The organism is Niallia sp. M35 (assembly GCF_050971705.1).
GTDB lineage: Bacteria > Bacillota > Bacilli > Bacillales > Cytobacillaceae > Niallia > Niallia circulans_A.
In genome coordinates, this window is sequence record NZ_JBPCEP010000010.1 from 57,672 (window position 1) to 173,014 (window position 115,343).

At 36.4% G+C, this 115,343-nt stretch carries 108 protein-coding genes, 1 pseudogene, 1 riboswitch and 2 other annotated features (2 of these 112 cut by a window edge); of the genes and pseudogenes, 79 read left to right on the forward strand and 30 right to left on the reverse strand.

Annotation, left to right across the window (positions count from 1 at the left end):
- From NiCM35_RS15050 to NiCM35_RS15065, 4 genes are all read left to right on the forward strand, one after another.
- A protein-coding gene (locus NiCM35_RS15050; protein ID WP_433779957.1) for a sigma-70 family RNA polymerase sigma factor crosses the window boundary here: on the forward strand, window positions 1-218 show its final stretch. 355 nt of this gene lie to the left of the window's left edge; the window shows 218 of its 573 coding nt (coding positions 356-573); its start codon lies beyond the left edge, outside the window; the stop codon is at window positions 216-218.
- Window positions 211-1,035, forward strand: coding sequence for a hypothetical protein (locus tag NiCM35_RS15055; protein ID WP_123258731.1), 825 nt, complete (start codon window positions 211-213; stop codon window positions 1,033-1,035). Before NiCM35_RS15050 ends, NiCM35_RS15055 begins: the two co-directional genes overlap by 8 nt.
- Before the next feature lie 32 nt (window positions 1,036-1,067).
- A complete protein-coding gene (locus NiCM35_RS15060; protein ID WP_095331284.1) occupies window positions 1,068-1,988 on the forward strand; it encodes an LCP family glycopolymer transferase in 921 nt (306 codons plus the stop codon).
- Window positions 1,989-2,271: 283 nt separating this feature from the next.
- Window positions 2,272-2,637 carry a YybH family protein gene (locus NiCM35_RS15065; protein WP_123258732.1) on the forward strand — a complete coding sequence of 122 codons (366 nt, stop codon included), beginning with the start codon at window positions 2,272-2,274 and terminating at the stop codon, window positions 2,635-2,637.
- A gap of 105 nt (window positions 2,638-2,742) precedes the next feature.
- Here NiCM35_RS15065 and NiCM35_RS15070 read toward each other — a convergent pair whose 3' ends face one another.
- Window positions 2,743-3,204 (reverse strand): GNAT family N-acetyltransferase, encoded by a 462-nt coding sequence (locus NiCM35_RS15070; protein ID WP_433779960.1) that lies wholly within the window; start codon window positions 3,202-3,204, stop codon window positions 2,743-2,745.
- Between the two features lie 193 nt (window positions 3,205-3,397).
- Between NiCM35_RS15070 and NiCM35_RS15075 the strand changes: the two genes are divergently transcribed.
- From NiCM35_RS15075 to NiCM35_RS15095, 5 genes are all read left to right on the forward strand, one after another.
- On the forward strand, window positions 3,398-4,039 hold the full coding sequence (locus NiCM35_RS15075) for an FMN-dependent NADH-azoreductase (RefSeq protein WP_061800665.1): 642 nt from the start codon (window positions 3,398-3,400) through the stop codon (window positions 4,037-4,039).
- A gap of 176 nt (window positions 4,040-4,215) precedes the next feature.
- Window positions 4,216-4,641, forward strand: coding sequence for a DMT family transporter (locus NiCM35_RS15080; RefSeq protein WP_047943997.1), 426 nt, complete (start codon window positions 4,216-4,218; stop codon window positions 4,639-4,641).
- A 12-nt stretch (window positions 4,642-4,653) separates the two neighbouring features.
- Window positions 4,654-5,367: a Crp/Fnr family transcriptional regulator gene (locus NiCM35_RS15085; protein ID WP_095331280.1), complete on the forward strand. Its 714-nt coding sequence runs from the start codon at window positions 4,654-4,656 to the stop codon at window positions 5,365-5,367.
- Window positions 5,368-5,372: 5 nt separating this feature from the next.
- Entirely contained in the window at window positions 5,373-5,846 is a 474-nt protein-coding gene (locus NiCM35_RS15090; RefSeq protein ID WP_433779962.1) for a DMT family transporter, read from the forward strand.
- Between the two features lie 15 nt (window positions 5,847-5,861).
- A complete protein-coding gene (locus NiCM35_RS15095; protein ID WP_095331276.1) occupies window positions 5,862-6,623 on the forward strand; it encodes a YjjG family noncanonical pyrimidine nucleotidase in 762 nt (253 codons plus the stop codon).
- Here the strand turns inward: NiCM35_RS15095 and NiCM35_RS15100 are convergent.
- Both NiCM35_RS15100 and NiCM35_RS15105 read right to left on the reverse strand, forming a co-directional pair.
- The gene (locus NiCM35_RS15100) at window positions 6,620-7,105 is read right to left on the reverse strand and encodes a CBO0543 family protein (RefSeq protein WP_433779964.1); all 486 of its coding nucleotides are present in this window, start codon (window positions 7,103-7,105) and stop codon (window positions 6,620-6,622) included. The genes NiCM35_RS15095 and NiCM35_RS15100 overlap by 4 nt on opposite strands.
- A 147-nt stretch (window positions 7,106-7,252) precedes the next feature.
- Window positions 7,253-8,242, reverse strand: coding sequence for a LacI family DNA-binding transcriptional regulator (locus NiCM35_RS15105; RefSeq protein ID WP_095331272.1), 990 nt, complete (start codon window positions 8,240-8,242; stop codon window positions 7,253-7,255).
- A 273-nt stretch (window positions 8,243-8,515) separates the two neighbouring features.
- Here NiCM35_RS15105 and ganS point away from each other — a divergent pair, with 273 nt between their 5' ends.
- The 4 genes from ganS (at window position 8,516) to NiCM35_RS15125 (ending at window position 14,071) form a co-directional block, all read left to right on the forward strand.
- Entirely contained in the window at window positions 8,516-9,784 is a 1,269-nt protein-coding gene (ganS, locus tag NiCM35_RS15110; protein WP_123258735.1) for a galactooligosaccharide ABC transporter substrate-binding protein GanS, read from the forward strand.
- A gap of 71 nt (window positions 9,785-9,855) precedes the next feature.
- On the forward strand, window positions 9,856-11,145 hold the full coding sequence (locus NiCM35_RS15115) for a sugar ABC transporter permease (RefSeq protein ID WP_095331268.1): 1,290 nt from the start codon (window positions 9,856-9,858) through the stop codon (window positions 11,143-11,145).
- A 1-nt stretch (window position 11,146) separates the two neighbouring features.
- Window positions 11,147-12,007, forward strand: a complete 861-nt coding sequence (gene ganQ / locus NiCM35_RS15120) for a galactooligosaccharide ABC transporter permease GanQ (RefSeq protein ID WP_047944009.1) — start codon at window positions 11,147-11,149, stop codon at window positions 12,005-12,007.
- A gap of 18 nt (window positions 12,008-12,025) precedes the next feature.
- Window positions 12,026-14,071, forward strand: coding sequence for a beta-galactosidase (locus tag NiCM35_RS15125; protein WP_433779967.1), 2,046 nt, complete (start codon window positions 12,026-12,028; stop codon window positions 14,069-14,071).
- A gap of 48 nt (window positions 14,072-14,119) precedes the next feature.
- Here NiCM35_RS15125 and NiCM35_RS15130 read toward each other — a convergent pair whose 3' ends face one another.
- Together NiCM35_RS15130 and NiCM35_RS15135 are read right to left on the reverse strand one after the other, a co-directional pair.
- Window positions 14,120-15,016, reverse strand: a complete 897-nt coding sequence (locus tag NiCM35_RS15130) for an SDR family oxidoreductase (RefSeq protein ID WP_249928244.1) — start codon at window positions 15,014-15,016, stop codon at window positions 14,120-14,122.
- Window positions 15,017-15,050: 34 nt separating this feature from the next.
- Window positions 15,051-15,671: a cupin domain-containing protein gene (locus NiCM35_RS15135; protein WP_095331262.1), complete on the reverse strand. Its 621-nt coding sequence runs from the start codon at window positions 15,669-15,671 to the stop codon at window positions 15,051-15,053.
- Between the two features lie 421 nt (window positions 15,672-16,092).
- On the opposite strand from NiCM35_RS15135, the gene NiCM35_RS15140 reads away from it, so the two are divergent.
- Together NiCM35_RS15140 and NiCM35_RS15145 are read left to right on the forward strand one after the other, a co-directional pair.
- Window positions 16,093-16,266 (forward strand): hypothetical protein, encoded by a 174-nt coding sequence (locus tag NiCM35_RS15140; protein ID WP_433779970.1) that lies wholly within the window; start codon window positions 16,093-16,095, stop codon window positions 16,264-16,266.
- Window positions 16,267-16,317: 51 nt separating this feature from the next.
- A complete protein-coding gene (locus NiCM35_RS15145) occupies window positions 16,318-16,467 on the forward strand; it encodes a hypothetical protein (RefSeq protein WP_433779971.1) in 150 nt (49 codons plus the stop codon).
- A gap of 101 nt (window positions 16,468-16,568) precedes the next feature.
- On the opposite strand, the gene cysI is transcribed toward NiCM35_RS15145, so the two are convergent.
- Window positions 16,569-18,293, reverse strand: a complete 1,725-nt coding sequence (gene cysI, locus NiCM35_RS15150) for an assimilatory sulfite reductase (NADPH) hemoprotein subunit (protein WP_371473441.1) — start codon at window positions 18,291-18,293, stop codon at window positions 16,569-16,571.
- A gap of 29 nt (window positions 18,294-18,322) precedes the next feature.
- Window positions 18,323-20,140: an assimilatory sulfite reductase (NADPH) flavoprotein subunit gene (locus NiCM35_RS15155; protein WP_123258739.1), complete on the reverse strand. Its 1,818-nt coding sequence runs from the start codon at window positions 20,138-20,140 to the stop codon at window positions 18,323-18,325.
- Window positions 20,141-20,554: 414 nt separating this feature from the next.
- On the opposite strand from NiCM35_RS15155, the gene NiCM35_RS15160 reads away from it, so the two are divergent.
- The 14 genes from NiCM35_RS15160 (at window position 20,555) to NiCM35_RS15225 (ending at window position 35,794) form a co-directional block, all read left to right on the forward strand.
- Window positions 20,555-21,448 carry a LysR family transcriptional regulator gene (locus NiCM35_RS15160; RefSeq protein ID WP_095331255.1) on the forward strand — a complete coding sequence of 298 codons (894 nt, stop codon included), beginning with the start codon at window positions 20,555-20,557 and terminating at the stop codon, window positions 21,446-21,448.
- A gap of 173 nt (window positions 21,449-21,621) precedes the next feature.
- Window positions 21,622-22,209, forward strand: a complete 588-nt coding sequence (locus NiCM35_RS15165) for an ECF transporter S component (protein ID WP_095331253.1) — start codon at window positions 21,622-21,624, stop codon at window positions 22,207-22,209.
- Window positions 22,210-22,417: 208 nt separating this feature from the next.
- Window positions 22,418-22,524, forward strand: a riboswitch (SAM riboswitch).
- 194 nt (window positions 22,525-22,718) lie between these two features.
- Entirely contained in the window at window positions 22,719-22,847 is a 129-nt protein-coding gene (locus tag NiCM35_RS15170) for a YezD family protein (protein WP_235973290.1), read from the forward strand.
- 152 nt (window positions 22,848-22,999) lie between these two features.
- Entirely contained in the window at window positions 23,000-23,716 is a 717-nt protein-coding gene (locus tag NiCM35_RS15175; RefSeq protein ID WP_371473444.1) for a phosphoadenylyl-sulfate reductase, read from the forward strand.
- 19 nt (window positions 23,717-23,735) lie between these two features.
- A complete protein-coding gene (gene cysP, locus NiCM35_RS15180; protein ID WP_095331249.1) occupies window positions 23,736-24,812 on the forward strand; it encodes a sulfate permease in 1,077 nt (358 codons plus the stop codon).
- A gap of 50 nt (window positions 24,813-24,862) precedes the next feature.
- Window positions 24,863-26,011: a sulfate adenylyltransferase gene (gene sat / locus NiCM35_RS15185; protein WP_433779975.1), complete on the forward strand. Its 1,149-nt coding sequence runs from the start codon at window positions 24,863-24,865 to the stop codon at window positions 26,009-26,011.
- A gap of 14 nt (window positions 26,012-26,025) precedes the next feature.
- Window positions 26,026-26,631, forward strand: coding sequence for an adenylyl-sulfate kinase (gene cysC, locus NiCM35_RS15190; protein WP_095331245.1), 606 nt, complete (start codon window positions 26,026-26,028; stop codon window positions 26,629-26,631).
- Between the two features lie 116 nt (window positions 26,632-26,747).
- Window positions 26,748-27,518 (forward strand): uroporphyrinogen-III C-methyltransferase, encoded by a 771-nt coding sequence (gene cobA, locus NiCM35_RS15195; protein WP_123260092.1) that lies wholly within the window; start codon window positions 26,748-26,750, stop codon window positions 27,516-27,518.
- 2 nt (window positions 27,519-27,520) lie between these two features.
- Window positions 27,521-28,288 (forward strand): sirohydrochlorin chelatase, encoded by a 768-nt coding sequence (locus tag NiCM35_RS15200; RefSeq protein WP_095331241.1) that lies wholly within the window; start codon window positions 27,521-27,523, stop codon window positions 28,286-28,288.
- Window positions 28,269-28,874 (forward strand): NAD(P)-dependent oxidoreductase, encoded by a 606-nt coding sequence (locus NiCM35_RS15205; protein WP_176474222.1) that lies wholly within the window; start codon window positions 28,269-28,271, stop codon window positions 28,872-28,874. Before NiCM35_RS15200 ends, NiCM35_RS15205 begins: the two co-directional genes overlap by 20 nt.
- A gap of 308 nt (window positions 28,875-29,182) precedes the next feature.
- Entirely contained in the window at window positions 29,183-31,885 is a 2,703-nt protein-coding gene (locus NiCM35_RS15210; RefSeq protein WP_095331237.1) for a response regulator, read from the forward strand.
- 69 nt (window positions 31,886-31,954) lie between these two features.
- Window positions 31,955-34,012 carry a PAS domain S-box protein gene (locus NiCM35_RS15215; RefSeq protein ID WP_123258743.1) on the forward strand — a complete coding sequence of 686 codons (2,058 nt, stop codon included), beginning with the start codon at window positions 31,955-31,957 and terminating at the stop codon, window positions 34,010-34,012.
- A 122-nt stretch (window positions 34,013-34,134) separates the two neighbouring features.
- Complete coding sequence (locus NiCM35_RS15220; protein ID WP_095331288.1) at window positions 34,135-34,566, forward strand: VOC family protein; 432 nt, start codon at window positions 34,135-34,137, stop codon at window positions 34,564-34,566.
- A 235-nt stretch (window positions 34,567-34,801) separates the two neighbouring features.
- On the forward strand, window positions 34,802-35,794 hold the full coding sequence (locus NiCM35_RS15225) for a zinc-dependent alcohol dehydrogenase family protein (protein WP_371473453.1): 993 nt from the start codon (window positions 34,802-34,804) through the stop codon (window positions 35,792-35,794).
- A gap of 449 nt (window positions 35,795-36,243) precedes the next feature.
- Here the strand turns inward: NiCM35_RS15225 and NiCM35_RS15230 are convergent, their stop codons facing one another.
- From NiCM35_RS15230 to NiCM35_RS15240, 3 genes are read right to left on the reverse strand one after another with little or no spacing between them, the layout of a single operon-like run.
- On the reverse strand, window positions 36,244-36,765 hold the full coding sequence (locus NiCM35_RS15230; protein ID WP_172867241.1) for a hypothetical protein: 522 nt from the start codon (window positions 36,763-36,765) through the stop codon (window positions 36,244-36,246).
- A gap of 12 nt (window positions 36,766-36,777) precedes the next feature.
- The gene (locus NiCM35_RS15235; protein WP_371473458.1) at window positions 36,778-37,710 is read right to left on the reverse strand and encodes an SAR2788 family putative toxin; all 933 of its coding nucleotides are present in this window, start codon (window positions 37,708-37,710) and stop codon (window positions 36,778-36,780) included.
- Window positions 37,711-37,713: 3 nt separating this feature from the next.
- Complete coding sequence (locus tag NiCM35_RS15240; protein WP_433779980.1) at window positions 37,714-38,655, reverse strand: S8 family serine peptidase; 942 nt, start codon at window positions 38,653-38,655, stop codon at window positions 37,714-37,716.
- A 302-nt stretch (window positions 38,656-38,957) separates the two neighbouring features.
- Between NiCM35_RS15240 and NiCM35_RS15245 the strand changes: the two genes are divergently transcribed.
- The 6 genes from NiCM35_RS15245 to NiCM35_RS15270 all read left to right on the forward strand — a co-directional run bounded on the left by NiCM35_RS15245 (window position 38,958) and on the right by NiCM35_RS15270 (window position 44,614).
- Window positions 38,958-39,392 (forward strand): GNAT family N-acetyltransferase, encoded by a 435-nt coding sequence (locus NiCM35_RS15245; RefSeq protein WP_371473464.1) that lies wholly within the window; start codon window positions 38,958-38,960, stop codon window positions 39,390-39,392.
- Between the two features lie 507 nt (window positions 39,393-39,899).
- Window positions 39,900-40,475 (forward strand): TetR/AcrR family transcriptional regulator, encoded by a 576-nt coding sequence (locus NiCM35_RS15250; RefSeq protein ID WP_123259829.1) that lies wholly within the window; start codon window positions 39,900-39,902, stop codon window positions 40,473-40,475.
- A 147-nt stretch (window positions 40,476-40,622) separates the two neighbouring features.
- Window positions 40,623-41,372 (forward strand): SDR family NAD(P)-dependent oxidoreductase, encoded by a 750-nt coding sequence (locus tag NiCM35_RS15255; protein WP_123259828.1) that lies wholly within the window; start codon window positions 40,623-40,625, stop codon window positions 41,370-41,372.
- A 160-nt stretch (window positions 41,373-41,532) separates the two neighbouring features.
- The gene (locus NiCM35_RS15260; RefSeq protein ID WP_433779984.1) at window positions 41,533-42,594 is read left to right on the forward strand and encodes an alkene reductase; all 1,062 of its coding nucleotides are present in this window, start codon (window positions 41,533-41,535) and stop codon (window positions 42,592-42,594) included.
- Between the two features lie 149 nt (window positions 42,595-42,743).
- Complete coding sequence (locus tag NiCM35_RS15265) at window positions 42,744-43,745, forward strand: NADP-dependent oxidoreductase (RefSeq protein ID WP_123259826.1); 1,002 nt, start codon at window positions 42,744-42,746, stop codon at window positions 43,743-43,745.
- Window positions 43,746-43,771: 26 nt separating this feature from the next.
- The gene (locus NiCM35_RS15270) at window positions 43,772-44,614 is read left to right on the forward strand and encodes an alpha/beta fold hydrolase (RefSeq protein WP_433779986.1); all 843 of its coding nucleotides are present in this window, start codon (window positions 43,772-43,774) and stop codon (window positions 44,612-44,614) included.
- Window positions 44,615-44,922: 308 nt separating this feature from the next.
- Here NiCM35_RS15270 and NiCM35_RS15275 read toward each other — a convergent pair whose 3' ends face one another.
- The 3 genes from NiCM35_RS15275 to ileS form a co-directional block, all read right to left on the reverse strand.
- On the reverse strand, window positions 44,923-45,441 hold the full coding sequence (locus tag NiCM35_RS15275; RefSeq protein WP_371474305.1) for a PfkB family carbohydrate kinase: 519 nt from the start codon (window positions 45,439-45,441) through the stop codon (window positions 44,923-44,925).
- 252 nt (window positions 45,442-45,693) lie between these two features.
- Entirely contained in the window at window positions 45,694-46,872 is a 1,179-nt protein-coding gene (locus tag NiCM35_RS15280) for a DHH family phosphoesterase (protein WP_123260088.1), read from the reverse strand.
- Between the two features lie 148 nt (window positions 46,873-47,020).
- Window positions 47,021-50,113: an isoleucine--tRNA ligase gene (gene ileS, locus NiCM35_RS15285; RefSeq protein ID WP_433779988.1), complete on the reverse strand. Its 3,093-nt coding sequence runs from the start codon at window positions 50,111-50,113 to the stop codon at window positions 47,021-47,023.
- 77 nt (window positions 50,114-50,190) lie between these two features.
- Window positions 50,191-50,444, reverse strand: a binding site (T-box leader).
- 185 nt (window positions 50,445-50,629) lie between these two features.
- Between ileS and NiCM35_RS15290 the strand changes: the two genes are divergently transcribed.
- Window positions 50,630-51,058 carry a DUF2871 domain-containing protein gene (locus NiCM35_RS15290; RefSeq protein WP_047944678.1) on the forward strand — a complete coding sequence of 143 codons (429 nt, stop codon included), beginning with the start codon at window positions 50,630-50,632 and terminating at the stop codon, window positions 51,056-51,058.
- Window positions 51,059-51,118: 60 nt separating this feature from the next.
- Here the strand turns inward: NiCM35_RS15290 and shc are convergent, their stop codons facing one another.
- Window positions 51,119-53,017 carry a squalene--hopene cyclase gene (gene shc / locus NiCM35_RS15295; RefSeq protein WP_433779990.1) on the reverse strand — a complete coding sequence of 633 codons (1,899 nt, stop codon included), beginning with the start codon at window positions 53,015-53,017 and terminating at the stop codon, window positions 51,119-51,121.
- A gap of 141 nt (window positions 53,018-53,158) precedes the next feature.
- Window positions 53,159-53,378 (forward strand) — a binding site (T-box leader).
- A 195-nt stretch (window positions 53,379-53,573) separates the two neighbouring features.
- Between shc and aspS the strand changes: the two genes are divergently transcribed.
- Both aspS and NiCM35_RS15305 read left to right on the forward strand, forming a co-directional pair.
- A complete protein-coding gene (gene aspS / locus NiCM35_RS15300; RefSeq protein WP_095331214.1) occupies window positions 53,574-54,869 on the forward strand; it encodes an aspartate--tRNA(Asn) ligase in 1,296 nt (431 codons plus the stop codon).
- Between the two features lie 261 nt (window positions 54,870-55,130).
- Window positions 55,131-56,012: an SMP-30/gluconolactonase/LRE family protein gene (locus NiCM35_RS15305; protein ID WP_433779992.1), complete on the forward strand. Its 882-nt coding sequence runs from the start codon at window positions 55,131-55,133 to the stop codon at window positions 56,010-56,012.
- 214 nt (window positions 56,013-56,226) lie between these two features.
- On the opposite strand, the gene NiCM35_RS15310 is transcribed toward NiCM35_RS15305, so the two are convergent.
- Window positions 56,227-57,690, reverse strand: coding sequence for a SulP family inorganic anion transporter (locus NiCM35_RS15310; RefSeq protein WP_303985494.1), 1,464 nt, complete (start codon window positions 57,688-57,690; stop codon window positions 56,227-56,229).
- 146 nt (window positions 57,691-57,836) lie between these two features.
- Between NiCM35_RS15310 and NiCM35_RS15315 the strand changes: the two genes are divergently transcribed.
- Window positions 57,837-58,376: a recombinase family protein gene (locus NiCM35_RS15315; RefSeq protein ID WP_095331208.1), complete on the forward strand. Its 540-nt coding sequence runs from the start codon at window positions 57,837-57,839 to the stop codon at window positions 58,374-58,376.
- Window positions 58,377-58,767: 391 nt separating this feature from the next.
- Here NiCM35_RS15315 and NiCM35_RS15320 read toward each other — a convergent pair whose 3' ends face one another.
- The 4 genes from NiCM35_RS15320 to NiCM35_RS15335 all read right to left on the reverse strand — a co-directional run bounded on the left by NiCM35_RS15320 (window position 58,768) and on the right by NiCM35_RS15335 (window position 64,049).
- Window positions 58,768-59,856 carry a helix-turn-helix domain-containing protein gene (locus NiCM35_RS15320; protein WP_433779994.1) on the reverse strand — a complete coding sequence of 363 codons (1,089 nt, stop codon included), beginning with the start codon at window positions 59,854-59,856 and terminating at the stop codon, window positions 58,768-58,770.
- A 246-nt stretch (window positions 59,857-60,102) separates the two neighbouring features.
- Entirely contained in the window at window positions 60,103-61,458 is a 1,356-nt protein-coding gene (locus tag NiCM35_RS15325; RefSeq protein WP_095331191.1) for a 6-phospho-alpha-glucosidase, read from the reverse strand.
- 1 nt (window position 61,459) lies between these two features.
- Window positions 61,460-63,037, reverse strand: coding sequence for a PTS transporter subunit EIIC (locus NiCM35_RS15330; RefSeq protein WP_123258753.1), 1,578 nt, complete (start codon window positions 63,035-63,037; stop codon window positions 61,460-61,462).
- 211 nt (window positions 63,038-63,248) lie between these two features.
- A complete protein-coding gene (locus tag NiCM35_RS15335) occupies window positions 63,249-64,049 on the reverse strand; it encodes a MurR/RpiR family transcriptional regulator (protein ID WP_095331187.1) in 801 nt (266 codons plus the stop codon).
- 152 nt (window positions 64,050-64,201) lie between these two features.
- Here NiCM35_RS15335 and NiCM35_RS15340 point away from each other — a divergent pair, with 152 nt between their 5' ends.
- Window positions 64,202-65,212: a DUF3231 family protein gene (locus NiCM35_RS15340; RefSeq protein ID WP_433779997.1), complete on the forward strand. Its 1,011-nt coding sequence runs from the start codon at window positions 64,202-64,204 to the stop codon at window positions 65,210-65,212.
- Between the two features lie 29 nt (window positions 65,213-65,241).
- Here NiCM35_RS15340 and NiCM35_RS15345 read toward each other — a convergent pair whose 3' ends face one another.
- On the reverse strand, window positions 65,242-65,988 hold the full coding sequence (locus NiCM35_RS15345; protein ID WP_095331183.1) for a MurR/RpiR family transcriptional regulator: 747 nt from the start codon (window positions 65,986-65,988) through the stop codon (window positions 65,242-65,244).
- A 419-nt stretch (window positions 65,989-66,407) separates the two neighbouring features.
- Between NiCM35_RS15345 and NiCM35_RS15350 the strand changes: the two genes are divergently transcribed.
- The 4 genes from NiCM35_RS15350 to trhO all read left to right on the forward strand — a co-directional run bounded on the left by NiCM35_RS15350 (window position 66,408) and on the right by trhO (window position 69,689).
- Window positions 66,408-66,710: a PTS sugar transporter subunit IIB gene (locus NiCM35_RS15350; RefSeq protein WP_047944695.1), complete on the forward strand. Its 303-nt coding sequence runs from the start codon at window positions 66,408-66,410 to the stop codon at window positions 66,708-66,710.
- Between the two features lie 84 nt (window positions 66,711-66,794).
- Window positions 66,795-68,123 (forward strand): PTS sugar transporter subunit IIC, encoded by a 1,329-nt coding sequence (locus tag NiCM35_RS15355; protein WP_047944690.1) that lies wholly within the window; start codon window positions 66,795-66,797, stop codon window positions 68,121-68,123.
- Between the two features lie 31 nt (window positions 68,124-68,154).
- A complete protein-coding gene (locus tag NiCM35_RS15360; protein WP_047944691.1) occupies window positions 68,155-68,394 on the forward strand; it encodes a hypothetical protein in 240 nt (79 codons plus the stop codon).
- A gap of 326 nt (window positions 68,395-68,720) precedes the next feature.
- Window positions 68,721-69,689, forward strand: coding sequence for an oxygen-dependent tRNA uridine(34) hydroxylase TrhO (gene trhO / locus NiCM35_RS15365; protein ID WP_433780000.1), 969 nt, complete (start codon window positions 68,721-68,723; stop codon window positions 69,687-69,689).
- Between the two features lie 451 nt (window positions 69,690-70,140).
- Here the strand turns inward: trhO and NiCM35_RS15370 are convergent, their stop codons facing one another.
- From NiCM35_RS15370 to NiCM35_RS15385, 4 genes are all read right to left on the reverse strand, one after another.
- Complete coding sequence (locus NiCM35_RS15370; RefSeq protein WP_095331177.1) at window positions 70,141-70,830, reverse strand: metal-dependent hydrolase; 690 nt, start codon at window positions 70,828-70,830, stop codon at window positions 70,141-70,143.
- A 153-nt stretch (window positions 70,831-70,983) separates the two neighbouring features.
- Entirely contained in the window at window positions 70,984-71,664 is a 681-nt protein-coding gene (modB, locus tag NiCM35_RS15375) for a molybdate ABC transporter permease subunit (protein ID WP_433780002.1), read from the reverse strand.
- On the reverse strand, window positions 71,645-72,457 hold the full coding sequence (gene modA, locus NiCM35_RS15380) for a molybdate ABC transporter substrate-binding protein (RefSeq protein WP_433780004.1): 813 nt from the start codon (window positions 72,455-72,457) through the stop codon (window positions 71,645-71,647). The genes modB and modA overlap by 20 nt, the downstream gene beginning before the upstream one ends.
- Window positions 72,436-73,323, reverse strand: coding sequence for a dihydrodipicolinate synthase family protein (locus NiCM35_RS15385; RefSeq protein WP_095331171.1), 888 nt, complete (start codon window positions 73,321-73,323; stop codon window positions 72,436-72,438). The genes modA and NiCM35_RS15385 overlap by 22 nt, the downstream gene beginning before the upstream one ends.
- A gap of 140 nt (window positions 73,324-73,463) precedes the next feature.
- Between NiCM35_RS15385 and NiCM35_RS15390 the strand changes: the two genes are divergently transcribed.
- The 4 genes from NiCM35_RS15390 (at window position 73,464) to NiCM35_RS15405 (ending at window position 75,060) form a co-directional block, all read left to right on the forward strand.
- The gene (locus NiCM35_RS15390; RefSeq protein WP_095331169.1) at window positions 73,464-73,901 is read left to right on the forward strand and encodes a hypothetical protein; all 438 of its coding nucleotides are present in this window, start codon (window positions 73,464-73,466) and stop codon (window positions 73,899-73,901) included.
- Window positions 73,902-74,060: 159 nt separating this feature from the next.
- Window positions 74,061-74,675, forward strand: coding sequence for a hypothetical protein (locus NiCM35_RS15395; RefSeq protein ID WP_371471070.1), 615 nt, complete (start codon window positions 74,061-74,063; stop codon window positions 74,673-74,675).
- The gene (locus tag NiCM35_RS15400) at window positions 74,666-74,830 is read left to right on the forward strand and encodes a YvrJ family protein (RefSeq protein ID WP_095331165.1); all 165 of its coding nucleotides are present in this window, start codon (window positions 74,666-74,668) and stop codon (window positions 74,828-74,830) included. Before NiCM35_RS15395 ends, NiCM35_RS15400 begins: the two co-directional genes overlap by 10 nt.
- Window positions 74,827-75,060 carry a hypothetical protein gene (locus NiCM35_RS15405; RefSeq protein ID WP_303983879.1) on the forward strand — a complete coding sequence of 78 codons (234 nt, stop codon included), beginning with the start codon at window positions 74,827-74,829 and terminating at the stop codon, window positions 75,058-75,060. Before NiCM35_RS15400 ends, NiCM35_RS15405 begins: the two co-directional genes overlap by 4 nt.
- Window positions 75,061-75,133: 73 nt before the next feature.
- On the opposite strand, the gene NiCM35_RS15410 is transcribed toward NiCM35_RS15405, so the two are convergent.
- The 3 genes from NiCM35_RS15410 to NiCM35_RS15420 all read right to left on the reverse strand — a co-directional run bounded on the left by NiCM35_RS15410 (window position 75,134) and on the right by NiCM35_RS15420 (window position 78,864).
- Window positions 75,134-76,114, reverse strand: a complete 981-nt coding sequence (locus NiCM35_RS15410; RefSeq protein WP_371471067.1) for a polyprenyl synthetase family protein — start codon at window positions 76,112-76,114, stop codon at window positions 75,134-75,136.
- Window positions 76,115-76,129: 15 nt separating this feature from the next.
- Window positions 76,130-76,669, reverse strand: coding sequence for a Gx transporter family protein (locus tag NiCM35_RS15415; RefSeq protein ID WP_095331159.1), 540 nt, complete (start codon window positions 76,667-76,669; stop codon window positions 76,130-76,132).
- A 323-nt stretch (window positions 76,670-76,992) separates the two neighbouring features.
- On the reverse strand, window positions 76,993-78,864 hold the full coding sequence (locus tag NiCM35_RS15420) for an FAD-dependent oxidoreductase (RefSeq protein ID WP_163185719.1): 1,872 nt from the start codon (window positions 78,862-78,864) through the stop codon (window positions 76,993-76,995).
- A 410-nt stretch (window positions 78,865-79,274) separates the two neighbouring features.
- On the opposite strand from NiCM35_RS15420, the gene NiCM35_RS15425 reads away from it, so the two are divergent.
- The 13 genes from NiCM35_RS15425 (at window position 79,275) to tuaH (ending at window position 92,923) form a co-directional block, all read left to right on the forward strand.
- Window positions 79,275-80,324, forward strand: a complete 1,050-nt coding sequence (locus NiCM35_RS15425) for an FAD:protein FMN transferase (RefSeq protein WP_371471064.1) — start codon at window positions 79,275-79,277, stop codon at window positions 80,322-80,324.
- A 23-nt stretch (window positions 80,325-80,347) separates the two neighbouring features.
- Window positions 80,348-81,289 (forward strand): 1,4-dihydroxy-2-naphthoate polyprenyltransferase, encoded by a 942-nt coding sequence (gene menA / locus NiCM35_RS15430; protein WP_433780009.1) that lies wholly within the window; start codon window positions 80,348-80,350, stop codon window positions 81,287-81,289.
- Window positions 81,290-81,339: 50 nt separating this feature from the next.
- Window positions 81,340-82,143, forward strand: coding sequence for an energy-coupling factor transporter ATPase (locus NiCM35_RS15435; RefSeq protein WP_433780011.1), 804 nt, complete (start codon window positions 81,340-81,342; stop codon window positions 82,141-82,143).
- The gene (locus NiCM35_RS15440) at window positions 82,128-82,985 is read left to right on the forward strand and encodes an energy-coupling factor transporter ATPase (protein WP_433780013.1); all 858 of its coding nucleotides are present in this window, start codon (window positions 82,128-82,130) and stop codon (window positions 82,983-82,985) included. The genes NiCM35_RS15435 and NiCM35_RS15440 overlap by 16 nt, the downstream gene beginning before the upstream one ends.
- The gene (locus tag NiCM35_RS15445) at window positions 82,982-83,776 is read left to right on the forward strand and encodes an energy-coupling factor transporter transmembrane component T family protein (RefSeq protein ID WP_371000866.1); all 795 of its coding nucleotides are present in this window, start codon (window positions 82,982-82,984) and stop codon (window positions 83,774-83,776) included. The genes NiCM35_RS15440 and NiCM35_RS15445 overlap by 4 nt, the downstream gene beginning before the upstream one ends.
- 731 nt (window positions 83,777-84,507) lie before the next feature.
- Entirely contained in the window at window positions 84,508-85,167 is a 660-nt protein-coding gene (locus NiCM35_RS15450) for a sugar transferase (protein WP_095331147.1), read from the forward strand.
- Complete coding sequence (gene tuaB, locus NiCM35_RS15455; RefSeq protein ID WP_433780015.1) at window positions 85,168-86,610, forward strand: teichuronic acid biosynthesis protein TuaB; 1,443 nt, start codon at window positions 85,168-85,170, stop codon at window positions 86,608-86,610.
- A gap of 39 nt (window positions 86,611-86,649) precedes the next feature.
- Window positions 86,650-87,876, forward strand: coding sequence for a teichuronic acid biosynthesis protein TuaC (gene tuaC / locus NiCM35_RS15460; RefSeq protein ID WP_303983859.1), 1,227 nt, complete (start codon window positions 86,650-86,652; stop codon window positions 87,874-87,876).
- Window positions 87,876-88,805, forward strand: coding sequence for an NAD-dependent epimerase/dehydratase family protein (locus tag NiCM35_RS15465; protein ID WP_433780017.1), 930 nt, complete (start codon window positions 87,876-87,878; stop codon window positions 88,803-88,805). The genes tuaC and NiCM35_RS15465 overlap by 1 nt, the downstream gene beginning before the upstream one ends.
- A 30-nt stretch (window positions 88,806-88,835) precedes the next feature.
- On the forward strand, window positions 88,836-90,275 hold the full coding sequence (locus NiCM35_RS15470) for an O-antigen ligase family protein (protein WP_433780019.1): 1,440 nt from the start codon (window positions 88,836-88,838) through the stop codon (window positions 90,273-90,275).
- Window positions 90,276-90,304: 29 nt separating this feature from the next.
- Entirely contained in the window at window positions 90,305-90,970 is a 666-nt protein-coding gene (locus NiCM35_RS15475) for a hypothetical protein (RefSeq protein WP_433780021.1), read from the forward strand.
- Window positions 90,971-90,986: 16 nt separating this feature from the next.
- Window positions 90,987-91,736, forward strand: coding sequence for a teichuronic acid biosynthesis protein TuaG (gene tuaG / locus NiCM35_RS15480; RefSeq protein ID WP_123258764.1), 750 nt, complete (start codon window positions 90,987-90,989; stop codon window positions 91,734-91,736).
- A 20-nt stretch (window positions 91,737-91,756) separates the two neighbouring features.
- Window positions 91,757-92,923 carry a teichuronic acid biosynthesis protein TuaH gene (gene tuaH / locus NiCM35_RS15485; RefSeq protein WP_433780023.1) on the forward strand — a complete coding sequence of 389 codons (1,167 nt, stop codon included), beginning with the start codon at window positions 91,757-91,759 and terminating at the stop codon, window positions 92,921-92,923.
- Between the two features lie 41 nt (window positions 92,924-92,964).
- On the opposite strand, the gene NiCM35_RS15490 is transcribed toward tuaH, so the two are convergent.
- The gene (locus NiCM35_RS15490; RefSeq protein WP_095331131.1) at window positions 92,965-93,387 is read right to left on the reverse strand and encodes an Rrf2 family transcriptional regulator; all 423 of its coding nucleotides are present in this window, start codon (window positions 93,385-93,387) and stop codon (window positions 92,965-92,967) included.
- Window positions 93,388-93,683: 296 nt separating this feature from the next.
- Between NiCM35_RS15490 and NiCM35_RS15495 the strand changes: the two genes are divergently transcribed.
- From NiCM35_RS15495 to murB, 15 genes are all read left to right on the forward strand, one after another.
- On the forward strand, window positions 93,684-95,072 hold the full coding sequence (locus NiCM35_RS15495; RefSeq protein WP_123258766.1) for a protoporphyrinogen oxidase: 1,389 nt from the start codon (window positions 93,684-93,686) through the stop codon (window positions 95,070-95,072).
- Window positions 95,073-95,291: 219 nt separating this feature from the next.
- The gene (locus tag NiCM35_RS15500) at window positions 95,292-96,872 is read left to right on the forward strand and encodes a histidine kinase N-terminal 7TM domain-containing diguanylate cyclase (RefSeq protein WP_095331127.1); all 1,581 of its coding nucleotides are present in this window, start codon (window positions 95,292-95,294) and stop codon (window positions 96,870-96,872) included.
- Window positions 96,873-97,173: 301 nt separating this feature from the next.
- Window positions 97,174-97,497, forward strand: a complete 324-nt coding sequence (locus NiCM35_RS15505; RefSeq protein WP_433780024.1) for a DUF3870 domain-containing protein — start codon at window positions 97,174-97,176, stop codon at window positions 97,495-97,497.
- Between the two features lie 120 nt (window positions 97,498-97,617).
- Window positions 97,618-98,445 (forward strand): D-aminopeptidase DppA, encoded by an 828-nt coding sequence (dppA, locus tag NiCM35_RS15510; RefSeq protein WP_433780025.1) that lies wholly within the window; start codon window positions 97,618-97,620, stop codon window positions 98,443-98,445.
- Between the two features lie 12 nt (window positions 98,446-98,457).
- The gene (locus NiCM35_RS15515; RefSeq protein ID WP_095331121.1) at window positions 98,458-99,387 is read left to right on the forward strand and encodes an ABC transporter permease; all 930 of its coding nucleotides are present in this window, start codon (window positions 98,458-98,460) and stop codon (window positions 99,385-99,387) included.
- Window positions 99,388-99,389: 2 nt separating this feature from the next.
- Complete coding sequence (locus tag NiCM35_RS15520; protein ID WP_163185700.1) at window positions 99,390-100,352, forward strand: ABC transporter permease; 963 nt, start codon at window positions 99,390-99,392, stop codon at window positions 100,350-100,352.
- Window positions 100,352-101,344, forward strand: coding sequence for an ABC transporter ATP-binding protein (locus tag NiCM35_RS15525; RefSeq protein WP_095331119.1), 993 nt, complete (start codon window positions 100,352-100,354; stop codon window positions 101,342-101,344). The genes NiCM35_RS15520 and NiCM35_RS15525 overlap by 1 nt, the downstream gene beginning before the upstream one ends.
- Before the next feature lie 100 nt (window positions 101,345-101,444).
- Window positions 101,445-103,058, forward strand: coding sequence for a peptide ABC transporter substrate-binding protein (locus NiCM35_RS15530; RefSeq protein WP_433780063.1), 1,614 nt, complete (start codon window positions 101,445-101,447; stop codon window positions 103,056-103,058).
- Between the two features lie 84 nt (window positions 103,059-103,142).
- Window positions 103,143-104,063 carry a S66 peptidase family protein gene (locus NiCM35_RS15535; protein WP_095331115.1) on the forward strand — a complete coding sequence of 307 codons (921 nt, stop codon included), beginning with the start codon at window positions 103,143-103,145 and terminating at the stop codon, window positions 104,061-104,063.
- Window positions 104,064-104,147: 84 nt separating this feature from the next.
- Window positions 104,148-105,248, forward strand: coding sequence for a dipeptide epimerase (locus tag NiCM35_RS15540; protein WP_095331113.1), 1,101 nt, complete (start codon window positions 104,148-104,150; stop codon window positions 105,246-105,248).
- A complete protein-coding gene (locus tag NiCM35_RS15545; protein ID WP_095331111.1) occupies window positions 105,245-106,162 on the forward strand; it encodes a C40 family peptidase in 918 nt (305 codons plus the stop codon). Before NiCM35_RS15540 ends, NiCM35_RS15545 begins: the two co-directional genes overlap by 4 nt.
- A gap of 12 nt (window positions 106,163-106,174) precedes the next feature.
- Window positions 106,175-107,134: an ABC transporter ATP-binding protein gene (locus NiCM35_RS15550; protein ID WP_095331110.1), complete on the forward strand. Its 960-nt coding sequence runs from the start codon at window positions 106,175-106,177 to the stop codon at window positions 107,132-107,134.
- Between the two features lie 11 nt (window positions 107,135-107,145).
- Complete coding sequence (locus NiCM35_RS15555) at window positions 107,146-107,928, forward strand: serine hydrolase (protein ID WP_095331108.1); 783 nt, start codon at window positions 107,146-107,148, stop codon at window positions 107,926-107,928.
- Between the two features lie 279 nt (window positions 107,929-108,207).
- The gene (locus tag NiCM35_RS15560) at window positions 108,208-109,026 is read left to right on the forward strand and encodes an ABC transporter ATP-binding protein (RefSeq protein WP_095331107.1); all 819 of its coding nucleotides are present in this window, start codon (window positions 108,208-108,210) and stop codon (window positions 109,024-109,026) included.
- A 196-nt stretch (window positions 109,027-109,222) separates the two neighbouring features.
- Window positions 109,223-110,134, forward strand: coding sequence for a UDP-N-acetylmuramate dehydrogenase (murB, locus tag NiCM35_RS15565; RefSeq protein ID WP_095331105.1), 912 nt, complete (start codon window positions 109,223-109,225; stop codon window positions 110,132-110,134).
- Window positions 110,135-110,214: 80 nt separating this feature from the next.
- Here murB and NiCM35_RS15570 read toward each other — a convergent pair whose 3' ends face one another.
- The gene (locus tag NiCM35_RS15570; protein ID WP_123258769.1) at window positions 110,215-110,844 is read right to left on the reverse strand and encodes a VanZ family protein; all 630 of its coding nucleotides are present in this window, start codon (window positions 110,842-110,844) and stop codon (window positions 110,215-110,217) included.
- 174 nt (window positions 110,845-111,018) lie between these two features.
- Between NiCM35_RS15570 and NiCM35_RS15575 the strand changes: the two genes are divergently transcribed.
- Both NiCM35_RS15575 and ilvD read left to right on the forward strand, forming a co-directional pair.
- Window positions 111,019-111,918 carry an aldo/keto reductase gene (locus NiCM35_RS15575; RefSeq protein ID WP_235973216.1) on the forward strand — a complete coding sequence of 300 codons (900 nt, stop codon included), beginning with the start codon at window positions 111,019-111,021 and terminating at the stop codon, window positions 111,916-111,918.
- Between the two features lie 411 nt (window positions 111,919-112,329).
- A complete protein-coding gene (ilvD, locus tag NiCM35_RS15580) occupies window positions 112,330-114,006 on the forward strand; it encodes a dihydroxy-acid dehydratase (protein WP_095331102.1) in 1,677 nt (558 codons plus the stop codon).
- A 77-nt stretch (window positions 114,007-114,083) separates the two neighbouring features.
- On the opposite strand, the gene NiCM35_RS15585 is transcribed toward ilvD, so the two are convergent.
- Window positions 114,084-115,115, reverse strand: coding sequence for an AI-2E family transporter (locus NiCM35_RS15585; protein WP_095331100.1), 1,032 nt, complete (start codon window positions 115,113-115,115; stop codon window positions 114,084-114,086).
- Between the two features lie 202 nt (window positions 115,116-115,317).
- On the opposite strand from NiCM35_RS15585, the pseudogene NiCM35_RS15590 reads away from it, so the two are divergent.
- A pseudogene (locus NiCM35_RS15590) lies at window positions 115,318-115,343 on the forward strand (MerR family DNA-binding transcriptional regulator); its annotated part runs 127 nt beyond the window's last position; the annotation flags it as partial.

Sequence of the window (115,343 nt, forward strand, 5' to 3'; positions counted from 1 at the left end):
AAATTCTTTTAAATGAAGAGAATCGCTTTATTTCCGAACAAGTCATTTCTTTGTCTGTTCCCCTTCGAGAAGTGATTATTCTCTACTACTATGAAGGTCTTTCTCAACATGAAATAGCAGAATTACTAGAATTGAATGAGAATACGGTAAAGTCCAGAATGCATCGTGCACGTCAGAAGCTAAAAAAACTGCTTGATGGAGGAGATGGCAATGGATGAAAAACTAAAAAATTTAGATGAGAAAATGAACGGAACGATATTAAAGGAAATAAATTTTTCGGAGGAACAGAAGCAAAAGGTATTGAAGCAGATTAATTATTCTGGAAAGAAAAGAAAAAGCCCATGGTTTGTTCATAAATATATTCCGGCAATCATTAGTGTAGTCATGATTATCCTTTTTTTTATTGGTATAAAAAGTCTTATGATAAATCAGAGTGTTTCAGCACAATACCGAGATAAAAAGGAAATTGTTGAAAGATTATCCCAAACATTTAAACCTGTGCATACTGTTGTTGGCCAATTCGAGAATAGAATGAGTGATGGAGATAAAGCTAATACTATAACTTTTACATTAAATCTAGACAAAGAACTATATAAATCCAGCGAGAAAGTATGGACCGAAGATGGTTATCAAACAATAAATATATTATGGAAAGATGGAAAGCTAATCTATAAAAATTCCACAATAGGCATTTCTGATGAAAAAAATTTAACAAAACAGGAATTTATAGAATCAGGATATTTAGGTTCCATTTTCGAAGGCAGAAAGTATATTTCACTTCTTGAAAATTATAATAATTGGAAATACAAGGAAGTAGAGCGGTTTGGGAGAGTGCTCTATCAGATTGAAGGTAAGCAGCCGGATAATACTCATTTTCCCAAGAAAGATGCTTTTGCTCTGACAGTAGATAAGGAAACAGGTATTATTTTGTATTTAGCTTTATATGATCAAAATGGCGCGAGCAAAGTAATAATAGATACAATTGATATATGGATAAATAAGGAAGTTCCGGACGATGTATTCCAACTTTTTTAAATAAGGAGTAATAAAAAGAAAGAGAGATAACCATGAAAAAACATAAGAAAATTACTATAAGTATATTATCTATTATTTTTATTAGTATATGTAGTTTTGTATTTTACTTGTATAAAACGATAGATAATACAGTAGATAAGGTTTATGAACCTATTGATGGAGAAACAAAAACGGAAAGTAAGCTAAGAAGTGAAAATGTCAAAGATAAAAAGCCTATCTCCATTTTATTAATGGGAGTGGATGAGCGGAAGAACGATGTGGGGAGAACTGATGCCTTGATTGTTATGACGTTAAATCCGGTGAAGGAAAAATTACAAATGATAAGTATACCGAGAGATACAAGAGCAGAAATAGTCGGAAACGGGGCGATTACTAGAATTAACTCTGCTTATGCGTTAGGGGGAGTGAAGATGGTATTAGATACAGTAGAGGGATTTACTGGCCAAAAATTGGACTATTATATAAAAATTAATATGGAAGCACTAAGTGGGATGGTCGATGCTTTAGGTGGCATAACCGTAGATAATGAAATTGAATGGCTTGATGAAGGGTACTACAAGAAAGGATATCATTATCAATTAGGAAATATAGATTTAGATGGGGAGCAGGCATTAGGTTATGCGAGAATGAGAAAACTGGACCCTAGAGGAGATTTTGGCAGGAATGAAAGACAAAGAAAGGTGATAGCAGCGATTATTGATAAAGGAACTAGTATCTCCTCAGTTACTAAATTTAAGGATATATTAGAGACTTTAGGTGAAAATGTTAAAACTAATATTCCCTTGAATGAGATGATATCTATTGAAAAAGGCTATAAGAATACTAGAAATAGAATGGAACAATATGAGGTAAAAGGTGAGGATGCTTATATAGATGGTAAGTATTTCTTCGTGGTAAATGAAGAGGAAAGAAATCATATTAAGGAAATGCTTGCGAATAATCTTTTAGATTGAGATGGTAAGAATTAAATATGCGTTGGACTGTGAAAATAAAGCAAGTATCCATCTATATTATGATTTTGGTGGCAAAGTAGGAAGATTGATTCCGCTCTTAACGGACGGTAGGACTGCAACTACTAGCTAATCCAGAATGATAGAATGATAGTAGGCATCTCAAGATCCAGTAAAAGCCAAAAGAAAACGACTAGCCATTATTTTTATCAAATCTATTCTCGTTCTATGCAAACATATTATAATAAGGTAAATCTAAATAAAATAGGGAAGAAGGTTACTTTATATGAGCCCAATTAATCTATTAGAGCAATATATTGATGCGACAAATACGCATGACTTCGAAAATGTAGAACGGCTGCTGCACCCACAAGCGATATATTGGTTCTCAGACCAAACATGCAGAAGTAAAGAGGAGATAAAAAATTATTTTGAGAATGCGTGGAACACTATCAAGGAAGAAAAGTATTCAGCTGCAGATATACAGTGGCTAGGTATGGGAAATGACACAGCAACATGCGTCTATCATTATCATTATGAGGGATATTATAAAGGCGAATTTATAAAAGGCAGTGGACGAGCAACGAATGTGTTCGTAAAAGATACAGATGGAAATTGGAAAATCATTCATGAGCATTTGAGTAGCTTTTAATGCCGATTACAAGGAAGATAAGGGGAAAGTCCGTTTCCAATTATTCATTGTGAATCAGTGGAAACGGACTGGCCTGCAGTTATAATCGAATGAATATTTAAAATCTTATTTTTCTAATGCTAACGTCATAAAAACACTATTTGGATCTTCGGTATAATCCGAAAATGGGCCGCAATACTCAAATCCTAAGCTTTCGTATAGTTTTTTGGCTGGTAGAAAAGCATCCATGGAACCTGTCTCTAAACTTAATCGGCTATAGCCACGATTTTTGGCTTCTGCGATAATATGGAGGAGTAGTTTTCTTGCTACTCCTTTTCGTAGATGAAGAGGGGAGGTTTTCATAGACTTTATTTCTCCATGCTTGTTATCTAGCTCTTTTAATGCGCCGCAGCCAGTTAGCTCTCCATCCTCCCATGCACTCCAAAAGGTTACATCTGGTTTTCTTAATCCTTCCACATCTAATGCATGAATGCTCTCAGGAGGGGAGTGAAGGGTCATGCTATGTAAATGATCCTCTAATAAAGCAATGATTTCTTTTGATGTAACAGGGTCGATTATAATGTGCATCCTCATCATCCTTTTCATTATTTTACCTACTATTCTACTAATTTCCTCATTCAAGTGGAATAGCTTATTTGCATTTTGATTGGAAATATTTAATTAAATATCTTTAATTAAAAATATTTGCCTTTGAACCATTTTTTTTGTTATGATATTCACATAGGTTTAAATTTGTATGAGGGAAAGGAAAATGAAATAAATGAATGTATTAGTAGTAAAAGCAAACAATCGTCCAGCAGCTGAAGCTGTATCAAGCAAAATGTATGAAACGTTTATGGAATCTGTTAAGGGTGCTGAAAACCTTAATGTGAATGTATATGATGTCTATGCAGAAGATACTCCTTATTTTGGTCAAGAATTATTTGATGCTTTCGGTAAAGTGCAAAGCGGAGAAGAATTAACAGATATAGAGCAACGCTTATTAGCTGCAAAGCAAAAAGCGATGGATGCTTTAACAGCTGCTGATGTAGTAGTGTTCGCATTCCCGCTTTGGAACTTAACTATTCCAGCTAAATTACAAACATTTATTGATTATGTATATGCTGCAGGCTTTGCCTTTAAATTTGATGCAGAAGGTAACATGATTCAATTAATGACAGATAAGAAAGCAATCCTTTTAAATGCACGTGGCGGCGTTTATTCTACTCCAGAAGCTGCTTCTTCTGAAATGGCTGTTAACTATATGCGTGCTGTATTTGGTGGCGTATTTGGTATGGAAATCATTGATGAAGTTATTATCGAAGGCCATAACGCAATGCCTGATAAAGCTGCTTCTATCATTGAAGAAGGATTACAAAAAGTTGCTGCTGCTGGAAAGAAATTAGCAGCACAAACTGTTTAATAGATATTTAACTAGTTAAATAGATAAACTCCGTTTGAAATTAAGTTTTCAGACGGAGTTTTTTTATGGAAAAAAGATTATACTAGGAGAAGGAGTATTTAGGACATATGTCCTTTTCCTATTTTTAGAAATCGATTATCTTTAAAAAGGAAATCAAACAACAAGGGGTCGAACAAATGAGAGGTATTTTATTTGCACTAATGGGTGGGGCATTCATTACCCTTCAAGGAGTGGCAAATGCAAAAATTAGTCAGGATATTGGTTCTTGGCAGGCAGCTACCATTACACAATTTACTGGTTTTGTACTTGCATTTCTAATCTTGTTAATCGTAAAGGAAGAAGCATTTTCAAAATATAAACAAGTAAAGCCATTATATTTGGCGGGAGGATCTTTTGCTTCGGTTGTTATTTTCAGTACGATTACTGCCATGCATTTAGTGGGAGCAACGTTAACAATCTCAACAGCTTTGATTGCCCAGTTATTTATAACTTTTCTAATAGATAGCAATGGCTGGTTTGGACTGGAAAAGCAGCAAATGAGAGCTCCGCAGTTTATTGGAATTGGTATGATGATAATAGGTGTTCTTTTATTAAAAATGTAAGGAGAACCATCCGTGAAAGAAATGGGAAATCTAGAGCAGATAGAAAAATATATTCGCAAGTTTCAATTAGAAGCAATCTTTCCGAAAAAGTTGAAAGACCATTTACATCTTTATGCTTTTAATCAAGGGGAATTTATTTGTACGCAAGGACAGGCAGCGGAATATCTTTACATTTTGGTAGATGGCAAGGTGAAAATATATACGACAACAGCAGAAGGAAAAACGTTAATTCTATCCTTTAAAACACCAATCGAAATGGTTGGGGACGTTGAATATGTAAGGAATACAGATATTTTGAACACGGTGGAAGCTATCACAGATGGGGTGGTCATTGGTGTACACAAACGATATTTAAAGCAATATGCGAATGATTATGCCCCTTTCTTGCAGTTTTTATTGGATATTATTACGAAAAAATTCTATATAAAATCTAGTTCGATGCGTTTCAATTTATTTTACCCAGTGGAAGTGAGACTGGCTAGTTATTTAGTATCTGTTTCTTTTGATAAGGAGGATCCTTTATACAATACGGATGGTAAGGAAATTAATCTTAAGGATACAGCCAATCTAATTGGCACTAGCTATCGTCATTTAAATAGGGTAATACAGCAATTCTGTCAGGATGGATTGATTGAACGGAAAAAGGGGTTTATTATCGTGAAAAACCGCGATGGTTTATTGAATTTAGCTGGTAAAAGTATTTACGAAGAAGGGGCAGGTGAATAAAAAACATGATATATGGATTACTGATTGCCTTTATTAGCGGGAGTCTCGTTGGGGTGCAGAATATATTCAATAATCGAGTAAATCAGAAGGCTGGTCTTTGGGCAACGACGACTCTAGTGTTAGCGTTAGGCTTTATTGCCTCCTTTACTTTGGGTATTATTTCAGAAGGTACAGGCCTTTTTCGCTTAGAAAATATGCACACATGGTATTGGTTCAGCGGAATTATTGGTGTCGGTGTTGTTGTATGCATGACAAAGGGGATTAAGCATTTGGGAGCAACATATGCTGTGTCGATTTCTTTGTCTTCTCAGCTTGTTTTTGCCTTGCTATTTGATTCCTTTGGTTTATTGGGATTAGATCAGGTTCCGTTTACTTTCAAGCAATTAATAGGAGTATTAGTTATTATCGGTGGAATTCTCGTGTTCAAAATGGGTGGTGCATCAGAGAAGAAACAGCCAGTGAAAGAACTGCTGAAATAATAGGAGTGAGTTTACATGCAAGGATTACTGAATAATAAGGAAGAGACCACTAGCAAAAACGCTGGGAGCGTAAAGTGTTATCAAACATTGCTTTTTGATGTGGACGATACTTTACTAGACTTTACAGCTGCAGAAGATCACGCCTTTCGATTATTGCTGCAAGAGCAAGGAGTTTCCTACAGAGATGAATGGAAACAGCAATACCAAGAGCTCAATAAGGGCCTTTGGAAAGCCTTTGAAGAAGGAAAAATAACGCGCGATGAGGTCGTCAATACAAGATTTACCCTCTTCTTTGACACATTGGGCATAAAAGTAGACGGTGTTTTATTACAACAAAGCTATCGCGATTATTTAGGAGAAGGAAATCAGCTGTTAGATGGAGCATTTGATTTAATTCAAAGGATTTCCAATCGATTTGATTTATATATTGTGACCAATGGAATATCAAAAATCCAAGAGAAGCGGTTAAAATCCTCAGGTCTTTACCCATTCTTTAAAGCTGTATTTGTCTCAGAAGAGACTGGCTATCAAAAGCCAATGAAGGAGTTCTTTGATTATTGCTTTGAACGAATCCCGCAAATCAACAAAGAGACAACTTTAATTATTGGCGATTCGCTAAGCGCCGATATACAAGGCGGATGCAATGCAGGAATTGATACATGCTGGTTTAATCCATTAAAAAAGAAAAAAGAATTAGAAGTCCAGCCAACATATGAAATAGCAAAACTAGAAGAATTGCTTGTGCTTCTTGACCAAGAAAAACAATCGAACCCTTAATGGATCGATTGTTTTTTATCTTCTTTGTCCAATTTACGGATAATCCCAATACCCATTCTGGAAATTAAGAAGGTACAAGTTTCGGTTAACAATGTATCATACCAATTCCAGCCTTTCTTATAGGAGATTAACTTTGTGTATTTTTCGAACAGAAATTCTACAATCGTCATCGGGATACTAAAACAAAGTGCTTTGAGAATAATTCCAGGTAGTTTGGAATGATAGCTTATTTGATTATAAACAACACAGGTGATCGGGAATAGTAAATAATCAAATAACACATTAATTTTAAAATGCTTTGGTAAAAATCGAACAGGGAAACTAAGGCGTTTTTTCGAAGTAACAATACCGTCAATAAAACTAGACATATACCCTTTTAAAAAGAAAACAAGAAACCAATCCTTTGCTTGTTTTTTTCTAAAGATAATTGGTAAAAGTCCAATTCCTAAAAATAGGAGCAATCTTAATATTTTCCGTTCCACTAAATAATCACCCGTCTAGTTACGATTATCCTTTCTCTAAGTTATCATAGGATTTTTTTATATTCCCCCAATAAGAAAAAAGTATGAAAAAAAAAGCATCTGTTTGGATGCTTTTTTTGTGACAATGAAACCCTGTTGCCTTTTTGATCATGTGCTTTTTCGTTTAATTAATTCTGACTGCAGTAAAACAGTCTTTGGAATTTTTCTTTGATCTAGAATTTGTTCGAGAAGTAAAGAAACACCTGTCTTGCATAGTTCGGGTATATCAATATGAAAGGTTGTTAAGGGAGGTGATACATATTTCGCCACACTTATATTATTGACGCTTATAATACTGACTCTATTTGGAATCGAAATATTATATTCATTAAAAGCTTGAAGACTTCCGACTGCAATTGGATCAGAGGCAATAAAGAAGGCAGTCGGCAATTCTTCTTTTAAGCAGTCAATTGCTTTCTTTGTAACAGTATAGCCATCATTTACGGAAAAATGCCTTTCGCCAAATATATATCTTTCATCGAGCAATCCTATATTCTGCATATGTGCACGAAACGTGATTTCGCGAATATCCATTTCATCTTCATTTGTATCTGGATTATGATAAGTTCCACCAATAAACCCAATTTTTTGATGCCCATTTTCAATGAAGTAATCAATTGCCTTTTTGGTGATTCTTACAGTATCCGGTAATACAGCATCATATAGGTCAGGAACAGGGTTAGCATCAATGAAAACCCCCTTTTTTGTTTTCTTTCTTAGCTTTTGAATTTCGTCCATCGAAAAGGCTCCCACTGCAATAAAGCCAGAAATATCATGGGGGATACTATTTATACCGTCTTCATGTTTGTATAGATGCAATTCAATATTATGGTTAATAGCGTTTTTTTCCAGTTCTAATCGCATTTGTTTAAAATAAACATCCTCTAGCTCTTCTTTATCCGTAATCCAGTATAGAAGTGCCACCTTTTCAATAAGTGGTTGAATACTTTTTCTTTCATATCCTAATTCAAATGCTGTATCTAAAATTCTCTTTTTGGTTTCTGGAGAAATAGAGAGTGTTGAATCATTATTTAATAATCTCGAAACGGTAGATGGTGAAAAACCTGCCTTTTTTGCAATATCTTTTATGGTGACCATGTAAACCTCCTAAAAGCACTGTTCTCAATACATACATTATAAGCGATTTGTTTATAAATTAGTAATGTTTTTTAGTAAATTATTTTCCTTTTGTTGTTTTTAATAAGTAAATGTTTTTATTTGTATTTATTATATTATTAAATTTATTAAGTGTTGTATTTTTCTATGTTAATAAAATATATTACTAAATATATTTACAAAAAAATCTTTGTATAGTATTCTTTTGTTAGAAAACGTTTTCAGAAAATAAAAAAAGCAAAGGGTGGAAAAAAGATGAAAAAGAGGCTTACCGCAATACTTTTGAGTAGTTCTTTAGCTTTAGCGTTAGCAGGTTGTGGACCATCAGATGAAGCAAGTAGCGATACATCTTCAAAGAAAAATAACAATGGCTATGATCTCCTTGTATGGGAAGATCAAAGCAAGTCGGAAGGAATTGCAGATGCAATTAAAAAATTTGAAGAAGAAAATAAGGTGAAAATTAAAGTTGAAGAGAAAGCTTATGCAGATCAATTAGAAGATTTGCGATTAGATGGGCCAGCAGGTACAGGAGCTGATGTTATCACAATTCCCGCAGATCAGATTGGAACGGCTGTAACAGAGGGGATTTTAAAGGAAATCACAGTTAATGATACGCAAAAGGCAATGTATACAGAGGCAGCGATGGAATCCCAAATGGTTGATGGCAAAGTATATGGGCTTCCTAAAGCCGTGGAAACGACCATTTTATATTATAACAAGGACTTAGTAAGTGAAGACCAATTGCCGAAAACAACAGAGGAATGGTATGAGTTCTCTAAAGGGGTAACCAAGGATGGAAATTATGGCTTATTGGCTTTATGGGATCAAATATACTATGCAAATGGCGTTCTAAGTGGATATGGAGGTTATGTATTCGGGCAGGACAGTTCTGGAGCATACAATCCAGAGGATATTGGTTTAGCAAATGAAGGAGCCATTGAAGGAGCAGAGTATATTTCCAAATTTTATAAAGATGGATTGTTCCCATCCGGAATTATTGGCGAGCAAGGGATAAATGTTCTGGATTCTCTATTTACAGAAGGGAAAGCCGCTGCAGTTATTTCTGGACCGTGGAATTTAGAGCCGTATGCGAAAGCAGGCGTCAATTATGGAGTAGCAGAGCTCCCGATGTTAGCAAATGGAGAACATATGGGATCCTTCATAGGGGTGAAAAGCTATAACGTAAGCACTTATAGTAAAAATGCAGAACTAGCAGAAAAATTAGTTGAATTTTTAGCAAATGAAGAGAATTCTAAAACACGTTATGAAATTACGAAAGAAGTTCCAGCAGTAAAGGCGTTAGCAGAAGATCCAGCTGTGAAAGAAAGTGAAAATGCAAAGGCAGTAGCGAATCAATCTCAATATTCACAATTAACACCAGGCATTACAGCAATGGATGCAGTGTGGCAGCCAATTGACTCAGCACTTCAAACGATTGCAACAGGAAAAGCGAAGCCAAAAGAGGCCCTGTCAACAGCAGTCGAGACAATTAAAGGTTCCATTGCTGCTAATAGTGGAAACTAACTAGGAATAAGAGGGGAACAGTATCCAAAAAATACTGGTCCCTTTTAAAAGGAGAGAGGTGAAGTTTAAGTATGAGCTTCCAAGCAAAGGCAGTTGATACAGATACAAAGACAGCGAAAAGAGCTGCATTATTATCAATCATTCCAGGTTTAGGACAGTTCTATAATAAACAATGGGGAAAGGGAGCATTCTTCCTTATCTTTTCTATCGCATTTATTGTTGTTTTTAAGGATTTATTTAATATGGGACTATGGGGGATTGTTACGCTTGGGGAACAAGTGCCCCGAGATAATTCCATCTTCTTGCTTGCAGAGGGCATTATCGCTGTAATTGTTATTTTCTTCGGATTAGCTTTTTATTACTTAAATATAAAAGATGCCTATGCGATTGGAAAGAGAAGAGAAGAAGGATTTGCTATTCCCTCCATAAAAGAGCAGTATCAGGTTCTTTTAGCAGAAGGATATCCATATATCATTACAAGTCCAGCCTTCCTTTTACTTATTTTCTCTGTTATTTTTCCGATCCTATTTTGTTTTGCACTTGCCTTTACTAATTATGACCTGTATCATTCCGCTCCAGCTAATTTAGTGGATTGGGTAGGACTTGAGACATTTAAAAAGATATTTACCGTCGATATATGGAGAGCTACTTTTTTTGATGTATTAGGATGGACTTTAATTTGGACACTGATTGCCTCAACGCTTCAAGTGGCAATCGGGATTTTTTTAGCGGTGGTTGTTCATCAGAAGGAATTACGCTTTAAAAAATTCTTTCGTACTATTTTAGTGCTACCGTGGGCTGTACCTGGATTTGTAACAATTTTAGTATTTGCAGGTATGTTCAATGATAGCTTTGGTGCGATTAATACTTCCATCTTAGCCTTTTTGGGGATCGATAGTATTCCTTGGCTGACAAGTCCAAACTGGACACGATTAGCGTTATTGCTTATACAAGGATGGCTCGGTTTTCCATATATATTCATTGTCACCACGGGGGTACTTCAATCGATTTCCGATGATCTTTACGAAGCAGCAACGATTGACGGAGCATCCCCCCTTCAAAAGTTCAAAAATATTACGCTGCCACTTATTTTATACTCAATGGCACCTATTATTATTACGCAATATACGTTTAATTTTAATAACTTTAATATTATCTATCTTTTTAATGCGGGAGGACCAGCTGTGCCAGGATCAACAGCCGGTGGTACAGATATTTTAGTTTCTTGGATTTATAAATTAACGATGCAGAACAGTCAATATGCACTTGCTGCTGCATTGACGATTTTACTAAGTATTTTTGTTATTAGTATTGCTCTTTGGCAATTCAGAAGAACGAATTCGTTTAAGGAGGTAAAATAAGATGGCCAAAAAAACGGTCAGTATCAAAAAACAGCGGACTATTCGGATGACACTTACTTACCTCCTCTTGCTTATTGTATGTACCCTTATTATTTATCCGTTAGTATGGACGATTGGTGCTAGCTTCAATCCAGGTAACAGTTTGGTAAGCACGAGTATTATCCCAGATAATCCAACAGTGGGTCATTACAAAGACCTTTTTCAACAGGAAGGCACTCTTTACTATGGAAAATGGTATATGAATTCCATGAAGATTAGTATTCTTACAATGGTGTTTTCGATACTATGTGTCTCTTATACGGCATATGCTTTCTCTCGTTTTCGGTTTAAAGGGAGAAAAAATGGTTTAATGCTATTCTTGCTATTACAAATGATTCCACAGTTTTCTGCTTTAATCGCAATCTTTGTTTTGGCGCAAATGCTTGGATTAATCAATAGTCATTGGCTCTTAATATTTATTTATGTTGGTGGCCAAATCCCAATGAATACCTATTTAATGAAGGGATATATTGATTCTATACCGCTTGACCTTGATGAAAGTGCGAAAATTGATGGAGCTAGCAACACCAGAATATTTTGGAGAATACTCATGCCCTTATCTAGACCAATGCTTGCGGTAGTTGCAATGAACGGATTCACTGCTCCGCTGGGAGATTTCGCGATATCATCGGTCATATTGAGAAATCCAGAATACTATACACTTCCGATAGGCTTGTATAAATTAGTCAGCGACAAAATGGGAGCAAGCTATACCACCTTTGCAGCTGGAGCTATTCTGATAAGTATTCCGGTTGCGATTGTATTTGTAGCTTTACAGAAGCATTTCGTATCTGGATTAACAGCAGGAGGAACAAAAGGATAGAAATCGGAGGACTTTAAGATGATAGATAAAACAGTAGCAGATAATCGCTTATTGCATGGTGGAGATTATAATCCGGATCAATGGCTCGATTATCCAGAAATATTGAAAGATGATTTACGATTGATGAAATTAGCAAAAGCAAATACGTTTACCTTAGGTGTATTTGCATGGAGTGCACTTGAACCAACAGAAGGGGAATTCCAGTTTGACTGGCTCGATGAAAGAATAGAGGCCATTTATCAAATGGGCGGGAGAGTCATCTTAGCTACTCCAAGTGGCGCTAGACCAGCATGGATGTCTAAGAAGTACCCAGAAGTCTTAAGAACCACCGAAAATCGCATGAAAATGTTACATGGGGGACGCCATAATCATTGTTTTTCTTCCCCTATCTATCGTGAAAAAGTAGCAATTATTAATAGAAAGCTAGCGGAGCGCTATGGAAATCATCCTGCGTTACTAATGTGGCATATTTCTAATGAGTATAGCGGCGATTGTCACTGTGAACTTTGCCAAGATAATTTCCGTAATTGGCTGAAAAAGAAGTATGGGACATTAGATAAACTAAATCATGCTTGGTGGGGGCCATTTTGGAGCCATACAATCACAGATTGGTTAGAAGTTGAATCTCCTTCTTCCATTGGAGAAAGTATGGTTCATGGATTGAATTTAGATTGGAAACGTTTTGTCACTGACCAAACAATTGATTTTTACAAGCATGAAATAGTGCCATTAAGGGAAATCTCTCCATCTATCCCTATTACAACAAACTTTATGGCAGACACGCATGATTTAATACCCTTTCAAAGTTTGAATTATAGTGAGTTTGCAAAGCATGTGGATATTGTTAGTTGGGATTGCTATCCTGCTTGGCACAATGATTGGGAGGAAACAAAGGACTTAGCTGCAAAAGTTGGTTTTATCAATGATTTGTATCGCTCTTTAAAACAACAGCCTTTTCTCATTATGGAAAGTACACCAAGTGGCGTCAACTGGCATGATGTGAATAAAACGAAGAGACCTGGTATGCATTTGCTATCCTCCATGCAATTTATCGCACATGGTTCAGACAGTGTTCTGTATTTTCAATGGAGAAAATCAAGAGGATCCTCCGAGAAATTTCATGGGGCAGTAGTGGATCATGATAATAGTGAAACGAATCGAGTCTTTCAAGAGGTTTCAGCAGTTGGTGGAGCTCTAGAGAAGATTGCTGAAGTAAAGGGAACACATAAACAAGCAAGAGTAGCAATTGTATATGATTGGGAAAATAACTGGGCTTTAAACGATGCACAAGGATTCTCCGATTCAACAAAGCAATATCCTCAAACGTTGCAAAAGCATTATCAAAGTTTTTGGAAAAAGGATATTAGTGTCGATATAGTTACATTAAATCAAGAGCTTGCTTCCTATGATTTAGTTATTGCTCCAATGCTCTACATGATGTCTCTTGATACAATTTCTAAATTAGAAAACTATGTTGCAAATGGAGGAACACTTGTAAGTTCATATATTAGCGGCCTTGTTAATGAAACGGATCTTGCCCATTTATCAGGTTGGCCTGCAATGCTAAAACGAATATTTGGCATTGATGTAAAAGAAACAGATACTCTTTATCCAAAAGATAGAAATACCCTTATCTATAACGGGAAGCAATATGAAATAAAAGATTATTGCACCATTTTTGAAAGGAAAGAAGCGAATATTTTAGCGACGTATATGGAGGACTTTTATCAAGGGAATCCTGCTGTTGTAGAAAACTGCTACGGGAAAGGAAAAGCCTATTTTATAGGGGCAAGAACGGAACAGGCCTTTTTAGATGATTTTTATGAGGGATTGCAAAAAGAAGGTAATCTTGACAGCGAAAGGGAAATTCTGCATAAAGAAGGTGTTTCCGTCCAAAGAAGGGATTCGGCTGAGTGCTACTATTTATTTGTCATGAATTTTACAGAACAAAAGCAAACAGTAACGTTAAAAGAATCCTTTTTCGATTTACTTACACAAGAAATAAAGCAAGAACAGATAGAACTTTTGCCATATGAAGTAAGGGTGTTAAAAAGAGAAAAATAATGAGGAATAACAAAAGAGGACGACGGGATATCGTCCTTTTTTGCTGTTCTAAGTCGTAACCATAGCACCGCCATTTACATGAATCGTTTGTCCTGTCATATAAGAACCATCATCAGAAGCAAGCAACACATAGACTGGAGCAATTTCATACGGCTGCCCCGCCCGCTTCATTGGTACATCTGAGCCTAATGTAGCAATATTTTCAGCCGATTGTGAGGCAGGCTGGATGGGTGTCCAGAAAGGTCCAGGAGCAACAGCGTTCACACGGATACCTTTTTGCACAAGGTTGTTGGCTAGCGCTCTTGTATAACTAACAATCGCACCTTTCGTCGTCGTATAATCAATCAAGTGACTTACCCCAATATAGGCAACAAGAGAAGTCGTATTAACAATACTGGCTCCTTCTTTTAAATGGGGTAAGGCAGCCTTTGTTAAGTGAAAATAGGCATGGATATTTACATCAAACGTTAATTCCCATTGTTCGTCTGGTATGGAAGTTAAGTCTTCTCGCAAAAATTGTACAGCTGCATTATTAACCAAAATGTCAATTTTTCCAAATGTTTCTAATGTTTTTTGCACAATGAATTCACAATGTTCTCTTCTTCGCAAGTCTCCTGGAATGAGTAAGCAGGAGCGACCATATTGCTCGACAACTCGCTTTGTTGTTTCTGCATCTGTATGCTCGTCAAAATAAGAGATGACAATGTTTGCCCCTTCCTTCGCAAAGGCGACGGCAACGGCTCTGCCGATGCCGCTGTCTCCTCCAGTAATAATAGCTGTACGGTCCTTTAACTTGCCTGTTCCAATATATTTGGGGTTATCAAAAATAGGAAGTGGATCCATCAAATATTCAAACCCCGGCTGTCGTGTTTGCTGCTGAGGTGGAAACGTCCATTCAATTTCTTCACATTTTACTTCAGAACCATAATGTTGTTTCTTTGTCACAGTAATAACCTCCATACTTTCTTACTTTTCTTGGTTAATAAGCGTGGGGAGGAGAGGAAAGATTGAGATAAGGATGTATAGTAGGTGTAGGCTGAGTGGCATGGTATGGATAGTTTACGGCTCCTCCGATTTGGTCACATCCTGGTGGTGGCCCGAGAATAGTAGACTGGGTAATGGGGGCAATGGCATGTGCGTAGGCGGCTTCGTTTACACAATAAGCTCTGTTAGCAATTTCTTTTGGCAAAAAACGTAGAAAATCAGAACCAAACACGATATCAGGTTGCGGCTGGTCGAAAATAGTAAGAAAATGAGTATTGTTTCGCAATGCTACTATCCAATGGAACCACCCCTTTGGAAATTGGGAAGCTTGCCCGGGTTTTACATGATAAGTCATGATGCTTTGTGTAAAAGGGTTGAAGACAGAGGTCATAACTTCCCCACTAACGACAAAAACAAGTTCATTCACATTTGTGTGCCAGTGTGGCTGGACAATGAATCCTTGATTAAGATGGACATTGAATAACCCAGTATGTATTGCAGGCATTTGTTCAGAAAATAACTGTGTAATGTAATTATAAGAATCCCTTTTATAATTAACAGACTGGGTAGAATCCCCGAATAGTTGAAAGGCAGGGGAAGCTGGATTAACAGACATAATGTAGCCTCCTATTTTTCATATGAAAATATTTATATGGCTTACAACTTTAAATATATACAAAACTAGGTTGGACTATGAGTGGGAAAATCAGTTTGTTTATAGGAAAAGTCAAGCAATGGCTTGATATGGATAGGGAAGGGTGGAAATCGAAGTGGGAGAATCGGCGAAATCTGGGGTATAACAGTTAAAGTAGTGGGGAAATCAGTAAAACTATGAGTATTATATTAGTCAAAATAGTAGGGGAATAGGTGAAATTATGAGTGTACCAGCCAAGGTGAAGGGGAAATTGGGCAAAGTGTAGAGGGAATCAGCCAACCTCCGAAAATATCAGCCAAAGTGTAGAGGGAATCAGCCAACCTCCGAAAATATCAGCCAAAATGGAGGTAGAATCAGCCAAACTCCAAATATATCAGCCAAAGTGGAGAGGGAATCAGCCAACCTCCGGATATATCAGCCAACCTCCGAAAATATCAGCCAAAGTGGAGAGGGAATCAGCCAACCTCTGGATAAATCAGCCAAAGTAGAGGTAGAATCAGCCAACCTCTGGATAAATCAGCCAAAGTGGAGAGGGAATCAGCCAACCTCTGGATAAATCAGCCAAAGTAGAGAGGGAATCAGCCAACCTCCGGAAATATCAGCCAAAGTGGAGAGGGAATCAGCCAACCTCCGGAAATATCAGCCAAAGTGGAGAGGGAATCAGCCAACCTCCGAAAATATCAGCCAAAGTGGAGAGGGAATCAGCCAACCTCCGAAAATATCAGCCAAGGTGGAGGTAGAATCAGCCAACCTCTGAAATATCAGCCAAACCTCCAACCTCAATCTCTACCGCCCAATTCCAACCACAAAAAAGCACCACTCAATCAAAACGATTAAAGTGGTGCAATGACTCATCTGTCAATCATGAAAGTTTGTGCCGTCGGTTACTTCTTTAACAATACCAGCGCGAATAACAAAGTCTCCAAAATGTTCATTTGCCGTTCTTTCTTTCGCATAGCGCGGGAGCAGTACGCGAAGTTCTGAAAGGATTTCTTCCTCGCCAACATTTTCGCGATAGAGTTTGCTTAAGCGGCTTCCATTAAAGGCGGCGCCTAGGTACATATTGTACTTTCCAGGTCCTTTTCCAATGAAGGCGATTTCCCCTAATGCATGGCGGGCACAGCCATTTGGACAGCCTGTCATACGGATGGTAATTTCTTCATCACGTAGCCCATTTTCGTCCACGATTTCTTCTATCTTATCGATTAAGACTGGTAAGTATCGTTCTGCTTCTGCCATCGCAAGCCCGCAGGTTGGCAGGGATACACAAGCAATAGAATTACGACGCAGTGCAGAGAAACGTTTTCCATCCATAATGCCATATTGCTCGATTAAATCAGCGATTTGCTTTTTATTGCGGCTGGAGACATTCGCAATGACTAGATTTTGATTGGCAGTTAATCGGAAATCGCCAGTATGTACTTTAGCGATTTCGCGTAAGCCTGTCATTAACGGATAATTTTCATAGTCTTTAATGCGGCCGCCTTCCACGAATAAAGTGAAGTGCCATTTTCCTTTAATGCCTTTTTCCCAGCCATAGCGGTCGCCGTTATGGTTAAAGTGAAATTCTCTCGCTTCTTGAAGTTTCCAGCCTAGGCGATTTTCTAGTTCTTCTACTACATTATCTAGACCAAGGCGATCCACGGTATATTTAAAACGAGCATTCTTTCGAACAGAGCGATTTCCATAATCGCGTTGAATCGTAATTACTTTTTCCGCCACATCAAGAATTTGCTCAGGTGTACAGAATCCAATTACTTTTGCGAGCTGTGGGTATGTTGCTTTATCTCCATGGGTCATTCCCATTCCCCCGCCGATGGCAACATTAAATCCAATTAGTTTTTCTTCTTCCGTAATGGCAATTAGCCCCAGGTCTTGGGAAAATACATCAATATCATTAGAAGGAGGAACGGCAATACCAATTTTAAATTTTCTAGGTAAATATAATTTTCCGTACATTGGCTCCTCTTCTGTTTCCTCAACAGTTGGAGTGAAAGCTACCTTTTCCTTATCTAACCAGAGCTCATGATAAGCTTGTGTACGAGGTAGTAAATAATCACTTAATTTTTTTGACCATTCATACACTTCACTATGCAAAGCTGATTGATACGGATTAGGGTTGCACATCACATTTCTATTGACGTCGCCACAAGCAGCAATTGTATCAAGTAAGGATTGGTGTATATCTTGAATAGTCTGCTTCATATTCCATTTTAAAATGCCATGCATTTGGAAAGCTTGGCGTGTCGTTAATTTTAATGTATTATTTCCATACTTTTGTGCAAGATCATCCATTGTCAGCCATTGAGCCGGTGTAGCTACTCCACCCGGTGTTCGAACTCGGAGCATAAATTGGTAGGCTGGTTCTAATTTTTGCTTGGCACGTTCATTGCGTAAATCACGATCATCTTGCAGGTAACTTCCGTGGAATTTCATTAAGCGGTTATCATCGTCTGAAATACCAGCGCTTAATTCTTCCTCCATGGATTCCTTCAATGTGCCACGTAAATAATTACTTTCTTCTTTTATTCGTTCCACATCACTTGGTGGTCCATCTGGTGCTTTTAATATTTGTTTTGCCATTGTAGAAAAACTCCTTTCCTGCCAATTATTTAATAAACGTCACGCTGATAACGTTTGGTTTGAGTCATAGAAGCTATATATTCCTCAGCCTTTTCTAAAGACATTTGACCTTCTTTTTGGATAATAGTAAGGAGTGTTTGGTGAACATCATGTGCCATATGCTTTTCGTCTCCACAAACATATAGAACAGCTCCTTCTTCCAGCCATTCAAATAGCTCTTTGCTATGCTCCAGCATGCGGTGCTGCACATATACCTTTTCCGCTTTATCCCGGGAAAAAGCAATACTCATTTTTGTTAACACACCATCTTTAAGCCAATTTTGCCATTCTGTTTGATAAAGAAAGTCTGTAACAAAATGTTGGTTTCCAAAGAATAGCCATGCTTTTCCTTCGGCACCGATTTCTTCTCTTTCCTGCAGGAAGGAACGGAAGGGTGCCACTCCTGTCCCTGGACCAACCATAATAATAGGGGTATCTGGGTTATCCGGAAGTTTGAAATTTTCATTGTTTTGTATATAGATAGGCAGTTTATCACCTGGCTGAATACGTTCCGCTATTTGAACGGAGCAAACACCATTGCGATCTCGGCCGTTTGCATGGTAACGAACGGCGCCAATCGTTAAATGTGCTTCATCAGGATTTGCTTTGTAGCTGCTGGCAATCGAATAAAGGCGGGTAGGCAGTTTACGAAGCAAGGATACAAATGTTTGCACATCTGCTTCAATTGGCCCATAGTCTCGAATAAGGTCTAATAAGTCACGCCCATTTATATATGCCTTTAATTTATCTTCGTTTCCCTTAGCAAGTAAGTCTTCTAAAGCTGGATTGGTTGTTATTTTTGCAAATTTCTCTACCAATGGTTTGGTTAAAACTGTAATTTCAAAATAGGTTAATAAAGCTTCTCGAAAAGCCAGAACTTCTCCTTGTTTATTGATTGTGACACTTTCTGTTGGAGAAAAACGTAACTCTTGTATTAAAAGATCAACTAATACTGGATCATTATGGGGAAAAATTCCAAGGCTGTCACCTGGTTCATAAGAGATTCCAGAATCCTCAAGCGAAAGCTCTACATGCAATGTTTCTTTATTGGAACCACGTCCATTTAAATTAATGACCTCCAGTACCTCCGCATAATACGGATTACTGCGAGAATAACCAGAATCTTGAAGAGACGGTGGTGTTATACTTATGGACTGAGCGGTTGATTCTGATTGAAGGCTCAAGCTGCTGACGATGCCTTCGAACCATTCACTAGCTGGTTCATCATAATCAAGATCACAATCCACACGTGGATAAAGTCTTGTTCCACCCAATTCTTCTAAACGTTTATCAAATTGCTTCCCTGTTTCGCAGAAGAATTCATACGAGCTGTCACCAAGCGCTAACACAGAATATTGGAAGTTCTCCAGCTTAGGCGCTCGTTTTCCATGTAAGAATTCATGGAAAGCTATTGCAGTATCTGGTGGGTCGCCTTCTCCATGAGTACTCACAATAACAAGAAGATTTTGTATTTTTTTTAGATTATTAGGTTTAAAGTCACCCATTGACTGTACAGTGACATTAAACCCTAATTCTTTTAAACGATTGCCATGATTTTTGGCAAGGCTTTGTGCATTTCCGGTTTGGGATCCAAAAAGAATCGTAATATCTTTTGTAATTGGTTCAGCTGCCTTTTGCTCCGTTAATTCAGTATTGGAGATAGGTTCTGCTGATGCTGTGACTGCAGTGGAAGCAGATAAATACCCACTTAGCCAAATTTTCTGTGATTCAGTTAAAGTTGGTAAAAGACGGTTTAATAATTCTGTTTGTTCTTGATTAAAAGGACTATTTATTACTTGAAGCTGCAACACTTTCACCTCGCATAGATAATGGTATTCTCTTTTGTAATTTGATTAGTGTGATAATTCTTGCAATTTATTTTATAAGGAAGAGGGAGGATTGTCACTCTGTTTTTTATTAATCCTATCAGACAAATCGGATTAGGAACACAAAAGAAGCTTGTTACTAATTGAAACAAGCAGGGGATATTGTTTTTCTAAATAGATCAGTATCTAATCAGATTAATTTAAACAGGTGACGAAAGCTTGGATAGGCGTTAAGGCATCCATACATGAAAGCAGCCGCCTAGAGCATCCTCGTATGACACGTATTCTAATTGTACTTTACTGGAAATGAAAGAATTAGTAAAATACATATAATTAATGGCAACTATTAGTAATCTTAATAATTAACTATTTAATTAGCGAAAAGGAGGAGAAAAAATGCAGTATGAAGCTCTAAAAACATTTGTGACGCTTGTTGAAGTAAAGAATTTTACAAAGACAGCAGAAATGCTGTTAATGAGTCAGCCGAGTGTAAGTCTACATATTAAGAATCTTGAAAAGGAGTTTCAAACAAAGCTATTGGAACGGTCACCAAAATATTTAAAAGTAACACCAACCGGTCAAATGCTTTATGATTGCGCCATTCAAATGATACGCTTATATGACCAGACGAGACAGCATATTTTAGAGCATCATCATGCAATTAAGGGTGAATTAAAAATAGGTGCTAGTTTTACGATCGGCGAATACATTCTTCCGGCATTACTGCTTGATCTGCAAAGAGAGCATTCCGAGTTGCAAATTCAAGCTACGATTGGAAATACAGAAGAAATTGTCCAAGCGGTAAGATTATATGAAGTAGATATCGGTTTAATTGAAGGACAAACAAATGATAAGGAATTGCAGGTGGTGCCTTTTATGGAGGATGAGTTATTTATTGTTGCATCTGTTCATCATCCACTTGCGACTCAGGAAAGCATTTCGATTTCTGAACTCCATGATCAGACATGGATTACAAGAGAGCTTGGATCTGGTACAAGAGAGTACTTAGATCATGTTATTCGATCCAATGGGTTAAGAGCTGAATCCTTTTTAACTATTAGCAGTAATCAAGGCATCAAGGAAACGCTTATTAATGGCAATGGCTTATCACTTTTATCCAAAAGTGTGATCGAAAGGGATGTGAAGAATGGAAACCTAAGTATTATCCCAATCACAAATGCGCGATTTACAAGACGATTATCTTATCTCTTTGCTCCCATTATGAAGGAGAAACAAAATGTTATCACCTTTATTGAAACACTTAAAAAGACTTTTCCTTATACCGAGTAATCCAATAATGTATAACAGCAAGTAATTAACCCCATCCTAAAGGGAAATGCAGAAAAATCCTTCTTATTATCATAGAAAAAATACTTGTTTTTGTAGTATGATAACAAAGGAATTTTATTAAATTGAGGGAAAAGTGGATAATGCTTTTTCCACATAAGGAGAACTACTTGCAGATGAAGAAAAAAAATAAAACTACTCGCTTGGTTCTACTAGGACTACTTACGGCTATTATTATTATTCAAACCTTTGTTCCGATACTAGGGTATATTCCGACTCCTGTACTTAGTATAACAATCATTCAGATCACAGTTATTATTGCAGCGATTGTTTTAGGACCATTAGAGGGAGCGATTATTGGAGGAGTATGGGGCATTATCACATTTATCCGTGCTTTCACTTATCCGACAAGTGTCCTTGCCCCGATTATTTTTACCAATCCGTTAATATCTGTTTTTCCAAGAGTAATGATTGGAGTAGTGGCAGGACTGTTATTTTATAAGGTGCTGAGAGACAAAATGAATGAGACAGTAGCAATGAGTATTTCTGGTGTGATAGGATCTCTAATCAATACAATCCTTGTGCTAGGATTTGTCTATTTATTTGTAAGAGAGCCTTATGCAAACGCAATTGGTGTAAATGTGGAAGATCTCTTGCCTGCGATACTAGCTATAGTTGGTACAAATGGGGTGCCAGAGGCAATTTTATCAGGGATTTTAACACCCATCATTGCAAAGCCGTTATTAAAGATACGAAAAAAATAAGGATGGAAAAATAGCTGATTTAGTCTAGTGCTAATCAGCTATTTTTGCCAACAATAGTAATGGGACATTCACTAATACTATATTTTCTTCTATAATAAAAAGAGTATTCACCCTAAAATACTAGGAAATAGATTGTTAATCCCGACTAAACAACTCGAAAAACTTATTGACAATTATGGCAATTATGATAAAATTTAGAAAATAACGATGCCTATCAAGAGAGATGGAGGGAATTGGCCGAAGAAAAGTCTGGCAACCTGCTGAATGCAAGGTGCTAAATCCAACAAAATGGATACCCATTTTGAAAGATAGGGGAAGGAATAAATACTCAACTCTTTCCAAATGGAAGGATTTTTTAAATCGTAAATGCATTTCACTTGCGATGGTCGAGCATTCCTTTGATAGGCGTTTTCGATTCAAAAATATGTCTGGCGTAAACGCTATTCAAATGGTTTAGTAAGATTTCACCTTTTTTAAGGAGGGATTTGTTGGTGGGGGAAACAAATCAGCTGGACAAAGTGAAAATTCAATTAGAGCAAATTCTAAACACAATGAAATTTGGATCGGTCACATTAGTCGTACAGGATGGAAAAATTATTCAAATTGAAAAAAATGAAAAGATACGCTTAGGGAAATAACAGGAGTTTCCTATTTAGGGCGTTTAATAAACAAGCTGACTAGACAAACTAGAGGCAACTTTAACTGAGAAAGTGGGTTAAAGCTGCCTCTTTTTATATTTTGGGCACATAATCCATGAACAAAATACTATGATGAAATTGGAGGATTTTTAATGAGTCAGTTATTAACCTATGAAACTATTGATACGTATCCTCCTGTGGACTTTTCAAGCGAAACGGAAACAAAGGGAGCTTTAGAGGTTTTAAAGTGGGCTTATGATACGTACCGAGAGGATATTGTCTATGCTTGCAGTTTTGGAATTGAAGGAATTGTTCTTATCGATTTAATTTCAAAGATAAAAAAGGATGCTCGTATTGTTTTTTTAGATACAGATGTACATTTTGATGAAACCTATGAATTAATTGAAAAGGTGAAACAGCGGTATCCAGATTTGCAAATTGAAATGAAAAAACCAGCCATTACGTTAGAAGAACAGGCTGCACAATATGGAGAAGAACTTTGGTTATCTAATCCAAATAAATGCTGTGAGATTCGCAAGGTTGTTCCTTTACATGAAGTGCTGTCTGAACCGATTGCTTGGATTTCAGGACTTCGCAGAGAACAGTCAGAAACAAGAAAAAACACGCAATATCTAAATAAGGATAATAAATTTAAATCCATAAAGGTTTGTCCACTGATTCATTGGACATGGAAAGATGTTTGGAGATATGCCCATAAGAACTCTTTGGACTACAATATTCTTCACGATAAGGGGTATCCGAGCATTGGCTGCAGAACATGTACCCAGCCTGCTATTAATATGGATGATTTACGTTCTGGTAGATGGGCGGGAAAAGGAAAAACAGAATGCGGGCTACACTTACAATAATGAGTAGAGGTACAAAGAGATGATCATTATTTTAGCAGGTATTATGTCATTGTTTTTTGCAATGAACATTGGCGCAAGTGGTGCAGCAGCAAGCCTTGGTGTTGCCTATGGATCAGGCGCCATACCAAAAAAGAGAGTTGCTCTGCTTATATGTGCGGTAGCGATTTTTCTAGGAGCGGTAATTGGCGGGAGTGAAGTAGTAAAAACAGTTGGGGAAGGATTAATTCCGAGTAGTATCCTTGATGCTAAAATTGTCTTAATCATTTTATCATCAGCTGCACTCTCTCTATTTATAGCTAATATAATGGGGATTCCATTATCAACAAGTGAAATTACAGTTGGCAGTGTAGTAGGAGTAGGTGTGGCTTTTAAAAGCTTATATATTGCGAATATATTATGGATTGTCTTCTTTTGGCTTCTTGTTCCAATCGTGTCTTTTTTCATCGCGCTAGGGGCTGGGAAATATGTAAGAAAGCTTGAGAATCAAAATGAATGGATTCGCAATCCAAGTAATGAAAAATACTTATCTATTTTTGTTATTATCGTGGGGTGCTTTGAAGCATTCTCTGCGGGAATGAATAATGTTGCAAACTCTATTGGACCATTAGTTGGCGCTGACATGATATCCATGCAAACAGGAGTAGTAGTGGGTGGATTTTTTATTGCAATCGGCGCTTTTCTGCTAGGGGGAAGAGTCTTGCAGACAAATGGAAAGAAAATTGTCCAATTCACGAAGCTGGAAGGAGGACTAATTTCTGGCACGGGCGCGACATTAGTGACAATAGCTTCTATATTTGGAATACCAGTTCCGTTAACGCAAGTAACTAGCTCTGCCATTATCGGAATAGGTGTCTCGAAGAATGGATATGAGATTCTGAAGAAGAAACTAGTGTTAAGAATTTTTAAGGTATGGATTGTTTCGCCAGTCCTATCATTAGTTATTTCTTACGGTTTAGTTCAATTATTTATTGAAGCAGATATCTATAATGTACTTATTATTCTTAGTGTATGTATTGCTACACTTGGAATTATAAGCCTAATGAAAACGATTCGTGAAGATAACAGTACTATTTATGAAGATGGTGGCGGAATTTAACGGAAATCATTTATAAGAAAAAGTCCGAAAAAAGAAAGGTGTGCTAAAAAATGTCATTAAGTCAACCACATGGTGGAAAATTAATTAATTTATACGATCCTAATTATGATATCTCTGAACTAAAGGTGGAGCTAGAAATTGATACTATTGCACTTAGTGATTTAGAACTGATTGGAAATGGAGCATATAGCCCGCTTACAGGATTTTTATCCCAAAAAGATTATGAAGCAGTGGTAGAGAATATGCGCTTAGCAACAGGTGAGATTTGGAGCATACCTATTACATTGCCCATTTCAAAGGAACAATCAGATACCATTGAACTTCAGGATACGGTAAAACTAGTCCATCAAGGTGAAGTATATGGTGTGCTGACAGTAGAGGATATTTATATTCCAGATAAAAGTAAAGAGGCTGTTTCTGTTTACCGTACAGATGATTTAGCACATCCAGGTGTAAAGAAAATGTTTGATCGCGGAAATATATATATTGGCGGCCCGATTAAACTCATAAAGAAAGTAGAGAAAACGGATTTTAGTAATTTTTACTTAGATCCGGCAGAAACGAGAGAAATATTTGTAGAAAAGGGATGGAAGACAGTAGTCGGATTCCAAACAAGAAATCCTGTTCATCGTGCACATGAATATATTCAAAAGTCAGCACTCGAAATTGTTGATGGTCTATTCTTAAATCCATTAGTAGGTGAAACGAAGGCGGATGATATTCCAGCAGATGTTCGGATGGAAAGCTACCAAGTGCTATTGAAAAATTACTATCCAAAAGAGCGTGTATTCCTAGCTGTATTCCCTGCTGCTATGCGTTATGCAGGACCAAGAGAAGCAATATTCCATGCGATGGTGAGAAAGAATTATGGCTGTACCCACTTTATCGTCGGTCGTGATCATGCTGGGGTAGGGAGCTACTATGGTACCTATGATGCTCAAAGAATTTTTGACCAATTTACACAAGAAGAGCTAGGTATTAATCTATTATTCTTTGAACATAGTTTCTATTGTAAGAAATGTGAGAACATGGCTTCTACAAAAACTTGTCCACATGGCAAGGAACATCATGAAATTTTATCTGGGACGAAGGTTCGCGAGCTTTTAAGAAATGGAGAGATTCCACCAAGTACATTTAGTCGTAAAGAAGTAGTGGAAGTGTTAATAAAAGGATTGCAAAAACAAGAAATCCATTCTTAAAGGAGAGAGAACTTTTGAGCCAAAGTACAAATATTACATGGCATGACCATGCAGTAACAAAGAAGGATAGAAGAGAAAAAAATAAGCATCATAGCTATGTTTTATGGTTTACAGGGTTATCTGGTTCGGGAAAATCAACGGTTGCAAATGCTGTTGCAAAAAGATTATATGAAGACCAGACAAATAGCTATGTCTTAGATGGAGATAATATACGTTTTGGAATTAATAAAGATTTGGGTTTTTCAGATGAGGACCGCAAAGAAAACATTAGAAGAATTGGCGAGGTCAGCAAGCTATTTGTTGATAGTGGGCAAGTCGTTCTAACTGCCTTCATTTCTCCGTTTCGCGAAGACCGTGATCGAGTAAGAGCTTTATTAGAAGAAAACGAGTTTGTGGAAATATATATAAAGTGTTCCATAGAGGCTTGTGAAGCAAGGGATCCGAAAGGTTTATATGAGAAAGCAAGAAAAGGAATCATAAAGGACTTTACAGGTATTAGTTCCCCATATGAGGAGCCGCTTCAGCCAGAATTAATCGTGGATACAGAAAAACATTCTATTGAAGAATGTGTAGAACAAATCGTACAATATTTAAAAGAAAAAGAATATTATATCTCTTAATATAGGGAAAGGGAAAAACTGAGCATGGTCCTTGCAAAACCATCCGTTCATCGTTGATTCCTTTCCCCACTTTTTAATGGATCCGAAAAGAAGGAACAACAAGAAGGGTGGATAAAATGGGGAGAGTATATCTAGTTGGTGCAGGGCCAGGAGATCCGGACTTAATAACGGTAAAAGGATTAAAATGCATCAAAAATGCCGATGTAATTTTATATGATCGTTTAGTGAATCGTGAGTTATTAGAATATGCGAAACCGAAGGCTGAACTGATTTATTGCGGCAAACTTCCGCATCATCATGCCATGAAACAGGAATTGATCAATCAAACCTTAGTGAAACATGCGAAAAAAGGGAAAATTGTCACAAGGCTAAAAGGTGGTGATCCCTTTGTATTTGGAAGGGGCGGGGAAGAAGCAGAGGAGTTAGCTAAGAATCAAATCCCCTTTGAAATAGTACCAGGAATTACTGCAGGCATTGCCGCTCCAAGTTATGCCGGTATCCCAGTAACCCACCGCAATTATGGCTCTTCTTTTGCCTTTGTAACAGGTCATATAAAAAATGGCGAGGAAGACCATATTAAATGGGAAGCACTTTCTCAAATTGATACACTTGCCATCTATATGGGAGTGAAAAATCTACCATATATTCAGTCGAAGCTTTTGTCCTTTGGAAAAAAAGGTACAATACCAGTTGCGCTCATCAATTGGGGAACAACCTTTAAACAAAAGACAATTATTACTGATCTTAACCATGTAATAGAGGATGCTGAAAAAGGAGAAATTGAAAATCCTTGTATGATTGTGATTGGCGAAGTAGTCAAAATGAGAGAGAAAATTAAATGGTTTGAGGAAAGTTTCGGTGAAACCATTCCGAAAGAGGTTGTTTGATAATGGAAGCAGTATTATATATATGTCATGGAAGCAGGGTAAAGGAAGCAAGCGATCAGGCTATCTCCTTTATTGAAAAGTGTATGAAGATAAATGGTTTCAAAGGCATACAAGAATATTCTTTCCTAGAATTGGCTGATCCCTCCATTGAAGAAGGTTTTCGAAAATGTGTAGAAAAAGGTGCTTCCACCATTAATATCATACCCGTTTTGCTTCTTACAGCAGCCCATGCCAAAAAAGATATTCCAGAAGTATTAGAAAAGCTTTCGCTGAAATATCCGCATGTCCAGATGAAATATGGCAAACCGATTGGAGTTCATCCTCAAATGGTTAAAATTGTTGCAGACAAAATTCGGAGCGCTTCTCTTTATAAAGAAAGTAATGAAACAATGCTTGTTATGCTTGTGGGAAGAGGAAGCAGTGATCCAGATGTAAAACGTGATTTAGGTAAAATAGCAGCTTTACTTGAACAACAAGTGGAACAAATCGTTGTACAGGATTGTTATTTAACTGCTGCACAACCAAGCTTTGAAGAAGCACTGCAAATGGCAGATCATTCTTCCTATCGCCATGTGTTGGTAATTCCCTATCTTCTTTTTACGGGAATTTTGATGAAGTCAATGGAAAAAACTATTAATAAAATAAAAAGTAACCATAAAGAATACGAACTCGCTCCTTATTTGGGTTATGACCCATTAATAGCTGGAATATTAAAAGAAAGAATAGACGAAATGATGGTAGGGAATGAATATGCTTTCATTACTAGTTGATATAAAAGATAAACATTGTGTAGTAGTTGGAGGAGGCAAGATTGCCTATCGAAAGGTGTTGATGCTTCTAGATGAAGAAGCTAGTGTAACGGTGATTAGTCCCAAAGTTTGTACGGAAATAGAAGAACTTTCAGAGGACAGGAAAATCAGGCTGCTGCGACGAACAGGGAAAGAGGAAGATTTCGCCCATGCCTTTTTAACTATTACAGCAACCAATGATTCACAAGAAAATCATCGTATCGCTAAACAAATTAAATCGTTTTGCTTAGTGAATGATGCTTCTTCTTTTGAAGAAGGAAACTGTCAGATTCCAGCTAGCTTTAAAAAGGGGCGTCTTCACTTAAGTGTTTCCACTAATGGTGCAAGCCCGAAACTAGCAAAAAAGCTGAAAGAGGAATGGCAGCAAAAGTATGATGATAATTATATTGCGTATATTGATTTTTTATATGAAGTTCGGACTCTTATCAAACAAAGATCGCTTTCTGCTGATGTGTCTAATGCTATTTTAACGGAAATATTGGATGATGCATATAAAGCTTCAGCTAGTTTACGCCATAATTATTATGAAAAGCTCCTAAACCTATAAGCTTATATCAGGTTTAGGGGTTTTCATTATGTCCTAAATAAGGGGAATCCACTGTATACCAATAATAACTTAAATAAAAGAGTTTTTTACGCTCTGGACATGTTAGTTCCCCTCCCGGCTGCTCCTAGTTTTATCCAATTATCATATTGTATCATTTCCATATTTAACATATAATTTTTGTAGAATAGAATTATTTTTATAACGTAAAAGTCATCTTTGTTTATAAATATTCATGCTTGTTTATCAAAAATAATCTTCCGAGTTTCCTTATTTTATGCTTTTAAACTGGTAGATTGATAGGAGGATACATGAGATTTAGTACAAAGCTTTATGTTGGTTTAGGCATTATTTTTGTGTTCATTACGATTTTAATTATTGTACTTATGAGTATGCTTCGACAGCAAAATGACAAAATGCATGTTCTTGCACATGATAAAACAGAGAGAATTAATGCAGCCTATACGTTAAAGAATGAAGTAACTAACTTAAGTAGACAAATATATGAATTATCCTCACAATCCTCTAAAACACTCAATGAAATAACAATGAGACAAATGGAAGAAACAAGAAAAGAAATAAACAAAGCGTATAATTTCTTAACCGAGAATGATAAAAGGGATGAAACGCAGGATTTATTAATAAAATTTTCGACATTATATCAACCCTTTGAAGAAAAGGGCCAACAAATAGTAGAAGCCAAAAATAAAAAAATGAATACCAATTTTTGGGCAAGAGAAAGTGATGAAAAAAATAGATTATTACAAATCGCGAGTTCGCTTTATAGTGCCCAGATTAAAGAGATGCAAGAAGAACTAGAAGATTCAAAAAAAACATATGATATTGTCGTATTAATGACTTATGCCTATATTATAGTCGGAGTAATATGCAGCATTACATTGGCCATTTATTTAATAAGGGGATTAACGAAAAATCTACATAAAGTTACGACAGTGATGTCCGGTGTTTCCTTTAAAAGAGGAATAAAGTTTCCAAGGCTGGAGATTAATTCGAAGGATGAAATAGGAGAAATTGCTCGTGCCTTTAATGAAATGGTAACAACTTTGGAAAAGTATTCTCGAGATGAAATTGAAAGCCGTGCCCAGGCAGAAGAGCAAAGTTGGCTTGACTCACGATTGGCAGAAATAACAACTAGTTTTTCAATGGTAGAAACGATGGAATCTCTTGCTGATTACTTCATTAGTCAAATAACTCCTGCTGTAGGTGCACAATATGGTGTTTTTTATCTGTTAAGCGAGAAGGGTAATGCCCGCTGCCTCAAGGAAATAGCAAATTATGCTTTTGATAATGAAGACAGACAATCTATCATTCAGCTTGGTGAAGGTTTAGTGGGACAAGCTGCAAAGGAGAATAAAAGCATCAGTCTTATTGATATTCCCAATGGATACATAAAGATTAAATCTGGTTCAGGAGAGGCAGAACCAAAGCAGGTGCTTATTCAGCCCATTTCCTATGAAGGAGAAGTATTAGCGATTGTAGAATTAGCCTCTTTGCAATATTTCCGACCGGTGCAGCAAAGTTTACTTAAAGAAGTGGGAGAATACTTAGGTATATCTATTCATGGTATTTTTAATCGACTAGAAGTAAAGAGATTGCTAGAGGATGAGCAGCGTTTGACGGAGGAGCTGCAAAGCCAATCGGAGGAACTACAAGCTCAACAGCAGGAATTAATGGCTATTAATGAAGAATTACAGGCACAATACAGAGTGTCAGAAGAAAAGAATGCAGAGCTAGAAAAGATAGGAAAGAAATTAGAGGAAAAGGCTCAGCAGTTAATCTATAACTCTCAGTATAAATCGGAGTTTTTGGCGAATATGTCTCATGAGCTTAGAACGCCTTTAAATAGTATGCTAATCCTGTCGCAAATGCTCGTTGAAAAGGAAAATGAGAATTTAACTACAAAACAAATCCAGTATTTGCAGACTATCTATTACTCTGGTAATGAATTACTAAGATTAATAAACGAGATATTAGATTTGGAGAAGATTGAGACTGGGATGATGGAAATAATAGAGGAACCAGTAAAAATGGAAGGGATACAAAACTGCTTGAAAAGCCAGTTTTCTCCTATCGCTAATCAAAAGAAACTTGATTTTTGTGTGAAAATTGATAAAGAGGTGCCTGCTTTTATAGAGACAGACACACATCGTTTAAATCAAGTATTAAAAAATTTATTGTCCAATGCTTTTAAATTCACAGAAAAGGGAAGTGTGGAGCTGATTATTCGGATGGAGGAGACAGCCAAGTCCAGGTTTGCCATCGCGGATGAATCTATCGTATCCTTCACTGTGAAGGATACAGGGATTGGGATTCCTAAGGATAAAATGAATATTATATTTGAACCATTTAAGCAAGCAGATGGAACCATCAGCAGAAAATATGGGGGAACGGGTCTTGGGTTATCTATCTGTAAAGAGATTTCCCGCTTACTTGGGGGAGAATTGGTAGCAACAAGTATCGAAGGAATGGGTAGTTCATTTTCTCTCTATTTGCCTGTAAAGCGCCAAAAGCAAAAAGGAGCTGTCGAACAATCACCTATTGAAGAAAGTTATCGACAAATTGCAGTAACAAATAATGAGTTAATCGATACTACGGAACTAAATAAGAGTGCTAATTTAATAGGGAAGAAAGTTCTAATTATAGATGATGATATACGGAATATTTTTTCCATCCATGCAGCATTGGAAGAGTACAATATTGAAATTCTTTATGCAGAGAATGCGAAGGATGGGATTAGCCTTCTAGAGGAAAACGTGGATATTGATCTTGTGTTGATGGATATTATGATGCCAGAAATGAGTGGTTTAGAGGCTATTTCCATCATACGGAAAAAAGATAAATTTAAAACGCTGCCAATTATCGCCTTAACAGCAAAGGCGATGAAACATAATCGAGAACAGTGCATGGAAGCTGGAGCATCTGATTATATTAGTAAACCAGTAAATTTAGAGCAATTATATTCGCTTATTCAAGTATGGCTTTATAAAGAATAATAAAGCGATACTAGTATCTGGGTAACATTGGTAAATGGCTTGTTAATAGATAGGAGGCTTTATAAATTTATGCAGTATTCAGCTCAATCTATAGAACAAAAGAAAAATCTATCTTCTTCCGTATCAGAACCAATCTATATTTTAATGGTAGATGATTTACAAGAAAATCTGATGGCCTTAGAAGCAGTATTAAATTCTCCTCGGTATCATTTGGTTTTTGCTAAATCCGGTGAAGAAGCTTTAAAATGCATTTTGAAATATGACTTTGCCGTAATTCTACTCGATGTTCAAATGCCAGGCTTAAATGGGTTTGAAACAGCAAAATTAATAAAAGAACGAAAAAAATCACGACATATTCCCATTATTTTTATTACTGCCATCAGTCAAGATATTCATCATATTACACAAGGCTATCAAGCAGGGGCGATTGATTATATTGTTAAACCATTTAATCCAGATGCACTAAGAAGTAAAGTGGCCCAGTTTGTGCAAATTTTTGAAAGTCATACGACAAGCCTCCACGAAATGAATTGGCAAACAACGTCAGAATTGGAGAAAATGAATAAGGAATTAAGAATAACGAAAATGGATTTAACCAAAAATGCCGTCTTCTCTTCGGTGTTACAGAAGGCGTTACAAGACACAATTGTTACCTTTGACGAAGAAGGAATAATAATTAGTGTCAACCCAAGTGTGAAAAGAATGTTTGGCTATGTAGAAGGAGAGCTTATAGGAGCTTCGATTGAAGTACTCTTACATTCTGCTGAGTCAGAAATATCTGGAGAAACACCTATTACATTTGAGATGATGGTTCCTAAGTTAGTCGGAAGAATGATAGAAGCGAAGGCGAAGCGGAAGAATCATACTGTATTTCCAGTGGATATTTACATTGGAGATGCAATGGTAGAGGATTATCAGTTATTTGTTTGTACGATTCGTGATATTTCTGAAAGAAAAGAAGTGGAATTATTAAGAAAGCAGCAACTTGATCGCTTAGAGCATGCTGTTGAAGAAAGAACGCTGGAGTTATTATCCATGAATCATCAACTACATAGGGAAAGAGAAGAAAAATCTAAGGTAACAGATGATTTAATGCTTTCAGAAGGACGCTTTCGACAAATATTTGAGGCGAGTCCATGTATGATGGCAATCCGCACATTACAAAATCCTAGTTTTATTGCTGTAAATAATAACTGGGTAACAAGCACGGGTTATACAATCGAGGAATTGAAGGATGATAGTTATCAATGGGAAATAGCGAAAGAAATTAATGGAATAGAAGAGAGTTTCCAGGAAGAAGAATGGCTCACTCCTTTTAAAAATCAAAGAGTCAATTTCATGCTGAAAAATGGAGAGCAGAAACAAGGATTACTATCCACTGAAATTATAACGATCGAAAAGAAGAATTGTGTGTTAATTGTATTAAATGACATAACAGAACGATTAGCATTTGAAAAAGAAATGGCTAGACTTGATCAATTAAATCTAGTTGGCGAAATGGCAGCTGGAATTGCCCATGAAATTCGTAATCCGATGACAACCGTTCATGGATTCCTACAAATTGGAAAATCAAATCCCTCTAACCTATCACTAGAGCATATGGAACTCATGATTGACGAGTTAGATCGAGCGAATAAAATCATCAAAGAATTTCTAACATTAGCTAAAAATAAGACGAGCGATAAACGATTATATTCGTTAAATAGAATTATTGAAATTATTTTTCCTTTAATTAATGCAGAAGCTTTATTGACAGGTAAGAAGGTGAACCTTCAATTAGAGGAATGTCCAGAACTATTTTTGGATGAGAAAGAGATAAGGCAGCTTTTATTAAACCTTGCTCTAAACGGTTTAGAGGCTATGGAGCCAGACGGAATTCTCACGATAAAAACATTCTGTAAAGGAAAGTATATTGTGTTGGAAATTATTGATAGCGGCAATGGAATCGATGAAGAAATATTAAAAAAGCTAGGAACCCCCTTCTTTACAACAAAGGATAATGGGACAGGGCTAGGACTGGCTGTTTGTTATCGAATTGCTGAGCGTCATATGGCAAGAATAAAAGTGCATACAAGTGAGAGTGGTACAAAATTCTCCGTGTGTTTTGAGATAGAGGAAGGAAAATAGAGATTGCTTAGCTAGCAGTTCTTCTATTTTTCTTTTTTTATGACAAAAAAAATCAATATAAGAGGGTTTTTCTAAAGGAAAATCGAATGAAGAGGAGAAAATAATATGTGGAGGGGTTAGAAATGGTACCACAAAGAGTTTCATTGCTTACATTAGGAGCATTACGGTTACCAGAATTGCGAAGGTTTTACCAGCGGATTGGCTGGCTGGAAAAGGAATCAAGCTCTGATCAATATGCTATTTTTAAGACAGCTGGTGTTTTGCTAACATTGTTTCCGTTAGAGGAATTAGCGAAGGACGCAGGAGTAGAACTGCAAAATCCCATGGAGGGTTATCGAGGGGTTACCTTTGCTATTAATGTAAATACCCCTGAGGATGTAGACACAGTAATGGAAAAAGTCAAAGAGGCAGGCGGAAAGATTATAAGAGAAGCAAGCGATGCCTTTTGGGGCGGAAGAACAGCTTATTTTGCCGATCCAGAAAACAATCTCTGGGAAGTTGCTTGGAATCCTGATTCTGTATTTGATGAAAGAGGAGCAATGATTGATTTTTAAAAGGAAATGGTGTTTTAAAATAAAGACTGATTATTTAAAGCAAAGTTTGATTAAAAGACATTTAATATCTAAAGGTAAATTAGGATAGAGTTTTTTCAGTAAATGTAGGTAATTAAGAGAATCTATAATTATTTGATTATGTTAACTTGTTTATTATAGTTATGGAAGAAACGGGCAGTTTAGTTCAAGATGATATAATAAATAAATCTGATTTATCTTAAGGAGATTTAAAGTTTTGGATGCAAAATGTATTAGATTCTACGAATTCGGTAACCCAAAAGATGTGTTAACAGTTGAATATAAAAGCATAGAACCACCAAAAGATAATGAAATCCTTGTTCGAATGTTAGCACGTCCAATAAATCCTTCCGACTTAATACCGATTAGAGGGTCATATTCTCATCGGATTTCTTTACCAAATATTCCTGGTTATGAAGGAGTTGGAATAGTAGAAGATGTTGGTTCTTTGGTTTCACACAATTTCATTGGTAAACGTGTTTTACCTTTACGTGGGGAAGGAACTTGGCAAGAATTTGTTAAGACACCATCAGAACTTGCAGTTTCTATACCGGATTCTATTGATGACTTTACGGCGTCGCAGATGTATATCAATCCAATTACAGCGTGGGTGACTTGTAATGAAGTCTTGAAACTAAAAGCAAATGATGTTTTATTGGTTAATGCAGGTGGTTCTTCGATTGGTCACATCTTTGCTCAATTATCGAAGATATTAGGTTTTCGATTAATTGCAGTCACTAGAAATGATAAATATAAAGAAGACTTACTTCATCTTGGTGCTTCCTATGTAATAGACACCTCTAATGTTTCACTCTACGAAACAGTTATGGAATTAACAAATGGAATTGGTGCGGATGCTGCTATTGACTCTGTAGGAGGTTCACCTGGAAACGATTTGGCTTTTTGTGTGCGTCCTAATGGCAATTTTTTAACCATCGGTCTTTTATCAGGGATACAAGTAAACTGGGCGGATATTGTAAATAAAGCCAAAGTTAATGCTAATATGTTTCATTTACGGAATTGGAATAAAAATGTCCCCGTAAATAAATGGCAAGAAACCTTTAGTCATTTGATAAGGCTAATAGATGAGCAGAAATTACGTTTGATGATGGTAGATTCTAGGTATGACTTGCTGAATATAAAAACGGCTATTGATGTTGTTGAATCTTCTAAAGAGACTAAAGGGAAAGTATTTTTAACAAGCTACTGAGTTAATTCTTGTTCAACGGTTGCGTTAGTTGAATAAAGAGCTAGAAATAAGTAAACTTTCTTATAAAAGGATTTAACAGAATTATTAAGAGAAAAACTTTTTTGATCAATCTTTCTTCAAAATGAATTTTTTGTTTTCTTTGTTAGTTAAATAAGGAGTCAATAATATTTTTAACAAACTTTATTTCAAAGCTACATGAAGTCTGTTATCACTGGAATAGAGCCTACAAGATATATTAGCTAAACTTAGCTCATTTTCATATGAAAAAAGAGCAAATTTGCAATTCATTTCTTTGTTTCTAGACAACTCGAGAATAATGGATAAAGGAATCTATGTGCAATTTTAGGTTCATGTAGGATTTTATTGAGTGCCCCGCAAAAAAACAGAAGAGACTTACCTCTTCTGTTCTTCATAATTTTTTATTATTAACGTGGGAATATCGCAATTATTTATTCTTTCATTTGTTTTAAAGCTTTATAATCTTGAATGAAAGACGAATAGGAACTTTCCTCTGAAAAAGAAAATTGGTTATTGACGAGAAATTCTCCAAATGCTAGGAATCCCTCTATTATTGCTTTCGAATACTCATCTTTAGGAATAGTATTTGAAATTTGTTTGTCTTTACTTGATATATTATTAATAAAAAATGTAAATCCTGAGTTATTGGTTAATAGCTTAACTTCATATAAGGAATCTAAAATTGATATTTTATACTCTTTATTTTCTGGTGTTAATATAGGTTCAACCAATGTTTGCCATGTAAATAGCAAATCCGTTGTTTCCATGTTTTCGGTTAGGATAACTTCAGAGTTGCATACTAATCTGATTGCTCCTTCTAGATAATCATGGTCATTTTCATCTAAGGTTTGATTTACTAAATCAGCAGATAATGGATTATTAATTGATAAGAAAGTAGATTTGTTACCTATGTTGATATTTATATCCTTAATCAAAGTTTCAATATTTAGCATATTATCACCTCATTAAACTGGATAGGCAGATTTTACATACCCATCTTTCCCTATATTCACTTTATATTTTATACCATTTATAGTCTTATAAACATTAACAGAGTTTCCTTTTTTGAGAGCATTTCCAATGGTAGTTTTATTACTGTTAATAACATTAGTAACAATGTTTTTTACTTGATTGACACTTAAACTAGGGTCAAACATTGATTTACCACTTTTTCCTGTCCAATAACTTGGGTGGTGATTTTGTAGAATATGTTGCATTTTAGCCTTTGTAAAATAAACATTTTTCCCTCCAGCTTTAATGGTTACATTAGAAAAATTGACTGTTGCTTTCTTGGCAGCATTTTTAGACTTAGCTTGGAATGTTTTTTTACCAATTTTTAAGATTGCTTTTTTACCGATATGTTGAACTGTTATTCTCGCAACTTGTGAACCAATAAAATAAACAATTACAGGTAAAGCAGATGCTTCAATTTGTGTGGAGTCAACCATATATTCTTCTCTTGTATTAAGATCAATAAAATTAAAAACATATGAGTCTTCGTTTAATTCTAGTATTTCTATTTCAAATTCCCCTTCAACTAATTGTCCTTCTTCGAGATACTCACTTTTCATAATGATTTCGTCTGTTTCAAATGAAAATTCCAACTCGAATTTTGCTTCATTTTCATCATCTTCATAAGTTGTTTCTACAACTACGGAATCACTTGATACATCAGCTACTTCAACAGCTAACTCTTCATTATTTTTAGTATCTAATTCTGTAACCAGTTCATCGTTTAAACTTTTCTCTACTTTTTCTTGTTCTTCATTAGTCAGTGTAAATTTAGAATCAGATGCACCAACATTTGCTTTAACATTTTGTAGTGAATCTAGGGGCATAACAGTAGTTAATAAACAAGCAATAATAAGTACGGTAAATATTTTCTTAATTATTTTCATAAATTAGTCCTCTTTTCTTAATTTTAAAATACCAAATCCATAATCACTAAATTTCCAATCATTGTTAGAAACGGAATGCTGTTTTAAATAATCATTAAAACTAGTATTCTTTTTAAATTCATTATGTTCTTGTTTATAATAATCGAGGAGGATAGAGATAATACCTGTTGCATGGGCAGTAGCAAAACTTGTTCCATCAAAAAACGAATAGCCACCATCTTTATTAGTCGTGTATATATTTTCTCCTGGCATGGCATAGTCAATATCATGTTTAGAGGCAAAACTAGAACGGTTTAAATCTTCATCAACCGATGTTATTGCAATAACATCCTCATAAATCGCAGGATAATCACCACGCATACCAAATCGGTTGCCAACTGATGCAACTATAATAATCCCTTCTAATATAGCTCTATCAATAGCCTCTTTTAGTGGTTTGCTTTCTGTTTGAAAACCAAAACTTAGATTAATTAATTCTACATTTTGATCAATACACCAATGAATTGCTTCAATTAGATGTTCAACCTCGCCTTTTCCATTTTCATCTAGTATTTTCACATCATAAATTTCTACATTTGGATTTAACCCAATTACTCCAAATTCATTATTCTCTGCTGCTATTATTCCAGCTATAGCTGTTCCATGACCAAACTCATCGATAATGGCCGCTTCTTTATCTAAAACATTAAATTCAGTGAATTTAATGTGTTGTAAGTCTTCATGCTGTTTGTTTATTCCACTGTCAATAATAGCGATCTTGACCTTTTGATTAAGTTCTGGAGAAATATCAGATATTAATAAATCGCTTCCCCATGAAGTGACTTGTGATTCTAGTTTCAATTTATCCTCAGATTGCTTGGACACTACGAAACTTTGAAAAAACACTATTGCCATAATAACTATTAATAAGATAAGTAACATTAAATATATTAGTCTTTTTCTCACTATCCTCCCCCTTTTTATTGTAAAAATAGGAATAAACTAGCATTGTTATAATGAAAAGGGATACAATATTCAACATATATACTTAATTTTCGCCCGATTTCATTCTTTAATATTAAAAACAACAAACAAAAATGAAAAAATTATTAACCTATTTATTGCAGGGATTGTTTTTTTTCTTTTGGCACAAACTTGGCAGTATTCCTGTAATAAATAAAAAATCAGCTTATGGAAGAAACGGGCAGGATAGTTGAAAAAGAATAGCGAATTATCTTGGTAAATAATAAAATTGGAGAGTGAAACAAATGGGGATTAGAACAGCAAATGTTGAGGATTGGCAGAAGATTTATCTTTTGTTAAACCAGTTAGACTATCCAAATACTGACACTTTTATAAAAGGAAAAATAGAAACACTTCTCATTGACCCAAATGAGGAATTATTGGTTTATGAGGAAGATAAAGAGGTAATGGCTTTAATTTCCATTCATTTTATACCTCAATTAGCTGTAAAAGGAGATTTCGCAAGAATAAGTTATTTTGCAGTAGATACAAACATAAGAAGTAAGGGAATAGGACTTAAAATTGAAGAATATTGTACTAATGTAGCTAAGAAAAGAAATTGCGATAGAATTGAAGTACATTGTCATTCAAGAAGAATCGATGCACATAGGTTTTATATCAGACAAGGATTTATTGAATCTCCAAAATACTTTGTTAAGATGTTATCCCAATCTAACTAGTATTAATATCCCAGTAATGTAGGCTTTCCTTAAATAAAAGGGAAGCCTTTTCTTATGTTGCTATCGGGGCAGTTTTGTTTAAGTGTATTTCTTCACAAAGGTACCTATAGAGAGGACTAAAAACGACTATGTAGTTTTAGCACGCCTCAAAAAATTTATTCTTTACCAATCGTTCTCAAAATGATATTATGGATTTGTAAGGTATTAACTGGTTTTTGTTATAATGAGAATGTTCATTCTAAAAATATGACTTAGTCTTATCTTAAGTTTTCAGAAATAAATTAAAAAATCCTTTAAAGGAGGTGGAGTTGTTTAACACGTATGGTTCATACTAACAAATGGTGAAATTGGTAGTAACTCTTTATGCTATTCTTTACTGTTCATTCTTAAAATGATATCATTGGCAAGGGACGAGAAAGTCAATAATTTATCTTATTAAGATTGATGATTACTTTTAAAGCATTAGATTTTCTGGTTACTCTAAGATTACTTAAAGGAAATGATTGTATGGCTAGAAATAAGGAATTTGATGAAAATGAAGTATTACGAAAAGCTATGGAACTTTTTTGGATACAAGGCTATGAAAAAACCTCCATGCAGGATTTAGTAAAATATATGGGAATCCATCGTCGTAGCCTGTACGATACGTTTGGTGACAAACATACTTTGTTTATAAAAGCGTTGGATCATTATAATGAAATTATTAGAACTAGAATAGAGTATGAAGTAAACCAGCAGAATTCTATAAAGGAAGCAATTAGGCAATTATTTGATATGGTAATTGTTAGAGATAAACAACAACTTATTGGATGTTTGACAGTAAATACGGCAGTTGAGTTGTCCTTACATGATGAGCAAGCGGCAAATAGGGTAGTTGAGAGCTTTTCTGAGACCGAATTACTGCTAAATAATTTAGTACTAAGAGGTCAAAAGTCAGGAGAAATATCTAAACATCACGATGCAAAAAAAATTTCGGAATTTCTGCACAATTCCTTAGTAGGGCTAAGGGTTATGACTAAAACTACTGATGATAGTGAAAAATTAAATAATATTGTTGATATATCACTCTCAGTTTTAGATTAATTTTTTTACTTTATTGAGAATGAACGTTCTCAATAATTATTTTTACTCTTTTAAGAATGAATGTTCTCAATAACTAAAAATCAATTTAGCTGAAACCTAATTTTTACTAATAATACATTAATTACTTTTAATTTTAGGAGAGATAATATGAAATACTCAGTTATAACAGGAGCAAGCTCAGGTATAGGATATGAGACAGCATTAGCATTTGCTGCTCGCGGAAAAAATTTAATTATTGTTGCTAGAAGAATAGATAAATTAGAAGAACTAAAAACAACTATTCATAAAATAAACCCTCAATTAGATGTTATTATTTGCACAGCTGACTTGTCTGTCACAGATGAAGCATATATCCTGTATAACAAATTAAAAGGGTATGAAATTGAGACTTGGATTAATAATGCTGGTCTGGGCGAATCCGCATTTGTTGCAGATCAAAATTTGAGCAAAGTTGAAACGATGTTACGAGTTAACATTGAATCTTTAACAATCCTTTCCACCCTATTTGTTAGAGATTATGCAGATCAAGAGGGAACTCAGTTAATTAACGTATCATCAGCACTCGGATATGCAATTGCAGTTGGATCTATAACTTATTCTGCATCTAAATATTATGTTAGTTCCTTCACTGAAGGTCTTGCAAAGGAACTAGAATTGAATGGGGCAAAATTAAAGGCAAAGGTTTTAGCACCAGCTATGACAGAAACAGAATTTGCTAAAAATGCTACTGATTTGGATCATTTCAATTATAAAGAAAATTTACCTATGTACCACACAGCTAAGCAAGTAGCTGGATTTATGATGGAATTATACGATAGTAATGCGGTAGTAGGTGTGGTAGACCAAAATTATGAATTTAAGATAAGTAACCCAATTTATCCAATAATAGAAGTTTAAGTTAAAAAAAATTCTTAAATGCTTTTAATTGAAAGTTACAAAATGGCATCTTCACAAAAGTGTATCAATAGAAAACAGCAAATTTCCTTTTGATTCTTTTGCAACCATGATACCAATTAAAATAAAATCTTGAGATATCGATTATAAAGGAGGAAATTATATGAACAAGTTATTTGAATCAGTCAAAATTGGAAACATAGAACTAAAAAACCGTTTAGGTATGGCACCGATGACAAGGAGTAGAGCATTGCCAGATGGCTCCCCTAGTGATTTGGCGGCAGAGTATTACGGCCAGCGCGCAACGGTTGGTTTAATAATAAGTGAGGGCACTCAACCTTCAGCGGATGGGCAGGGTTATACAAATACACCTGGCATTTATACTGATTCACACATTGAGGGGTGGAAAAAGGTAACGTCAAAAGTGCATAACGAAGGAGGACGAATCTTTGTTCAACTGATGCATGTAGGCCGTATCTCACATCCTGACAATACACCTCATCACCGTCAAGCTGTTGCCCCTTCAGCTATTGCGCCTAATATAGAAATTTTTACAGCACAAGGGATGAAGGAGATACCTACACCTAGAGAATTGAGTGAAGGAGAAATTAAGGACGTTATAAATGAGTTTCGCCTAGCAGCACGATCAGCGGTAGAAGCTGGTGCAGATGGGGTGGAAATCCACGGAGCAAATGGTTACCTTATTCAACAGTTCTTGAGTGAAAATGCTAATCAACGCCAAGATGCCTACGGTGGAACGATTGAAAATCGCTCGCGATTTGCCATTGAAGTAGCACAAGCAGTTGCTGATGAGATTGGTCCAGAACGAACTGGCATACGCTTCTCTCCTCAGGGGACACTAAATGGAATAGAAGAGGGAGAAACAAGTAGTGAAATGTACCGTTATTTAATCAGTGAGTTAGATAAGCTCAATCTTGCCTATCTCCACATTATGCACTTCGGAAATGAATCATTATTACAAGAAATCCGTCAACTTTGGTCGCAAGCACTTCTTGTTAACCGAGCGGGACGTACTTTAGACCAACTTACGAAAGACTTGGATAATGAACTTGCGGACGTTGTAACTGTAGGGACTTGGTTGATAGCTAACCCTGATTTTGTTGAACGATTGAAGTTGGATGCCCCACTGAATATGCCTGATAAAAATACCATTTATGCAGGGGGAGCGGAAGGGTATACAGATTATCCATTCTTAAAAGAGTAACAGGCAAGCTCTAATCTAATCGTTAAAAACAGCTTAGAGTAATAATGGTGTTTTACGATAAACAAACTAGACTAATTAATGAAATAAACGAATGATGAAAAAAACCATCAATGTAAGAGTTGGTGGTTTTTTTAAAGGAGATTGAGAATATGAAAGCCGCTCAAATACAAAAGTACTCGAAAAACATTGAAGCCCAGATTGTTGATATCCCTATACCAACTATTAAAGATAATGAAGTATTGGTAAAGGTAAAAGTTGCTGCAATAAATCCACTTGAAATTTTAAATATTACAGGAAGTGTAAAGTTAATTCAAGACTATGATATGCCCCTTGTATTAGGAAATGAACTAACAGGGATTGTTGAAAAAGTAGGTAATCATGTATCTGGTTTTAACGTGGGAGATTCTATTTATACAAGACTCCCTATTGAAAAAATTGGAGCATTTGCAGAATATGTTGCAGTTGATGCCAAAGCCATTTGGCACTTGCCTAAAAATTTAGATTTGGTAACTGGAGCTGGTGCCCCATTAACTGGCCTGACGGCATATCAAGGTTTAGTAGAAGAGTTAGAAGCCAAAAAGGGACAAACCGTGTTTATTCCAGGAGGATCAGGAAGTTTTGGTCAAATGGCTGTACCTATAGCCAAAGCAATGGGATTAAAGGTGATTGTTTCCGGTAGTCCCTCTGCGAAAGAGAGAACGTTGATTGCTGGTGCTGATCAATATATTGATTATACAAAGGAAAATTATTGGGAAATACTAGAGGAAGTTGATTTTGTAATGGATACTCTAGGTGCTGATGAATTCGAACGCGAGTTATCCATTATTAAGCCTGGTGGTCGGTTACTGAGTCTTCGTACTGGACCAAATAAACAGTTTGCAATAGATAAAGGTTTGCCTAAATGGAAGCAAATTATTTTTGGATTAGTTGGCTCGAAATTTGATAAAAAAGCAAAGAAAAAAGGTGTTCAATATCGATTCATTTTCGTTAGGGCTGACGGAAAACAATTAGAAAAAATTACAAAAATCATTGAAGAAAATAATATTGTTCCTGCCATTGATCCTACCAATTTTACAATTGATGACATTAATGCTGCACTAAAATTAGTGGCAAATGGACATCCAAAAGGAAAAGTTGTTATCAAACTCTAAAAAGGTATGGAGGAGGAAAAGTAGCAATGTCAGTTCATTATTCATATACTGACGCACCTAACTTATTCATTCAGCATGAGAATGGTAAGCGGTATGCATATAGAGAATTAGGAGAAAAACAAGGAATCCCGATTATTTTATTGACACATCTTTCAGCTAATCTCGATAATTGGGATCCTAGGATTATCGACGGTCTTGCTAAAAGCCGTTGGGTCATCGCATTTGATAATATGGGGGTAGGACTTTCCGATGGTAAAGTACCAGACACTATCTTTCAAATGGCAAATGATGCAATCACATTTATTAAACTATTAGGTTTTTCTAAGATAGATTTGATAGGTTTGTCGATGGGGGGAATGATTGCTCAAGAATTAATCTTAAAGGAGCCAGGCTTAGTTAGAAAGCTGGTATTAGTTGGGACGGGACCTCGAGGTGGGAAAGGGATTACCGATGTTACGTATATTACGAATCTTGATTTAGTCCGTGCAATATTAACTTTTAAAGATATAAAGACATATCTGTTTTTCCCAAACACAAAGAATGGTAAAAAAAAGGCTAAAGAATTTCTAATACAAATAAAACAAAGGAAAAAACATCGAGATAAAACTATCAGTTTGAAAGCCTATAGAATGCAATTACGTGCAATCAATAAATGGGGTAAAGATAAGATTGCAGATTTAGCTAAAATTGTTCAGCCAACATTAATAATAAATGGAGATCATGATCGAATGGTTCCAACTGAAAATTCATATGACTTGGCAGATAGAATCCCTAATAGCCAGTTGAAAATATTTGACCATGCAGGACACGGTTCCTTATTTCAATATCCAAAAGAGTTTGTCGAAATGGTAATAACATTCTTAGGTTGATTAGTATTATTATTGGGAACCTACTTAAAAAAGCACAATTTATAGAAATAGAAATCTAAAGAATTGGGGCGTTGATCCAGAAAGGTTCAATGCTTTTTTTGTTGAGTTTTCTTTGGGCGCTTTCAAAAAGATAAACCTGTTTTAAATAGAAACTTTTTTGTGTCTAAATATTGACTCAAATCCAAAGTGTTTGTAACTGTTTTACAAGATTATATTCACTGTGTTAGTAAGATGAATTAAAGTTAAGTGTCTAACTTAATCCCCATCAGAACGGATAGGAGTTAAGGGTTGAAAATTAAGTTTTAAGTTTAGAATTTTTGTAACAATGTAAACTCTTTTAGTTCAGATAATGTTGGAAAGAATTCACTTCCTCCAGACCTCGAAACAGTAATAGAGCTGACTAGAGTAGCTACTTCCGCCGCTTTTTTTAAGCTATATCCTTCTAATAAACAGAATACAAACGCACCGATAAAGGAGTCTCCAGCTCCAGTTGCGTCTATTGCATTTACTTTATTGGCTGGTGTATAAAATGTTTCTTTTTTTGTTGCAATCACAACACCTAGAGAACCTAAAGTTAAAATAACGATATCCTTCACTTTACTTACTAGTAACTCAGCAACCTTATGAGCAGTTTTAATAGAATCTACTTGACAACCGCTCATAAACTCAGCTTCCGTTTCGTTAACAACAAGTATATTAATTGCAGATAGACTTGTCTTATTAATTTCACGTGCTGGTGCATTATTTAATACAATGTGGCAATCTGCGTCCCTTGTTTTTTCAATTATATAATCTACAATTTCGCTAGGGATTTCTTGCTGTAGCAATATATATTGACAACTAGTGATAACGTCTAACCTTCGATCAATATCTTCTTTTGTAATAAGATAGTTTGCTCCCTGTAATAAATGAACAGTAAAAAAGGAAAAACTTTGTGAAGAAATGTACTTAAACTAACGGGGGTGTTAGTTGAATAAGAAGTCTAGGAATAATCAAACTTTATTATAAAAAATCTAACAAAGTTATTAATAGAAAAACCATTTTGAACAATCTTTATTCAAAATGGTTTTTTGGCAATATTATTTATGTTTAACAAAGTCCATTACGTAGCGAATGTATTTATCATCTCTTGCAAGCCATACGCCATAATTTCGGCGCAGGAAGATTTCTCCTTGTAGGAAGGTAGAGAAGGTTTGTGGAAGCTTTGTTTTTTTATGGTTAATTGCCCACTGGTTTTTGCTCACTTGATAAAGGAAGAATACCTCATCTTGTTTGTTTTCAAATAAAGTCCCAAGCGGAGAATCTTTTTTATTGTATTCATTCTTTTTCGGATCTTCTCTTAAAGGTTCTAATGCAAAAGTATCAAGGCAATAATTTTGGTAAGCTTTATCGGTTAAGTTGCAGCCGGATGCCTTTACATGACCTCCCCCGCCGTATACGCCCGCCACTTTTGATACATCTACATGATCATGAATTGTGCGGAATCCAAGTTTTTTTCCACCAATATTAACAATTGCTATGTAATCTAAATGAGGATATTCCTTGCCAAGCTCATTCCCCAATTCAGAATGGTATTGCTCTGCATAGACAACGCCTGCATACAAACCGTCTATTTCCTTTTGGACAAGTTCACGACGTTTCCGACGGATGTAACGGTCAATTTTCTTTTCTTCCATATCTAGAATCTGTGTTTCTAGCTCATCAAAGTAGAAATGATCACTTTCCTTTAATCGTGTAACCATTTTTTCCACAAATTCATCAAATGAAATAAGATAGAAAAGTGCATTTAAACGTTGTGCTTCTAAATTATTGTTTCTTTCCCAATCCCATGTATCATATTGTCTTACCAACTCCACGAATTCTGATATTGCTGGAGAGGGAGTCATGTATTCATGTTTTACAAGGTATTCATATAATAAAGACGTGGCACTAGTCAAGGTTCCATCCTCATCTTGAACAGACACAAATCCCCATTCAAAATCATTTAAATGAAGAGCTGTTTTATGATGGTCGATCAGTTGTACCTTGCCACCTTTTTTATAATAGTCATCTAATCGAATCGTATTTTCTTCATTGACAGAAAGATCGGTAATAAAGAGAAAAGTGTCTTCCGTTTTTTGATCTAAGAACTTTTCTACTTCTTGGTTGAGAAAAGATACGGAATTATAACGCACCTCTACGTCTTCTCCGAATGCGAGTTTTGCAATAATGCCGCAGCCAACTCCATCTAGGTCATTATGCGATAATAGTTTGTACATTTTTTTCACCCCTGCCCAATAGTATAATCTAATATGAAAAAAATAGAACCGATTACGGCTAATTTCTTTTTGAAAAACACATCCTTACAAAGAAAAAAGGTGTCTCAGATAGGTTGTGCACCATATGTGAGACAGCCTTTTTGAATGGTTATTTCAATCCAATGGATACTTTTTCGCCGTCTATTTGAAGTTCTTTCATTTCTGTTATTCTTTCGAAAAGAAGCTCCTGGAGAATAACTCCTTTATGAATAAGAGAATGATATTCCATGATCGTGTGTTGGAAAGTGATTGAACAGTCGATATATAAATCAATTTTCTTATCGACTGGCAAGTTCTTTTCTTTCCGCAAATCTTGGACGGAACGAATGAGTTCTCTGATGTTCCCTTCCCTTTTTAATGCTTCTGATATGGTTGTATCAAGCATTACGGTGAAATTCTTAGAGGAGGCCTCATGATATCCCGGTAGATTTGTCTTTCTTTGGAGAAGTATTTCTTCCCCTGTTAAGGTAATACATTCTTTACTTTCTAGTTGGAAAGTTAAATATCCTTTATTTCTAAATAAATTTATCTCTTCTTCTGTTGCAGCTTGTAATTTATCTTTTATAAATTTAACACTTTTTCCTAGTTTTGGCCCTGCCTTTTTAAAATCAAGCTTTAAAGAATATTGAACATAATCTTCTTGTGAATCTATCCAGTTAATCCTTTTCACATTTAGTTCTTCTTTTATGATAGATTCAAACTGTAAAAAATCAGTATTCTGGTTACTATTGTTCGAGAAAATCAATAATGTAGCCAAAGGTTGTTTGGTTTTTATTTGAAACCGATGACGAAGACTTCTTCCAAGCTCAACCACTTCTTTTACTTTCTCCATTTGTTCTTCTAATTGCTTATTCACCCTTTCAGAGTTTTTGGAAGGAAAGTTAGTTAAATGAACGCTTTTCCCTGTTAAGGCAAGATGAATACTTTCAGATGTAAAGGGAATAAAGGAAGCTAACAACTGTGATGAATGAATTAACACACTATATAAGGTTTGAAAAGCAGAAAGTTTGTCATCTGACATTCCCCTACTCCAAAATCGCTCGCGATTTCTGCGAATATACCAATTACTTATATCATCCATTAATGCAGCGATTTTTCTGGCGGCATTGGTTAATTGATATTGTTCCATCTCCGTTTGGACAATCATCGAAGTCGTTTCTAAGCGAGAAAGAATCCAGCGATCCATAATTGGGAGGTTATTAGCTCTTGGTAAATTCGGATCAAAATGATCTATTTCAGCGTATATAGAATAGAAATGAAATAAACTTAAAAATGTATCAATAATTTTTGATTTTGCCTCTTGGACATTTTTTTCTGAGAATCTCTTTTGATTCCATGGAGCACTGTCTGCCACAAGCGCCCACCGTAGTGCATCTGCGCCATATGTTTGGATAAGCTCAACAGGGTCTAATGCATTGCCTTTGCTTTTAGACATTTTTTGTCCTTGTTCATCTAGTACATGCCCTGTTGCTACCACATTTTTATATGGTGCTTTGCCGGAATATAGGACGGAAACAGCTAACAGCGAATAAAACCATCCTCTTGTTTGATCGATTCCTTCCACAACTACATCTGCAGGGAACTGCTGTTGAAATATGCCGCTATTCTCAAATGGTGTATGATATTGGGCAAATGGCATGGAGCCACTATCAAACCATACGTCGATCACTTCTGGTGTTCGATGCATTTCCCCCCTGCATGAGGGACAAGTTAAGATTAGTTCATCTACATACGGTTTGTGCAATTCTAAATGGTCAAAAGGATTCTTCGTATATTTTTTTAGCTGTGCTATGCTTTTAGGAGCTATTTCTGTTTGGCAGCAAGTACATTGCCATACGTTTAGTGGAGTTCCCCAATAGCGGTTTCGGCTTATATTCCAATCGACTAATCCCTCAAGGAAATTTCCAAAACGGCCATCTTTTATATGCTCAGGATACCAGTTTACCTCTTGATTTTTCGCGATCAGCATTTCCTTTGCTGTGGTTGTTTTGATAAACCAGCTTTCTGTTGCGTAATACAAAAGGGGTGTGTCACAGCGCCAGCAATGAGGGTAAGAATGTTCATATTTTTCTTTATGGAATAACAGTCCCTTTTGATGAAGCATTTTGATTATCTCGACATCCGCTTTTCCATCTTTTACAAAGGTGCCTGCTAAAGGGGTAATGGCTTCTTTATATCTTCCTCTTTCATCCACCACATGGACAAAAGAAAGGTCGTTCGCTTGCACAAGATGATAATCATCTTCGCCATAAGCTGGGGCAATATGGACAATTCCAGTTCCACTGTCACTTGTGACGAAATCACCATGATGAATAGTATGACCTTTCTCCACTTGCACGTAAGAAAATGGTGCTATATAGGAAAGTCCGAGTAAGTCTTCCCCTTTTAATTGTTCGATCACTTCTCCCTCTGTACCAAATACTGCCTGTAATCTATTTTTAGCGATGATAAATACATCGTCCTCCATTTTAACCTTTACATAGTCCAAGTCTTTATGAACTGCTAATGCAACATTTGCTGGTAATGTCCACGGAGTTGTTGTCCAGCCTAGTACATATTCATTCTCCTTTGAAGCAAGCTTGAATTTGACGGTAGCACTTAAATCTTTTACATCTTTATAACCTTGAGCCACCTCATGTGAGCTTAAGGAGGTCTGACAGCTAGGGCAATATGGAGAAACACGATGCCCTTTATACAGCCAGCCCTTCTCATGAATGGTACCAAGGATATTCCAAACAGATTCAATATAATCATTACTCATGGTCATATAAGGATCATCCATATCAACCCAATAGCCTAGTTCTTTTGTAAATGTGCGCCATTGTTGTTCATAGGAGAATACGCTAGCTTTACATTGTTCAATAAAAGGAATCACGCCATACTCTTCGATTTCTTGTTTTCCGGAAATACCGAGTGCCCTTTCTACGCCTAATTCCACTGGTAGCCCGTGCGTATCCCAGCCCGCTTTGCGAATGACTTGTTTGCCGTTCATTGTTTGAAATCTGGCGATGATATCCTTGATCGTTCTACCTAACGCATGCCCGACATGTGGAAGTCCATTGGCTGTTGGCGGTCCTTCATAAAATACAAAGGGTTCTTTATTTTCGCGCTGTTCAATTGATTTTTGAAAAATTTGCTTTTCTTCCCAAAAAGCGAGAATTCTTTCTTCGCGGCCTCTGTCTGTTTCTTTTGGTGTTTCCATCCATATCCCTCCATATTAATCAGTAAACATTCCAGTATAGAAAGATATTTTCCGGAAATAAAAAACACCCGTCCCTATGTAGGGACGAGTGTATTATTTATAACCCGCGTTACCACCCAAATTCTGCTTGGCAAAAGCAAACAGCGCTTAGTCAACGTACTATCATACGTGTTCCCTTTAACGGTGGAAATCCGTCAAGACTTACTAACTGCTAGGGTTCTGCCTTGCATCTCAGAGATGATTTTTCCGGTTTGCTTTCTTTACTGGCTTCCACCATACCCAGCTCGCTAAAAGGAATACAAAACGTACTTTTTCTCTTCATCGATTTCTATGAATTGGAATGTTTTGTATAGGATAGCACTTTTAAATGGGAAACTCAAGAGACGTTAACCTAATTTAAGATAAAAAATAAAACATAGTTGGAGAAATACAGCCACAAAACTGCCATAGTATCGAGACTGGGATTTTGTTAGAATGATAGGTAGTGATTGAATAGGTTTGAAAGGGAGTAGAGACATGAAGAAAGTATTAAATATAGCCTTTTTTTATGCGATTTTAGGATTGGTTAGTGGTGTTTACTATAGAGAATTTACGAAAATGAGAGATTTTACAGGTGAGACCCAGCTCTCCGTGGTGCATACTCATTCGTTTGCTTTAGGAATGATGATCATGTTAATCGTCTATCTATTCTGTTATACAATGAAAATCCATACACTCAAAAACTTTGATGTATTCTTTTATTTTTACAATATTGGAGTGCTTTCTACTATTACGCTAATGATTATTAGAGGAACGCTGCAAGTGCTTGAGTTTGATTTATCAAGTGGGTTAGATTCTGCTATTTCGGGAATCGCGGGTCTAGGTCATATTGCCGTTACCATCGGATTAGTGCTGTTTTTTCTTTTGTTGAAAAAAAACCACCACGAAAATATTCGGACGAAGTAGACAAGAGCGTTTTTCCGAAGCTTATTGAGAGCAGCAGCTTCGGAAAAACGCTAGATTAATTTAAGAATTTGCCGGCTTGTTTAGGAGGTCATTTCTATAATGGGATAGCGCAAGTAATGGAAAAATATGATTATAGCTATGATAGTAAATATAGAATTGAGTAGGTAAGCCGATTCCTGTTGGATAAGTAATGGCATGGTTCTCCCCTTTTTCTTCTAATAAATATTGTATGCCCCTTTTTACTTCACTGCTTGCTCCTTCTCCTGCTGCGATTAAAGCATCGACAGCCCAAGCTGTTTGTGATTCCGTGCTAAACGGTAGCGGCACATACGTTAGTTTTTCACAGCTTTGACAGGATTCTCCCCATCCGCCATTTGAATGTTGAATTCTCTTCAGCCAAGTGACTGCCTTTTTGATTGTTGGATGATTTAAAGACATACCAACAGCTGTTAAACCTGTAAGGGCAGCCCATGTACCGTAAATATAACAGACCCCCCATCTGCCATACCAAGAGCCATTTTTCACTTGATTATCGATTAACCAGTCTACAGCCAGTTTTATATGAGGATGTGTATAACGCAGATGTGCAAAATTACCTAAGTATTCTAGAACTCTTCCTGTTAAGTCAGCGGTAGATGGATCTACTGCTGCATCTTTGGCGTTTTCAATAGGAACGAGTTTGAGTATTTCCCAATCCGTATTTTTTTCAAAGGCGCCCCACCCGCCATCTCTGTTTTGCATGGACAGCAAATAGTTTGTGCCCTTTAGCCAAGCTTGATGAACAGTTGGATTTTTTGCAGTAGCGGCGGTTAAGGCACGTAGAACAGCTGAGGTATCATCATTATCTGGATTATTAGTGTTGATGTCAGAAAATCCCCATCCGCCGGGTTCTGCACGAGGATTATGAACCTGCCAATCACCTTTTTTTGTATGTTGTTTTGTTAGAAGATATTTCGTTGCTTTTTTTAACGGAATAGATTCTGAAGACATGCCCGCTTGTTGTAATGTATAGCTAATTAACCCTGTATCCCAAACGGTGCTGGTAGAATTTTCTAGGTGGCTGATTTCCCCTCTTTTATCAATAAGAGAGGAGAGACCAGAAACTGCTTTGTTAATAACAGGTGAGTCTTTCTTATAGCCAAGGGCAAGCAGGGCATAGATCATAAAGAAAGTGGCACTGGCATAACTGTAAAGCGTTCCATCTTCTTCAAGTCGATCCAGCATATATTTTTCACCATATTGAAACCCTAAATGGTGAAGATAGGCTGGGAATTTGCCGATTCTTTTCATTTCTTTCCACAGGAAGGTAAGGGGTGACCGCTCATTTTCTAGGTATTCGTAAGAGGGATAAAGAGCCATATCTCTTACAAATAAATCATCTAGCTTTGCTTTTGGCTGAAGGGTAAATTTTTTATTGGATGCTATTAACATAGGAATGAAGTGAATCCGGGCATAGGCACTGAATTGGTAGAAGTTAATAGGCTGAAACGTTGGCATCAATAAAAATGTCATCGGAATGTATATCATATGGGACCATGGGTATAAACCATTGACGGAAAGCATCCATTTTATCATAAAATGAGCTTTCGCTAAACCGCCATTTTTTATAATAAATGATCTTGCCTTCTTCATCTGCTTATCGTCTTTCGTATAATGGCCAGAGTATAGAAGGGCAGTATATGCAATAATGGTTGCTGATAAATGACCATTTGGCTCATCCCGATATGCCTTCCAATACCCTTCTTTCTCCTGGGTTGTACGCAGTGTTTTAGTCAAAAGACGGATGTTTTCTTCTTCGGTTTCGATATTTAAAGCTCTAATCGTAATGATATAAAAAGCATCTGTCATTAAGCTGCCTTGAAAACGGAATCGAAAAGATCCATCTCGCTGTTGATGTTCAACAAGTTTCTTTATCCGTCTATGTTGCTCTTTTTCAACTATTTCGATAATTGTATTCAATAAAGTCACCTCAACTTTAAGATCGTATTAGTAAACTTTATGCATCAAAAGGAAAATCATATTCAGAAATATTTATATTTTCTTTTTTTAGTGGTTGAAATTGAAAAGATAGAGGACTATAATAAAACATAATTTAATGGAGCGAACATGTTGAGCAGAAGGAGTAGCCTAAGTAACTTTTTCAAAAGAGAGCAGTCGGCAGCTGAAAAGATTGTGTAAAAGCCTTTGGTGAAGACATCTGTGAGTGTTACTTTGAACATTGTATAAACAATTAGTAGGGGTAACCGGCCATCACCGTTATGATACAAGTGGTTTTTTTAAAGAACAATTTGGGTGGTACCGCGGATAATCCGTCCCTTTTATAGGGGCGGTTTTTTGTTGTTTTTTTTCTAAATTACAAGATAAGCATCATGACCGTTTTCTGCTATCGTTTTTTGTTTCAAATATACAGAGCAAGAAGATAGAGCTTTTCTTATAAGGAGGTGAGTACCATGGATGATGATGATGATAACGATATGAATCAAAAAAAATTACTGATTTTAGGAGGAACAACGATATGGAATCTTCAAAAAGGGTACTCATCTCTGAATGCGAACAGTATGTTGGAAAGGAAGTAGTATTAAAGGGCTGGGTAAAGAAAATCCGTCAGCTCGGAAAAGTTGGTTTCTTGTTATTGAGAGATCGCACGGGAACGATTCAATGTGTCCTTGAGCAAGAGCAGAATCAACTGAAGATAGAGACAGAAAGTGTTGTTCGGGTGGCTGGAGTTCTTGTTGATACGGAAAAAACAGCAAATGGAGTAGAGCTTCAAGTAAGGGAATTAACGATTCTAGCGGAAGCTGGCCCGTTGCCATTCGAAATTAATAAGAACCAAGTAAAGGTAGGATTAGATCATGTATTAAACCACCGAGTTCTATCATTAAGACATGAGGAAATAAATGCAATTTTTACGATTCAATCTATGTTTGTAAAAGGTTTTACAGAGTTCCTAACTACCGAAGGCTTTACGCGAATTTTTACACCGAAAATTGTTTCACAGGGAGCAGAAGGCGGGGCTAATGTTTTTACCTTTAACTATTTTGAGAAGCATGCTTATTTAGCGCAATCCCCTCAATTTTATAAACAAATGATGGTGGGCGCTGGGTTTGAACGAGTGTTTGAAATTGCACCTGTATATAGGGCAGAAGAGCATAATTCATCTAGACACTTAAATGAATATATTTCCCTAGATGTTGAAATCGGTTTTATTGACAACGTGGAAGAAGTAATGGAGATCGAAAGGCAGGTTCTTCAATATACTTTCCAGTATGTAAAGGAGCATTGTCCAAACCAGTTAGATTTATTAAAGGTCGAAATACCGGAATTGAATAATATACCAAAAATGACATTAGAGGAGGCACAGCAGCTATTAAAGGATAAGTATCAGAAGAGCTCTCCTGAAGGGGATTTAAATACAGAAGGAGAAAAATATATTGGAAGGTATATAAAAGATAAGTATGGAAGCGATTTTGTATTTATAACAAACTATCCAAGAACTACGAGACCAATGTATACAATGCCAAATAAAGAAAATCCAGCTTTAACTGATTCCTTTGACCTTTTATATAAAGGCAGTGAAATTACTTCAGGTGGACAGAGGATTCATTGTCAAACGGAACTGATAGAGTCTTTTAAGGAGAAAGGACTAAATCCAAGTGAGTTTACAGCCTATATCGATTCCTTCGCTTATGGAATGCCACCACACGGAGGATTTGGAATTGGCTTAGAACGTATCATCATGAAGTTTCTAAATTTAGGAAACATCCGCGAAGCAAGTGCTTTTCCAAGAGACTGTGACAGACTTATTCCTTAGAAGGAGATTGTAGAACTAGTACTAGACGTAAATAAAATTTGCTCTTTACTCGTACATTCGTTGATTGATTTGGAAATATTTTACGTCCCAAATAGAACGACATTACGAATAGGGGCAAATCTTATTTACAAGGGTAAATGAGAAAAGAAGGAGCTATTCATAAAAAATTTGGACAATTTGGTAAAGAGGGGTTTCTTTTCCTTCTAGAAAAGGTATATAAAAAGGAGCTAGATTATATATACATAATGGAGGGGGAAGCGCATGCATGATGAAGTAGAATTAGTGCTTGATGCTAAAGCAGAGCTAGGGGAAGGCCCATGCTGGGATTTCAGGAATAATCTCTTATATTGGGTAGATATTGAAGGGAAAAAAGTACATATGTATAACCATATCTCTGGTAAGCATAAACAAATTCAACTCGAACGCGAAGTATCAGCCATTATCCCTTGTAGTAAAAAAGATACGGAATTTATTGTTACATTAGATAACGGTTTTCATCTTTTAAATATAGAAACAGGACAGCTAGAATTCATGACGGATCCAGAGAAGGAATTAACACGAAATCGATTTAATGATGGCAAGTGCGATGCTAAAGGGCGATTGTGGGCAGGAACGATGAGCAGGGAGGATAAGAAAGAGGCAGCCCTTTATTGTCTCGGAAAAGATGGCAGGTGCACGGAGAAGATGAGTGATTTAACTATTTCAAATGGAATGGCATGGACAAGTGATAATAAATACTTTTACCATATTGATACACCTACCCAAATTATCACTCAATATGAATATGAATTAGAAACAGGAGAGCTAGGGAGGGCAAAACAGATTATTGATTTTTCTGAGGAAGAAGGATTTCCAGATGGCATGACGATTGATAGCGCAGGAATGCTATGGGTTGCTCATTATGGTGGAGGAAAAGTGTCGAGATGGAATCCCGATAATGGTCAAAAATTAGAGGAAATACTTTTGCCAGTCCCAAATGTGACTTCTTGTACATTCGGGGGGAAAAAGCTGGATGAATTATATATAACCACAGCACGATCTGGTTTAGATGATGAGAAGTTAAATGAGCATCCACAATCAGGAGGACTATTCAAAGTGAAGTTAGGTATAAAAGGCGTCAAGACTTACTTATATCAGAACTGAAGCTTACTAGTTTATAAGGACGATTACGTTTTAATAAGAAAAGAGAGGGCAAAAAGATATGCCACTCTCTTATTTTGTTATTTAACTACTAAAAAGGGGCATTTGGCTCTTTTTAAGCTAGTTTGACTGCTTCTTCCGTTGCTCTTAAGGAGTTTTTCGAACCATCAATTGTTAAAAGAATAGTAGAATACATCGTTTACGCCCCTTTTCTGATTTAGTGATCAGATACTTTTGCATTGGGGTTTTGAAATACAGCAAGCTTATCCACTATCTTTTGACTAGCGGAATTTAACCCTGTCATTATTACTGTATTCTGGTTTTCTTTTAACTTTAAAGCGATTTTATCAATCGCACCAACTGCAGAATCATCCCAAACATGAGAATGGGTAAAGTCAACGAAAATCTGTTTGTTGGTAATGGAAGTATCAAATGCTTTAATAAAGCTGTCAACAGATGCGAAGAATAATTGACCTTCCACTGCATAGTGCTCTTCATTCGTTCTTTCTTGCTTATGCACCTTAACATGGGAAATCTTCGCTGCGAAAAAGACCGCACTTAACAGGACCCCAGCAATGACGCCAAGGGATAAATTATCAGTTATAACGACAATAATGACTGTCACAAGCATGACTAGGGCATCTGCCTTTGGCGCTTTCACGAGATATTTGAAGGAAGACCAGTTAAAGGTGCCGATACAAACCATAATCATAATGCCGACTAATACTGGCATTGGAATCTGTACAACGAGACTGCCTAATACCATAATCAAAAACATAAGAAAGACACCGGCAACAAAGGTAGATAATCTGCCTCTTCCTCCCGATTTTACATTGATGACAGATTGACCAATCATTGCACAGCCAGCCATGCCGCCGAAGAATCCTGTCACAATATTAGCGATTCCCTGCCCTCTTGCTTCTCTATTTTTATTGCTTTCTGTATCGGTTGCATCATCTACGATAGAAGATGTTAATAAGGATTCCAGTAAGCCGACAATAGATAAAGCCAATGCATAAGGAAAAATAATCGCTAATGTTTCAAAAGAAAATGGCACATTTGGAAGAAAGAACGTTGGTAAGGACTGTGTAATTTTTCCCAAATCACCAACAGTAGCAACATTAACATTTCCAAAAATAGCAACAGCCGTTAAAATAATAATAGCAATCAGAGGTGCTGGAATTACCTTTATAAATCTTGGCAAGATATATACAATTAATAATGTGATAATAACAAATAAATAAGTTATATTTGTTACGTTAATAAGATGTGGAACTTGAGCCATAAAAATAAGGATGGCTAAAGCATTAACAAAGCCAATCATCACGGCTCTTGGAATAAACTTCATCAGCTTGGCTATTTTCAAAATGCCAAAAATGATCTGAATAATACCAGTTAGAATCGTAGCAGCAAATAAATATTCCAATCCATAATCTCTGACTAATGGTCCCATTAATAGTGCCATTGCTCCTGTAGCAGCTGAAATCATCCCAGGTCTTCCACCTGTAAACGAAATAACTACAGCCATTGTAAAGGAAGCATATAATCCGATCATCGGATCTACTCCAGCGATAATAGAAAAGGCAATTGCCTCTGGTATTAGCGCTAAGGCAACAACCATTCCTGATAAAATATCCCCGCGGATATTTGAAAACCATTCCCTTTTTATCTTTTCAATCAAATGATTCACCTCAATATTAGTCTTCTGTTTCCTAAAGGTAGTCTATCATGTTTATTCCCAAAAAGGAATATGTTTTGGGAAAGTTTTTACAAGGTCTTCATTTCTGTCTATAATAGGAAGAAGAGATAACGTTGGAGGCAATGAAGATGAAATATGGCTATATTCGCCCTACCATCGCAGATATTCACTGCGAGCAGCAGTTTAAAATACTAAAACCTATATGTGAGCAAGTGTATAAAGAAGAACACGATTCGGCAAAAAATAGAACAAAGCTATTGGAATTGTTGTCGTGTCTTTCCAAGGGAGACAAGATTGTGGTGGTGCAATTATTCGCGATTGCAGACTCGAGTAGACATCTGATGGAGATATTAGATATCCTTGAGAAGAAAGGTGCCTATTTACAGACGATTAAGGAAGAGATTGATACAGAAAGAACAAAAGAATATTCATTGTCCGAAATGCTGTCCCATTTAATAGAATTCCAGAATGAAATTATTCGCGAAAGAACCAAAAAAGGGATGGAGTATGCGAAACAGCATGGGAAAACAAGTGGCAGACCTAGAAAAGCCGATGAGAATGTAAAAAAAGCAATCGAGATGTATCAGTCAAAAAAATATACCTTGAAAGATATAAAAGAAGAAACAGGGATAAGTAAGTCTACTTTATATAGGTATTTGGAGAATTAGTTGTGAAGTTACTTTAATAGGAAAGGCGGGGATTTTACAATCTAAGAGAAAAAGCAGCAGGTTCCAGTAAACAAGGTTGGGACATAACAAAATAATTAATGGATAAAGACGAACAATCTCTAAATTAGTGGTGAAACCAATTCGTTCCATTGCGCTACAGACACTCCCTTTCCGCGGGGAGCAACCTAAGCCTCCTCGGCTTCAGAACGAGGAGGCTTGGCGCTCGCCCCATGGAAAGCGAAGTGTATTCAGTCTGCGGGTGATTACCACAAACCATTTTTCTTAAAATAAATAAAAACCCCAAACAATTATACGAATATTTTCTAATATGTACATATAATTGTTCGGGGGTATATTGGGTTGAAATACTTATGTCTCACTCTTTTTTTACTTATTTTGTTTTTAGCAACTGTTTAACCATGTTACCTAAAGAGCTTTCTCCCATAAACGGAGCCAGTTTCGCTAGGAATTCTGGAGAAAGCCTGTTAGGGTCAATGCGAGCTAGTAATCGTTCGATCGCCTTTTCCTCTAAAAAAGGTGCCAGCTCAGAAAGCTCCTTTAATTCTATGTCACCATCTACTGCTTTATCCACCAGCGTATTTAATGTTTCTTCTCCTATAAATGGGACCATCTTTTGGATGAAAGTCCAGCTTCCTCTTCCACCTGCAATCAAAATCAATTGATCAATGGTTTCTTCTTCTAAAAAGGGGGCTAATGGCAGAATCTTTTCCTCATTTAAAGGATTCTTCATTTCTTGTAAAACAAGCGCACTTAGAGCTGTGTCGCTTACGAATGGAGCCATTTCCGTAATGAACCTCCATGTTATCTTGCCTGTGCTTACTTTTAGGAGCATATCATTCAAGTATTCTTCCTCTAAGAATGGCGCTAGATCCAATAACTCCATTGGTTCAGTGGATTTATTAAGTAACTGATCAGCTATTGTGTTTAATGTATGTGCAGACACAAAAGGGGCAATACGCTGTATCAGCTTACAATCGATTGCTTTTTTCGCTGCTTCTATAACTAGTTCATCTAATGCTTCTGTTTGTAAAAAAGGAGCTAGGTGGACGATGGAATCTACATCCCAAACATTGGTATTCATCTTTTTTGATACTTTACTAAGCTGACTAGATTTAATAATAGGAGCGATATCGACAAGCTCATTTACTTGTGCGGATCCTGAATTGATTAAATGAGCAACTTCTTCTGGTTTATCCTCCGATAAATGCTGCACGATTTTTCCTAACTGTTTAGAATGATCCATTTTATCAACCCCTGCATTCATTAAGAGGTCAATAGATACATCAAATACATGTGCAATAACAGGAATGGTTGTAATATCTGGAAGGGACTCGCCTCTTTCCCATTTTGATATCGCTTGATGACTAATATTTAATTTATCTGCTAACTCTACTTGGGTAAGATCTTTTTCTTTTCTTAGTTTAGATATATAAGCACCAATTTTTCGTGAATCAATCATCGTATCATCTCCTCTATTTTTCCAGTGCGCACTGTCTACTTCGATACTAGCATACATATCGAAGTGTGCCTATCAACGGTTGGTTGAATGTTCGAAAAATAACGATTCTACTGGTAGTAGAATTAGCTGTTTGCAATTATAGATGATGGATCTGTCTTTCCGAGATACATAACAAAAATTAATACCTATTTAGAAACTAAAAAAGTCCACAACGAGTATCAAAACTCCTTGTGGACTATTAAAATCTTATACTAGTACGCCTTCTTTATATTCTTTTGTTAAGGTTGGCCAGTATTCTTTATTTGCTTCAATTAAATCATCAAGGACTGCTTTAGCTACTTTAGCTGATGGTAAAGTTTTATTTAAAGTGAAAGCCTGTAATGCCTTTTCGTAGGAGCCTTCCACAATTGCTTCAACTAAGATCTTTTCAGATGCTAATTGCTGGTCAATCATTGCTTTATAGAAGTAAGGAATATCTCCCACGAATTCAGGCTTAGGACCGTTACTTGTAATAAGTGCAGGCACTTCAATCATTGCATCAGCAGGCAGGTTTGGAATCGTGCCGTTGTTTTCTACCATAACTAAATATCTTTTTCCTAAATTTTGCGCAAGTGATACGGTTACATCTACAATAAATGTTCCGTGTACACCAACCGCGAAGGAGTCTTCTAAAATACCAGTCTCTTCATATTTCTTCACTGTTTCAAATAGAGTTTTTTCACGACCATCCATTACTTCATTCGCACGGGTATATTCTTTATTAGAAGTCTCGACAATATGATCTGGGAACAGATAGTATTGTAAATACGGGTTTGGCAGATATTCTGGAAAATGATCCATGATTAGTTTAATGTTCTTAAAGGTTTTAATCCAAGAAGAATCGGCATGACGATAGTCAATTTTAGAAATATCTTCTGTCAGTAAACCGTATTTATAGACATGCTCGCGAATCTCTGGCAATCTTTCCACACCATCCACTTTAATGCTTGTAAACCAGCCAAAGTGGTTTAAACCGAAATAGTCTACTTCTAATTCTTCTCTTTCTACTCCAAGGATTGCGGCAATATTACGCATAGTTGCTACCGGCATATCGCAAATATTTAGGACTCTTGAATTTGGTCGTAATTTGCGTACTCCTTCTGCCACAATGGATGCCGGGTTAGAGTAGTTTACAATCCATGCAGTTTCTTTCGCATATTTTTCTACATAATCGATTAATTCGATCATTGGTGCAATCGTTCTAAGTCCATAAGCTAATCCGCCAGGACCACAGGTTTCTTGTCCGACTACGTTATGGAAAAGAGGGATCTTCTCATCGAGTTCACGCATCGCATATTTTCCAACTCTCATTTGGGCAAAGACAAAGTCTACATCCTCAAATGCTGTTTGTGGATCTGTTGTATCAATGACTTTAATTTTATCTGTATATTCCTCAATAACAGCTTTAGCAGCCACAACTACTTTTGCTTGTCTTTCTCCGTCAATATCGTAGAAACGAATTTCAGATAGAGGCAGATCCTCTAGACGATCCATAAGACTACGGATAATTCCTGGTGTATAAGTGCTTCCTCCACCTGCAACTGCTAATTTAAATGTTTTCATCTTAAATACCTCCTAATTGTTGGTCAACTTGGTCTCGAACTGATTTCACATTTAAGCCATAAACAACTTGAACATTATTACCAGACTTGATAATGCCTTTTGAGCCTGTTTGTTTTAATGTTTGTTCATCTACTGCATTTGGATCTTTCAAAATTAAGCGCAATCTTGTATAGCAATTATCGACATTTTCAATATTCGCTTTTCCACCTAATGCATTGACAATAGTTGCACCTAAAGCAGAAGGGGAGCCATTTCTTGTAGTACCCGATGCTGCTGCTTCTGCATTTGCTGTCTCACTTGTTTCTGTAACTGTATCTGTATCTTCTTCGCGACCCGGTGTTTTTAAATTTAATTTAAGAATTAAGAAGCGGAAAAGTAGGAAATAGATAGCTGCCATTAATAATCCTACTAAGATAAACATTGGCCAGTTTGATTTCGTCGTACCAAGCGGCAAGTTATATAGCAGGAAGTCAATAAAGCCATTAGCGCCAATCGCATGAACATGAAAGATACTTAAGAGCATCATTCCCACACCTGAAAGTACAGCATGTAACACAAACAAGATTGGTGCTGTGAACAGAAAGGCAAATTCTAATGGCTCTGTTACTCCTAGTAAAAAGGAAGTAAAGGCTGCCGGAAGAAGAATGGCTTTTGCGATTGTTTTCTTCTTTTTATCTGCTGTTACATACATGGCTAAAGCTGCACCCATCAGGCCAAACATTTTACTTAGGCCACGAGCATCCCAGTTAACGGTACTGCTTAGTACTTTAATGCTTGAGTCTGCCATTTCAGCAAAATAGATATTTCTCGCTCCGTAGATAATTTCGTTTCCAATATGGGCTACTCCACCTAGTTCTGTATATAGGAATGGAGTATAGACTAAGTGATGAAGACCGGTCGGGATTAAGATTCTTTCTAAGAATCCATAAATAAGTAATCCAAATACTCCTAAATTTTTAATGCCGCTTGCAACAGCTGTAATGCCATCTTGTACAAATGGCCAAAATTCTGCAGCAATCGCTCCTAAAATCATGGCACTAGGAATGGCTAAAATAGCAACAAAGCGATGTCCTGAGTAAATGGCCATAACCCCTTTGAATTCTGTGTCACAGTACTTATTGTGCAAGATACCAACTAGAGCACCGAGAAGAATTCCGGAGAAAACCCCCATTTCTAATACCTGAACATTTAATACCATTGCTTGACCAGCTAGCTGCATTTCCTCTGGTGCTACTAAGCTTCCAGTCAGACTTAACACTTGATGCATGGCATTTATGAAAATAACGAAGGTAACTAGCCCAGTTAAGGCAGCATATCCTTTATCTTTTTTAGCTAAGCCAATCGGAATGCCGACAGCAAAGATTAAAGCAAGGTTTTGTAAAATCGATACAGCAGAAGAAGAAATAAATTTCCCTGTATTTTGGATATATGGATGTTCTAGAAACGGGATATATTGTGCTAAGTTTCCGTTTCCGAAAACATTTCCAAATGCGATAAATAATCCGATAATCGGTAGAATGAGAATTGGTGCGAATAAGGATTTCCCGAATAGCTGAAGACCATTTACGACCTTTTTCATCTATAAAACCTCCCTTGGTGGTAAGCGTTATCATATCTTTTAATATCCAAAGTATATAATTGAACATATAATTTTGAAAGGGATTGCAAGCATTGTGTACTATGTCTTTCAATCCTGTAACATGTTACACGTTATGAAGGAAAGGAAAATGGACGAAATAGAGAGGATGTTCTCCCAAGCATCCTCTTTTAGCCGTTATTAAGGAAAGGCTTTAGTATTCTTTAATAATTCCTCTTTTAATCGCAATAATTAAGAGTAAATCAATAAGCATAAACATATTGGATTCATAGGAGGTTACCTCAAATTCTTGTTGAGATTCAATTGTAGGATCAAGGACAGTAAAGACAATATCAGCAATTTTGGCTGTTGAACTTTTATTATTTCCGGTGAATAGTATCGTTTTTACGCCTTTATCCTTGGCAATTTTTACTTTCTCTAGCACTTTAGCTGTTTCGCCAGAACGGGAAAAAGCGATGAGTAACTTGTACTTTTGAATATTATTGAGAAAAATGGCACGACTGTCACTTGTAGTTGTATTGGAAACGTAATAACCAAATAACTCTAATTTCTTGGCAAAATAGCTAGAAAAAAGAGTGGAAAAGCCTGCGCCGTAAAAATAAATCATTTTATTTTCATTGATTTGAGATAAGAACTGTTCAATGGTTGTCTCATCTAGAGAATCGATTGTTTGTTTATAATTACGCTTAAAGGAGGATACCGCCTCTATTAATGGTTGATGAATACTATCTACATATTCCACTTCTTGATCAAGCATCTTTGTTACTTTTAAATTTAGATTGTAAATGAATTCACTATACCCACTAAAACCAAGTTTTTTACAAAGGCGGATAATGGTTGCAGTTGATACGAAGAGATTATTAGCCGCTGATCGGATACTTAACGTTTCTCCGGCTAACTTTTTCTCTATCAGAAACTGAATAATATCTTTTTCTGCTTCGGTTAAGTTTTTGTCATTAGCATAATCAAGAAAAAGCATATCTGAATTTTTCAAATCTATCATCATTCCTTGTTCTTATTTTCATCTAGTATGGATTCTTTTATTATAAATGAATTATGTTTTTTCAATATGATTGATTGGATAGCATAATATCGATAGGGATGCCAATACTATTAAAACTATGTAAGTGTTGGAGGTTTTCTTTAATGTCCGAATCAAATCTAAAACTAACATCCTCAGAAATTGCTTCTCTGTGGACATCTTATTTAAATAACTGTATGTCTAAACAGGTTCTTACTCATATGATACAACATGTGAAAGATCGGGAAATTGCAGATGCTATTCGCTTTGCTTACCGATTTGCCCAAAAACAGGAAAAACGATTTGTGAAAATCTTCCTGGAAAATAAGTTTGCCATACCACATGGCTTCACAGAAGACGATGTAAATAAAAAGGCCCCAGCTTTATTTACCGATTTCTTCTGTTTGGCCTATATTAATCAAATGGCAAAAGCAGGGTTAGTGGCATATGGGGGATTCTTATCGATGAGCACACGGAAAGATATAATCCATTTTTTTCATGAGGGACTACTGGATACTTCAAAGCTGTATCATTTAAGTACCTCTATTCTTGATAAAAAAGGATTGTTAGTCCGATCCCCCTTTACTTCCGTACCAAAAGAAGCGGATTTTATTGAGAATAGAAAGTACTTGAGTGGATTCTCTTTATTTCACAAAAAAAGATCGTTAAATGCAGTGGAAGTTTCCCATCTTTTTATGAATGCACAGACGAATAATATGGGACTTAAGATTACCTTGGCTTTCGCCCAGACTACGACGAATAAAGAAGTACAGGCTTATATGTTAAGAGGAAAAGAAATTTCACAAAAACATTTAAAAATATTTACGGATACTCTCTTAAAAGAGGGGATACAGAGTCCGAACTCTTCTGATTTTGGTATTACTGATTCTACTGTACGCACTTTTTCTGACAAGTTAATGATGTTTCATATTAGTTTATTGAGTGCCTCAGGAATTGGAAATTATGCATTAGCGGGAGGAGCCAGCCAAAGAAGTGACCTGTTACTTAATTATGATAGGCTTTCGATCGAAATTGGCCAGTATGCCAAAGATGGGGCAGATTTAATGATTGACTATAATTGGGTGGAGCAGCCACCGCCAATTATACAAACTAAGAATGATGTTACAGGGAAATAGAGAGAAAATATTTCCCTGTTATCCTTTATCTAAGCTTCCCGCTCCTCATTAAGCTTGCTGTTCTTTTTAACCTTGTGTGCGCTTTCCTCTAAGATATACATGACCGGTAATTGAGAAGTGATATTTGATTGTCCTGTATATACTTCTGTAACATAATACGCAATATTTATATCAGATATTTTCGCAAGGTGACAGTCTTTACTATTAGTAATACTAATAATATTGCAACCTTCCATTTTTAATCGATTTGCAAGATGAATGGTATAATCTGTTTCACCAGAAACCGATAAGATGATGGCGGTACATTTTTTCAGCTCCTTGCTGTTAATTGGATAAAAGGGATCTTTTATAAAAGTTGAAAACTTTCCTAAGCTCGAAAAGTATCTAGCTCCATACTCCGCTAAAATGCCTGAGCTTCCCGTTCCTACAAAAATTACTTTATCGGATTGACTAACCATATCCGCAGTTTCTTGGATGTAGGTTTCGAAATTTCCCTTCATGGTCCGTTCTAAGAACTCAGAAAGATAGTATTTCGTTGATTTTAGGTTTTCTTGCTTACTTTGATCTAAATATAATTTTAATTTAACCTTAAACTCAGAAAAACCATCACAGTTTAATTTTCGGCAGAATCGTAGAATACTAGATGTGGACACATGTGTTTCATCGGATAATTCTCTAATACGCATATAAATAACTTTATCGATATTTTTGGTAACATAGTTATAGAGTAGCATTTCTAAATCATTAAAGGATTGGATCATTTCATTTGTGAACAAATTTTTCCCTCCTACCCTAAATAGATTTTTCTTTATATTCCCATTATTAAAAGACAGAAAGTTTATGTGAATCGCCGATAGATGAAAAATTCGCTGTCCATAAAAATATAAATGGTTCAACTAATCATCAGTGGGGATTACTTCCTTAATCATGGTTATCTTTCCTCTATTATAAAACAGGTTGTGACTAAAATGTAACAAATTCCTTCCGAAGAAAAAAGATAGTATGTGGTTATTTTTACTTCTAATTAAATTGCAAACGCATACATTTTAAGTGGAAGGGGGTATGTAATTGCCTGAGAAAATTAGAAATTCCTTGTGGGGTCAGCTTCTGCGCCGATTGAGTAAGGGGAGCATATTATGAAAAGGACCATTCAAATGAGAATATTATACAAAAATCAATTATTGGAGGGAAGAAAATGAAGAAATTACTTTTAGTTTGTGCAGCGGGAATGTCTACTAGTTTATTAGTAAATAAAATGAAAGATGCAGCAAAAGAAAAAGGAATAGAGCTCGAAATTTTTGCACTGCCAGTATCAGAATGTCAAAAAGTCGCACATGAAGTGGATGTCGTTTTATTAGGTCCACAAGTGCGTTACCAAAAACCACAGGTAGAGGAGATCATTGCGGGGAGAGTTCCAGTAGAAGTAATTGATATGAGAGCATATGGAATGATGAATGGCAAAGCAGTATTAGAAAGAGCATTAGAATTAATGGCATAAATCAATCAGCAACTTGCACCTAAAGAAGCCTGCAAAAATAGTTTTCCAATGTAAAAATAACATATTTATTTAGGGGGAATTATAATGGGTTTTATGGCGGCCTTTGAAAAGTTTGCGGAGAAAACGTTAGTGCCAGTTGCAGCAAAATTAAATTCACAAAGGCATATCGTTGCTATCCGCGATGCATTTATTCTATCTTTTCCTATTACGCTTGCAGGTTCATTAATTGTATTGCTCAATTTTGCTGTCTTAGCACCAGACGGATTCATCGCCAAGATCTTATTCTTGCATAAATTATTTCCCAATTTAGCTGATTTACAAGCGGTTTTTTCTCCTGTGCTAAATGGCTCTGTTAATATTTTATCTATGTTTATCGTCTTCCTTGTTGCTAGAAATATGGCTATTTCACTCAAAGCAGATGAATTATTAAGTGGGCTGACAGGTCTTTCTGTATTTTTCATTATTTATCCACCATATACCAATGTAGAAGGAACCAACTTTTTAACAACTCAATGGGTTGGAGCACAAGGACTATTTGTTGCTTTAATTGTGGGATTATTAGTTGGTGAGCTTTTTAGTAGATTATCTAGGTCCAAAAAATTGCAAATAAACATGCCTGATTCTGTACCTCCGGCTGTTTCTCGTTCTTTTAAAGTATTATTTCCTATTATAATTATTACTGTGGTGTTCGCTATTGCAAACGCTTTAATAAATGCGGTTTATCCAGAAGGCTTACATGGATTTATTTACGCAGTGATTCAAACTCCATTGAAGAGTTTAGGCACCAATATTGTATCTTTAGTTATTTTAGCGATAGTTTCCAACCTATTATGGGTTTTTGGAATCCATGGCCCGAATACCATTGCTGCTATACGGGAAGCAATGTTTGCAGAAGCAGGCTTAGAAAATCTTAACTTCGTCGCAGAGCACGGTACAGCTTGGGGAGCGCCATATCCTGTAACTTGGGCAATTAATGATGCTTTTGCAAACTATGGTGGTTCTGGGATGACGCTGGGATTGCTTATTGCTATCTTTATTGTAGCAAAAAGGCAGGATTACAGAGATATCGGAAAACTTTCGCTTGCACCAGGGATATTTAATATAAATGAGCCAATTATTTTTGGTTTACCAGTTGTATTAAATCCAATTTTAATTGTGCCATTTATTCTTGTTCCAGCCATAAATATTATTATTGGATATGTTGCGATTGTATCAGGATTGATTCCGCCAATTGCGTATTCCGTTCCATGGACTACACCAGGACCGCTGATTGCTTTCCTTGGAACAGGTGGAAATTATATTGCGCTATTGCTTGGTTTTGTTTGCTTGGCTGTTTCTACACTGGTGTATATACCATTCGTTATGGCAGCAAATAAAGCAAACGCCGTAAGTTATGGAGGGGAGAAAAAGTGATTCGGCTGCTTCTGCTTAAAGTGATAGAAAAATGAATCAATATACTATTCAATTTTTCTGTGGACAAATAAATTATGTCCGGGATGTTTTTGAAAATTACCAGGATGATTACATCACAACTAGCATAAAGGTTATTAACAAGATTAAAGCGGAGCTAGTAGTTGTTACATCTTTATCAGCGGAGCTTGCCATACGCCATGTAGAGAAAATATTTCAGCAGTCTAAATATGGTTGTGCGCTCCATTTTCATACGACCATAACAGAAGGATAATCAATAGAAAATGTCAAACAAGGGGTACTCCTTTAAGGAGTATCCCTTGCTATACTTTCGAGTTAGTTAATAGTATTTTTTATGATAGTATGTAAAGGCTACGAAAGAATGGAATTTTAATACTAGGTAAAATCTGCATCTTTCTTTTTAGCTCGTATTACCTTATAATTATTTTAACTTTATTTTTAAGCAGGGGGAGATTTCGATGAGTGAAGTCTCTTTCTGTTTGTTTGCGATTTTACAAATAAGCAATGGATTTTTACTATTGACACAATTGGTGTATAGTTATTAATAGATAATTTTTAGAAGGAATAGGGTGTTGAACAATGAGTGAATATCGAGTATTACTTTATTATAAATATGTACCGATTGAAAATCCGGAGGAATTAACCAAAGAGCATTTAGCTTTTTGTAAAGAACTAGGATTATTAGGTCGAATTCTAATTTCCCACGAGGGGATTAATGGAACAGTTTCTGGTACGGTAGAGCAAACAGACAAGTATATCGAAGCAATGAGACAGGATCCGCGTTTCAGCGATACTATTTTCAAAATTGATGAAGCAGATGGACATGCTTTTAAGAAAATGCATGTTCGTCATAAAAAAGAATTAGTTAACTTAAGCTTAGAGGACGATGTAGATCCACTTAAATTAACTGGTAAACACTTAAAGCCAGCAGAATTTTATGAGAAAATGCAAGATCCTGAAACAATTGTTATTGATGCTCGTAATGATTATGAATATGATCTTGGTCATTTCCGAGGTGCGATTAAGCCAGAAATTGAAACATTTAGAGAACTGCCACAATGGATAAAAGAAAATAAAGATAAACTAGAAGGTAAAAAGATTCTTACTTACTGTACTGGTGGAGTAAGATGTGAGAAATTCTCTGGCTGGCTAATGAAAGAGGGCTTTGAAGATGTAAGCCAATTAGATGGTGGAATTGTGACTTACGGAAAAGACCCAGAAGTACAAGGAGAGCTTTGGGATGGTCAATGCTACGTATTCGACCAAAGAATTAGTGTGCCAGTCAATCAAAAAGAACATGTGATTGTAGGACGTGACTTCTTTACTGGGGAGCCATGTGAAAGATATGTAAACTGTGCAAACCCAGAGTGTAACCGTAAAATGCTTTGCAGTGAAGAAAATGAAGAGAAATATATGAGAAGCTGCAGCCATGAGTGCCGCACCCATCCAAGAAACTTCTATGTAAAGCAACATGGACTAACACAAGAGCAAGTGGAAGTAAGAGTAAAAGAAATTGCTCAATGGGAAGAAGAAAGCAAAGTAATGTAATAATAGGAAAGGCTGTCCGTTTGCGGGCGGCCTTTTTTAGTTTGACAGAGGTTTGGCTGATAAAATGGGGTTTTGGCTGATAAGTGCACCAGTTTGGCTGAAAAAACCGGAGTTTGGCTGATAAGTGCACCAGTTTGGCTGAAAAAACCGGAGTTTGGCTGATAAGTGCACCAGTTTGGCTGAAAAAATCAAAGATTGGCTGATAAGTGCACCAGTTTGGCTGAAAAAATCAAATTTTGGCTGATATCTACTCCAGTTTGGCTGATAAAAGGAAAACTTGATTGATAAAGCAATAGTCTTCTGCTAATAAAAATGAAAAGAGGCTAATATCCCACGTATTTATGCGATATTAACCTCATTTCCCCACTTCATATTCATTGCAGACAAACCAAGTTTGTCTGCAACGTTTCAAAATTGCTAATTTGATGTGTACTCTAGCACAATCCTTTTCTTACAATTCGAATGTTTCACCTAGTTCTAATACTTTCCCTTTCAAACCAAGTTCTTCAAGCTTAGTTACAAATGCTTTAGCGTCTTGCTCAATTACAGGGAATGTATTGTAGTGGATGGGAATAATTAGTTTTGCTTGATACCATTCAGCCGCTTGCAGCGCATCCTCGGGTCCCATTGTAAAATGGTCTCCAATTGGTAGAAAGACAACATCTAATGGGTGTCGATCTCCAATCATCTTCATATCACTGAAAAGTCCAGTGTCTCCGGCATGATGGATGGTTTTCCCTTCTGCCTCAATAATATATCCACCTGGCATTCCGCCATATAAGATATTTTTATTTTCCTCATCAATAATCCCGGAACTGTGGAATGCATGCGTCATTTTTGCTTTAGCAAAGCCTAGATCGACTGTTCCGCCGATATTCATACCAATTGTTTCTACACCTTGCCAGGACATATAAGCAGCTAATTCAGGGTTAGCAACAACTGAAGCATTATTTGCTTTGGCGATTGGTGCCGCATCGAGAATATGATCCATATGTGCATGTGTCAGTAAAACAGCATCCACTTTCACTTCTTCTACTTTTGTAACAGCAGAAGGGTTGCCACTAATAAACGGGTCAATAATTAAAGACTTTCCTTCTGTACTAATTTCAATAGTGGATTGACCATGATAAGTAATTTTCATGCAAAATCATCTCCTTAAAATTCCACATAGGTGGATTATTGTCCATTTTAGATTAAAGCAGAGAAAGGAAAAATACCAAATGATATGCTTGTCTATTTCTCTGAAATCAGTATTGACACTAACCTGTAAGGGAATGCGCAAAGACGAGAAAGGCTATTGTTGTTTCGGCTGACATAAAGCTAGCATAATAAAAGAAATAATGGTGATGGTTATTACCCAAATCCAAGCCATTCTCATATTGCCAGTTTCGATGGCGACATAAATAGCGGTAGGTAGTGTCTGTGTTTTTCCTGGGATATTACCGGCAAACATCAAAGTTGCACCAAATTCTCCTAATCCTCTGGCAAAGCTAAGGATGCTTCCAGATATAAGCGAGTGGGAGGCTAGTGGAATAGAAATAGATGTTAAAATTTTCCACTCGTTTGCCCCATCGACACGTGCTGCCTCTTCAATCGAGCGATCAATCTGAATAAACCCAGCCTTTGCCGATTGATACATTAAAGGAAAAGACACAATAAATGCTGCAATTACCGCAGCCCACCATGTAAAAATAATTGGTTGTTGAAAAAGCCATTCGATTCCTTTTCCAATGATACTATTGCGCCCAAAGACAACGAGCAATAAAAAGCCAGTAACTGTTGGGGGAAGAACGATTGGCAGTAACAAACAGGTTTCTAGCAATACCTTTCCTTTAAATTTTTTTCTCGCTAATAAAGCGGCAAGAATTATTCCCGAAACAATGACGCAGACAGTGGCGATGAGTGATACTTGCAAGGAAAGAGAAATGGGAGGCCAAAAGTTACTCCAATCCTCTTTAGTTAACAATAAATCCATTTTCTTTAAAAACCTCTAAACTAATGGGTGTTTGCAAATAGTCATAAAAAACTTTAGCTGCCTGATAATGCTTACTGTCTTTGATGATGCCAAGAGGGTAAACAATGGGAGAATGACTTGCTTCATCCGCAATTGCTGCTACCTGAACAGCATCAGAAGTCTTTGCGTCGGTTCCATAAACAATGCCTGCTGCTACATTATTTGTTTCTACATAAGATAGAACTTGGCGCACATCCTTTGCAGGAACGATATTTTCTTGGACCTTTTCCCATATATGCAGGGATTGCAGTGTTTCTTTTGCATAATTTCCTGCTGGAACGGATTTGGGTATACCGATAGCGATTTTTTCTTTATCCAATGTTTCTAAATCTGCAAAGTTATTGATAGTAGTGTCAGACTGTTTATTGGTGATTAATACTAAATTATTCTTAACTAAGTTCGTATGATCGGATTCACTAATGAAGCCACCCTTTATTAAAAGGGCCAGCTTATCCTCTGCTGCAGAAAGAAATAAATCGACTGGAGCTCCCTGGGAAATTTGCTGCTGCAATGCTCCAGATGAACCAAAATTAAAAGTTAGGGTAATATCTGGATCCTCCTTTTCGAATTTCTCCTTGATTGACTCTAACGCATCTTGCATGCTGGCAGCAGCAGAGATGGTTATGGAAATAGGTTCTTGTTTAGATGCTGCTGATTGCCCTTGATTGTTGCTGCAAGAAGCTAAAATCAATATCGTAATCAAGAGCATAATAGGTTGGAAGTGTTTTTTCATCATGCCTCTCCTTTTTGCCAAACCTCCATTAGGGTTTTCTGTTCTTGTTTATTCAAAGTGGATAATGGCTTTCTACAAATACCTGCTTCTATGTTGCTTTCAGATAATAGATATTTAATAGCACGCAGTGCACCTATTTCTAGAATAGTATGTATCGTTGGTAGCAATTTGGAGAACTGTTTTTTCGCCAATTCCCATTTTTGTGATTTTATCAATTGAACAATTTGTTGTATTTCCTGCGGGAAAATATTTCCTATTATACTAGTAATTCCATCATATCCGTTGCGCAAATGGTCTAAAAGGTATAAATCTGTACCGGTTAAGACCGAGAAGGATGAACCAAGCTCTTTTTGGAGGATAAGAGCATTGTCGGGATTTCCAGCTTCCTTTAACCCTTTTATTTGGGGATGTTTCTCTACTAAACGATAGAGAGTATTTAATTCCAGGTTAAATCCAGTACGGGAAGGATTATTGTAAAGCAAGATGGGTAAATTGGTAACTGCGCAAACTTGTTCAACATATGCTGCAGCTTCTTTTTGATTAATACGTAAATAAGGAGGAAAGCCAAGCATTATTCCATCTAATCCTTCTTTTTGAGCAGCTTCCGCCAGTCGAATGGTATCTGTCGTTCTTACAGCAGCAACTCCACCAATGAGAAGAAAAGCATCTTTCCCTGCGGACTTTACCTCCCGATAGAGAATCTGTCTTTCTTCGATTGTCATGGAATGCTGTTCCCCTGTTGATCCACTAATAAGCAGTGCCGGGACATGATTCTGTTTATAGTAATCTATTAATGAATAGATGCCGGTTTGCGAAAGCTTTTCCCTTTGATCAAAGGGGGTTACCATTGCAACACTATATGAAACAAATGGATTTTGTGTAATCATTTTCCTAACTCCTTTCAAAATAGATTATACTTAAACTATTCAGATAATGGTACAGAAAGCTGTCTAATGAAGTCTTTCTATCAATTTATCTTTTTCTTGGGATGAAATCAATATGAAGTGGGGAAGGGAGTAGAAGTTTTATGATGAGAGTGGCACTTAATTTTGCAATTATGCTGGAGCAAGTGAAAGCAAAGGGATTTAAGGAAGAGGCGGTTAGCAAAGCTCTCGAAACAGAAGATTTTGCGTTCTTTCAGAACTGTGGAAATGGCTTGCCAGATTGGCAGACGCTTTTCTCCTATTATAAAGACAATAAAGCTAGCGTCAAAGCGATTATGCAAGATGATTATGAAATAACCTTTTTGACTAAGGGAACGTTAAAAAGGCTTATACTATTGAAATATCAATTAGTAGAGGGAAGAGACTATGAGGACTGCGGCGAATCAATTGGAACTATTACATTGCCGAAGGAATCCTTTCAGCAATTTACAAAGATATTAGCCAAAAACTGGACTATTGTCGTATTGGAAGAAAATCAAGACAATGTTATCTTTGATGTAAAGTTATTTGTAATCGATTAAATGAAAATGGGACAAGTGGTTGTTATTTTTACATAAAATCTTTCTTTATATATATAGAAGGAGGTAAAGATAACATATAGGCAAAAGAGGCTAATGAAGATTAGTCCCTTTTTTTACAACAAAAACAGAACATATGTTCCTTTTTGGGAGGTCGAAAGGATGAAAGAATGCCGTTCTTCTCAATCAGAAGCTTTTACCGCATTTTTAGAGGAAAATAAATCATTATTAAGCAATCCAATTGTAAAGAGTTTTTTGCAGAAAAAGGACAATGTTCACCTGTTAAAAAAAGCGCTAGAATGTCCGACAAAGGAAAATAAAGAAAAGGTGGATGAATCTTTTAAAAAGCATTTCTTTACCATTCGGTTTACTTCGTATATCACTTCTTCGATGGAGTACAGTACCATAAATTTTAATAAAAACTTATCCATGTATCAAAAACGATTTCCATTAATACTGACCGAGAAGGAAGAGGGAGGAGAAAAGGATATTAATCTAAATGATAAAGAGGCTGAAATAGAAGCAATAGTCGAGAAGGAGGCACTATGGTCTGAGATGGAGGAATATATTTCAAATAAAACAATCTATTCAGCCGTTCTGAGCTTGACTTCTTCCCAACGTAAGATCCTTACCTATGCCTATCTTTATAAATTTACGGATACAGAAATTGCCCGGAGAATTCGAACGTCTCAACAATATGTTTCAAAAACAAGAAAAGTGGCTTTAAAACGTATTCTTTCATTTATCAATAATAAGGAGGAAGGTAGATGGAATTAGTAGATATGACGCAATGGATGACAATGATTAGCAATTTTGGTTTTCCGCTAACTTTATCTTTATTTGTTCTGCTAAGATTAGATAAAAAAATGGATCAGCTACTGAAGGAATGGAAGGAAACTCAGGAAAACGAGCGAAAGGAAAAGGAAAAATGACCGATATGTATACGATGGTAAAAAGGGCAAAGGCAGATCCGGAAATGCTCCATGAGCTAATAAAGTTGTTCGAACCAAAGGTAAATAAATTAACAAAAAGAACAAGCCCAAATGATAGGACAGATCTTTCACAAGAGCTGAAATTAATGCTTATACAATCTACCTATCAATATGACCTAGACAGTATTCCAGGCTTTTGGGAATTTAAAGATAAGCATAATAGAGAATGACAGCTATTAAAAAATCCGAGTCCAACAAGTGACAAGCAGCATGCAGAGTTGGACCGGATTTTTACCATACGCATTACACATTCCTATTTAATAAGCTAAGCGTAATTTCAAAAAGACGGTTTTTGTAATCCCCATCAGGTAATTTATTTAGTTGTTTAATTGCTTTCTCTGTATATTTTTTAGCAAGGAGCTCTGCTTTTTCTACTCCTTTATATTTAGCGATAAGTTTAGAAAGCTGTGCCAGATCTTCGTCAGTCAAGGCTTCTTTTTTATCTAATATAGGAATCAGCTCATGCGGATTTGCTTGGATTGCATAGATAAGTGGTAAATTATAGTGACCTTGTTTAATATCTGCCATCACAGGCTTTCCTAATGTTTGGGAATTTCCTTTATAATCGAGAATATCGTCCATTATTTGAAAAGCCATCCCAATATAATGCCCCATATTCCAAGCATTCATGGCGAGTGGTCTGCTTGCTTCACTTTCAACCGCACCAGAATAGCAGCTTACGGCAAAAAGCTGGGCTGTTTTTCCGGATACTCTTGCTAAATATTTTTTCACCGTAACAGTAGATTGGTATCGAGCGTTTAATTGATCTAATTCCCCACTTAAGATTTTTTCCATGCTTCGGGCATTAAATTCTAAATGGGAAAGAGATGTTGCGTACTTAGATAAAATGGTAAAACAAACACAGAATAAATAATCACCCGCATAGATGGCAAACTTATTTCCATTATGAGTATGAATGGTTGGAATGTTATGTCGTGTTGGCGATTCATCAATAACATCGTCATGAATCAGCGTCGCCATATGCAAGGTTTCCAACGCTGCTGCCACTGCTATTGCACGATTTTTATCTTTAGACGGACCTATTTGTGAACAAAGTAGGGAATAGGCAGGTCTAAGTAGCTTGCCACCGGAATAAATTAAATCCTTAATCGTTTTTTCAACTACTTTATCACGAACACGAATATTGCTTTCAATTAATTGAAGTACTTTTGACAAGTCATTTTTTAATTCTGGATACGTATCCCACATTTGATGTACACGCATAGTTTAACCTCTTTCCTATCTAGATTCGTTTATTTCCGATAAATCTCTATAAAACTGTAGTTTTTCTACATGTGTGATTAAATAGTTGGCGAGTATTCCTATTGCTATTCCTGATAGGATACCGATAAAAGATAGAATAGGTAAATATAAGAATACAGTCCATGTTTGCGCAACAAAGCTTGCAATGGCTAATTGACCAATATTATGAAAAATGGCTCCAGTTGTACTAACACCAATTAAGCTAATTCGTTTTGTTCCAAGTTGCTTTACACCCCACATGCCGATAAAGCTTAAAAGGGCTCCACTGGCACTATACATAAAAGTAGAAAGTGTCCCTCCTAATAAGGTGGCGAGACAGAGCCGAATTGCGACCACTTTAAAGGCATCTTTTGTGGGAAGTGTATATAAGGCTAAGCAGGTGATAATATTTGCTAATCCAAGCTTCGCTCCTGGAGCAAATGCAAAGGGAAATGGGATAGCCCGTTCTAATAAGCTGATAATTACCGCTTGGGAAGCAAGCAGTGCTATATATACAAGGCGTTGATTTTTTGTCATCTTCTCAACTTCCATTCTTGCGATTTAATTATTACCATAAGTAAGTTGGTTGTAGGTTAAATAAATACTGATTCCTATTAATCAGTATAGGGCAAAAAAGAATGAAGTATGGTAGATTCTTTATTCTATGACTAATCTTATTGTTAAATAGATTGATTGGAACAAGCATCCTAAAGTGGAAGACAATCTATTGATTTAAAAGTTTAAGGTTTAAGAAAAGATCAAAGAATATAAATCCACTAGCTTCTTTTTTCTCCTTTACTGATTCAAAAGCTGCTAGAAACAGGGGGCTTTAATTCCCTATGTTTCTAGCAAATCTTTTATTATTTATAGTCTTTATAGATCGCTCGTTCTTTACCATACCACCAGTCGCCCAATTTTCTTTGAAGGAAAGGAACAACCCAATAATCTAATCCAAATGTACGACCAGACCCATTCATTAAAGCAATAGAAGCTGGCAATGCCCAAACTTTATCCCAGCCAAGCATTGCAGTAAGTGTAAACATTACTAGGAATCCAGCACTTGCAGCATTTGCTAACCATGTGAATAAACCGGCAAGAATGGCTAATCCAATTGCTAACTCAATAAATATCATCATTTTTTGCATAAATAGTGCGACTTCTGGAGTTGGAAGCATAATTTTCATAATCCACTCAAACCAGAATGGCATTTTATTTAATATCGGGGTTGCAAAGTCAGTAGAAGTAGCAGCTTCACTTGCCCCACTTGTAGCAGTTTGCAGCCACTCAAAAGGCATTTTGACACTTGTAGCAGTTAACCATGAATCGTCTCCAAGACCATTAAATAAGTTTGGAACCTTTGACCAGCTGGAAATAGAATCTTTCCATGTCGATTCTCCCCAAAGCTTCGCACATGCTTCTACAATCCAGAAGCCTGCGACAAATACGCGTAAAGGTAAGCTCCAAAGAACATTGCCGTAGCGGGTTAAGAAATCACGGAAAATATTACGTTTATCTTTTGTGTGGAAAAATTCATGCATCACATATTGGTACATATAATAGCCGCTTCTAATACCAAAGAAATAATATAGATTAACCATATGCTTCATGAAATTTGCAAACCAGCCGCTTAAATGCATGCCGCTTAAATTTGCAACACCGTATCTTGCTCCGATAGAAACCATAACCCCATGGTATTTACCTTCATATTTTTCTTTTTCACCGCCGCTGATTTCTGCAATAATATTCTTTGCTGCAGTCATAGCAGTTTGTTCGGCCGCTTCTACAATTTGTGGAGTTGGTTTTCCAGGCTCTTCTTCAAAATAGGCTAAGTCACCGACTACATAGACATCTTTATAGTCTTCAGATTCCATATGAGCATTAACTTTTAAGCGGCCTGCTCTTCCAGCTGACATGCCGTAATCTTTTGTATCCGAATTAGCGCGAACTCCTGCTGTCCAAATAAGAGTGTAAGTTGGAAGCTCTTCGCCTGATTTTAATACGATAGCGTCTTCTTTTACTTCGACGATTGGGGAGCTTTTTAAGATTTTAACTCCCTTTTTTACCATATAGCTTTCTGCTTTATCGGCATCTCTGCGTTCTAGCATATTTAATATAGTAGGAGCAGCTTCAACCACATATAAAGTAATATCCTCTGCATCTAGCTTATTGTCTTTTGCTAATCTTTCTTTCCATTCAATCAGTTCCCCAACCATTTCGATTCCTGTGAAGCCTGAACCACATACAGTAAAGGTAAGCATTGCCTTTCTTGTTGCTTCATCATGAACATGAGCAGCTTTACGAACAATTTTTTCAATATGTTCTCTTAGTTTAACAGCATCTTCCCAAGACCAAAGGGTAAAGCCATTTTCTTGTACTCCGGGCGTACCAAAGTCATTTGGTTCGCCACCCATTCCTAGGATGAGATAATCGAAGGCAAATTGGCCGTGTTCAGTTGTAACTACTTTACTTTGATAATCAACATGTTTCACATTGTCTGTAACCAAATTAACCTTTGTACGATTAAATAAACGACGTAAATCAAATTGAATAGCATCTGGTTCTACTCTATGCGCAGCAACCTCATGTAATTCAGTCATCATTGTATGATAGGAATGTCTATCTATAAGTGTAATGGAAACCGAATCATCTTTTTTATACTTTTTAGCAAGCTTTTTTGCGGCATGAACCCCCGCATAACCTGCTCCGATTATGACAATATTTTTCTTGTCCATTCTTCCTATTCACTCCCTTAATTGTTAAATGCTTATTTGTGAAGTTTTGAACAATTTTAATATAACAATGTGGTTTTTATCTGTCTATGGACTTCATAGAATGTCTACAATTTAAAATTTTGATTGTTCACATTTTAGAAACATTTATAAATAGCGGATTTTTGTCATAAATTCTCCATATTTAAAGGAGCTGCTGATAAACACTATTAAGACAATGATTATTGCGTAAATCAGCTATTTTATAGGGTTTTGTCCACCAAAAAGTCGATAGACAGTGGCAGAAAGCAATGATAAAATGACGGTGTTATAAATGTGAATAAATTCACATGGTCAAGAATTTAAACACTTGTTTGTATTTAAAGACATGATAAAACAATTGAAATGTGATATTCATAGAAGGGATGATTTTAATGAATAAATTCAAATTCGCTATGATTCTTTTTCTTTCCCTCCTTTTATTAATAGGATGTGGAAAACAAAAGGAATCGGACGAAATGGTAAATAGTAATCCGTATAAAAGAACGGAATTTTTAATGGGGACAGTTGTCACGATTAAAATCTATGATAAAGACAAGGAAGCTGTATTGGATAAAGCATTTGATCGAATAGAGTTATTGGCAAGCCAAATCACAGTAAATGAAGATGGGTCGATTGTTGATGAAATAAATGAAAATGCTGGTCGGAATCCAGTTCAGGTCCCAGAAGATATTTACCGTTTAGTGAAAGCTGGTAAAGAATATAGTGGGTACTCAGGAGGGGACTTTGATATAACGATTGGACCATTAACTAATTTATGGCATATTGGATTCCCGGACGAGAAAAAGCCAACACAATCAGAAATTAATGCTGTTCTACCATTGATCAACTATACAAAGATAGAATTAAATGAAGACAAGCAAACGGTATTTTTGCCGGAACAAGGAATGATGCTGGATTTAGGGGGAATTGCCAAAGGGTTTATTACAGACGAAGTTATAAAAGTATTAAATGATAATAAGGTAGAATCTGCGATTGTTGATTTAGGAGGAAACATTTATGTAAAAGGAACAAATCCTTCTGGAAAGCCGTGGGAAGTAGGAGTTCAAGATCCATTTTCCGATAGAGGTGAAATGGTGGGGAAAATGGAGGAAACGAATACTTCGATCGTTACTTCTGGGATATATGAGCGGTATTTAGAGGTGGATGGAGTAAAATACCATCATATTCTCAGCCCTAAAAATGGCTATTCTGTCAATAATGAAGTTGCGGGTATTACGATTGTTTCTGATAAATCATTTGATGGAGACGGGTATTCAACAACCATATTTATAAAAGGGATAGAAGAAGGGTTAAAAGCGGTAGAAAAAATGGAGGGAATAGAGGCTATTTTTGTAACCAAGGATAAAAAGGTTTATTTAACTTCCGGTCTAAAAGGTAAATTTACTTTAACAAATGAGAAATTTAAATTAGCAAATGAATAAAGAGAAGAGGGAGGTCATTTGGAATGTCGATTCGTTCATTTTTAAAGTTAGTAGAAATACAAACAAAAATAGCTAGTATCTTCCCATTTTTTATTGGCATATTATTCGTATTATATCGGTATGAGGCACTTCATTGGAAAAATACACTAATATTTTTTGCCTCTATGTTGATCTTTGATTTAACAACAACGGCGATTAATAATTATATGGATTATCGAAAGGCAAATAGTGACGAATATAAGAAGGAAAAAAACGTAATAGGACAAGAGGGGATAAAGGAAAGCACCGTTATCGCAACCATATTCACCCTTTTTTTAACAGCAACGGGGCTAGGTATTTGGCTTACTGTTGAAACAGGATTATTGGTGCTTTTGATTGGATTTATCTGCTTTTGCATTGGCATCCTCTATACCTTTGGACCAATTCCTTTATCAAGAATGCCTTTAGGAGAAGTTTTTTCTGGTGTAACAATGGGATTTGGGATCGTTTTCCTTACGGTCTATGTCAATGCGTTTGATTATGGGATTGCGTCCTTAGTCTGGGAACAGGACATGATTTTGCTGCAAGTAAACATAATAAAAATAATCGAAATTATCATTGTATCTTTACCATGTATGTTTACGATCGCGAATCTTATGCTGGCAAACAATATTTGTGATGTAGAAGACGATATAAAAAATCATCGTTTCACTTTACCGTTTTATTTAGGAAAGAAATACTCCTTATGGCTATATAATGGCCTTTATGCGGGATCCTTTATGGCTATACTAATCTCTGTATTTTTTCACTTACTACCAGTTATCGCGTTAATTAGCTTAATTGCTATTTTACCAGTTTACAAGCATATTCGGATTTTTAACCAAATCCAAGTTAAATCTAAAACATTTAGTTTAGCAGTGAAAAATTTAATTATCGTGAATGGATGTCTAGTATTATCTTTAGCTATGTCATTTATTATTAATTAAATAAGTATATTGCTAGCGTTCTAAGCTTTTCTATGGAGGGGGGATTGGTTTTGCAAACCGTTTTGGAAGTGCAGGAATTAAGCTTTCGGTATGATAAAAAGCGTGATAAGAGTCATGTGGAAAATGTCTCCTTTCGATTAAGAGAGGGAGAATGGACAGCGCTAATTGGTCATAATGGAAGTGGGAAATCCACCTTAGCTCATTTACTTGTTGGCTTGCTTCAACCCGATGAAGGGAAAATTAAGATAAATGGAGTTAGTCAAAAGAAAGGGCAAGGTGCTCAGGGGATTGGCATTGTTTTTCAAAATCCAGAAAATCAATTCATTGGAACAACCGTAGAAGATGATGTGGCTTTCGGGCTGGAAAATATAAATATGTCTTATGAAGAAATGCATGAAAAAGTGGATCAAGCACTAACAGATGTAGATATGCTCGACTTTCGCATGGTGGATCCTTCTCAATTATCAGGTGGTCAAAAACAAAGGGTTGCAATTGCAGGAATGCTGGCATTAGAGCCCAAGGTACTTATATTGGATGAGGCCTTTGTTATGTTAGATCCAAGAAGTCGCAAGGAATTAATGGCAATTATACGCAAATTAACAAATAAGGGAATGACAATCCTATCCATTACGCATGACATGGAAGAAGCTGCACAGGCTGATAGAGTAATGGTCATGGAACAAGGGAGAATAACAAAAATTGAAAGTCCCTCTCAGTTGTTTTATACAGATTTTACCTTAGAAAAACCATTTTCAGAGAAACTCAGAGAATCTTTGAAAAATAGAGGGAGTAAGGTTCCAGATAAATATATGACAGAAGAAGAAATGGTGCGATGGATATGCAAATCGAATTAAAAGATGTATCTGCTAATTATCAAATTGGACCGATCCGTAAACCCAATGTATTAAACTCCATCAATCTTACTATTGAATCAGGTACTTTTACAGCACTCATCGGAAGAACTGGTGCAGGAAAATCAAGTCTATTAAAGATATTGAACGGCTTACTTCTTCCAACAAAAGGAAGTGTTCGTATAGGAGAGACAATGATAGAAACACCTATCCAAAAAGAGAATATCCGTAAGATTCGAAAGCAAGTGGGGATGGTGTTCCAATTTCCAGAGTCCCAATTATTTGCGGAAACAGTGGAAAAGGACATTTGTTTTGGTCCGCTTAACTTTGGCGTATCGTTGGAAGAAGCGCAAGAAAAGGCTGCACAGGTAATTGAGCTAGTGGGCTTAGAGCCGTCTATTTTATCAAAATCCCCCTTTGCTTTATCGGGAGGACAAAAAAGGCGAGTGGCGATTGCAGGAATATTAGCAATGGAGCCATCTGTACTTGTCTTAGATGAACCTGGGGCGGGGTTGGATCCGCAGGGGAAAAAGGAAATAATGTCTCTTCTAGCTACTTGGCATAAACAAGCATCTTTAACAACTATTCTCGTTACACACGATATGGAGGATGTGGCTTTATTCGCAGACCAAGTTATTTTAATGGATCAAGGAAAAATTATCAAATCGGACAAAACAAAAATGATTTTTTCAGATCCAGCTTTATTGGAAAGTTGGGGGCTGGAAATGCCACAGGCTCGGTATTATCAAATGAAAATTGAACAAGAAACAGGAATAAAATTACCAAGGGTTTGCTTAACGCTGGATGAATTAGCAGATGCTTTAGTTTCGGTGGGATTAGTATGAATAAATTAATATTAGGAAGATACTTTCCGGGAGAATCCTGGCTCCATCAGTTGGATGCTCGGGCAAAAATGATTTCTGTCCTTTTACTTATAGCTATGCTATTTATAGCAGATAATTGGATGGCCTACTTATTTTTATGGATGATTACCCTTTTCATTATGCACTTATCACAAGTCCCTTTTCGCACCTATGTACGAGGAGTCAAACCAATGATATGGCTCATTCTATTTACCGTAATATTGCAGGTACTATTTACTTCTGGCAGTAATGTATATATAGCATGGGGGCCAATTACTATTTCAGAGTATGGATTAATAAATGGAATCTTTATCTTTAGTCGTTTTGTTCTTATTGTATTTTTATCTACTGTCTTAACATTAACTACAAAACCAATCGATTTGACAGATGGAATAAATAAACTGCTATCTCCATTGCGTTTTATTAAGGTACCTGTAGATGATATTAGCATTATGTTATCTATTTCTTTGCGATTCATTCCCAATTTATTAGATGAAACACAAAAAGTGATGGATGCTCAAAAGGCAAGAGGGACGGAGTTTGGCCAAGGCTCGTTATTTCAGCAGATGAAAACATTAGTCCCAATTTTTCTTCCTTTATTTGTGAGTTCTCTGAATAGAGCCGAGGACATGGCTAATATGATGGATGTTAAAGGATACCGTGCGGGAATAAAACGCTCGGCATTTCGGAGAGTATATTGGAAGAAACAAGATACATGGTGTTTATGTAGTGTATGTTTCATTGGAGTAATTACGGTTTTATTAAGCAGATAATAAATCAGGAAAAGAAAGTGGCTGGAACAAAATATAGACGAATAATCTCTAATTTAGTGGTGAAACCAATTCGTTCCATTGTGCTACAGACACTCTATGCGCCTAATGTACAAAAATTGATTTTATTCAAGGAACGTCATAACTTTATATGGAGAATCTGCGGGCATTAATGAGCCGGGAAGCCAACGTTATCAATAGCTGCTCCTCTTCACTAGGCTATCATGCCCGCCTCTCCATATAAAGTTGGTTTTGGGGAAATATCCAAATTGTACATAGTTAAACTGCATTTCCAGACTCCTATGGGAGCTTCAATAAATTTATATGTTGGTTGTAGCATGAGATGACTTCTGTTACCTTTTTTCTCTGCTCCTCTTCCTTTTGAGCACAGAGAGCTCCTTTCTGTTAATTTCTTCCTTTTTGGTTATTTTCATATACCTGCATTCTTAAAATAAATAAAAGCCCCGAACAATTATACGAATTTTTTAATGTAAATGTATAATTGTTTGGGGTTATATTTGATTGAATACTTACGCTTCCCACCTCTGTGTTCCCCGCTTCGTTTGATAAAAAGAGTAATCCAAATCAGCTTAGCATGCTCCATTTTATGTCAACATCAATCGGAAATTTACAATCCTTTACTATTCCTTAAAATAGATTCAATGATTTATTAACATTGGAACCCTATACTAAATCTGATAGCTCAGATAGATAAAACTTTGAGGTGAAAAAACATGCAGGCTAACAGGAGTATCCATATTTTAAAAGAGATATCAATTGTACAAGCAAATAACCTTAAATCTTCTAAAAAAGTTTCCTTTTATCAAATTTTTAAAAGAATGATGGATCTCTTTATAGCAAGTATAGGTATTGTGATAACTCTCCCGTTGATTCTTCTATTTGCTATTCTCATCCGCATAGATTCACCAGGTTCTCCCTTTTATGTCCAACAAAGGGTTGGCAAGAATGGCAAATGCTTTCGCTTAATTAAATTGCGATCGATGAGAATGGATGCGGAGAAAGACGGGGAAAAATGGGCAGAGGTCAATGATCCGAGAATTACAAAAATTGGCTCATTTATAAGAAAAACAAGAATTGATGAGTTACCACAATTATTTTCTGTTTTAAAAGGTGATATGTCTATTATCGGACCACGACCGGAAAGACCTTCTTTTACGGAACAATTTAGCAAGGAAATTGATGGTTTTTCGAATAGGCTGCTTGTAAAACCAGGATTAACAGGTCTTGCACAGGTCAATGGAGGGTATGACATCACACCAAGAGAAAAGCTAAAGTACGATCTTCAATATATTAATAATGTAACATTTTCTTTGGAAATGAAAATTTTAGTAAAGACGATAAAAGTAGTGCTCACAGGAGAGGGTGCAAGGTAATTGGACTCCATAAAAGGCAAAATCAATAGTGGAGCAAAATGGACCAGTATATCGACGATTGTTATTACTCTCTTACAGATTGGGCAGTTTATTGTACTGGGAAATATCATGAGTGCAAAGGAATTCGGTATGATTGGCATGCTGACGACAATCACCATCTTTGCACAAATTTTTGTTGAATTAGGCTTAGGTGCTGCAGTCATCCAAAAACATCATGCAACAGACAGGCAGTTGTCTACCCTTTTTTGGATAAATGTTCTTTTAGGAATATTTATTTGTTTCCTTATGCAGGCAGCAAGTCCGATGATTGCAGACTATTTTCAAACAAAAGAGTTAGAGGGAAAGGTCAGATTACTATCAATTGTATTTTTGATTGCTCCTATAGGACAGCAGTCACAGTACTTAATGCAGCGAGACTTATCGTTTAAGACATTAGGAAAGATCGAAACGTTCTCAAATGTTTTTAGCTTTAGTCTCTTAATTGGACTGCTCCTATTTATAAAGCAAAATCCAATTAATGCTTATGTATGGTCACAGGTTTGCCTTTATTCCTTGAAAGGAATTCTTTTTTATATTTGTTACTCTCCAAAGTGGAGACCAAGCTTTGTGCTAGATATTAAAGATTGTAAAGAATTTTTCTCTTTTGGTGTGTATCAGCTTTTATCACGGCTCGTAAATCGATTGGGAAGCAATATGGATATGTTGTTGATTGGAAGATTTATGGGCATGGAGGCATTAGGGATTTATAACCTAGTCTATCAAATTATCACCATTCCCGTTCTTAAGTTAAATCCTATTATAACGAGAGTTGCTTTTCCAGTGTTTGCGAAAGATAAAAATAATAATCGGGCATTAGAGAGTGGTTATTTATATATGACCAAATTATTAGCAATTGTGTCGTTTCCATTGCTATTAGGGCTCTATGCTGTTGCAGATTTAGTAATCCCAATCTTCTTTGGAGAGCAATGGATGGCGGCTGTTCCTATTTTAGAAATTATGATTATAGTAGGAATTCTAAGGGTCCTTATGAATCCCAATGGGAGCATTATATTAGCAAAGGGAAAAGCAGACATTGCTTTTTATTGGGACTTAGGAGTGTTAGTTTGTTACGGGTTAGCATTATTAGCAGCAGTTCGGAGTAATCAGCTGGAAATAGTAGCATGGACATATGTAGGTGTAAGCATTCTTAATTTTATCGGTGGGAGAATCCTATTAACTAGAATGATAGGGCTTCAGCTAAAAAGTTATGTAAAAGCATTACTGCTGCCATTGATTCTTGCGGTGGTCAGCAGTGGGATTGCGTTATTGTTAAAAACGCAAATGACTTCTATTCATAATAATTTGGTTTGGGCACTTGTATGGTCTGTGTTGATAAGCGGGATTATTTATTTGCTAATGCTACATGCATTAAAACATGTAGCATTTCGAGAAGAATATCAATAAAAGGAATAAGTCAATAAGCCGAACGATAGGATGTGTATCATGAAAGTATTGTGGATAACAAGTGTATACCCTAGTGCAGATAACCCTGGAAGCGGGGTGTTTCATGAAACACAGGTAAGAGCATTATCTTCTTTAGGAGTGGAGATAACAGTTATTAATCCAGTTCCATTAAATGCTTCTTTCTTTAGAATATGGAAGAAAAAATATCGTAAAAAGAACTATCCATATTTAGAGAAAAGGCATGGTGTAAACATATATAGGCCTGTGTATAGAGCGACACCTGGTCAACTTCGCTGGTTTCAGCCAGATAAACGTATCGCAGCGTGTATTCTTAAAACCTGGAAGAAAGAGAACATAGAGGCTGACTTGATCCATGCACACTTTGCTATGCCTTCGGGAGGGGCAGCAAGAATCGTTGCCTCTAAATATAAAAAGCCTTGGCTGCTCACATTACATGGAAGTGATGTACATATTTATCCATCATTTAGTCGAAGTGCGGAGCGTATTTTTCAAAAAACAGTGAAGTCCGCAGATGAAGTTATTGCCGTAGGAGAACATCTGGCTGCTGCAGCTGAGATGAAGACTGGGAGAAAGTGTTTGCCGTTACCGCTCGGAATTGATTTATCGAAATTTACATTAAATCAGGCAGCTGCTTTGAAAGAAAGCTCTAGAAAGGAATTAGCATTGCCTGTCAATAAAAAAATCATTTTGTTTGTAGGGCGTCTTGTGAAAGAAAAGGGGATTTTTGAATTAGCGGAGGCATTAGCTTATCTTCCGGAAGACTATGTAGTGGTTTATGTGGGAGCCGGCCAAGGAAAAGAAAGGCTGCAAAAGGAAAAAACGTATAATAAACGATTATTCTTAGCAGGACAAATTCCTAATGAGAAGGTAAGCGATTATTTATCAGCATGCGATATTTTTATTTTACCATCCTATTCGGAAGGATTGCCGACAGTTGTTATAGAGGCAATGGCTTTAAAAATACCGATCATTTGCACAAGTGTCGGCGGGATACCAGATTTATTTGGAGAGTACGCCGATTTGCTGATTCAGCCTCGGTCGGTACAAGAGATTGTAACAAGAGTGAAAGAGCAAGCAGCTGATGCAGCCTTGTTTGACAAAGCTGCAGAACAATTATATCAGCGTGTTCTTGATAACTATTCTGCAGTTGATAATGCTAAAAAACTACTGAGGAATTACCAAGAATTAGCAAGTAAGTCAATTGAATCTACTAATCAATTAAATCACTTTTGGGAGGAAGCGTAATGACCAAGGTTCTTGTTACTGGTGGAGCAGGCTTTATTGGTTCACATATTGTCGAGAGTTTGTTAGATGAGGGATATGAAGTAATAGTTATCGATAATTTCTCTACTGGGAAATTTGAGAATATTAAGGATTTACCAATTAAAATATGCCCGTTTGATATAACGGATTCTCGTGTGATTGATTATATTGTCGACTTAAAACCTGATTATATTATTCATCAAGCAGCCCAAGTAAGTGTGGCAGAATCCGTTCATGACATATTACATGATGAGAATGTAAATGTAAAAGGATCATTGCATGTCATTAAAGCAGCTATTCGCGCTTCTGTACAGAAAATATTATTTGCCTCTTCTGCAGCTGTATACGGGAATCCAGTCGAGCTCCCTGTTACGACAGAACATCCAACTTTGCCAGAATCGCCTTATGGGTTAACGAAATTGACGGTTGAGAAATATTTGAAGTTAGCTTCTAAATTATATGGACTCTCCTATGGGATTTTAAGATATAGCAATGTCTATGGACCAAAGCAGGATGGTAAAGGAGAAGGCGGGGTTATCTCTATTTTTGCTGATCGTGTTTTCGAAAATAAGGCGCCAGTCATATACGGATCTGGAGAACAAACAAGAGATTTCATTTATGTAAAAGACGTTGCCAGCGCAAATTTACATGCATTAAAGCAGGTTGAAAATCTTTGCTTGAATATTTCAGCCAATAATCGAATCTCGATAAATCAACTTTGGGAAAATATAGCTGATATAAGTGAGGTATCATTAAAACCGATTTATAAAGCAGAAAGAGAAGGCGATATTCTCCATAGTATTTTATGCAATGAACAGACAATACAAAAGCTGAAATGGAAGCCACAAACCAATTTAGAATATGGATTAAGAGAAACGCTATTCTCATCCAAACAAGTTTTACAAAAGTAATCAAAAGGTAGGGAGGAAGGATTGTAGAAGTTGGGAAATAACCGTACAGTAAGCAAAACAATAGGGTTCAGCGTATTAGGTATCGGTTGTCTTACCGTTTTATATTGGACAACGATATATCAATTAACTTGGATACTTCCCATCGTATGTATATGGATTGCGATTCAAGTGGGAATATATTTGAAATCAATCATAACACTTGATCAATTATTTCAAAATGTCATGTATGTCTTATTGCTTTCCACCTTTCTTAATCAGTCCATCCTGAGTGTGAATGTTGGTGCTTTTACCGTTTTTTTATACAGAATATTGCTATTATTGGCAATCATTTTATATGTAGGCACTGCTTTGTACAAAAAAAGGATGGTACACGACTTTAACCGCAGTGGACTACCGTTTATTTGGTTGTTCTTTGGTGGATGGATTCTTTATGGAACCATTTCTATTCTTTGGTCCATTTCTATTATTGCTTCCCTTAAATACATGTCTTTATTGGTTATGGGAATAGCATTTGTCTATTTAGCGAATGTAACATTTAAAACTCGGCAACAGCTCCAGTACTTTTTGGCAGGATGGATTGGAATGACCATTTTATTAGTAGGAATAGGATTTGTGAATTATATCTTTTCTATTCAATTACCAAGTTCCGGATTATATGGTGCTTCCAGTTATAAACTGTCGTATCCGACAGCCGTTTTTTACAACCAAAATGATTTTGCTGTCTATTTAGGCATTTCTTTTTTCTTGTTTTTAGCTGTTGTAAAAAATACTAAGAGAACAATGCTGAAGGGATCTATGTTTATTTTAAGCATCTTAGTTTTCCTGCTTATCTATTTAACAGAATCACGTGCTGGATTACTGGCGCTTGCAGGAGGCGGATTAGTGTATATATTCCTGATCATTCCGAAGTGGTGGAAGAAACTAATATTGCGAATTAGTCTTGGAGTAGGGTTACTAGGAGGAATAATATTTGCTAACAGAGGATTTAGTAAAATTCAGAGTCTTATAGAGTTATCCGGACAATATGAGCTTAATGAAGTGCTACCATCAAACTTAGCGAGAATCAATCTTTTAAGAAATACGTTTTCTTATTTGCTCGATTCTTATGGATTTGGAATTGGAGCAGGAAATATTCCTTATTATCTGGAGTATAAGAGTTATTTTCCAACAGGAAATGTCTACCAAGTACATAATTGGTATGCCGAAATCGCCGGAAACTTTGGCTTAATGATTTTGCTTGGCTACTTAATGATATTGATTTATGCATTTATATCATTCTATCGAGCGTACGAAAAGACGGAAAGCGGGACAGATAAAATGTTGTTAGAGGCGTGTATGATCGGAATGGTATCATTCATTATTTCGAGTATTAGCCCCAGTTCGGTGATGAACTTATATTTTCATTGGGTGTTTCTTGGGTTTATTTTATGTACACTGTCTGTTTATAAAAATAAAAAGCTAGAATCTTAACTTTCACAGCAGTAAGGGAGAGTTCGTTTGTGAAGTCTGTTTTATCAATTATAGCCACTAGATGGAAAAAATATTTTATTCCTTTATTATTGCTTAGTGCCCTTTTAGGAGCAATAGGATGGTTTGCCCCAGCTGGGAAAGAAAAGGGAGCAGTTAAAGCAGAGGCAACTATTTTACTAGGGAATTATGAAAATGAGTACTTAAATAATAGTGAAGTAATTGCATCCTTATTAAGAAATGAAACGACTTTTGTACACTATTTACCCGGTGTCGATATAGAGAAGGAACAGCTTCTTATTTCTGCGGATACCCCTAAAAAGATCAGCTTTACACTTACTGGTCCAAGTGAACAAGAAGCCGTAGATTCCTTATCAGAATTAGTAACTGCCTTTCTGGAAATGGATCAACAGTATTATCAAGAAAAAGAAGAAATTATCTCAGAAAGCATTGATCAGCTTCAAGAAATAACTGTTCAAGCAGAATCAGCTGTTGATCAACAACGATTTCTATATGAACTAAAAACAAAACAAGTCAATATGCAGCCAGCAATGCTAGTTAAGGATGTCGTAGCAGTAAGTGGGGATAATCGTGTAATCTCTCCTCGAGATCGAGCGCTAATGGGTGTTATGATCGGCATCATGCTCAGTTGTTTATGGATTATTTATCCGGTGTTCTTAAAATCTGAATCTGACTAAAAGAGGTGAGTGGAAGATGGCTCCATCTGTATCCATTATTATGCCTTCCTATAATTGTAAAGAGTATATATCTTTTAGCATCCAGTCTGTTAGGGAACAAACATACACAGATTGGGAACTGCTCATTGTTGATGACCATTCCACAGACGGCACAGTTGAGGTATTAAAGGAATGGGAAAAAGTAGAAGAGCGAATTCGAGTTTTTTACAGAACGGTTAATGGTGGAGCGGCTGTTGCTCGCAATATGGCGCTCGAGCATGCACGAGGAAAATATATTGCCTTTTTAGACAGTGATGATCGATGGAAACAAGAAAAGCTTGAAGTTCAATTAGCTTATATGAAGGAAAATCAGTATGCTTTCACCTTTACTGCTTATGAGTGTATTGATCAAAAAGGAGAGCAGATAAATAAATATATTCGAGTTCCTGAGCAAGTGGATTATCAAACCATGCTAAAAAATACAATTGTTGGTTGTCTTACTGTTCTAATTGATCGTGAACAAGTAGGGAATTTTCAAATGCCCAACATCCGTACTCGGCAGGATCTAGCAACTTGGTTAATGATTTTGAAGCGAGGTTTCCGTGCATTTGGCTTAAACGAAATATTAGCAGAATACAGGGTAGGAAATGATTCAATTTCTAAAAATAAATGGAAAGCAGCAAAAAATAATTGGCATGTTTATCGTCAAATAGAGCAGTTGAATTTCTTGCAGTCATCCTGGTATTTTTCTCATTATGCTTATAATGCTATTCGGAAGAGACTGTAGAAGGTAGAGGAGCATAGAAAATGAGAACAATCCACGTTATCGTTGCAACTGGCGTTTGGAATTTAGACAATTTAACTTATCGAAGACATCGATTTGCAGAATTTCTGCAAAAGCAGCAGGAAACAGAGGAAGTAATCTGGTTATGTCCAGGGGAAAAACAGACACCAGAAGTAACGAGATTAGAAAATGGTATTTACCAGTGGATAATCAGTGATTTGGGAAATTATAAAGTACAACGATTCGCTCGATTTATCCCCTTTTTCTACCAAAAGAAGCTCCGAAGTTTAAGTAATTATTTAGCGGAAAAAAAAGGGGATTATTTGGTGAATTTATGGTATACCTATCCTGCCTTTCCGACTTTGCATAAGATATATTCCTGGGATCAAATCGTTTATGATTGCAGTGATTTATGGGCAGAACAATTGAGCGGGAAATTTTCTTTCCTTTCTTATTTAAAGCAAAAGATCATCTATCAAAGTGAACAAACAATTGTTGAAAATGCAAGTTATATTACTTGTACTTCAAGCTTTTTAGCGGAGGAAATAATAAGTAGAACACCAGCTTATCGAGATAAGATTTTTACGTATGAAAATGGAGTAGAATACGAGCTTTTTCAAGAACGGAAGAATAGGGAGCCAGTTATAGAAAAAGAAGGGCTGACGATTGGTTACATTGGTGGGATTAAACCAAAGCTTGATTTTGGATTAATCCAGCAAATTGCACAAATGAGAAGGGATTGGACCATTTTATTAGTTGGTCCAGATGGAACGAATAACAGCCCGGAATTTATGAAATTATTGAAGGAACCCAATATTCAATGGATGGGAAGTGTATCGAGAAATCAGGTTCCAGCTTATATGCATATGCTTGATATAGGGATTATGCCATATAAGGATACTCCATATAATAAGGCTATTTTTCCATTAAAGCTTTTTGAATTTCTTGCTGCTGGAAAACCAGTGATAGGGATGAACTTGCCTTCAACAAAAGGATATGTAGAAGAAGGCGTTTATGAACTTTTGCTAGGGGAGCCAGAAGTGAATCAATTTATTCATGCCTGTGAAAAGATGGCAGAAAATGCTGGTAGCCAAGTGTGGCAGAGCAGAAGAAAGCAACTTGCCATGTTAAAAGATTGGGAGAATATCTTCCAAGAGATGATCCAAGTCGACAAAGAAACTAGCATATGAGGGATACCTGATGGCTAGTTTCTTTGTCGTTCTTATTCAGGTTAAATTTTACTGTATATTTCCATTTCATCCATTATATCTTGTAGTGTAATATGTTCTAATTCCTTTTCCATTGTTAGTTGGATGGTAGAAAAAGTCCTGTTTAAGGTTGGATGAATTTTGCTTCCTATCGGGCAACGGTGATTTGGATGATCATGTATTGCGAACCATTCACTTTTTGGTTGAACGGCTAAATAAATGTCTAAAAGAGTAATATCAGCAGGAGATTTTAATAAGGATGCCCCAGAAATGCCTGCTCTGCTCGTTAGCATTCCTCCTCTTTTTAAAAGTCCGCACATTCTTCTTATCACTACAGGATTTGTATTCACACTTTCTGCAATAGAATCAGAGGTTATTTGTTCGTATGGTTTCGAGGCAATTAAAGATAGGATATGAATAGCAACAGATAGCCGGCTGTTAGCCATAATAGATAGACACCACCAATCAAATTTTTTGTCATTCATTAGGAATACGTTATAATTGTTGCGTTGATAAAATTGATAGCGAATCCGAAGAGAAGCGCTTACATTACGTGGCTACTATTATTATACAATGGAATATAAGGGCATAATCAGCTAATTTGCAATTAAATTGTGAACAAATAGACACAAAAAAAGCGATGATGATGAGAAAGAAAGTGGTCATGATGCTTTATAATAAAAAAAGCTATTAATAAGAAGGTATTTAGAAGAGGGAATTTTGCTAAAAGAGGTGGAAGAAAGTGAAAACGGTTTTAGTTGTAGGTGGTGGGATAACAGGATTATCTGCCATGTATTATTTGCAAAAGGAAAATAGAGAAAGACAATTAGGACTTCGACTAGTTTTAGTGGAGGCAAATGACTACCTAGGCGGGAAAATCCATACGGTTACAAAAGATGATCTGCTTATGGAAACAGGAGCAGATTCCATTGTTGCCCGCAATAAAAATGTTCTTCCCTTTGTTAAGGAACTTAATTTAGAAGAAGAAATTGTTTATAACGCAACAGGGACATCTTATATTCATACACAAAACAAATTATTAGAAATTCCCAAGGATTCTATTTTCGGTATTCCGATGACATTAGAAGCTCTTTTTACAAGTGAACTCCTTTCCACTCGAGGAAAGCTAGAGGCTTTAAAGGATCTTTTTCGTACTAAGTCAAGCTTTACGAGAGAATCCTCCATTGGTGAATTTTTAGAGTATTATCTGGGAAAGGAAATCGTAGAAAAGCAGATTGCACCAGTTCTTGCGGGCGTTTACTCTGGAAATATTTATTCGTTAACAATGGGTTCCACCCTACCTTATCTGCTCGAATATAAGGAGCAGTATGGAAGCATCATCCGTGGGTTAGGGAAGAATAAAGAATCGTTTCAATCTGCTGCGAATAAGAAATTTATTTCTTTTAAAGATGGGTTATCTACAATTATAGATCGACTGGAGAAGGTATTAGAAGATGTATCCATTAGAAAGGGAATAGCTGTTACACGAATAAATAAGGAAGCAGACCAATATAAAGTTCAATTATCCAATGGGGAAGAAGAAATGGCAGACATGGTTGTCTTATCTACTCCCCACAATGTAACACAGCATATTTTAAGGAAGGATGAATTAAATCCTGTCTTTAGCAAGTTGAAAAATTCGTCCAATATCACCTTATATTTGTCCTATGATATTTCCGATGATGAACTGCCTAAAGATGGAACAGGCTTTATAGTCGCAGGGGATAGTGATATTGTTTGTAATGCTTGTACGTGGACAAGTAGAAAGTGGAAGCATACATCGAAGAATAATCAGCTATTATTGCGTCTATTCTATAAAAAAACAAATCCAGCCTATGAACGGCTAAATAGCCTTACAGAAGAGGAACTAATCCAAGAGGCTAGAAAGGATATAGAGAGAAGTCTTGGAATTACTTCAAAACCTAAAAGTTATGAAGTGACAAAATGGACTAATGCGATGCCTGTTTACTCATTAGAACATAAGCAAGCAGTAGAACAACTTAGCCAAGACTTAGCTCTTTTATACCCTAATGTGCATCTAGCTGGTTGTTCCTACTATGGAGTAGGAATTGCAGCATGTATAGCGAATGGGGAAGAAACAGCTAAGAAAATTTTGCATTCCATAGAATAAGAAAAGTGCAGAGCCATAGTAGGAAGGCTCTGTTTTTTTGTGAAATGATTTGATAGATGGAGCAATCGCTTGCTATTTATTTTGTAAAATAGCCGATTTTTAATTTCTTAATCTAGTAACGGGTTTTCACAAGATTTATAATAGGTGGAAGAACATAAAGAAAAGAGGAACTAACTAAATGAACAAAAGCCAGATGATGAGGATACAGGAGCAAAAGTAATGGATCATACTGTCATGGTATTTATTGTTTTAATCACGATGTCGGGTGCATTGCATGTGATATTAGCCATTATTGCGTATATGAATAGACAGGCATTTGAGGGAATGCGGACATTTTTGTGGTTTTCCTGCTTTAATGCTATTTATGCATTTGGGTATGCATTAGGACTTGCCAGTACAACGATAGAAGGAATGAAATTTTGGACAGCTGTTCAGTATTTAGGTATGCCGTTTTCGGCACCAGCTACATTAATTCTTGTTTTGCAATATATCGGCTACGATAGGCATTTAAATAAAAAAATGTATTTTTTCTATTATTTAATCCCAGCCCTTTCCTTTTTACTCGTTGCGACAAATGATTATCATCATTTATTCTATCAATCTGTATATTTAGAATATCGAAACGCAACTCCTCTCATGCAAATTACGATGGGACAATGGTATTTGCTACACGGTGCTTACTCGTTCGGAGCGTCTGCCATTGCTTTTGTATTACTATCGATTTATTGGTTTAAAGAGAAATCTAGGCAAACAAAACAAGTAGCCATACTATTGACAGGAATTCTTGTCCCTGTTGGCGCGTCTTTTTCTTATTTGATAGGACTTACTCCAAACGGCTTAGATCCTGTTCCAATTGCCATGCTATTTTCTAGTTCACTTTATTTATATGCTATCATATCTACGAAGTTTTTGTTGGTCCCGCCAATAGAAAAGGATTATATATTTGAAAGTATGGGAGAGGCAGTACTAGTTTTAGATCAGACATATCATCTAAAAGATTTTAATAAGGCAGCTTCTAGATTATTTATTGATGTGAAAAGAGGAAAACATATAGCAGCTGTATTAGGGCTGGATGATCCAATTCTTGGACTGTTAAAAAACATCGATACGGATTCTGTCATATCGGAAGTGGAAAGGACTAATAAATCAGCAACGGAATATTATCAAGTTAAGATTTCTCCGATTAAAAAAGGAGAGTCAGCCATTGTCGGTACTTCCATTATGTTTGCAAATATTACGGAACAAAAGAAGGAACAGCTCAGCTTAACAAAATTGGCATACACAGATAGTCTGACACAAATATATAACCGTGCTTATGTTACAGCCCTTGCTGAAGAGATGCTTGTCAAGCATAGAAAGATAGCCGTTATCCTGTTTGATATTGATCATTTCAAGAAAATAAATGATACATATGGACATTTTGGGGGAGACGAAGCATTAAAGCATATTGCATCTCTAAGTAAAGCTCTGGTGCCAGGGAATGGAGTTTTTGGCAGATACGGTGGAGAGGAATTTATTCTTTTTCTATTTGGAAAAGAAGCAGAATCAGCCATTGACCTTTCTAGGAAATTAAGAAGATTAATCGCAGAATCCCCTTTCTATTATAAGGAAATAGTAATTAATATTACTGCGAGCTTTGGCGTGGCTATAAAGGAAAACTGTCTAGCTCTTATCCCGTTGATTAGCGAGGCGGATGAAGCGCTATATGCATCCAAAAGAGAGGGAAGAAATACCGTTTGTGTCGCAGAAAATGGAGAATACATCAAATTAGAATCTTCTCCATTAGTAGGGAAATATTGATAAGAGTAAGGGAGTTTTCTCGTGTGTCTGCAAATGTTATTTTTTCTCACACTATTTGTTAAAATATTTAGAAAATACTCAAAAATGTATTGCGTAAAAAAGAGTGGTGTATTACAATTTTTTATATAATCTAAATCTATCTTTTTTCGTCAAAATCAAAATGATAGAGAGAAAAGTTTGTTAGTTTTGCTGTTATTCAAGACAGAGCCCTTTTCTTACGACATATGCATTGCTTCGAATGTTTATGATGATCTCATAAATATCTCGTGCAATATCCAGATGTTTATAGGAGGAGTATCACATGTATCATGCAAATACTATATATATTATTGGAGAAAGTAAAACATCCTCTAATAATGCCATTATGCAGCAATACAATGGTTTTTTTATTGCGTTAGTGGTGGATAGAGTCTCTCACACAATTATTGATGCAGAATGTTCTTCCACTATCAATATAACCTCTTCCTTCATTAAGTCTATTGTAGTCGGGAAATCGATGTTAGATTTAGACACCGTTTTAAAGGAAGTAGAAAATCGTTATTTTGGATCTTCTCAAAAAGCAGTTATGGTTGCTTTTAAGAATGCCCATATTAAATATAAACAACTATTAAAAGAATTGGAGTAAACTGCTTTTTCTGTTATACGCAGAGAAAATCCAGTTGATAGAGATTTTACTTCTCTGTTAGCTGGATTTTTTTATTTTGTACGAATAAGTTAGACCAAAAAATGTGGGAGGTTTTTTCTAATGGGCAAAATTTATATGTCAGTTGATATGGAAGGAATAACAGGGTTAATTGATCACACACAGGTTGATTCCGATAAGCTAAATTATGAAAGAAGCCGCATCCTGATGACAGATGAAGCAAACTACGTTGTTACAAGTCTATTTAATCAAGGCATAGAAGAAGTGGTTGTAAATGACAGCCATAGTAAAATGAATAATTTATTAATAGAAAGATTTCATCCCAAAACAAAGTTAATAACAGGGGATGTGAAACCATATTCAATGGTGCAAGGGCTTGATGCTAGTTATGACGGGGCAATCTTTGTCGGGTATCATGCGCGAGCTTCTGTTCCTGGTGTTATGACCCATAGCATGATTTTTGGAGTCCGTAATATGTACATAGATGACGTTGTTGTTGGAGAATTAGGATTTAATGCTTATGTTGCTGGATATTTTGGTGTTCCAATAATTCTTGTAGCAGGGGACGATCAAGCAGCACAAGAAGCAGAACAGCTTATTCCTAATGTAACAACAGCGATTGTGAAAAATAGTATTTCAAGATCAGCAGCGATGAGTTTAACTCCTGCCCAAGCTGGAGAATTGCTGAAAGAAAAGACAAGGGAAGCGTTAGAAAAAAAGCATTTAATAAAACCTTTAGTACCACCAGCCAGTCCATTACTCCGCATCGAATTTGCGAACTATGGACAAGCAGAATGGGCTCATTTAATGCCGGGCACTGAGATAGAGCCTGGTACTACAATTGTGCGTTTTCAAGCAAAAAACATCTTAGAAGCATATCAAGCTATGCTGGTTATGACTGAACTTGCGATGAGAACAACATTTTGTTAGGTGGTGTGACCGATGAAATCTTATTATGTTAAGCGCTTTTTCTCGATGGTCGTAACGTTATGGGTCATTATTACGATTACTTTCTTTTTAATGCATTTTACACCAGGTTCGCCATTTAATGATGAAAGAACGACGAATGATGCGATTCAGAAGAATTTAGAGGAGCAATATCATTTAGATAAACCGCTCATTGTTCAATATGGTATGTATTTAAAACAAATAGCAACCTTTGACTTTGGCATATCGATAAAAAAATCATCGCAAACAGTAAATGAAATGATTGGAAGAGGATTTCCTGTTTCCTTTGAGCTTGGTATGGTTTCCTTAATAGTTGCGGTTATTTCAGGGATAACGCTTGGCGTGATTGCTTCCCTTAAACACAATGGGGTCATTGATTATATAGCGATGACAATAGCGGTAATAGGAATTTCTATTCCTAACTTTGTTTTAGCAACCATGTTGATTCAACAGTTTGCGGTTCATTGGAAGATACTCCCGACAGCGACATGGTCGAGCTGGAAGCATATGATTCTCCCAACGATAGCACTTGCGACAGGTCCAACCGCCATTATTGCTCGGTTAACAAGAACGAGTATGCTAGAAGTATTAACACAAGATTATATAAAAACAGCTAGGGCAAAGGGACTTTCTCCATTCAAAATAATTGTCAAACACGCACTGCGCAATGCTCTTTTGCCAGTTGTAACTTTATTAGGTGCTTTGGCAGCCAGTATTTTGACTGGTACCTTCGTGATTGAAAAAATATTTGCGATTCCTGGTATGGGGAAATACTTTGTAGATAGTATTAATAATCGTGATTATCCTGTTATTATGGGGACGACCATTTTTTACAGTACCATTTTAATTATCATGCTATTCCTCGTTGATTTAGCATATGGCATATTGGATCCGCGAATAAAACTTCAGAAGAAGGAGGGCTAGCAATGGGCTTACGTCAAGAAACAATGTATGAAAAAAAGGACGATATTGCTCTTGATGAATGGTTTGTACCAATAGAGAGACAGCTTGGGGAGGCTGAAGCCGTTGTTCGTCCAAGCCTATCCTATTGGCAAGAAGCATGGAGAAATCTTTGGAAGAATAAATTAGCGATGGGAGCATTTTTTTTCTTAATTTTATTAATTATTATGTCTATCATTGGACCGATAATTTCTCCCCATTCGATTTCGGAGCAAAAGCTTATTAATCAAAATCAGCCGCCTTCTTCTGAATATTGGTTTGGGACAGATAGTCTTGGCAGAGACGTCTTTTCAAGAACCTGGTACGGGGCCAGAATATCGTTGTTTGTTGGGATTGCTGCTGCCGTCATTGATTTTTTGATAGGAGTTGCTTACGGTGGGCTATCGGGATACAAGGGTGGCAAGATGGATCACGTCATGATGAGAATAGTAGAAGTACTATATGGACTCCCATATTTATTAATCGTTATTTTAATGTCTGTTGTGATGGGGCCGGGGCTAGGATCTATTATTATTGCCTTGTCTATTACAGGATGGGTTGGAATGGCCCGCATAGTTAGAGGACAAGTTCTGCAAATAAAAAACTATGAATTTATTTTAGCATCGAAAACTTTTGGAGCTAAAACTTACAGAATAATTAGAAAAAACCTTCTTCCAAATACAATGGGCCCGATAATTGTTCAAATGACTTTAACAGTTCCCTCTGCAATATTTGCAGAAGCGTTTTTAAGCTTTTTAGGGCTTGGCATCCAAGCACCTTTAACAAGCTGGGGAGTTATGGCAGATGAAGGATTATCTGCTATTTTAACAGGTCATTGGTGGAGGCTGTTTTTTCCAACCTTATTTATATCGCTTACGATGTTTGCTTTCAATGTATTAGGGGATGGACTCCAGGATGCTCTTGATCCAAAGCTGAGGGGTGGAAAATAATGACGGCAATACTAGAAATCCGTAATCTACATGTTTCTTTTGCGTCTTATGGAGGAGAGGTAAAAGCGGTAAGAGGAGTAAATTTTTCGTTGCAAAAGGGGGAAACTTTAGCCATTGTTGGAGAATCTGGCTGTGGAAAAAGTGTTACATCGCAAACGATTATGCGATTAATTCCGAGTCCGCCAGGAAGAATTACAGATGGCTCTATTTTATATAAAGGGATGGATCTCACCAAGCTGAAAGATGAAGACATGAGAAAAATTCGCGGTGCCGATATCTCTATGATTTTCCAAGACCCAATGACAGCTTTAAATCCTACGCTGACGATTGGAGATCAGATTATGGAAGGGATTAAACAGCACAAGCAGATTTCCAAAGCAGAAGCAAAAGATAAGGCGATTGAAATGCTTACATTAGTTGGCATCCCTAATCCCGAAATGCGATTGAAACAATATCCTCACCAATTTAGCGGAGGGATGAGACAGCGAATAGTGATCGCGATGGCATTGATTTGTGAACCAGAGATTTTAATTGCAGATGAGCCTACAACAGCTTTAGATGTAACAATCCAAGCGCAGATTTTGGATTTATTCCGAGAGATTCAACAAAAAAGAGAAGTATCCATTATTCTAATCACACATGATTTAGGGGTAGTTGCTCAAGTAGCTGATCGTGTAGCGGTTATGTACGCAGGAAAAATAGTGGAGATGGGCAATAGAAGAGATATTTTCTATTCTCCCCAGCATCCATATACAAAGGGTCTGCTAAATTCTGTCCCGAGATTGGATCAGGAAGGTGAGCTGGTGCCAATAGACGGAACTCCTCCAGATTTATTTTCTCCGCCAAAAGGCTGCTCTTTTACGGCAAGGTGCCCGTATGCAATGGAGGTGTGCAAAAGAGTATACCCGTCAAAAAGTAATTTGAGTGCTCAACATCAAGTCAATTGCTGGCTGCAGGATGAGCGGGCAAGACGGGTATTGCACACGATTTAAAGATTGGAAGTCTTCGGAATATAGTTTTTAGCTATTTTTTGACTTTAAAGGAAAAGTCATTTTATAGATTACGAGATGAAAACGAAGTGGGGGGAATATGATGAAAAAGATAGCAATCAGTTTTTTGGCTATGATTATAATTTTTTCACTTGCTGCTTGTACAGCCAATAGTGATGCAGGAAAGGAAAAGGCGGCAGGGGAAACGAAAGAAAAGGTATTAAATTTAAACAATGGACAAGAGCCTAGTTCTTTCGATCCGCCAATTGGTTTTGATAGTGTTTCATGGACAGCTTTAAACAATTTAATGGAGGGCTTAACGCGATTGGATAACAATCATGAGCCTCAAGCGGCTATAGCTGAAAAATGGGATGTGTCAGAAGACGGAAAAGTATATACGTTCCATTTAAGAGAGAATGCAAATTGGTCTAATGGAGATCCAGTTACTGCAGGTGATTTTGTCTTTGCTTGGAAACGATTGTTAAATCCAGATACGAAATCGCCAGCTGCTTTCCTTGGTTATTTTATTGAGGGGGGAGAAGCATATGCAAACGGAGAAGGTTCAGCAGAGGATGTAAAACTTAAAGCAGTTGATGAAAAGACGCTTGAAGTTACCTTAACAGCCCCACAAGCTTATTTTCTAAATGTTATCACTAATCCTGCATTTTTTCCGATTAATGAAAAGGTAGCGACAGAAAATCCAAAATGGTTTTCAGAGGCAGACTCATTTGTAGGAAATGGTCCATTTAAATTAACTAAATGGGAGCATGACAGCTATTTTGAAATGGAGAAAAACGAAAAATATTGGGATGCTGATACGGTTAAGTTAGATAAAATATACTGGGCAATGGTGGATGATTCCAATACAGAATATCAAATGTTCCAAAATGGGGAATTGGATGTTTCTGATGTTCCAGCAGAATTAAGTGAGCAGTTATTTAGTGAAGGAAAGGTTAAAGTAGAAGACCAGGCAGGAACGTATTTTTATCGATTTAATGTGACAAAAGAGCCGTTCACAAATAAAAATATTCGTAAGGCTTTTGCTTTAGCTGTTGATCAACAGCAAATCGTCGATTATGTAACAAAAAATCAAGAGAAGCCTGCCTATGGCTTTGTTTCATATGGATACTTGGACAATGACGGGAATGATTTCCGTAAAACGAATGGAGATTTAATAAAGACAGATGTGGAAGCAGCAAAGAAATTGCTTGAACAAGGAATGAAGGAAGAAGGATATACAACTTTGCCAGAAGTGACGCTTACTTATAGTACAAGTGATACACATAAAGCAATAGCGGAAGCCTTACAAGCAATGTTTAAGGATAATCTTGGCATAGACGTCAAGCTTGCCAATATGGAAGCAAGCGTCTTTACGCAAGAACAAACAGCTTTAAAGCTGCAATTATCCAGAAGCTCTTTCCTTGCAGACTATGGAGATCCGATTAACTTTCTTGAAAACTTCCAATCTGGTTTGGCAATGAATAGAACAGGTTGGTCAAATGCGGAATATGATCAATTAATTAAAGAGGCTAAAAATGAATCGGATGAAGCAAAACGCTTTGAATTAATGTATAAAGCAGAAAAATTACTGTTGGATGAGGCACCAATTTTCCCAATTCATTTCTATAACTATGTGTATTTACAAAACGATAGTGTGACGGGAATTGTTCGTCATCCGGTTGGATACTTTGAATTAAAATGGGCAGATAAAAAATAAGAAGAGAGCAGAAGGGATGAACAAAAGGCATCCCTTCTTTCCTTAAAACATTAAAAAAATGAAAAAAGAAAGGGATAATAAAAAGTGATAAAGCCGGAACGTTTAAAAAAAGGAGATACCATTGCCGTTATTGCTCCAGCTAGTCCGCCATCGTCCGACACTTTACAGAAAGGTATCCATTATTTAGAAGAGGAATTAGGGTTAAAAGTAAAGGTTGGACAACATGTTTACGATCAATACGGTTATTTAGCAGGAGAAGATGAAGCTAGATTAGTAGATTTAGAAAATGCGTTTTTAGATCAAGAAGTAAAGGGGATTTTCTGTGCCTGTGGAGGATATGGAACCGCTAGATTAGCAGGTCAAATTAACTATTCCATCATTGCTCAAAATCCGAAGATATTTTGGGGCTACAGTGATATAACGTTTCTGCATACTGCAATCTTTAATAGAACAGGATTGGTTACTTTTCATGGTCCGATGCTTTCATCGGATATTGGAATGGAAGACTGTCATCCTTTATCGAAAGCTCTATTAAAACAATTATTTCAACCGCAGGAAATGATGTATACAGAAGAATACTCGAACTTGGATATTTTAGTAGAAGGAAAGGCCGCAGGACAGATAACAGGAGGAAACCTTTCTCTTATCACAAGTTCAATCGGTACTTCTTTTGAAATAGATACTAAAGCAAAAATTCTACTGATAGAAGATATAAATGAAGAGCCGCGATCAATAGACCGAATGCTTAATCAATTACAGCAAGCTGGAAAGCTGACAGATGCTGCCGGAATTATTATTGGTGATTTTCATCAATGTCTTCCCAAAAGAGACAAGTCGCTTGTGTTAGACGAAGTGATTGACCACTATATTCAAAAAGCGGGGAAACCAACCATGAAGGGATTTAAAATAGGACATTGTTCGCCACATATATCAATTCCGCTCGGGGTTAATGCGGAAATAAATACGAATGAAAAAGTACTAATGATTGATAGCGGCGTGGAATAAATTAGAAGAAGTAAAAGCTGGAGAGTAAGTTAATTGGTATAACACCACCAGAAAACAAGATTTTAAAAATAAGGATGATACATAGTGAAAATAACTAAAATCGAAACATTCCGTGTCGCAGTTCCATTAATTAAACCTTTTAAGACAGCATTACGAACCGTAACGATTGCAGAGTCTGTATATGTAAAGATTATATGCGAAAACGGAATTGTTGGTTGGGGAGAAGCACCGCCGACTTTAGTAATAACAGGAGACAGTCTAAAAAGCATCGAAGCATCCATTCATGAAGTGTTCAAACCTTATTTATTGAGCAAAAGCATTTTGCAGCTCGAATTATTGCTTCAAGGAATCCAGCAAATACTGGTTGGAAATGTGAGTGCAAAAGCAGCGATTGATATGGCTCTATATGACTGTTTTTCCCAATACTGTAAGCTGCCGCTTTATCAATTATTGGGTGGATATAATAATACATTGGAAACAGATTATACAGTTAGTGTTAATGACCCGGTAGAAATGGGAGAAGACGCAATGAGCTATGTTAAACAAGGGTTTAATGTATTAAAGATTAAAGTGGGAAAAGATGAAATACAAACAGATATTAATAGAATAATAGAGATTAGAAGAAGAGTAGGAAGTGAAATTAAATTAAGACTGGACGCTAACCAAGGCTGGAGTCCGAAAGAGGCAGTTGTAGCTATAAGAAAAATGGAGGATTTAGGACTTAACGTCGAATTAGTGGAACAGCCAGTTAAAGCGGATGATATACAAGGTTTAAAGAAGGTAACTGATTCAGTAGATACATTAATTATGGCTGATGAGGCTGTATTTACTCCCCAGCAAGCCTTTGAGGTGCTGAAAACACGCAGTGCAGATTTAATTAATATTAAATTAATGAAATCAGGGGGTATCTACCGTGCCCAGGTTATTAATCATTTAGCTGAAGTTTCAGGAATGGAATGTATGGTCGGAAGTATGATTGAAACTAAATTAGGGATAACTGCTGCGGCCCATTTTGCAGCAAGTAAAAAGAATATAACTCGTTATGATTTTGATGCACCGCTGATGCTGGCCCGAGACATAGTAGATGGCGGTGTTCAATATGACGGAAGAAACATCATTTTATCTAAGCAATTTGGTTTGGGGATAAATCATATTCTTGTACACGAAAAGGAGAATGTGGGATGACGAAATATGATGTGAGAATAGTGGATGTTCCTGTTGCTACCCTCTGGACAACTGAATATTCAGCCAGAGAAATAGACGCAGGGGCAATTGATAATCCGTGTGACATAAAGAGCTGGATTGCGAGTCTTGATTATGAAAAAGGACTAGAGCTTTGTACAGAGAACTTAGTACAATCTCAAGCATTGTATGGGCAAGAGGTATATGTATTGGATGAAAAAGGCGACTGGGCATATGTAGCATTGCCCAATCAAGCAACTCGGAAAAATCAGCTTGGCTACCCGGGATGGATACCTAAAAAACAATTGGTGAAAAAGGAAGGTTATTCTTTACAAAGTGGACCGATTGCAGTGGTTGAAGCATTTGCAGCAGAGTTATGCAATCGCAATAAAGATGTGATATTGCCATTATCCTTTCAAACGAGACTCCCGCTAAAAAAACAAGAAGGAGAATGGGTTCAAGTGTCGACACCTTCTGGGGAAGGGTGGATTAGAGCAGCGGATGTAGTCGTTTATCCCTCTTTTCAAGATGTCCGCAAAGGAACAGGGAAAGATATAGTAAACCAAGGGGAGCGATTTTTGAAACTAGACTATTTATGGGGCGGCATGAGTTCGTTCGGTTATGATTGCTCTGGTTTCAGTTACAGTATGTGCTTAGCAAATGGGTATTTGATACCGAGAGATGCCAGTGAGCAAGCAGAGGCAGGGAAAAAAATCCCTTTAGAGGAAATTGAGCCAGGAGATTTATTGTTTTTTGCTTACGAGGAAGGGCAAGGGTATATCCACCATGTAGGTATTTATTATGGAGAAAATAAATTGCTTCATTCCCCAAAAACAGGAAAGACAATCGAAATTATTCCTTTAGAAAATACAATCTATGAAAAAGAATTATGTGTAGCAAGAAGATATTGGGAATAAGGAGAGAGTGGTATGACACAGCAGGTCCTATTGAAAGTAGAAAATGTATCGAAGCATTTTGAATTAGAGAAGAATACGACATTACAAGCTGTATCCAATGTATCCTTTTCTATCAAGAAAGGAGAAACATTTGGTATTGTCGGTGAATCGGGCTGTGGAAAATCGACATTAGGCAGAACGATTATGGGATTATATAAGGCATCGAATGGGCAAGTTTTATACAATGATATCAATATGGGAAGTATGTCTGAAAAGGATAATTTTTCATTTCGACGAAAAATGCAAATGATTTTTCAGGATCCCTATGCTTCGTTAAATCCTCGTTCCACGGTTCGCGAGATTCTAGCAGAGCCTTTAGAAATTCATGGAGTCTATCGAACAAAGGAAGAAAAAAATGCTCGTATAGATGAGTTATTAGAAAGTGTAGGGCTGAATAGAGAACATGCCAATCGTTTTCCCCATGAATTTAGCGGGGGACAAAGACAAAGAATTGGCATTGCGAGAGCATTAGCCTTAGAGCCGGAATTTATCATTGCAGATGAGCCGATCTCCGCACTAGATGTTTCTGTGCAAGCACAAGTAGTAAATCTATTAAAAAGGCTGCAAAGAGAAAAACAATTAACCTATCTATTTATAGCCCATGATTTATCGATGGTAAAGCAGATCAGTGATCGAATTGGTGTCATGTACTTAGGGAATTTAGTAGAGTTAACAGACAGTAAGGCATTGTATTCCAATCCCCTACATCCATATACACAGGCGCTTCTTTCTGCTATTCCTATTCCAGATCCAGATATAGAAGACAAAAGAGAAAGAATTATCTTAAAAGGAGAATTACCAAGTCCAGTTGACCCGCCAAGTGGTTGTGTTTTTCGAACCCGCTGTCCCCATGCGATGGATATTTGTGCCAATGAAAAGCCAGCTTGGCAAGAGCGAGAAAATGGCCATTTTGTAGCCTGTCACCTTTATTAGGAAATAACACGATGAATATGGAGAAATTAAGCAAGCGCATAGATAAAATTGTGCAGGAATATGAGGGAGAAGGTCATTTAGGGATAGCGATTGAATGGAAGGAGCAGAGTTTTCTTCTAAATGAAAACGACATTTTTCCAAGTGCTAGTCTCATTAAATTACCAGTTTTGATTGAAGGCTTTATGCAGAGCTCAAGTGGAATATTAGATTTGGAGGATTTAGTAAAGGTTAATAGCCTCCAAAAAACAGGGGGAGCGGGTATTGTTCAATACATGTCTCCGCAAAGTCGTTTATCGATTCGCGATTTACTTACTTTAATGATAATTGTTTCGGATAATATGGCAACCAATTATTTGATTGAGCGACTTGGTATGGACAATGTGAATAGAAGGTGTCAACAGATTGGGATGTCATCAACCATTCTGCAGCGAAAAATGATGGATCGAGAAGCGCGAGAAAGAAAAATCGAAAACTATACCTCTCCTCAAGATATTCTCCGATGTTTAAAGTCGATTTATAACGATAAAAATCAGAGTGGGAAGACAATCTTAGATCATCAACAACTTCTTGATAAACTGCCGTATTACCACAGAGAGAATAGTGGTATTAGAATTGCTAATAAAACGGGAGAATTGGATAAGGTGGAACACGATTGTGCCATCATAGAGTACGAGGATGAAACGATCTTTATTGCGGTTTTAACAGATCAGCTTACAGCTAATCAGAAGGGGAAAGAAATAATCCAATTAATTGGAGCCAGTATTTTTGAATGTCTATATGATAAAAAAGTCTGAACGGATGGTGCAGCACCATAAGGCAGACTTTTTTTGCGTGAATCAAATCAGAAAGGTGCACGAAATAAATTCTTGTAAATATGTGAAACAGTCTTGAATGAAATCCTAGTACAAATTATAATAAATAATGAAAATCATTATCAATTATGTAATTTGTAAAGAAATAGATATATCTTTGATCTTCGAATAAAGAAGGAAATAACCGCGGAAAATAGCAAAAGAAAATGACTCTGAATTTATAATAAAACTTCTAGAAAGTAAGTGAGGGAGGGGAGAAGAATGGACATACTGTCTACAGATCAACTCAAAATTGGATATGAAGATAAAATTATTGTTGATGATTTGAATTTACGTGTAAAGGAAGGGGAAATCACAACCATTATCGGGCCCAATGGCTGTGGGAAGTCCACGATATTAAAGACTCTTGCTCGAATCCATAAAGCAAAGGCAGGGTTTATATATCTAGACGGAGAAATGATACACAAAATTCCTACCAAAAAAATTGCCCAAAGAATGGCAGTGCTTCCTCAATCACCGGACGCACCGAATGGATTAACGATTTATGATTTAGTTTCCTATGGTCGTTCCCCTCATCAAAGAGGATTTGGGCGATTAGGAGAGAAAGATAAAGAAGTGATAAATTGGGCATTAGAAGTAACGGGTTTAACAGAGCTGAAGGATCAAGAAGTTGATACATTATCAGGTGGTCAGCGTCAAAGAGCGTGGATTGCGATGGCGATTGCGCAGGAAACAAATCTTCTGTTATTAGATGAACCGACAACGTATTTGGATATGGCTCATCAATTGGAAGTACTGAAATTGTTAAAGAAATTGAATGAAGAAGAAAATCGAACAATTGTGATGGTTATTCATGATCTGAACCATGCAGCAAGATTTTCTGATCATATGATCGCAATGAGAAATGGTAAATTGATGAAAGAGGGAACAGCGGAAGAGGTAATGACAGAAGAGGTTCTAAAAGAAGTTTTCCAAATAGATGCTGTTGTCGTAAAGGACCCTAGAACGAATAAGCCTGCTTGCCTCTCTTACGACTTATTACACCAAAAGGAAAGAGAATTAGTAGCATTTGCTAAGTAATAGATAAAAGATTACTTAGCTTTTTTTTATGGAAACTTGTCTTATCCTTATTTTTAGCATGAAGAGAAGTGTTTTCTCATATAATGGGATTGAGTAACATTTCACATAAATTTGCTTATTATCGTCGTACCTATTTATAATTTTGGTATACTATTAGAATAGTGTAGTCAGAAATATGTATAGAAGGTTGAGATTAATGAATAAAAATATATTATTAAAAAAATTTCTTGAAATATTGCCTAAAGAAAGTGTAAAAATGGATGAGGCGTTAAATAAATATACGTACACTAAAATTGGTGGAAAGGCTGATTTTTTACTTTTTCCGCTAACATATGAACAATTACAGTCAGCGTATAAATTAGCCCTTACTCAAAATGTGCCAATCACGATATTAGGAAATGGTTCTAATGTGTTGATTAGAGATGGCGGAATTCGTGGAGTTGTATTTAATTTAACTAAACTTGAGGGAATTTCTCTTGCAGGAAATAAAGTGATTGCCCAAAGTGGTGCGGCGATTATCGAAACCTCTAGATTTGCATTAGAGCATTCCTTAACTGGATTGGAATTTGCTTGTGGAATTCCAGGTTCTGTCGGTGGAGCGTTATATATGAATGCGGGAGCTTACGGTGGTGAGGTTGCTGATGTATTGGAATCAGCAAAAGTATTAACGAAAACAGGTGAAATTCAAACTGTAACAAAAGAGGAATTAGAACTTGGCTATCGTACTAGTAGTATTGAAAAAAATGGCTGGGTAGCGTTAGAAGGAACTTTTTCTCTGCAAACAGGAGAGTATGCAGAAATTAAGGCGAAAATGGATGAACTTACTTTCTTGCGTGAATCAAAACAACCGTTAGAATATCCATCATGCGGGAGTGTCTTTAAAAGACCACCTAACCACTTTGCAGGGAAACTAATTCAAGATAGCGGTCTTCAAGGAACGAAAATAGGTGGTGCACAAGTTTCGACGAAACACGCAGGGTTCATTGTGAACGTAGAAGATGCTACAGCTAATGACTATCTATCCTTAATAAAACATGTCCAAAAAACAGTAAAAGAAAACTTTAACGTCGAGCTTGAGACAGAAGTTAGAATTATTGGTGAGGAATAATAGTTTGTTCTGCTTTATTAATAAGACGAAAGGGACATCGGAAGAAGAGTTAATCTTTTTCTGATGCCCCTTTTTGGTGATTATTTTAAATCTATTTTCCGCAAAAATAACCGCATTAATAGATAGAGAAGATATCCTATTATCGCACCAAAGACATTAAGAATGAAATCATCTATATCTGCAGTTCGATCAACAGTAAAGAAAAATTGGATTAGTTCAATGGAAAGAGAGCAGAGGATAGCAAGTCCTATTGTGATCAATGCTTGAAAATGTTTTTTATATAACATAGGCAGTATAAAACCAAAGGGAATAAACAAGATGATGTTGCCTAAAGTGTATAACATCCAAAAGAAAGGCGGCTTATATTTATATTGATACAAAATTTGAACATATGGTGTAATATTCATTTTTCCTTCCGTTATGGTTGGTGGAGTGAAGTGAAAAGGAGCTAAAGTCACATAAGCAACAGTCAGCAAATAAAAGAAAAATAGATTGGGCAGAATCTCTTTAGAAAAAATGACTGAATTTCTTTCGTTCTTTCGTTGAAGTCGGAAATAGACCCATAACGGCACGGCCAGGATAAGAATAAAAGGAAAATTTAGTCGCAATTGAACTCCACTTATCGACCATAATGTAATAAATAGAAAGAGAAAAATGATAACAAAGATTCCACTTTTTAATACATGCACAGATAATCGAAGTCCTTTCATTAATGTTTGTTCTCCTAAAAGTATATGAAGCTTGTTTGAAAATAGAATACAAAGCGAATTGCTTTACTCTTATTAAAGAAAAAAGCATACTAGGAGTGAAAGAAAACAGTTGTCTATATACTAATGAAGGAGATGAATCTTTTGAGTAGTAAAGTTCAAATCGGTCAAACGGCTATGCATGTTACGAAGCTAGGATATGGTGCAAACTCTGTCGGTGGTCATAATTTATTTCCAAATTTAAATGATGAAACAGGAAAAAATGTCGTAAGAAATGCGTTGGATGCTGGGATTGATTTTCTTGATACAGCTTATGTATACGGATTAGGGAGATCAGAGGAATTAATTGGAGAGGTGCTGAAGGAAAGAGGCAACCGCCAAGATATCGTTCTGGCAAGCAAAGCTGCTCATAAATTAGTAGATGGCAAAATTGAACTTGATAATAGCAGAGAATTTTTACGTAAAGCGGTAGAAGATAGTTTAAAGCGTCTGCAAACAGATTATATTGATTTATTTTATGTTCACTTTCCAGATGGAGTTACTCCTATGGCTGAGGTAGCAGGAACATTAAAAGAATTAAAGGATGAAGGAAAGATTCTTGCAGTTGGTGCTTCGAATTTAGATGCTGAACAAATAAAAGAATTTAACCAAGATGGTTATTTAGAGGTATTCCAAGCAGAGTATTCTTTATTTAAAAGACAAGCAGAGGAAATATATTTACCATATTGTGTAGAAAACAATATTAGCTTTATTCCGTATTTTCCATTAGCTTCTGGATTATTAACCGGGAAGTATTCGAAGGATTCGATCATCAGCGGCGGAAAAGAAAATAATCCACTTTTCCAAGGAGAAGTATTTGTTCGCAATGTAGAAAAGGTGGATCAATTAAAGCAAATGGCTGAATCTAAAGGCTTTGATGCAACACATTTTGCACTAGCGTGGCTGTTAGAGCAGCCTGCGGTTGATGTAATCATTCCAGGGGCGAAATCAACTGAACAGCTTAAGAATAATCTTCGAACATTGGACGTATCATTAACAGAAGAAGAAGTGAAGAAAATTAGTGAGATATTTGCATAAGAGATTATATCTCTAAGGTGTGGATAAACTGGAGAAAATAATGTTATCAATAAAAAAGCGATGAAGGGATATAAAACTTCATCGCTTTTTTATCGGGATTTTTACAACAGTTGAAAATAGGATAAGAAAGATGATGTTATTTTAATATAGCTTTATATTGAATTTGTATCAAGAAAAGGGAAAGAAACCTAAAGAATAGAAAGAATTTCTTGTTAATTTTTCTGACATGGAGTGTTAGATGGATGTTGATATAACGATGTTTTTCCTTTTTCTAGCAAAAACTAAACGAAGTTATTTTATCTGAATAATCGAAAGAATAAATTATACCAATTTTGTTATCATAGTGTTACAATAAGTAAAAGTTTAAATATACAGATTTTTCGATTTAGTCGGATAATTGGAGGGGTAGAAGTGACACAATTGAGAAGTAATATGATTAAGAAAGGATTCGACCGGGCTCCACATAGAAGCTTACTACGTGCAGCTGGTGTAAAAGAGGAGGATTTTGACAAACCGTTTATTGCAGTAGTCAATTCATATATTGATATTGTTCCAGGGCATGTCCATTTACAGGAATTTGGAAAAATTGTAAAAGATGCAATAAGAGAAGCAGGCGGAGTTCCCTTTGAAATGAATACAATTGGGGTAGATGATGGAATTGCAATGGGACATATCGGCATGCGTTATTCATTGCCAAGCCGTGAAATTATTGCGGATTCTATTGAAACAGTAGTTGCAGCACACTGGTTTGACGGGATGGTTTGTATTCCTAACTGTGATAAGATCACACCTGGAATGATGATGGCTTCTTTACGATTAAATATTCCTACTATTTTTGTAAGTGGAGGACCGATGAAAGCGGGAGTCACTAGTGATGGCAGAAAGATCTCCTTATCATCCGTTTTTGAAGGTGTAGGGGCTTTCCAGTCAGGTAAAATTGATGAAGGTGGACTAAGAGAATTAGAACAATTCGGCTGTCCGACATGTGGATCTTGTTCTGGCATGTTCACAGCGAATTCCATGAACTGTTTAGCAGAAGCTCTAGGTCTTGCTTTACCTGGAAATGGGACAATTCTTGCTGTAGCACCAGAGAGAAAGGAATTTGTAAAGAAATCTGCGAAACAGTTGATGAATCTAATAAAAGAAGATATCAAACCGAGAGATATTGTTACAGAAAAGGCAATAGATAATGCGTTTGCACTAGACATGGCACTAGGTGGATCCACTAATACAGTACTTCATACATTAGCATTGGCCCATGAAGCAGGTGTTGAGTATCCTCTTGAAAGAATCAATGAGGTAGCATCTAGAGTACCTCATTTATCAAAGCTTGCGCCTTCGTCTGATGTACATATTGAAGATCTGCACGAAGCAGGCGGTGTGTCAGCAGCGCTATACGAATTATCGAAAAAGGAAGGAGCTCTCCATTTAGATACGTTAACTGTCACAGGAAAAACACTTGGAGAAAATATCGCTGGGTGTAAAGTGAAAGATTATCAAGTCATTCGACCAATTGATGATCCTCATACTCAAACAGGTGGATTGGCAGTCCTATTTGGGAATTTAGCTCCTCAAGGTGCTATTATTAAAACAGGTGGAGTCCAAAATGGCATTCAACGACATGAGGGGCCAGCTATTGTGTTTAATTCACAAGATGAAGTGCTGGAAGGATTAGTAAAAGGAAAAGTGAAGGAAGGACATGTTGTCATCATTCGCTATGAGGGACCAAAAGGAGGACCTGGTATGCCGGAAATGCTGGCACCAACTTCCCAAATTGTTGGAATGGGTCTTGGTCCAAAAGTAGCGCTGGTAACAGATGGGCGTTTTTCTGGGGCTTCTCGAGGTATTTCTATTGGTCATGCTTCTCCTGAGGCAGCCGAAGGAGGACCATTGGCATTTGTAAAAGATGGCGATCATATTGTCATTGATATTGAAAATCGTACAATGGATGTTGTTGTTCCAGAGGAAGAATGGGAACAAAGAAAAGCAGAATGGAAAGGTTTTGAGTCGAAAGTAAAAAGCGGCTACTTAGCACGTTATTCGAAGCTTGTGACATCTGCGAATACGGGAGCAGTATTAAAGTATTAATTTGAACTGTTCATTATAGAATAAAAGCAGGCTGGATTCGTGTCCATCCTGCTTTTATGAATTGAAATGAAGCCGAGCTATTCTTTTACTAAGTCTGTTTTCCTTTTGGGATCCATGCTTTGTACTTGGAGGATATCTAAAAGAAATACAAACACAGGTATACCAATGATTAATCCCCATACTCCAAAGAAATGCTCTGAGAAGATAAGGACGATAAAAGTGAAAAATACAGGTAAATTTGTTTTCGAAGACATTAGCTTCGGGTTAAGTATATAAGCTTCGATCGCATGAATGATACAAACAAAAATAATCAAAATAATGATATAGGGGTATCCACCAATGGTATATCCAATCGTTAATAAGGGAATGAGGGAAATAATAACCCCAGCCACTGGAATAAGACCAAGAACAAATACCATAAGAGATAATCCTAGTAATTGAGGAAAACTAAGTATCCATAATCCGATTGTCGTTAAAATGCAATTTACTAAAGCGATGATAACCTGTGCTTCTAATACTTTTCCGAAAGTTAACACAAATTTTTTACCGAAAAATTCCATTTCGTTATAAAAAGGAGCTATTTTACTTGTGCGGAAGTTTTCTTTATATTTAATCAAACGGGGCTTCTCTAACAGGAAGAAGAAGCTTAAGATAATAGCTAGTATGAATTGTAAACTTAGGGAACTAATACTGGAAAAATATTTGACGATAATGCCCAGCCCTTGTTCCAAATAGCTGTTTATTTGTCTTTCTTGAATAATGGAAACAATATAATTTAAGACAGCATTATCATGTGGACGAGAGTAAAAATCCATTAGTTGTCTAACTAATGCCGTTATTTCTTCCACCAACATTGGCAAATATTTAATAAAGCTATAAGAAAGTAATCCGATCGTTATGAGATAGAGGATGCTAACTATAACGTTTCGTTTTACGTGAATTCGCTTAGAAATAATTTTTTCCATACGATCCATTAAAAATGAAAGAATAAAGGTAAAAAGCATTAAATTAATCATACTTCTAAGTGCATAGATACCCAGAATCATGAAAGCAAAGATGAAAAACCTTTTTACACTTTTACTTGTAAGAAAATTGATAATTGTTTCCACTCCATTTCCCCTTTTTGATATATTTTCTCTTTTCCGTCTATCTTCCTATATTTTAACCTAAATTGAATTTTAATCATATAAAAAAGCCGACATTTTTGAAAATTTAGCAAGATAAAAAGCGTGTGCAAAATATATTGGAAGTATTTTGCTTGAAACTTTTCTCCTTAGACTTATATAATTAATTAAGTATAACTAAAACGTTATGGTTAGGAGGAGAAGCGATGGGGC

What these genes read in the sequence shown, in the direction of transcription:
- NiCM35_RS15135 (WP_095331262.1), bottom strand. Translation starts at nt 15,671, where the DNA reads ATGTCTGTTAATCCAGCTTCCCCTGCCTTTCAACTATTCGGGGATTCT.
- NiCM35_RS15215 (WP_123258743.1), top strand. Translation starts at nt 31,955, where the DNA reads ATGCAGTATTCAGCTCAATCTATAGAACAAAAGAAAAATCTATCTTCT.
- NiCM35_RS15280 (WP_123260088.1), bottom strand. Translation starts at nt 46,872, where the DNA reads ATGTACAAACTATTATCGCATAATGACCTAGATGGAGTTGGCTGCGGC.
- NiCM35_RS15060 (WP_095331284.1), top strand. Translation starts at nt 1,068, where the DNA reads ATGAAAAAACATAAGAAAATTACTATAAGTATATTATCTATTATTTTT.
- NiCM35_RS15395 (WP_371471070.1), top strand. Translation starts at nt 74,061, where the DNA reads ATGAAAGAATGCCGTTCTTCTCAATCAGAAGCTTTTACCGCATTTTTA.
- NiCM35_RS15445 (WP_371000866.1), top strand. Translation starts at nt 82,982, where the DNA reads ATGAATAAATTAATATTAGGAAGATACTTTCCGGGAGAATCCTGGCTC.
- trhO (WP_433780000.1), top strand. Translation starts at nt 68,721, where the DNA reads ATGAGTGAATATCGAGTATTACTTTATTATAAATATGTACCGATTGAA.
- NiCM35_RS15355 (WP_047944690.1), top strand. Translation starts at nt 66,795, where the DNA reads ATGGGTTTTATGGCGGCCTTTGAAAAGTTTGCGGAGAAAACGTTAGTG.
- NiCM35_RS15370 (WP_095331177.1), bottom strand. Translation starts at nt 70,830, where the DNA reads ATGAAAATTACTTATCATGGTCAATCCACTATTGAAATTAGTACAGAA.
- NiCM35_RS15560 (WP_095331107.1), top strand. Translation starts at nt 108,208, where the DNA reads ATGGACATACTGTCTACAGATCAACTCAAAATTGGATATGAAGATAAA.
- NiCM35_RS15105 (WP_095331272.1), bottom strand. Translation starts at nt 8,242, where the DNA reads ATGGTCACCATAAAAGATATTGCAAAAAAGGCAGGTTTTTCACCATCT.
- NiCM35_RS15210 (WP_095331237.1), top strand. Translation starts at nt 29,183, where the DNA reads ATGAGATTTAGTACAAAGCTTTATGTTGGTTTAGGCATTATTTTTGTG.
- NiCM35_RS15065 (WP_123258732.1), top strand. Translation starts at nt 2,272, where the DNA reads ATGAGCCCAATTAATCTATTAGAGCAATATATTGATGCGACAAATACG.
- NiCM35_RS15420 (WP_163185719.1), bottom strand. Translation starts at nt 78,864, where the DNA reads ATGGACAAGAAAAATATTGTCATAATCGGAGCAGGTTATGCGGGGGTT.
- NiCM35_RS15290 (WP_047944678.1), top strand. Translation starts at nt 50,630, where the DNA reads ATGAAGAAAGTATTAAATATAGCCTTTTTTTATGCGATTTTAGGATTG.
- NiCM35_RS15095 (WP_095331276.1), top strand. Translation starts at nt 5,862, where the DNA reads ATGCAAGGATTACTGAATAATAAGGAAGAGACCACTAGCAAAAACGCT.
- NiCM35_RS15175 (WP_371473444.1), top strand. Translation starts at nt 23,000, where the DNA reads ATGAGTCAGTTATTAACCTATGAAACTATTGATACGTATCCTCCTGTG.
- NiCM35_RS15400 (WP_095331165.1), top strand. Translation starts at nt 74,666, where the DNA reads ATGGAATTAGTAGATATGACGCAATGGATGACAATGATTAGCAATTTT.
- NiCM35_RS15315 (WP_095331208.1), top strand. Translation starts at nt 57,837, where the DNA reads ATGAAATATGGCTATATTCGCCCTACCATCGCAGATATTCACTGCGAG.
- NiCM35_RS15125 (WP_433779967.1), top strand. Translation starts at nt 12,026, where the DNA reads ATGATAGATAAAACAGTAGCAGATAATCGCTTATTGCATGGTGGAGAT.
- NiCM35_RS15415 (WP_095331159.1), bottom strand. Translation starts at nt 76,669, where the DNA reads ATGACAAAAAATCAACGCCTTGTATATATAGCACTGCTTGCTTCCCAA.
- NiCM35_RS15515 (WP_095331121.1), top strand. Translation starts at nt 98,458, where the DNA reads ATGAAATCTTATTATGTTAAGCGCTTTTTCTCGATGGTCGTAACGTTA.
- NiCM35_RS15405 (WP_303983879.1), top strand. Translation starts at nt 74,827, where the DNA reads ATGACCGATATGTATACGATGGTAAAAAGGGCAAAGGCAGATCCGGAA.
- NiCM35_RS15075 (WP_061800665.1), top strand. Translation starts at nt 3,398, where the DNA reads ATGAATGTATTAGTAGTAAAAGCAAACAATCGTCCAGCAGCTGAAGCT.
- cysP (WP_095331249.1), top strand. Translation starts at nt 23,736, where the DNA reads ATGATCATTATTTTAGCAGGTATTATGTCATTGTTTTTTGCAATGAAC.
- NiCM35_RS15440 (WP_433780013.1), top strand. Translation starts at nt 82,128, where the DNA reads ATGCAAATCGAATTAAAAGATGTATCTGCTAATTATCAAATTGGACCG.
- NiCM35_RS15115 (WP_095331268.1), top strand. Translation starts at nt 9,856, where the DNA reads ATGAGCTTCCAAGCAAAGGCAGTTGATACAGATACAAAGACAGCGAAA.
- NiCM35_RS15520 (WP_163185700.1), top strand. Translation starts at nt 99,390, where the DNA reads ATGGGCTTACGTCAAGAAACAATGTATGAAAAAAAGGACGATATTGCT.
- NiCM35_RS15570 (WP_123258769.1), bottom strand. Translation starts at nt 110,844, where the DNA reads ATGAAAGGACTTCGATTATCTGTGCATGTATTAAAAAGTGGAATCTTT.
- NiCM35_RS15530 (WP_433780063.1), top strand. Translation starts at nt 101,445, where the DNA reads ATGAAAAAGATAGCAATCAGTTTTTTGGCTATGATTATAATTTTTTCA.
- NiCM35_RS15425 (WP_371471064.1), top strand. Translation starts at nt 79,275, where the DNA reads ATGAATAAATTCAAATTCGCTATGATTCTTTTTCTTTCCCTCCTTTTA.
- NiCM35_RS15305 (WP_433779992.1), top strand. Translation starts at nt 55,131, where the DNA reads ATGCATGATGAAGTAGAATTAGTGCTTGATGCTAAAGCAGAGCTAGGG.
- tuaC (WP_303983859.1), top strand. Translation starts at nt 86,650, where the DNA reads ATGAAAGTATTGTGGATAACAAGTGTATACCCTAGTGCAGATAACCCT.
- NiCM35_RS15320 (WP_433779994.1), bottom strand. Translation starts at nt 59,856, where the DNA reads ATGATTGATTCACGAAAAATTGGTGCTTATATATCTAAACTAAGAAAA.
- cobA (WP_123260092.1), top strand. Translation starts at nt 26,748, where the DNA reads ATGGGGAGAGTATATCTAGTTGGTGCAGGGCCAGGAGATCCGGACTTA.
- NiCM35_RS15545 (WP_095331111.1), top strand. Translation starts at nt 105,245, where the DNA reads ATGACGAAATATGATGTGAGAATAGTGGATGTTCCTGTTGCTACCCTC.
- NiCM35_RS15250 (WP_123259829.1), top strand. Translation starts at nt 39,900, where the DNA reads ATGGCTAGAAATAAGGAATTTGATGAAAATGAAGTATTACGAAAAGCT.
- NiCM35_RS15500 (WP_095331127.1), top strand. Translation starts at nt 95,292, where the DNA reads ATGGATCATACTGTCATGGTATTTATTGTTTTAATCACGATGTCGGGT.
- NiCM35_RS15325 (WP_095331191.1), bottom strand. Translation starts at nt 61,458, where the DNA reads ATGAAAACATTTAAATTAGCAGTTGCAGGTGGAGGAAGCACTTATACA.
- NiCM35_RS15555 (WP_095331108.1), top strand. Translation starts at nt 107,146, where the DNA reads ATGAATATGGAGAAATTAAGCAAGCGCATAGATAAAATTGTGCAGGAA.
- NiCM35_RS15550 (WP_095331110.1), top strand. Translation starts at nt 106,175, where the DNA reads ATGACACAGCAGGTCCTATTGAAAGTAGAAAATGTATCGAAGCATTTT.
- NiCM35_RS15270 (WP_433779986.1), top strand. Translation starts at nt 43,772, where the DNA reads ATGTCAGTTCATTATTCATATACTGACGCACCTAACTTATTCATTCAG.
- NiCM35_RS15490 (WP_095331131.1), bottom strand. Translation starts at nt 93,387, where the DNA reads ATGGCTAACAGCCGGCTATCTGTTGCTATTCATATCCTATCTTTAATT.
- NiCM35_RS15450 (WP_095331147.1), top strand. Translation starts at nt 84,508, where the DNA reads ATGCAGGCTAACAGGAGTATCCATATTTTAAAAGAGATATCAATTGTA.
- NiCM35_RS15220 (WP_095331288.1), top strand. Translation starts at nt 34,135, where the DNA reads ATGGTACCACAAAGAGTTTCATTGCTTACATTAGGAGCATTACGGTTA.
- NiCM35_RS15390 (WP_095331169.1), top strand. Translation starts at nt 73,464, where the DNA reads ATGATGAGAGTGGCACTTAATTTTGCAATTATGCTGGAGCAAGTGAAA.
- sat (WP_433779975.1), top strand. Translation starts at nt 24,863, where the DNA reads ATGTCATTAAGTCAACCACATGGTGGAAAATTAATTAATTTATACGAT.
- NiCM35_RS15505 (WP_433780024.1), top strand. Translation starts at nt 97,174, where the DNA reads ATGTATCATGCAAATACTATATATATTATTGGAGAAAGTAAAACATCC.
- NiCM35_RS15525 (WP_095331119.1), top strand. Translation starts at nt 100,352, where the DNA reads ATGACGGCAATACTAGAAATCCGTAATCTACATGTTTCTTTTGCGTCT.
- NiCM35_RS15340 (WP_433779997.1), top strand. Translation starts at nt 64,202, where the DNA reads ATGTCCGAATCAAATCTAAAACTAACATCCTCAGAAATTGCTTCTCTG.
- murB (WP_095331105.1), top strand. Translation starts at nt 109,223, where the DNA reads ATGAATAAAAATATATTATTAAAAAAATTTCTTGAAATATTGCCTAAA.
- NiCM35_RS15235 (WP_371473458.1), bottom strand. Translation starts at nt 37,710, where the DNA reads ATGAAAATAATTAAGAAAATATTTACCGTACTTATTATTGCTTGTTTA.
- NiCM35_RS15410 (WP_371471067.1), bottom strand. Translation starts at nt 76,114, where the DNA reads ATGCGTGTACATCAAATGTGGGATACGTATCCAGAATTAAAAAATGAC.
- modB (WP_433780002.1), bottom strand. Translation starts at nt 71,664, where the DNA reads ATGGATTTATTGTTAACTAAAGAGGATTGGAGTAACTTTTGGCCTCCC.
- NiCM35_RS15385 (WP_095331171.1), bottom strand. Translation starts at nt 73,323, where the DNA reads ATGATTACACAAAATCCATTTGTTTCATATAGTGTTGCAATGGTAACC.
- aspS (WP_095331214.1), top strand. Translation starts at nt 53,574, where the DNA reads ATGGAATCTTCAAAAAGGGTACTCATCTCTGAATGCGAACAGTATGTT.
- NiCM35_RS15205 (WP_176474222.1), top strand. Translation starts at nt 28,269, where the DNA reads ATGCTTTCATTACTAGTTGATATAAAAGATAAACATTGTGTAGTAGTT.
- NiCM35_RS15080 (WP_047943997.1), top strand. Translation starts at nt 4,216, where the DNA reads ATGAGAGGTATTTTATTTGCACTAATGGGTGGGGCATTCATTACCCTT.
- NiCM35_RS15160 (WP_095331255.1), top strand. Translation starts at nt 20,555, where the DNA reads ATGCAGTATGAAGCTCTAAAAACATTTGTGACGCTTGTTGAAGTAAAG.
- NiCM35_RS15330 (WP_123258753.1), bottom strand. Translation starts at nt 63,037, where the DNA reads ATGAAAAAGGTCGTAAATGGTCTTCAGCTATTCGGGAAATCCTTATTC.
- NiCM35_RS15350 (WP_047944695.1), top strand. Translation starts at nt 66,408, where the DNA reads ATGAAGAAATTACTTTTAGTTTGTGCAGCGGGAATGTCTACTAGTTTA.
- NiCM35_RS15260 (WP_433779984.1), top strand. Translation starts at nt 41,533, where the DNA reads ATGAACAAGTTATTTGAATCAGTCAAAATTGGAAACATAGAACTAAAA.
- NiCM35_RS15245 (WP_371473464.1), top strand. Translation starts at nt 38,958, where the DNA reads ATGGGGATTAGAACAGCAAATGTTGAGGATTGGCAGAAGATTTATCTT.
- NiCM35_RS15360 (WP_047944691.1), top strand. Translation starts at nt 68,155, where the DNA reads ATGAATCAATATACTATTCAATTTTTCTGTGGACAAATAAATTATGTC.
- dppA (WP_433780025.1), top strand. Translation starts at nt 97,618, where the DNA reads ATGGGCAAAATTTATATGTCAGTTGATATGGAAGGAATAACAGGGTTA.
- NiCM35_RS15230 (WP_172867241.1), bottom strand. Translation starts at nt 36,765, where the DNA reads ATGCTAAATATTGAAACTTTGATTAAGGATATAAATATCAACATAGGT.
- menA (WP_433780009.1), top strand. Translation starts at nt 80,348, where the DNA reads ATGTCGATTCGTTCATTTTTAAAGTTAGTAGAAATACAAACAAAAATA.
- NiCM35_RS15055 (WP_123258731.1), top strand. Translation starts at nt 211, where the DNA reads ATGGATGAAAAACTAAAAAATTTAGATGAGAAAATGAACGGAACGATA.
- NiCM35_RS15265 (WP_123259826.1), top strand. Translation starts at nt 42,744, where the DNA reads ATGAAAGCCGCTCAAATACAAAAGTACTCGAAAAACATTGAAGCCCAG.
- NiCM35_RS15070 (WP_433779960.1), bottom strand. Translation starts at nt 3,204, where the DNA reads ATGCACATTATAATCGACCCTGTTACATCAAAAGAAATCATTGCTTTA.
- tuaH (WP_433780023.1), top strand. Translation starts at nt 91,757, where the DNA reads ATGAGAACAATCCACGTTATCGTTGCAACTGGCGTTTGGAATTTAGAC.
- ganQ (WP_047944009.1), top strand. Translation starts at nt 11,147, where the DNA reads ATGGCCAAAAAAACGGTCAGTATCAAAAAACAGCGGACTATTCGGATG.
- NiCM35_RS15255 (WP_123259828.1), top strand. Translation starts at nt 40,623, where the DNA reads ATGAAATACTCAGTTATAACAGGAGCAAGCTCAGGTATAGGATATGAG.
- NiCM35_RS15200 (WP_095331241.1), top strand. Translation starts at nt 27,521, where the DNA reads ATGGAAGCAGTATTATATATATGTCATGGAAGCAGGGTAAAGGAAGCA.
- NiCM35_RS15090 (WP_433779962.1), top strand. Translation starts at nt 5,373, where the DNA reads ATGATATATGGATTACTGATTGCCTTTATTAGCGGGAGTCTCGTTGGG.
- NiCM35_RS15575 (WP_235973216.1), top strand. Translation starts at nt 111,019, where the DNA reads ATGCATGTTACGAAGCTAGGATATGGTGCAAACTCTGTCGGTGGTCAT.
- ileS (WP_433779988.1), bottom strand. Translation starts at nt 50,113, where the DNA reads ATGGAAACACCAAAAGAAACAGACAGAGGCCGCGAAGAAAGAATTCTC.
- cysI (WP_371473441.1), bottom strand. Translation starts at nt 18,293, where the DNA reads ATGGCAAAACAAATATTAAAAGCACCAGATGGACCACCAAGTGATGTG.
- NiCM35_RS15165 (WP_095331253.1), top strand. Translation starts at nt 21,622, where the DNA reads ATGAAGAAAAAAAATAAAACTACTCGCTTGGTTCTACTAGGACTACTT.
- tuaG (WP_123258764.1), top strand. Translation starts at nt 90,987, where the DNA reads ATGGCTCCATCTGTATCCATTATTATGCCTTCCTATAATTGTAAAGAG.
- NiCM35_RS15465 (WP_433780017.1), top strand. Translation starts at nt 87,876, where the DNA reads ATGACCAAGGTTCTTGTTACTGGTGGAGCAGGCTTTATTGGTTCACAT.
- ganS (WP_123258735.1), top strand. Translation starts at nt 8,516, where the DNA reads ATGAAAAAGAGGCTTACCGCAATACTTTTGAGTAGTTCTTTAGCTTTA.